This is a genomic window from Halomonas sp. 141, assembly GCF_002810305.1.
Lineage (GTDB): Bacteria > Pseudomonadota > Gammaproteobacteria > Pseudomonadales > Halomonadaceae > Vreelandella > Vreelandella stevensii.
On record NZ_PINZ01000013.1, the window covers coordinates 1 to 81113 of the forward strand.

Here is an 81113-nt window from a genome sequence, read left to right on the forward strand (position 1 = left end):
GGGTGTTGGACGACAGGTCAGATTTTACCTCGTCGGTGGCTATGAGGCAGCTCCGACGGGATTTATGCAGCGTTTCCTTAAGGGAACCGTGCAGAGGTTTCCTTGAATGTTGCTCACTGCAAGGATTGATGACTCCTGTGACGCATACATGCAGTTGTAGATGGTACTACCCCAAACCTCACCGATATTTCGCAGCAGGGCAGGCGTAGTGAGCTCGCCTAGGGTAAAAATCAGCTTCACGCCCAAGTGGGAAGGTTGGCAATCTCTTTGGAGCAGATGTTTGGCTAGGCTGATGGCAATGGCTGGTGTGCAGACTAGCGCGGTGATCTTCAGTTCCCTGATCAGCGTCACGGCCCGGTCCAGCCCTACAGTGGGTGAGCGCGGCCACATTTTCACGACAGTGTGGCCCAAGCTGCGACACACATCCTCGAAAGTATCTCCAGTCGAATGCAGTTCCGTAGGCCCCATTACACCGATAATATGCTGAGAACCGTGGGCGCGGAAAATCTCGCCATAACGGAGTATCAGCGGGCTGTTGTTGAAGATGGAGTCCTGCTCGTTGCGAGGACATGGGGTGGCTGCGCCAGTGGTGCCCGTAGTCTCATAGTAGATCCAGGCTTCAGTCAGCGGCGCAGCAGCCATCTCATGCCCGGCTGTGCGCAAATCACTCTTCGTAGTGAATGGCAATTTACGAAATGCATCCCAGTTCAGATCATCTATGTCTGAATCAGACATGGCGGACAGTGCAGTACGATAAAAAGGCGCATATTCCCTGACATAGCGAAGCGTGCTTTTAAGCCGCTCAAGTTGGATGCTGTTTAACTCGTCAGCGGAGACTTTGCCATTCTCAAATAGCTCGTGTTGATGATAAACAGTATGAGCCAGCTTCAGAAGATCAGGCTTGAATAAGGCGTACATTGAGGCCCCCTTGTTACTTGAATAGCGGAAGACTGCCAGTTAGCTTGGTGATCTTTTTTTTGGAGCCGACCAGTCCAATGGCGACCAGTTCAATGGAAGAGCTATCGGCTGCTGACATGCGCTCTTCGTACTCTTGATAGGTTCTACAGGATTGCGCCAGGGCACTGAACGGGATGTTGTGAATCTCATCCTCCTCCAGTGTTTTTACAAGTATTTCGCGCAGCTTTTCTTTGCTGGAGAGCAGTATTGGCAAGGGGGTGTAGATGACGCCGGGGTAATTCACGTTATCCTGACTTCGCATGTCTGGCCCTACCAGGTTTTCTACCGAGCGTCCCATGCTGACACCTATGACGCTAACAGCATTAGCCGCATGCCCTAGCCCCAGCTCCTTGTCGACTACGATGACGCACTTGTGGGTGGCTGCATCAAAATTCATTGGCTTCTCCTTTTTTAAAAATCAGCTCTGCACGAGTTTCCCGCTGACGCCAACCAGAGCGTTCAATAACCCAAAGAACCTTGTTGTGTCGCTGCCGAGCTCAATATCAACCACTTTCCAGTTGGCAATTTTCTTCCACTTTTGGACGCCCTGTTGATGATTGGGGTGGATTAAATATGCAGAAAGGTCTTCCTGGTTTTCAAATAGTCCCATTACAACGAAGTCCATGGCTTGTTCGCGTGGACTTATATTCCGGGCGCAAAGCCAACCACGTATTTCGCTAATATGTTTTGGATGTTCGCGAGTCGCTGCCTCTGCCTCGATGACCTCTTTGTCACACCACTGTAAAGAGCTATTAAGCTTAAAAGCCACTAGGTGGAAAATCATTTCTCATCCTCATGTCTCGCCTAGTAAACGCGATTATCTAATTTTCCGATCAACTTGGTATTTAAAATAAAGTGCTTAGCACTCAGTGCAGCATGGCAGTTATTTAGTCTTATGCAACTGGATTAAAATGTTAATTGATAGGGTCGGAAAAGTGCTTTCTATTCTTGTTGCAAGTCATATCAGGAATGGTAGGATTTACCAGAAATTCGCTGATGAGTGAAAAATATGACCGATCAAGCGTTAAGTCTGACAGATGTCAAAATTCTGACCGCGCTGCAGCAAGATGGCAGGATCACCAACCAAATGCTGGCCGATCAGATCGGCATGTCTGCATCTCCGTGCTGGCGTCGAGTGAAGCATTTGGAAGATCAAAACTACATTCAGGGCTACCGTGCAGTCTTGGATCGCCGAAAGATCGGGCTTGGGGTCATGGTTTTCATACGGATCAAAATCGACCGCCACAGTGAATCTGAGGCTAGGAAGTTCGAGCAGGAAGTCATGCAACTTGAGGATGTCGTTGCGTGCTACAGCATCGGTGGTGACGCCGATTTCCTGCTGCAGGTGGTGGCTTCTGACCTGGATTCATTCGCTGATTTTGCGATGTCCAGTGTTCGGCAGCTGCCTGGCATCAAGGAAATGCAGAGCATGTTCGTGCTCAAGGAAATTAAGCCTTTCGTCTCATTCCCGGTCAAACGTCTGCGAGCTGTTTGAAGAGGCCTGTGTCGCGCCTAGCCAAGAGTGGCTTGCAATCGCTCTCCATCAGGGGTGGCGCCGAGCAGCCGCATTCGGCTAGCTGATTCTCAGGCGGTTAAAGTCGGCGCTTCGAACTCGACGCTGAACAGATCACTGGTCTGGGCGCTCAGTGGATTGCTTTCGACGGGTAGCACGATGCCGCGAAACACCGCATTGACCTCGACTTTCACCTAGTTGGTCTGTGCTCAACGATCAGCGTCCTACGCCTTGGTTCCTTAATCAAGACCCATTTGGTGTCTGGTGTTTTATGGATGGTCTAATTGGCCTTGCATTGGCGCTGCATCCATACCGTTTCGATTGGTTTTGTCCGGGAGGTTAAGCCGGTTAGGCCTTCTCAGCTTTCTGATAGAGCAACATGACAACGGATCTTCTTGAGTTGACTATCTCAAGGTTAGATTTGCAGTGGGCGAGGGAGTACTTCGGTCCTATATATACTTTGTTGACCTCAAGGCTACTCAGACCGAGCGTAAAGGTGAAACCGAGCCCTTCATTATGTTCGTAAAGCACGGACATGCACAGGTGGGGGCAGGCGTGCTAATCAGCTGGTTATGTCATTGGGAGCACTCCGCTTGCCGCTCGGTGAGGGCCTGTGGGTACCGCAGAAGGGACATAGCCTGAGGAGAGTGCGATAATACGGATTGGCGGTTCTGTGGGCAAGTAGTGGACGAGGGGCCGAGGGGCTGTGTTATCATGAAAGCCTGAGGGTGCTTTGGGAGCCTTGGTGCCTGCACAGCTCTTATAATCAATTGAATGAATTTCGATCTGCCATGGCCCGTACCGCATCGGTCAATGTTGCTCAGCAGTGGTGGCGCTTCCAATAGGAAGCGGCGTATCGTTGCGGCCTCGCCCCGTACCTTGCCGTCGTACCGCTAGGCAAGGCTCTGTAGATAGCTTTCTGTCACGGCGGCTCCAGGACCCAAGGAGATTGCCGGATGACCTTGACCTCCCTCACTATTGCGCATCGTGCTGTTGCCGGTGCCCGCTAGAGTTTACTTGTCGCCCCTTTGCCACTTCAGCCCCTTGCTATGTACGTTGCAAGAGTATGGCGTGATGTGTTCTGTTTCAACCTGCCCTCAGGGGTGTCCGATGGCCCACGTTCCACTGAACTCCACGTTCGATGTGTATAATGGCGTGTATAACAGGCAGGCTTTCATGGCAAAATTCATCAGAAAATTAAAGGGTTGTCATGAATAAAGTCTTAATGGTCGATAATTACGATAGCTTCACCTTCAACATCGTCCAGTACCTGGGGGAGCTGAATGCCGAGGTGATGACCTACCGCAACGATGAGATCACCTTGGCGCAGATGGAAGCGCTGGCGCCTACCCATCTGGTGATTTCGCCGGGGCCATGTACCCCGAATGAGGCGGGCGTCTCGCTGGCTGCCATCGAACACTTCGCGGGCCGACTGCCCATTCTTGGGGTTTGTCTGGGTCATCAGGCCATCGGGCAGGTATACGGTGGTAAGGTGGTGCGCGCTCCTCAGGTGATGCACGGCAAGACGTCTGCGGTGGTGCATGGTGGAGTCGGGGTGTTTGACGGTCTGGAAAATCCGCTGGAAGTCACGCGCTACCACTCGCTGGTGGTCGACCAGCACCGCTTGCCCGACTGCCTGGAAGTGACCGCCTGGACCGCAGAGAGTGACGTGACGCCGGGGCTCATCATGGGGTTTCGTCACCGCACCCTGGATGTCGAGGGCGTGCAGTTTCATCCGGAGTCGATACTCACGCGCCAGGGCCATGCGTTATTGGCCAATTTCTTGCGACGCGGCTGATCGCCAAATTCATACGCTTTAGGGGCTTATCTGCTCATGCAAATGCGAGACGCAATTAACGCGGTGATGCGCCGCGAAGACCTCTCTTTCGATGCCATGCACGCGTTGATGCGCCAGATCATGACCGGCGAGGCCTCCGATGCACAAATTGGCGGCCTGTTGGTAGGGCTGGCCATGAAGGGTGAGAGCGCCGAGGAGATCAGCGCCGCCGCCCAGGTGATGCGCGACCTGATGAAGCGCGTCACGCTGCATGCCGATAACGTAGTGGATATCGTCGGCACCGGCGGTGACGGCGCCAATCTGTTCAATGTCTCCACGGCGGCCAGTTTTGTGGCGGCGGCAGCCGGTGCCCATGTGGCCAAGCACGGTAATCGCAGCGTTTCCTCGTCATCTGGCAGTGCGGACCTGTTCGATATCGCGGGCATCTACCTTGATTTGAAGCCGGAACAAGTGGCGCGCTGTATCGAGCAGGTGGGGGTCGGCTTCATGTTTGCCCCCAACCACCATCCGGCCATGCGCTATGCGATTGGGCCGCGTCGTGAAATGGGCGTGCGCACGCTGTTCAATATTCTTGGCCCGTTGACCAACCCGGCCGGTGCGCCCAATCAGGTGCTGGGCGTGTATTCCGCCGAACTGGTGCCGCTGATGGCCGAAGTGCTGCGCAAACTGGGCAGTCGCCACGTGATGGTCGTCCACTCCGATGATGGCCTGGACGAAATTTCCCTGGCAGCTCCCACCCAGGTGGCCGAGCTGAAAGAGGGTGAGATCACCCGCTACACCATTGCCCCCGAAGCGCTGGGCATCGAGCGCCAGAGCCTGGCGGCGCTGAAAGCCACCAGTGCCGAAGATAGCCTGCGGTTAGTAAAGGCATCCCTGAGTGGCGAAGGCGCCGCGGCAGATATCGTGGCCCTGAACGCCGGTGCCGCGCTCTACTGTGCCGGCATAGCCGACAGCTTGAAAGAGGGCGTGATGGTGGCCCAGGATGCGCAGGCCTCCAAATTGCCCCTCGAAAAGCTCCGAGAGCTTTCGCACTTCACCAGTGTTTTCAAAGGATGATCAACGCCATGACAGAGCAGGCTACTCCCACCATTCTCACGCGCATTCTGGCTCGCAAGGACCAGGAGGTCGCCGAGCGCGAGCAGGCGGTTTCCGAACAGGACCTGTTGGCACTGGCGGGTCAGCAGAGCGCGCCGCGCGGCTTCATCGAGGCGTTGAACCAGCGCATCCAGGTGGGTGATCCTGCGGTGATTGCCGAAGTGAAGAAGGCGTCCCCCTCCAAGGGGGTCATGCGCGAGAAGTTCCACCCTGCCGACATAGCCCGCAGCTATGCCCAGGGCGGCGCCGCTTGTCTGTCGGTGCTCACGGATGCCGACTTTTTTCAGGGCCACGAAGATTATCTGATCGCCGCGCGGGATGCCTGCGAACTGCCGGTCATTCGCAAGGACTTCATTACCCACGGTTATCAGGTGACGGAAGCGCGAGCCATTGGCGCAGACTGTATCCTGCTGATCGTGGCGGCGCTGGATGATGCGAAGCTTCGGGACCTGCATCAGCAGGCCAACGCCATGGGCATGGACGTGCTGGTCGAGGTGCACGATGCCGATGAACTCGAGCGTGCTCTGGCGCTGAATCTCAAGCTGGTCGGCATCAATAACCGCAACCTGCATACCTTCGATACCCGCCTGGATACCACACTGGACCTGCTGACGCGCATTCCGGACAGCGTCACCGTGATCACCGAATCGGGGATTCATACCCGTGACGATGTGGAGCGCATGCGTGATCACGACGTCAACGGTTTTCTGGTAGGGGAAGCCTTCATGCGTGAAGAGGACCCGGGCCTTGCATTGAAGCGTCTGTTTTTCTGATCCTGGGGGTCGAAAAAGCGCTGCGGAAAGCGGTTTTCAGGAGAGCTGCCGATGTTTCAGCGTCGCCTGCTGGTGGCACTGCTGGTGTTGATCATGCTGACCCTCGCTCAGGGCGGCGTGGCCGTGTGGGCCATCGACGGTGCCCGCCAGAAGGTAGAGCTGGGCAGGCTTTCCAGTGACCTTCACGCGGGTTTTCTGGCGTTTTCCGATAGCAAGAACCAGCTGCGCACCTGGCTGGCCAACGCTCAACAGGGCGATCAGCCTGCCGACGTGCAAGAGCGCGATTTCATTCTTCACGAGATGCACACCCATCTCGAACGTTTGCATGTCAACAGCGACCGCCTGGCGGCCAGGATGCAGCCCTCCAGTGAGCTGACCGCTGCGCTGGTCGAAGAGCGCCAGGCGGCGCTGGCGACTTTCGATAAACTGTTTCACGCCCTTGAACGGGCAGTGCTGGCGACTTCCATGATTCCTGCTGCGGAGCAGTTCGAGCTGGTCGACAGCCAGAGCCTGCGCATGGTGCTTTACGATGCGCTGGCCAGGGAGCGCACGCTGCTGGCGCAACAGCGCAGCGACGCCGACCACTCCTTGCAGCAGCTGATCACCCTGGCGGTTGGCGCCACGCTCACCTTGATGCTGACCATCATGGCCGTGTTCGGCTATTTTGCCCGTGCCCTGCAGAGGCCGGTTCGGGAGCTGGTGAACGGTGCCCAGGCGTTCCAGCGTGGCGATCTTGCCCATCGGCTGGATGAGCGCATGAGCGATGAGTTCGGCCATGTTGCCACGCGGATGAACCTCATGGCCGACGAGCTGCGACAACATCGCCAGACGGAGCAGGACCGCCAGCAGCACCTGGAAGACCTGGTAGCCGTGCGTACCCGGGAGTTGGCCACGGCGCTGGATAGCCTGCGCCAATTAGGCCAGCAGCGCCAGCAGCTGCTGGAGGATATCAGCCACGAGCTGCGCACCCCCACCACGTCGATTCGTGGTGAAGCCGAGATCACCCTGCGCGGCGGCATGCGCAGCGAAGCCGAGTACCGCCAGGCCCTGGAGCGAATCGCCAGCGATGCCAAGCGGCTTTCGGACGTGATCAGCGACCTGCTGACCATGGCGCGCAGCGATATCGTCGAGTGGCAGGTGAAACGCCAGCTGCTGGACCCCTGCGTGCCGCTGGCCGATGCCATGGAGCAGGCTTCGACGTTAGGCAGATTGCGTGGTATTGCCCTCCAAGGAGACGTCACTGCCCAGGCCACGGTGCTGGGAGACCCTCAGCGGTTACAGCAGATATGCGGTATTTTGCTGGATAACGCCGTGCACTATTCCCATGCGGGGGGCATGGTGGAGGTGAGCGCTACCACTGAGGTGCTGCAAGGCAAGCAAGTGTGGGCATTGCGGGTGCGTGATGATGGTATCGGGGTGGCGGAAGACGAGCTTCCACGGCTGTTCGAGCGCGGCTACCGCGGCGTGAAGGCGCGCTCGCACCGCCCCGATGGGCAAGGCGTCGGGCTGGCCATTGCCATGCTGTTGACGCGTTTACATGGAGGTACGCTCAGCCTGGGGGCAGCCCCTGCAGGCGGCTGTGAGGCGCTGCTGCAACTGCCGGTGCACGCCCAGGCGGGCCCCGCGCTGAGCGTCATGAGGTAATCAGGATGCATATAGTCGTCATCGAAGATGACCCCAGGATTCGCGACTTCTTGAGCAGAGGCCTGGCGGCCGAAGGTTATCAGGTAGAAGCGTTCAGTGAAGGGCGGGTGGCGCTGCTGCACCTCGTCCAGTGTGCCCGGGAGCCCGATCGGCAGCCGGTGGTGATTCTGGATCGGCTGCTGCCGGACATCACCGGCACCGATATCTGTCGCAGCTTGCGCACGGCGGGGGTGGCGTTCCCCATTCTGATGCTGACCGCGCTGGACAGCATTGAGGACCGTGTCTCGGGTCTGGAGTCCGGGGCCGACGACTATCTGGTCAAGCCGTTTGCCTTCGAGGAGCTGCTGGCGCGCATTGCCGCCCTGCAGCGCCGTTCCTGGGGCCACCCGGCCAGCCAGGAAGTGAACGAGCTGCGGGTGGGCGACCTGTGCCTGAATCGTGAGCAGCGTAGCGTGACCCGGGGCGGCCAGCGGATCGAGCTGACACCCAAGGAGCTGGCGATCCTCGAACTGCTGATGAGTACGCCCGGCAAGCTGTACAGCCGAGAGCGCATCCTGGCCAGTGTCTGGGGTGCCCACGAAGACCCGCTGACCAATATCGTCAATGTCTATATCCGGCGACTGCGTAGTAAACTGGACGTACATGGTGCCGGGGAGTCATTGATCACGACCCAGCGCGGTTTTGGCTACCGTCTGGACCCCGCGCCCTCCCCGTGACGGGGCGGTTATTCACCTTGTATTAATCTAAAACTCGCGCTCTGTTAATACTCTGGTGACCTGAATGTAAGTGTTGGCCCCGTATAGTGAACGGCATCCCTGTTGCATATCACATCGCAACAGCTGTAACCGCCGCATACACGGAGACGACACCATGTTGAAAAAAATTCTACTCGGTACCGCGTTAGGGCTTGGCGCCGCTTCTTTGGCCCAGGCCACCGAAGTAACCCACCTGGGGGGAGACATTACCCCCGAGCAGGTGAAGCAGGCTCAGCAGGCGTGGGGTGAGGCGCTGGTGGCGATTGCCACCACCTATGAAAACGACGGCATCGATGCGGCCCGCGAACTGGCCAGCACGATCATCGATGAAGCCTACGGCTATGAGATGGGCCCGGTGCTGTTCAAGCCCACGCTGGCCAGTGAGCCACAAACCTTCCGTACCACGGCTGATGGCGCATTGGCTTACTTCGTGGGCCATAGCGATGAGTTCGCAGAAGACAGCGGCTTCGCGCTGAAAGGCTGGCAAGCAGTGGAGATCGACAATGCGGCCATTTTCATCAGTGGTGATACGGCTCTCACCATGGGCCATGTGGCCATGACCGACAGCGATGGTAACGTCACCACGGTCGACAAGACCTGGGGCTATCAGTTGGATGACGAAGGCAACTTGCGCATCGTGCTGCACCACTCTTCGCTGCCTTATCAGCAGGAAGAGAGCTAACGGATTAGCGGCGAACGCCTGAAAACCAAAGGGCCTGCTGGAGACAGCAGGCCCTTCGCGTTGCGGTTCGAGGCGGTTATTGGCTACGCAGGCAGTGGAGCAGCGCCTGAAGCGGATGAGCCAGCGTTTGCGCTGAGTAACGCTTCACCTGGCTACGGCACGAGTACCCGGTGGCCAGCAACTTGCCTGCGTTCTCTTCGGCCTCTACCTGAGGCTGCCAAGACTGGGCGTAGATGGTTTTGGAGGTGGCGACGTTACGGCTTTCATGGCCGTAAGTACCCGACATGCCGCAGCAGCCCGTGGTGGCCAGCTCCAGCTGCAAGCCAAAGGCAGCAAACACCTGCTGCCACGCTTTGGGGCTGCCCGGCGCGTTGGTTTTTTCGGTGCAGTGGGAAAGCAGCTTGTAGCCCGGGTCATTCAGCTTCACCGGGCTGGGATTGAGCGTGTTGACACGGGTAGCCAGCCACTCCTGCAGCATCAGCACCGTGGGCACCTGTTCGCTGCCCAGCGCTTTGACGTACTCCTGGCGATAGGTCAGCGTCATGGCTGGGTCGATGCCTACCATGGGCACGTCGAACTCGCTCAGCGCCCTCAGGCGCCTGGCCTGCTTGGCCGCGGTGCGCTCGAAGGCACCTAAAAAGCCTTGTACGTGGAGCGGCTTGCCGTTGGCGGAAAACGGCATCACGAACACGCGCAGGTTCAGCCGCGACAGCAGCTCTACGACATCCATCACCAGCCTGGCTTCGAAGTGAGTCGTGAACGCGTCCTGCACGATGATCACGCTCTGCGCGCGCTGCTGCTCGGTGAGCAGGGCCAGTGACGTAGGCGTGGCTTCCGCCACCCCCCAGGCACGCAGCTGCTTTTTCACGCTGGCGCGGGAGAGCGTGGGGGAGTCGCTGATGCCGAGCCCTTTGTGCATCAGTTGGGTGACCCAGCGCTGCCCCAGGGCGGCGTTGTATAGAGGGGCGATCCTGGTCAGTGCGGGCAGCATGAACTCGGTGCCCCCGATCACATAATCGCGCAGCGGGCGCAAATAGCGGCCGTGGTAGACCTCCAGGAACTGCGCACGGAACTGAGGCACGTTGACCTTGATCGGGCACTGGCCTGCGCAGGACTTGCACGCCAGGCAGCCTGCCATGGCATCGTACACTTCGTGAGAGTAGTCGTGGTGCTGCTGACGGCTGAGGGTGTTCATCACTCGCCTGGGAAAGCTCTTGATAAAGCCCCAGCTGCGTTCGGCCTTCTTCTTGCGCGACTCTTCGACCACGTCGATGCCTGCCTGAGACTGCAAGCGCAGCCATTCACGGATCAGGCTGGCACGGCCTTTGGGAGAGTGTCGGCGGTCGCGGGTGGCCTTCCACGACGGGCACATGGGGTCGTCCACATCGTAGTTGTAGCAGGCACCGTTGCCGTTGCAGTAAACCGCTGCGTCGTAAGCCTGCCAGGCGCGCTCGTCGATGGTGCGGTCCAGCTGGCCGCGCATCGTTACGCCATCCACGCGCAGCAGTTCCGGGTCGCTCTGTCTGGCGATCAGCGGGGCATTTTCAGCGGGCGAGGCGATCTTGCCGGGGTTGAGCTGGTTATGCGGATCGAAGGCCGCCTTGATCTGTTGCAGGCAAGGGTACAGCTCACCAAAGAAGGTGGGGCCATACTCCGAACGCACGCCCTTGCCATGTTCACCCCACAGCAGCCCGCCATATTTCTGGGTCAGGGCGACCACTTCATCGGAAATCTCCCGAATCAGCGCTTGCTGCTCGGGGTCTTTCATGTCCAGTGCCGGGCGCACGTGCAGCACCCCCGCATCCACATGGCCGAACATGCCGTAGGAGAGCTGGCGAGCATCCAGCGCCGCGCGGAACTCGGCGATGAACTCGGCCAGGTGTTCCGGCGGCACGGCGGTATCTTCCACGAAGGGTAGCGGGCGCTTTTCTCCCTGCACGTTGCCCAGCAGGCCCACCGAGCGCTTGCGCATGGCGTAGACTTTCTGGATTTGCGGGCGGCCTTCCGCCAGGGTGTAGCCCAGCCGCTCGACGCGGGTGTCCTGGCCAAGATGCTGGGTAAACGCCGCCACCCGCTCGGCCAGTTTATCAGCGTCGTCGTCGTTGAACTCGATCAGGTTGATGCCCTGTATGGGCGTGCTGCCCGCCGGGAAGAACTCGGCCACGCTGTCCCAGACGAAATCTTCCATGGCCAGCTGCAGCACCGTGTCGTCCACGGTCTCGATGGAGGTAGGGCGAGCGCTACTGGCCATCAGCGCCTTGGCATCGCGCAGCGCATCCATGAAGCTGGCATAGCGAACGTTCACCAGCGTCGCGTGCTTCGGAATCGGCATCACGTTCAGCACTGCCTCGTTCAGAAAGCCCAGCGAGCCTTCGGAGCCACACAGCAGGCTGTTCAGGTTGAGCTGGCCGTCCTCACGCAGATGGGCCAGGTCATATCCGGTCAGGCAGCGGTTGAGCGGGGGGAACTTGGCGTCGATCAACGCCTTCTGCTGGTCGATGATGGTGGCAGCGGTACGGTGTACTTTCCCCAGGACGCCTTCCTCGGCCAGTGCTTGCTGCTCCTCTTCCTCGCTCAGCGGGCGGCTGTGCAGGTGCTGCCCACCGAGCAGGATGGTATCCAGCGCCAGTACGTGATGGCGGGTCTTGCCGTATTCGCAGCTGCCCTGACCGCTGGCATCGGTGGAAATCATGCCACCGATGGTGGCCCGGTTGGAGGTCGACAGTTCGGGGGCGAAAAACAGCCCGTGGGGTTTCAGAGCGGCGTTCAACTGGTCCTTGACCACCCCGGCCTGCACCCGCACCCGCCGGGCCGCCACGTCGATCTCGAGGATCTGGTTCATGTGGCGGGAAACGTCCACCACGATGCCGTCGGTCAGCGATTGGCCATTGGTGCCGGTGCCGCCACCTCGGGGGGTCAGCACCACTTCCCGGTGGGGCAGCTCGGCAGCCAGCTTGGCCAAGCGCTCCAGGTCTTCGGCGTGCCTGGGGAAGACCGCTGCCTGGGGCAGGCGCTGATAAATCGAGTTGTCGGTGGCCAGCACGGTGCGGTTGGCGTAATCCGGGGCGATTTCGCCCTCGAAACCGCGGGCGCGCAGGGCGTCGAGGAAGCGGACGTAGTGGCCCTTCAAACGTTCAGCGGGGGCCGTGCGGGTATCCAGGGATGCAATCATGGTGAATCGAGCCGTCACTGCTGGGGGCGAATAGGGGAATAGCGTACTTTACCCCAGCTACTCCAGGCGTGCATCTTGCCTGGCCGTTGGCGCTGGCGAGACCGAGAGAGAGCGCCGACGAGCGGCCATGAAAAAGCGCCCGCCGCCATGGGCGGTGGGCGCTCGATGGGCATGTCTTGACGCGCATGCCCATGACGTTCATGTCGCTATCAAGTGCGGCTGTTGTTGTAGGTCTCTTCGTTGAGCTCGCCTTCGCTTTTACCGACCAGGGTGGTGACCATCAGGTCGCCCGCCACGTTCACGCTGGTGCGGGCCATGTCCAGGATGCGGTCGATACCGGCCACGACGGCAATGGCTTCCAGCGGCAGGCCAATCTGCGCCATCACGATCGACAGCATGATCAAGCCTGCGCCAGGCACCCCGGCGGTGCCAATTGAGGCCAGGGTGCCGGTAGCGACGATCATGGCGTAATCCACCATGGTGAGGTCCGTGCCGGTCATCTGGGCAATGAACAGTACCACCACCCCCTGGTAAAGCGCCGTGCCATCCATATTGATGGTGGCCCCTACCGGCAGCACGAAGCCCGAGACGCCTTCCGAGACCCCCAGGTTTTTCTGGGCACAGCGAATGGACACCGGCAGCGTGCCCGCCGACGACGCCGAGGAAAACGCCACGACGATGGCATCGAGGCTGCCTTTCAGATAGCGCACCGGGTTCAGGCGGCCAATCAGCGCAATGAACCCGGAGTAGACCACCAGCACGTGCAGGATGCTGGCCAGATAGACCACGCCAATCAGCTTGGCCAGCGGCAGCAGGATCTCCAGCCCGTATTGCCCGGAGACGTGGGCGATCAAGCCGAACACGCCAAACGGGGCAAACGCCATGACCAGCCCGGTCAGCTTGTACATGGCCTCGGCAAAGCTGTCGAAGACCTTCATGACCGGCTCGCCTTTGTCACCGATCAGCGTCAGCGAGATGCCCAGGCCAATGGCAAACACGATGATTTGCATGATGTTGCCGTTGGCCAGCGCATCGATGGGGTTGCGCGGCACCAGATTGATCAGAATGGACATCAGCGACGGCGCCTCGTTGGGCGACACCTCTGCGTCGAAGCTCAATCCCACGCCGGTGCCCGGCTGCAGCAGCGTCGACAGAATCAGGCCGATACTGATGGCAAAGGCGGTGGTCACCAGATACAGCGCGATGGTCCGCGCGCCGATGCGGCCCATCTTCTGCGGGTCGCGCATGGAGGTAATACCCACCACCAGCGTCGAAAAGACCAGCGGCACGATCAGCATCATGATCGCGTTAATGAAAATATCACCCAGCGGCTTGAAGATGCTGGCCGTCTCGCCCAGCAACGCCCCGGCCACGATACCCAGCGCCAGGCCCGCCAGAATTTTCTTCCACAGCGCGATACCGCGCCACCACGCAAACTTTCCCTGCTGTGCTGTTTCCTGCACGGCGATTCTCCTGTTAGGTAACCATTGTTAGCGATTCGTAAAGCGAATCGTCGCGCACTCTACCACTTTTGGCTAATGGGGTATCCTGCCAAAGCGCGGTTGCCATGGCTCCCGTCCGCGCTTTTGCCTACAATGGTCGCCTTTGTCGCGCCCTGGGCGGCGCGTGTCATTGAATTCTGGCCAAGGAATACCTCATGCTCGATCCGAAACTGCTGCGCGGTGATCTGGAGACGACGGCGCAACAACTGGCCCGGCGGGGCTTCGAACTCGATACAGCGGCACTGCAGGCGCTGGAGTCGCGCCGTCGTGAGTTGCAGACTCAGACCGAGCAGCTGCAAAACGAGCGCAACATGCGCTCCAAGGCGATTGGCAAGGCCAAGGCCAACGGCGAAGACATCCAGCCGCTGCTGGATGAAGTAAGTGACCTGGGCGACCGCCTGGACAAGGCCAAGAAAGAGTTGGCTGAGGTGCAGGAGGAGTGGGACGATGCCATCAGTGGTATTCCGAACCTGCCCCATGACAGCGTGCCGGAAGGCAAGAACGAAGACGACAATGTCGAGTTGCACCGCTGGGGCACGCCCCGTGAGTTCGACTTCGAGGTGTTGGACCACGTGGACCTGGGCAAGCGTTCGGGCTATCTGGATTTCGAACTGGCAGCCAAGCTGACCGGGGCGCGGTTTGCCGTCATGCGTGGGCCGATTGCGCGTCTGCATCGTGCACTGGCCCAGTTCATGCTGGATACGCAAACCCAGCAGCATGGTTATGAAGAGTGCTATGTGCCCTACATGGTGAACCGCGATTCGCTGATGGGAACGGGGCAGCTGCCGAAATTTGGCGAAGACCTGTTCAAGCTCGACGATGAGCGAGAGTACCACCTGATTCCCACCTCCGAGGTGCCGCTGACCAACTTTGTGCGCGACGAGATCGTCGAGCTGTCGGCGCTACCCATGAAGCTGACCGCGCACACGCCCTGTTTTCGTAGCGAGGCCGGTTCTCATGGGCGCGACACCCGGGGCATGATTCGCCAGCATCAATTCGATAAGGTCGAAATGGTACAAATCGTCGAGCCCGACAAGAGCTATGCGGCGCTGGAGGAGATGCGCGAGCATGCCGAGGCGATCCTGCAGGCTCTGGAGCTGCCTTACCGGGTCGTGACGCTCTGCACAGGGGATATGGGCTTTGGGGCAGCGAAAACCTACGATCTGGAAGTGTGGCTGCCCAGCCAGAACACCTACCGGGAAATTTCGTCGGTCTCCAACTGCGAAGACTTCCAGGCGCGTCGCATGCAGGCTCGCTACCGTCACCCGGATTCGAAAAAGCCGCTGCTGCTGCATACCCTGAACGGTTCGGGGCTGGCGGTAGGGCGGTGCCTGCTGGCGGTATTGGAGAACCACCAGCAGGCGGATGGTTCGATTAGCGTGCCGGCGCCTCTTCAGCGCTATCTGGGCGGTCAGGAGCGTCTTGCCCTGTAATGGCCCACTCGACGTTCACGCCAGCATCGATGCGAATGGTGCCGGGGCGATAGTCGCTGGCTGAGCCGCTACCCACGGCGTCACTTTCGGCCCGCATGGCCATCATGCGTGGCTGGAAGATGGGCGCCTGGGTCTCTTCGATACGCTGGACATGGCCCAGCTCCACGCCAAGGGTGGTGGCCATCAGGTCTGCCTTGTGGCGGGCCTTCTCCAGCGCTTTGGTCAATGCTTCATCGGTGGCGGCGTCACGGTCGTGCAGGTCAAACTGCACGCCATCCAGCGCATTGACCCCCGCGCCGATCAACGCATCCAGCACATCCCCCAGCTGTTCGATGTCAGCCAGTTCGACGCTGAACGGGCGTTCCAGACGCGTACGCATCAGGTTCTCCTGCTCTCCATCGTCACTACGCGGACCTGCCACGTACTCGGGGGAGACGTTGAGCGACCCCGCCGTGATGGCGCGCTGTTCGATGCCCGCTTCCTCGATGGCCGCAATCAGCTCACTGGCGCGCTGCTCCAGGCGCTGCCGGGCGTCGCTCAGCTCATCGCTTTGGGTGTCTTCCAGGGCAGACACGGCAGGGGTGTTTTCCCATAGCCGCGCGCTGAGCGTCGCCTTGTCGGGTTCGACTTCTACCCACGACTGCGCTTGCACGAAGACGCTTGGGGGAGGCGGTGCCGCCTGGCTGATGGGGGCGACCAATAGTGCGAGAAGGGCGCCCCCCAACACGCCATAGCGAAGGCGTTTGATAGGGTGGCGCAGCCGATTGACGGAGTTGAGCTGGGTTTGCATGGAGTCACTTCCTTGCTGAGAGAGCCAATGTGTTATGAGACCGAATGTTGGGTGATGACCCGCAGCTTTGAAGCAGAGATACACGGAAAGTTCACAGGCTAATGAGTCGTGAGGGCGTCTTTCTTAATAGGTGCACGGTTTGTGCATTGTCACGCCAGCAGCCATTATGTACGGATAACATGCTAAGGATCAGGCTATGTCGAAGTTGTCAGATGAGGATTATCGCAGTATTCCACTTAACGCTACCCTGGCGCTGGCCGCGCTGGTGGTCATCATTGCCGGGATGAAGGTAGGTGCCGACCTGCTGGTGCCTTTACTGTTGGCGGTGTTCATTGCGGTGGTGTGCACGTCGCCGGTGCAGTGGCTGCATGACTGGGGGCTGAGTCGGCGTACGGCAGCCATGCTGACGCTGCTGGTGTTGCTGGGCTTCATTTCCTTGATTGGCCTGCTGGTGGTCAACAGCTTTGGCACTTTCGTGGAAGCGCTGCCGGATATCGAGGCGCGCTTGTACGAGCATTACTGGAATTTGCTCAATACGCTAGCGTCCCATGGCATGGCGATCGACCCGGAGCAGCTGAGCTCGGTGTTTGCCATGGAAGACGATGGCTCATGGGTTGCCATGCTGCTGGGCGAGCTGGGCTCGCTGTTCATGCAGGGCACCATCGTGGCGCTGCTGGTGATCTTCATGCTGTTCGAGACGCTGCACTTTCGTGACAAGGTCTCGCGCGCCCTGGAAAACCCTGCGCCCAGCCTGAAGCGTTTCAGCGAGTTCAGCTTGACCCTGAAGCGCTATCTGGCCGTGAAAACGGTCATCAGTCTGGCCACCGGTGTTCTGGTGTGGCTTTCCTGCCTGATGGTAGGGGTCGATTTTCCGCTGCTCTGGGGGGTGCTGGCTTTTGCCCTCAACTTCATTCCCAACATTGGCTCTGCCCTGGCGGCCATTCCTCCTGTCTTGCTGCTGCTGGTGTCTCAGGATGGCGGTGTGCTGCAGGCGTTCATGCTGGCGTCGGCCTATTTGGTCATCAACTTCATTCTGGGCAATCTGGTCGAGCCGCGGGTCATGGGGCAGGCGCTGGGGCTATCCACCTTTGTGGCGTTTCTTTCCCTGGTGGTATGGGGCTGGATTTTCGGCGCGGCGGGTATGTTGCTCTCGGTGGTGCTGACCATGACGCTCAAGATTGCGCTGGACAGTCATCCACAAACCCGTTGGATGGCACACCTATTGGGGCCTGGAAAGCAGCGCCGTTCGGATGCCCAGCCTGGCGATGCACGGCGGCCACCGCTGAAGCGTGACAAGCAAGAGTCGCAAGGGTAGGAGGCGTAGGGCGGGGCAGCCACCGCTGGCAAGGCCAGCGGTGATTGTGAGCGCTCAGACGTTCTGGTCGATGAACTGAGTCAGTTGCGACTTGGATTGCGCGCCGACCAGCGAAGCGACCTTGGTGCCCGATTTGAACAGCATGACCGTGGGCACGCCACGTACACCCTGCTCAGCAGCAATTTCCGGTGCATCGTCTACGTTGACGCTGACGACTTTCAGATTGTCGCCGCGCTCGGCAGCGACTTCATCCACCACAGGTGCCATGACTTTACATGGGCCGCACCAGGGGGCCCAGAATTTGAGCAGGACAGGCTGTTCGGCGTTGAGGACTTCCTGCTCAAAATTGGCGTTGGTGACATCAACATTGTTAGCCATTTGCTTCTCCCGTTTGCGTTGCTCTTGCAGTTACGTTGCCTCAAATGGAGCAACAGTCTATACGCGATTTACCAGCGCTCTTTCACCGCGCCAAGTTGCCAGATGTTAGCGGTCACGGCGGATGCTGGCAAATTCCAGATGCGTTTTGCGCTGAAATAGAAAAAATTAATGGATGCTGATAGCGCTGATTTTTTATACTATATGGGAATTATAGATCGTTTTTTTATTCACAATTATGCTCGTAGAGCGTCATGCTCCGAGCATCGGGCAGGTACGCAGTGGCAGCAGCGCGGGGCGTTTTGGGACGTTTCCCGGCATCGAACATTAGGTGAGGATATGAAGCTACAGCAACTTCGCTATATCTGGGAAGTCAATCGACATAACCTGAATGTGTCAGCAACTGCCCAGAGTCTGTTTACCTCTCAGCCAGGTATTTCCAAGCAGATTCGCCTGCTGGAAGATGAATTGGGCGTGGAGATATTTGCTCGCAGTGGCAAGCATCTCACGCGTGTCACCCCCGCTGGCCAGTCGATCATCGAGCTGGCCGGGCAAGTGCTCAAGCTTGCCGAAAACATCAAGCAGGTAGCCCAGGAGCACAGCGACGAGCGCCGTGGCAGTTTGGCCATCGCTACTACGCATACCCAGGCCCGCTATGCGCTGCCGCCGATCATTAGCGAGTTCACGCTCAAGTATCCTGACGTGGCGCTACACATGCAGCAGGGCACGCCCAAACAAATTGCCCAGATGGTGAGTGAAGGGCAGGCGGACTTTGCCATTGCCACCGAGTCCTTGGAGCTGTTTACCGACCTTGTATTGCTGCCTTGCTACCGCTGGAACCGCTGCGTGCTGGTGCCCAAGGAGCACCCACTCGCTTCTCTGGAAGGGCCGCTGACCCTCGAGGCGCTGGCCGAGTATCCGCTGGTGACTTACGTCTTTGGCTTCACCGGGCGTTCGCAGCTGGACGATGCCTTCAAGGCCAAGGGGCTGACCCCTAACGTCGTGCTGACGGCCGCTGATGCCGACGTCATCAAGACCTATGTGCGCCTGGGCATGGGAGTGGGCATCGTGGCTCATATGGCGGTGGACCCTGCCCAGGATGACGATCTGGTGGCGCTGGACGCCAGCCACTTGTTTGCCAGCTCCACCACCAAGATCGGCATTCGTCGTGGCACATTCATGCGCGGCTACATGTATGACTTCCTCGCGCGGTTTGCTCCCCACCTGACTCGCGACCGAGTGGACGAAGCGCTCACGGCGGGGCCTCGCCATGAGCACGCGCTGTTCGAAGGTGTCGAACTCCCCGAATATTGAGCGAGGCCAGTGATTCAGGGTTGATAAACCAACTCACCCACCTACTCACCGCCCCGTTCACCGCTTTATGTTGTGGTGAACAGGGCGGTGAACTCGTCAGGTGGCTATATCAATATCAATGCTGCAGGTGCAGCCCACATTCGCGTTTCTCTTCCACCTTGGTGGGGTCGAAGTAGTCGAAGTTGTTGGGCAGGTCATGGGCCTGCAGGTATTCGTACATGTCCTTGGCGGTCCACTTCAGTAGCGGCGCCACTTTCAGCAGGCCGTCGCTGTTGCGGCTAACGGACTGCATCCTGGCTCGCTCGGGCGTGTCTTCGGCGCGCAGGGCAGTGAACCAGATGTCGGGCCGCATGGTGGCCAGGGCGCGCTCGAACGGCTCGATCTTTACTTCCTGAGTGAACGCCGCATGGCGCGGGTCGTCGATGCCCGGCATGGGGCCGTCCAGGGCTTCCCGGTGGGCGCGGGTGCGCTGGGGTAAAAAACTCACCAGGTTGAGGTCGAGTCGTCGAATCACGTCGTCGGCAAACCGGTAGGTAGCCTCGGTATTGTAACCGCTGTCCATCCAGACGATAGGAATGTCCGGGCGAACCTGCGTCACCATGTGCAGGATCACGGCCTCGAAAGGGCGAAAGTTGGTGGTGCAAATAGGGCGCTCGCCCTGACGGAACGCCCACTCGATTAACCCTTGCGGGTCGTTGGCGTACTCTTGATGAATGGCTTCGAGAGCTGAGGACATGCTGCCTCCTGTTGAAAAGCGTGCGATGCCTTTAGGCTACCAAAGCCTTGTGTGGTGCCCCAATACCGTTTGGTTTGGGTTTTATATTCCTTTCTGATGTAACAGTGCTTCTTTGTTATTCCAAAGTGCTGGTTCATTCCAGAGCGCCAATCAGATGGCGGATCTTGTCGAGGGTTTCCGTGTACTCTTCGTCTGCCTGAGAGTCGGCGACCAGTCCGCCGCCGCCCCATACATGCAGGCTGCCGTGATCGGCCACCATGGTGCGAATGGCTATCGAGGTGTCCATGCTGCCACGGATGTCGATATAGCCCAGGCTTCCGCAATAGACGCTACGCTGGCAGGGTTCCAGCTCATCGATGATCTGCATGGCGCGTATCTTGGGCGCGCCGGTGATCGAGCCGCCGGGGAAGGCCGCCGTGAGCAGCGAAAGCGGTGAGTGTGCGGGCGCCAACTCTCCCTGAACGACGCTGACCAGATGGTGCACGTTGGGGTAGCTTTCCAGTTGGCAAAGTTGCGGCACGCGTATCGAGCCGGGGGTGCAGACTCGCCCGAGGTCGTTGCGCAGCAGGTCGACGATCATCACATTCTCGGCCCGGTCCTTGGTGCTGTTGAGTAGCTCCTCGGCTAGCGCCTGATCGTTTGCGGGCGTTTCGCCGCGGGGCCTGGTGCCCTTGATGGGGCGGGTTTCGACGCGGCCATCACGGCACTGAATGAAGCGCTCGGGCGACAGCGACAGCACCGCCTGGCCCTGCCAGGCCATATACCCCGAGAAAGGCGTCGGTGTGGCACGTCGCAGCTGCAGATAGGCCTGCCACTCATCCCCTTCGTAGCGGGCGGAGAAGCGCTGTGCAAGATTGATCTGGTAGCAGTCACCGGCGCGGATATAGCGCTGTACGGCCTCGAAGCGCTCGGTATATTCGGCCTGGTTGAGCTGGGCCTTGAACGGCTGTGTCAGCGTGAAAGGCTCGCCTGCTGGCGGGGCTTGTTCCAGCCAGGCCAGCACCTCTCGACGGCGCGCATCGCTGGCCACCAGCCAGGCTTGCTGGGTGGCGTGGTCAAAGGTGATGCACCAGTCATACAGGCCCAGGCGGGCCAGCGGCAGTTGGGTGGCGGGCGGGTGCTGGCTGGACACCGAACAGTCTTGGCGGCCCAGGTCGTAGCTCCAGTAGCCGATCAAGCCGCCCAGAAAGGGCAGGTCGCTGTCGAGGGTGGGCACGGGCAGCTGTTCCAGCAGCCACTGCTGTTGCGCCGTGCTGTCATCGTCGAGATGAGCTGGCAGCGTCAATGTGGTGGAGCTGAGCTGTGCCTGGCGGTTTGCGCAGATTTCCAGCGTGGCCAGCGGGTCGCTGCTGAGGATGTCATACCGGCCGCTGGTGGCCACGGGTCGGCCGCTGTCCAGCAGCACCGCCCCGGGCCGTTGCCGTAAGCGGGCAAAGGTGGCCAGCGGGTCGGAGAAGTAGGGCAGAGCGGAGATCGTCAACGCCGTTGTCATGAAGCAAACGCCAGTCCGGAAAGGGCGGCATATTTTAGGGTGCTCGCGCCAAGGACACCAGCCGCGTTTATCGACGGCGTTCTCACGTAAGCGGGCGGTGAGAGGGGCCCGCAACAGAGATTGTAGACATTTGCGCAGGGGGTCTCGTCAGGCGTGCAACGAAAGATGAATAAAAACGCTTATTTTCCGAGGTTGACGTCAGAAAGGGGGAGGGGTAAAGTTTCATCATTCCTTAATTGTCGACAATTAACCATGACCTTACTTGCTTCCACTTCACCACTACCGGACGGCGACGCCAGCGACGTCGTCTCGCCAGAAGTACGCACACTGGCCGAGCGTGTGTTTCACCAGTTGCAAAGCGCCATTGTCCGTGGGGAACTGGCGCCTGGCAGCAAAATCACTGAGCCTGGGCTTTCGAAGACCTACGGTATCTCTAGGGGGCCGCTGCGCGAGGCCATGCGGCGCCTCGAGGCCCACCGATTGATCGAGCGCGTGCCCCATGTGGGCGCCCGGGTCGTCAAGCTTTCCATGAAAGAGCTGCTGGAGCTTTTCGACGTGCGCGAGGCGCTGGAAAGCATGGCGGCGCGGCTGGCGGCCGAGCACATGTCTGCCGAGGAAATCCAGGGGCTGCGAGACGTTCTGGCGCTGCACGAAAGCCAGGGCGACCTCAAGCGCGGGGAAGCCTATTACCAGCGTGAAGGCGATCTCGATTTTCATTATCGCATCGTTCAGGGCAGTCACAACAAAATGTTGATGAACCTGCTGTGTGATGACCTCTACTACCTGGTGCGCCTCTATCGCACGCAGTTCAGCGCCAGTGGTACCCGCCCTCAGCGGGCGTTCGTGGAGCACCACCGGATTGTCGATGCCATTGAGGCCGGCGATGCCGAGCTGGCCGAGCTATTGATGCGTCGCCATGTCAGCGCGTCACGGGCGAACGTGGCAGACCGCTACGCCGCCATTCTTGAACAACAAACAACAACCGAAGACAGGAGCTGATGTCATGACTGCTTCATCCACTTCTCGCTTGAGCCCCGGTGGGCGCTTTCGTGCCGCGCTGGAAGCCCAGCGCCCGTTGCCCATCCTGGGCACCATCAATGCCTATACGGCCATGATGGCCGAACGCGTGGGGCACCAGGCCATTTACCTCTCCGGCGGCGGCGTGGCCAATGCCTCCTTCGGCCTGCCGGATCTGGGCATGACGACCATGAACGACGTGGTTGAAGACGCGCATCGTATCTGTGCTGCCACGGAGCTTCCGCTGCTGGTGGATATCGATACCGGCTGGGGCGGCGCGTTCAACATTGCGCGCACCGTGAAAGAGATGCAGCGCGCCGGAGTCGCCGCAGTGCATCTGGAAGATCAGGTCGCTCAGAAGCGCTGCGGTCATCGCCCCAACAAGGCGATCGTTTCCCAGCAGGAGATGGTGGACCGCATCAAGGCTGCGGCCGATGCCAGGCTGGATCCGGATTTCTACCTCATTGCACGCACCGATGCCTTCCAGAAAGAGGGGCTCGATGCCGCCATCGAGCGCGCCAACGCCTGTGTGGAAGCAGGGGCCGACGCCATCTTCGCCGAGGCCGTGCATACCCTCGACGACTATCGCGCCTTCTGCCAGCGCGTCAATGCGCCGATTCTGGCCAATATCACCGAGTTTGGCGCCACGCCGCTGTTCAGCCAGCAGGAGCTGGGGGACGTCGGCTGCCGGATGGTGCTCTATCCACTGTCGGCTTTCCGCGCCATGAACGCAGCGGCCCTGAAGGTTTACCAGAGCATTCTGGAGCATGGCCATCAGCGCGAGGTGGTCGACACCATGCAGACCCGCGATGAGCTGTACGACTTCTTGAATTACCACGATTTCGAACAGAAGCTCGATGCGCTGTTCGCCGAACAAAAAGACGCTTGAGTGCGCAGGCAACACATCTAATAACAGTGACAATACTGAGTACGTCAGGAGACTACCATGGCTGATAAACCGCTAGCAGGTGCAGGATTACGTGGGCAGAGTGCGGGCTCGACGGCGCTGTGTACCGTGGGTAAAACTGGTTCCGGCTTGACCTATCGCGGCTTCGACATCAAGGAGCTGGCTGAGAAAGCCAGGTTCGAAGAAGTAGCGTACCTGCTGCTCAAGGGCAAACTGCCCAATCAGGCGGAGCTCGATCATTACATCACCAAGCTGAAAGGTCTGCGTGGGCTGCCCGAGGCCCTGAAGACGGTGCTCGAGCAGATTCCGAAGGACGCCCATCCCATGGATGTGATGCGTACCGGTGCCTCCATGCTGGGCAATCTGGAAACCGAAGAGAGCTTCGATCAGCAGCAGGACGTGGCGGATCGGCTGCTGGCGGTGCTGCCGTCGATCATCTGCTACTGGTACCGCTTCAGCCACGACGGCGTGCGCATCGACACCCAGACCGACGACGACTCGGTGGGCGGTCACTTCCTGCACATGCTGCGTGGTGAGCCCGCTTCCGAGCTGCATGCTCGGGTCATGAACGTCTCGCTGATTCTCTATGCCGAGCACGAATTCAATGCCTCCACGTTCACCGCACGGGTGTGTGCCTCGACGCTGTCGGATATGCACTCCTGTGTCACCGGGGCGATTGGCTCCCTGCGCGGTCCGCTGCACGGTGGCGCCAACGAGGCGGCCATGGCGATGATCGAGCACTGGCGCTCGCCCGAAGAAGCCGAGCAGGAGATGCTCGGCATGCTGGAGCGCAAAGAGAAGATCATGGGCTTTGGCCATGCCATCTACCGTGAGTCCGACCCGCGCAATGCGATCATCAAGGAGTGGTCGAAGAAGCTGGCGGACGACGTCGGCGACACCGTGCTCTACCCGGTATCGGTACGTTGCGAAGAGGTCATGTGGCGGGAGAAGAAACTGTTCTGCAATGCCGATTTCTTCCACGCCAGCGCATACCACTTCATGGATATTCCGACCAAGCTGTTCACGCCCATCTTCGTCATGTCGCGGCTGACCGGCTGGGCCGCCCACGTATTCGAGCAGCGTGCCAATAACCGCATTATTCGCCCCAGCGCCGACTACATCGGCCCGGAGAAGAGCGAATGGGTGCCCATTGAAGCCCGTGACTAGGCGTTTGGCTCTGTGACCAAGTGAGAGGCATCATGAACACGAATTATCGCAAACCGCTGCCGAATGTGTCGGTGGCGGGCGCACCAGTGGACTTTTTCGATACACGCCAGGCCGTCGAGGAGATTCAGCCCGGTGCCTATGCCCAGTTGCCCTATACGTCTCGGGTGCTGGCCGAGCAGCTGGTTCGGCGCTGTGATCCGGCGCTGCTGACCGACGCCCTCAAACAGCTGATCGAGCGCAAGCAGGAGCTGGACTTTCCCTGGTACCCGGCCCGGGTGGTGTGTCACGACATCCTGGGCCAGACCGCGCTGGTCGACCTGGCCGGGCTGCGCGACGCCATCGCGGAGAAGGGCGGTGACCCTGCCAAGGTGAACCCGGTGGTGCCGACGCAGCTGATCGTCGACCATTCGCTGGCCGTGGAGCACGCCGGTTTCGAGAAGGACGCCTTCGAGAAGAATCGCCAGGTGGAAGATCGGCGTAACGACGACCGCTTTCACTTCATCAACTGGACCAAGCTGGCGTTCGAGAACGTCGACGTGATTCCTCCCGGCAACGGCATCATGCACCAGATCAACCTGGAAAAGATGTCTCCGGTGGTGCAGTGCCGCCCGGATGAGCAGGGCGTGCAGGTGGCCTACCCGGACACCTGCGTGGGCACCGACAGCCACACGCCCATGGTGGACGCGCTGGGCGTGATCTCCGTGGGGGTAGGGGGGCTGGAAGCCGAGAGCGTGATGCTGGGGCGCGCCTCCATGATGCGCTTGCCCGATATCGTGGGTGTCGAGCTGACGGGTAAGCTGCAGCCCGGTATCACTGGCACCGACATGGTGCTGGCAATTACCGAGTTCCTGCGCCGCGAGCGCGTGGTCGGCGCCTATCTGGAGTTCTTCGGGGAAGGTGCCGACGCGCTGTCGGTGGGAGATCGGGCAACCATCTCCAACATGACCCCGGAGTACGGTGCCACGGCGGCGATGTTCTATATCGACGACCAAACCATCGACTACCTCAAGCTGACCGGCCGTGACGATGAGCAGGTAGCCCTGGTGAAGGCCTACGCCCAGCATACCGGGCTCTGGGCCGATGACCTGAAGCAGGTTGTCTACGAGCGCATCCTGCGCTTTGACCTGTCCAGCGTGACGCGTACCCTGGCGGGGCCTTCCAACCCCCATGCCCACCTGCCCACCACGGAGCTTGCCAAGCGCGGCATTGCCGTTGGGTTGGACAAGGCTCGGGAAGAGGAGGCCGCAGGCAGGATGCCCGATGGGGCGGTGATCATTGCGGCCATCACCAGCTGCACCAATACGTCCAATCCACGCAACATGGTGGCGGCAGGCCTGATTGCCCGAAACGCCAACCGCCTTGGGCTGACCCGCAAGCCGTGGGTCAAGACCTCGCTGGCTCCGGGGTCGAAGACGGTCAAGATGTACCTGGAAGAAGCCGAGCTGATGAGCGAGCTGGAAGCGCTGGGCTTCGGCGTGGTGGCATACGCCTGCACCACCTGCAACGGCATGTCCGGCGCATTGGAGCCTAGTATCCAGGAGGAGATCATTCGTCGCGATCTCTATGCCACGGCGGTGCTGTCGGGTAACCGCAACTTCGATGGGCGTATCCACCCTTACGCCAAACAGGCGTTTCTGGCCTCGCCGCCACTGGTGGTGGCCTATGCCATTGCGGGCACCATCCGTTTCGATATCGAACAGGACGTGCTGGGTCACGACGCCCAGGGCAATCCGGTCACTCTCAAGGACATCTGGCCGGAAGACAGCGAGATCGATGCCATCGTCAAGGCGTCGGTGAAGCCGGAGCAGTTCCGTGAAACCTACATTCCCATGTTCGACCTGGACAAGCGTGCCGGGCCTCAGGTGAGCCCCCTCTACGAGTGGCGCCCCCAGAGCACCTATATCCGGCGGCCTCCCTATTGGGAGGGCAACATGGCCCGGGAGCGGGGGCTGAAAGGCATGCGCCCGCTGGCCATCCTGCCGGACAACATCACCACGGACCACCTGTCGCCGTCCAATGCCATCCTCATGGACAGCGCTGCTGGCGAGTATCTCCACGCCATGGGCTTGCCGGAGGAGGACTTCAACTCCTACGCCACCCACCGCGGTGACCATCTGACCGCCCAACGTGCCACTCTGGCCAATCCCAAGCTCTTCAATGAGATGGTGCACGACGAACAGGGCAAGGTCATGCAAGGCTCGCTGGCGCGTATCGAGCCGGAAGGCACCGTGACCCGCATGTGGGAAGCCATCGAGACCTATATGGCGCGCAAGCAGCCGCTGATCATTATCGCGGGTGCCGACTATGGTCAAGGGTCGTCTCGTGACTGGGCGGCCAAGGGTGTGGCTCTGGCCGGGGTCGAAGCGATCGTGGCGGAAGGCTTCGAGCGTATCCACCGCACCAATCTGGTGGGGATGGGCGTGATGCCGCTGCAGTTCGAGGAGGGCACGACCCGCAAGACGCTGGCGCTGGATGGCACCGAAATCTACGACGTGGAAGGAACGCCTGCCCCCAGAGCCCAACTGACGCTGGTGATCCATCGCCAGCAGGGGGCTGTGGAGCGTGTGCCGGTGGTGTGCCGCCTGGACACCGCCGAGGAGGTCACCATCTACTCCGCCGGTGGTGTGCTGCAACGCTTTGCGCAGGATTTTCTGGAATCCAGCGCCGCTGTCTAGCCGCGTTGTCCCAGCGTAGCATCGGAAGGGAAAGCCCAACGAGTGAACATCGACGGCCTGACGCGTGTCAGGCCGTTGTCAGGAGAGTGACCATGGCGCACGCAGCGCAGATGAGTATTCCCGCCACCTACATGCGAGGTGGCACCAGCAAAGGGGTGTTTTTCACCCTCAGTGACCTGCCTCCCGCAGCGCAGCAGCCGGGTGAGGCGCGAGACAGGCTGCTGTTGCGGGTAATGGGTAGCCCCGACCCCTATGAAAAACAGATCGATGGGATGGGCGGTGCCACGTCCAGCACCAGCAAGGCGGTGATTCTCTCGAAAAGTACTTCCCCGGAGCATGATGTGGATTACCTGTTTGGGCAGGTGTCCATCGACAAGCCTTTCGTGGACTGGAGCGGTAACTGCGGCAACTTGTCTGCGGCGGTGGGCCCCTATGCCGTGGCCAATGGATTGGTCGACCCCGCGCGGGTGCCTGAAAACGGCGTCGTGGAAGTGCGCATCTGGCAGGTCAACATACAGAAAACCATCGTGGCCCAGGTGCCGATCAGCCACGGCGCCGTTCAGGAAACCGGAGACTTCGAGCTGGATGGCGTCACCTTTCCTGCTGCCGAGATTCCGGTGGCATTTTTGGATCCTGCCGACGGTGAGGGGGCGATCTTCCCCACGGGGCAGCCGGTGGATGAGCTGGAGGTGCCCGGCATCGGAGTGCTCAAGGCGACGCTGATCAATGCGGGTATTCCTACCGTGTTCATCGACGCGCAAGCCCTGGGCTACAGCGGCTGTGAGCTGCAAGAGGCGATCAACGGCGACCCGGATGCACTGGCCAGGTTCGAAAGAATACGCGCCCATGGGGCCGTCAAGATGGGGTTGATTGCCCATGTAGCCGAGGCCGCCAGCCGTCAGCACACGCCCAAGGTGGCGTTCGTGGCACCCCCGGCTGGCTATACGTCTTCCAGTGGGAAGCGGGTCGAGGCCGAATCGATCGATCTGTTGGTCAGGGCGCTCTCCATGGGCAAGTTGCATCACGCCATGATGGGTACTGCGGCCGTGGCCATTGCCGCAGCAGCGGCCATTCAGGGGACGTTGGTGAACCTGGCCGCAGGCGGCAGCGAACGGGAGTCGGTCACTTTTGGTCATCCTTCCGGCACGCTCAGGGTAGGGGCCAAGGCCAGTCTGGTGGAGGGGCGCTGGCAAATCGATCAGGCGGTCATGAGTCGTAGTGCCCGGGTATTGATGGAAGGGCGAGTACGCGTGCCTGGTGATGTGCTGTAATCGACGGCAGGCACTGCTTTGACCACCCTGGTGCCCCTTGCCGAATGGTGCCCGTCACGGTATGGGCGTAAGGCTTGCCGTGACGGGCGGGGTGGTCATGATGTTGCTTGTGATGTGATTAATCCTCTACCACGACCTGGTCGCGCATCCGGTCAACGGTGGCCGGGCCGATACCGCTGACCCGTGTCAGGTCGTCAGCGCTCTCGAAAGCGCCGTTGGTTTCACGCTCCTCGATGATGGCGGCCGCCCGGCTGGGGCCAATGCCCGGCAGTTCCGCCAGCAGCTCGGCGTCGGCACTATTGACATTGATGGGGGCGATTGCCTGGGCCAGCGCGGCACTGGACAAACCCAGGCACAGTGACATCACGAGTGCGGCTACAAATCCCTTGAATGTTTTCTGCATGTGAAGTACCTCATCAGTGTTGGTTCGTCGCTCGGCTCGCCAAGAGCCGAGCCTCCTTGATCGCCAGCAGGACCGAATTGCTTGCGTCCTTAGTCAACTTAATCTTTAGGCGCGCCTCGCGCTGTAAGCCATTGCCGATAGTTTTTGTAATCCGTTTGCCATGAGGGGTGTCGGCAATCGCTTACACAGCCCCCCGGCGAGGGCTGGTACACTAGGCAAGCGGCAGACCGTCGCCCATTGAACGGGTTCTTGATAGGCATGAACCTTTCCACTGTTGACATAACGAGCACGGAGTAAGCGCGTGTCCACCGACTCACCTCTCATCATTGCCCTTGATTACCCTTCGCTTGACGCAGCGCTGTGCATGGCCGATCAGCTCGACCCGGCCCGTTGCCGTGTGAAGGTAGGCAAGGAGCTGTTCACACGTAGCGGCCCAGCGGTACTGGAGGCGTTGCATGGCCGGGGCTTCGAAGTGTTTCTGGATCTCAAGTTTCACGACATTCCCAACACCGCTGCCAGCGCGGTGCAGGCGGCGGCAGAGCAGGGGGTGTGGATGGTCAATGTTCATGCCTCCGGTGGGCGCAAGATGATGGAGGCTGCAGCGCAGCGATTGGCAGATCATCGTTTGAGCACGCACTTGATCGCCGTCACCGTACTGACCAGCATGCAGGAAGACGACCTGGCCAGTGTTGGCGTGAACGGTGGGGTCGACGCCCAAGTGGCCCGCCTCGCGGCGTTAACACATGCCAGTGGCCTGGCCGGGGTAGTGTGTTCTGCCCACGAGGCGGCGTCTCTCAAGGCCGAGTATGGCGATGCTTTCCTCAAGGTGACGCCGGGAATTCGTCCCCATTTCGCCGTGGCCAATGACCAGCAGCGCATCATGACGCCTGCAGAGGCCATGCAGGCGGGTAGCACTCATCTGGTCATCGGCAGGCCGGTCACTCAGGCAGAAGACCCAATGGCAGCATTGGTCGCTATCGAAAGCGAGCTGGCGAGCGTCTGAGGCAGGAGGCGAGCGGCTATTCGCCCTGAACGCCCGTGACGGGTTTGATGGTGCCCCAGCGTCGGCAGCTGGGGCACTGCCAGCTCAGGCTGTCGCTGTTGAAGCCGCAGCGGCGGCAGCGGTGACGATGTCGGCCGGACAGCAGCTGGTCCGTGTGATGCTTGAGCAGCAGTAGCCGTGTGTCGGGAGAAGCTTTGCCTGACAGTTTCTCGCTTTCGAGATAAAGGTCCACCAGATAGTCGAGGCCGCCCAGGCTCGGCGCTTCTCGTAACCAGGTGCCGATCCGCTCGATGGCGCTGTCGACGCCTTCTCTTTGGTGGATCAGGGCTCCCAGGGTAATCATGACGCTGGTGTAGGGGGCTTGCCCCAACAGCCGATACAGATGGTTTTCCAGGCCGTCCAGGTCATCGTTGCGGGTATAGGTGCGCTGCAAGACCGGCAGCATGGTGGGAACGTGGGCGATATCCTGTTGAGGAATTTGGTCGAGCCGCTCGATGGCCTTGGCATTGTGGCCGTTCTCCATGTCCAGCTCGGCCAGCAGAAGCGTGGCGCGGACGCAGCGCTCATCGAGCTGCAGTGCCTTTTTCAGGTGTTTGCGAGCCAATGGGCGGCTTGCCTGAGAGATCTCCTGTTCTGCCAGTTCACACAGCCAATGGGCTGCGGGGCGGCGCATGGCTGGCTGCAGCTTGATCAGGGGTTGGGCGGTCTCCAGCGCTGCATGCCAGTCGTGTTCTTTCTCCAGCAGGTCGATCAACAGTCGGCGTGCTTCCAGGCACAGTGGCTCGTTGCTTGAGTGCTCGAGAACGCTGCCCAGCAGTCGCTGGGCGCGATCATGCACGCCCAGTGCCATGAAGTCGCGGGCCAGCTCCAGTTGAACGTGTTCGTTGGTTTCTGTCGACAGAGAGGGGCGGGCCAGCAGGTTTTGATGGATGCTGACGGCCTTGTCCGCTTCACCGCGGGCGCGAAACAGCTTGCCCAGGGCGATGTGCGTCTCTACCGTCTCGCTATTGATGTCGAGGGCATGGATGAAGGTATTGATGGCTTCGTCGGGCTGCTCGTTGAGTAGATAGTTCAGCCCTACGAAGTACTCCCGGGATAGATCAGGTGGACGTGACAAGGGGGCCTGCCGCTGGCGCCTGGTCGCATGCCTGACCCCAAGCGCAAAGCCCAACACAATGGCGGTCAACAGCACGCCCAGCAGCACGGCATCTTGCATTTATGCCAGTTCCTTGAACTCCTGGGTGCGGAGGCGGTCGAGCTCCTTGCGCTGCTGCTTGTTGTGGCGTTCGCTACGCACCAGCTTGGCTCTTAGGCGTACGTACACGCCCAGCATGGCGATCATGCCGACCACCACGCCCAGCGTCAGCGTTGCCAGCAGCCAGACCGACAGCGACACGGCAGGCAGCTCTGTCCAGATCAGATTCAAGGCAATGGCTTGCTGATTATTGACGGCAAACAGAATGCCGACCAGCAGCACTATCAGTAGAATGACGGCTAGAATTAGCCCTTTGATCCAACGCATGTGTGTTTCCTGGTTAGTGGCGTTCACGGTAGTGCTATTGTGGCTGAGTCCAAGCGTGACGTCATCCTGAAGAACGTCGCAGGGGCCGCTTGCTCAGGTTCAATAGCCTAGCGCTCGGCTGGCATCCACCTGTTCCCGGAGCTCTTTGCCGGGCTTGAAGTGGGGGACATATTTGCCGTCCAGTTCCACTGGGTCGCCCGTCTTGGGGTTTCTGCCGGTGCGTGGCTCGCGGTAGTGAAGTGAAAAGCTGCCAAAGCCACGTATTTCGACTCGCCCGCCGCTGGACAAGGCATCGGTCATATCATCCAGGATGATGCGCACTGCCGTTTCGACTTCCTTGGCGGACAGCTCCGGTTGACGCATCGCGATTTGTTCGATTAGTTCAGATTTGGTCATCGGTTGGCTCCCTGCAAACGTTAAAGGCCGTTCTTACGCATGCGACCTCGACACCATCGAGATCAGCATACTTCGCCAAACGGCATAAAACAATTCAGATAAAACAAGGTACTAGCTTGGTGAACACAAGGCTGGGTAACAGCATAGGCGAAGCCGAGCGCTGGCGCGACCCTGTCGCTCCGGTATACTGCCTTTTCATTCCCTTTACGTGGAGAAGTGGCGTTGAACGACGATACATCCCCAGCAGCTGTGCTGCGCAAGCGGCTCTATTGGCACTCCCGTCGTGGCATGTGGGAGTTGGACTTGCTGTTGATTCCGTTTCTGGAAGCACGCTTCGAGTCACTCACCCATGAGCAGCAGCAGACCTACCAGCGGTTGATCGAAGAAGAAGACCAGGATTTGTTCGTTTGGCTAATGCACCGCGAGTGGCCGGAGGATCCGGAGCTGCGCCAAATGGTCCAAATGATCGTCGAGCATGCAGAAGCCACCGATAACACTGCCTATCGTACGCTCTAACGTGGCCAGCGGCGTTCATGCAGCATTGTTGATGGGCTGCATGGCGGTGCTGATGCTCCTCGTCAGCGCTGCTTGGATCGGGGTGGCCTTGGTGGTGGGGTTGGCGGTGTGGTGGGTCAGCCGCTGCCGTCAGCCGGCAGGAACATTGCAGCTTGTGCATACAGGGCAACACTGGGCGGCAAGCTGGTTGTTGCCTACTGGTGAACTGGGCCCCGAGCAGCCTGTGCGCTGTGACTATCTGGGGCCCTGGTTGGTGGGGCTGCGTGTCGGCAGGCAGCGTATCTGGATATGGCCTGACAGCCTGCCTGCCGCAGAGCAGCGCCAGCTGCGCCGCTGCCTGCACCGTCCTGGTCGTTAGTGAGCCTCTTGGGCCAGGTCGCTCAGCGTCAGCCGCGAAGGTTGGCTGTCTGGTTGGGCCGAGGGCCAATCGGTGGAGTAATGCAGGCCGCGTGACTCATGACGCTGCAAGGCTGCCAGCGTCGTCAACTGTGCCAGCGCCAGTGCCTGGCCTAGCTGAAGGCTGTCGGGGTGCCGCCGCTCAGGATCCAGCGCTTTCAGGTTCTGCGCCATGTTCTCCAGCGCCGCATGAGCGCTGTTCAAGCCCTGCTCGCTGCGCACGATGGAAACATGCTGGCTCATCACGCTACGCATGGCGTTGCGTAGCGCGTCGAGGGCGTTCCGATCCACCTTGATGTGTGCATCAATGGGCCTGTCAGCCAGCGCTTCAGATAGTTGGCAAGGCGCCGTCTGCGGCTGGCTGAGCAGATGCAGGGCGCAGCTGCGGGCGTAGACCAGGCACTCCAGCAGAGAGTTGCTGGCCATGCGATTGGCGCCGTGCAAGCCGGTATAGGCGGTCTCGCCGATGGCGTAAAGGTTTGCCACGTCGGTTGCGCCTGCGCTATTGGTGGCAATGCCGCCGCAGCTGTAGTGAGCGGCGGGCACCACGGGAATGGGTTCCTGGGTGATGTCGATGCCCCGTGATGCGCAGTGGGCCAGGATGGTCGGGAAGTGGTGGCGTAGGTTGGTGTCGCCCAGGTGGCGGACGTCCAGCCAGACATGCCCCAGCGTACCCTGCTGAATATTGGCATCGATGGCGCGGGCCACAATGTCCCGAGGGGCTAGTTCGGCACGCGCATCCAGCGCCAGCATGAAGCGCTCTCCCGCTTCGTTGAGCAGGTGGCCGCCTTCTCCTCGCACGGCCTCGCTGATCAGAAACGCAGGGCCGTCAGGGTCAAACAGGCAGGTGGGGTGAAACTGCTGGAACTCCAGGTTGCACAGGGTAGCACCCAGCTCGGCAGCCATCATCATGCCTTCACCGCTGCTGGGGGCGGGAGTCGTCGTATGGCGATACAGGCCGCTGGCGCCGCCCGTTGCCAGTACGGTATGCGTAGCCAGCAGGTGGTGAAGATTGCCGCCGCTGTCGATGCCCAGTGCACCCAGGCAGTGGCCAGAGGCGTTCTGGAGCAGGTGCAGAATGGTCAGGTCGCTGCGCTGGGTGATGTTGGGGTGGACAGCGACTTTATCCAGCAGCGTATCGACCACGGCGCGGCCTGTGGCATCGTCGGCATGAATGATGCGTCTTGCGTTATGGCCGCCCTCTCGGGTGAGGTGAAAGGGGTAGCGGGCGCCGGGGTCCGGGTCTGGGGTAAACGGCACGCCATTGTCGATGAGCCACTGAATGGCCTGGGGGCCGTGGTCGACCGTAAAGCGTACGGCCGCTTCATCGCACAGGCCGTCCCCGGCAATCAGCGTGTCCTGGACGTGGTCTTCGAGCTGGTCGTCCGGGGATAGAACGGCGGCAATGCCGCCCTGGGCCCAGCGGCTGGCTCCCTTGTCGTCCTGGGCGGGGCGTACCAGTAACACCGAGCGTTGGTTGGCCACTTCCAGTGCCAGCGTGAGGCCGGCGACGCCGCCACCAATAATGACGATGTCGGATGTTGACGTGCTCATTGGCCCCGCTCCTCCATGACTAACAAGTACAAGTGGATGGCTAGCATCAAAAAGAACAGATGATAGGCGATGGCCAGACACAAAAAAAGCCGCGTCGATCAGATGATCTCGCAGCGTCGTTGTCTTGCATATTGGTGCCCGGAGCCGGACTTGAACCGGCACGGAGTTACCTCCGAGAGATTTTAAGTCTCTTGCGTCTACCAATTTCGCCATCCGGGCAGTGTGTCGAAAAAAATCGATACACTGGGAAATGGAGGCTGGAGTCGGAATCGAACCGGCGTACACGGAGTTGCAGTCCGCTGCATAACCACTCTGCCATCCAGCCTGACAAGTCATTGGATTGAACCAAATTGGAGCGGGAAAGGAGATTCGAACTCCCGACCCTCGCCTTGGCAAGGCGATGCTCTACCACTGAGCTATTCCCGCTTGACTCGAGGGCGAATTATACGCATCGCCCAGCGATTGTCAATCAATCAATTCGTTAAGTGCTTAAAAAAGCGAGCTTAGCCCGACTACATCGAGCGGCTAAGGTGCGGCCATGCTGCACGCAGGTACTGAATCATGGACCACAAGGTCAGGGTCGCCGCAGCATACAGGATAGCCACGCCCAGCATGGCCATCTCATGGCCTGGCGGAAACGCAAGTAGTACCAGAATGGCGACCATCTGCAGCGTGGTCTTGAGCTTGCCGATCCACGACACGGCCACCATGCCACGTTTGCCCATTTCGGCCATCCACTCCCGAAGGGCCGAAATGACGATTTCTCGACCGATAATGACCAGCGCGGGGAGCGTCAATATCAGCGTGTCGAAGCGCTCGATGAGCAGCGCCAGTGCCACTGCGACCATCAGCTTGTCGGCTACCGGGTCCAGAAATGCGCCAAACGGTGTCGATTGGTTCCAGCGGCGGGCAAGATAGCCGTCCAGCCAGTCCGTCACCGATGCCAGGGCAAACAGCCCGGCGGCCATCGGCATGCTCCAGCCAAAGGGCAGGTAGAAAAGCACTACCAGAAGTGGGATGAACGCGATTCGTGCCAGTGTCAGTATGTTGGGTATATTCATCGCAGGGCGCGATCCTTGCCGGAGAATCATGAAAGTCGGAGTGTAATGTGCCCGGTCATTCTATCCCCCTTGGCGCATTGCATCCATGTTAACCACCGCTTTATCCGTTCAGAGTGACATAAATCGTCTCTGCCAGGGCGGCGCTGATGCCCGGCACCCGAGTGAGTTCGTCACGGCTGGCCTTTTGCACGCCCTGCAGGCCGCCAAAAAACTTGAGCAATTCGCGGCGCCGCTTGGGGCCGATGCCGGGAATATCCTGCAGGGTGGACGTGCGCCGCGCCTTGTCACGCGCTGCGCGATGCCCGGCGATGGCGAAGCGGTGCGACTCATCACGAATATGCTGAACGAGGTGCAGGGCAGGTGACGCGGGCTCCAGTACCAGCGGGTTGTCGCTGCTTTCCAGAAACAGGGTTTCGAGCCCAGCCTTGCGCGTGGTGCCCTTGGCGACGCCCAGCAGCACGATCCCTGTTACCTGCAGGTCGGTCAGCACTTGCCGTGCCATGTTCAGTTGCCCCTTGCCACCATCCACGATCAGCACGTCAGGTGCAATGGCTTCGCCGCTTTTTACGCGCTTAAGGCGTCGCGTGAGCGCCTGCTGCATGGCGGCGTAGTCATCGCCTGCGGCCACGCCTTCGATGCGAAAGTGGCGGTAGTCGCTCTTGCGTGGCCCCTGATGGTCGAACACCACGCAGGAAGCCACGGTGGCTTCGCCCTGGCTGTGGCTGATGTCGAAACACTCCAGACGCTCCGGCAGTGAGGGTAGCCCCAGCGCTTGCTGCAGTGACGTGAAGCGTTCGGTGAGCTGCGTGGTGTTGGCCAACTGCGAGGCGAGCTGCTGCTCGGCATTGGTCATGGCCAGGTGCTGCCACTGGGCACGATGACCGCGTACCTGGTGGGTCACGCGGACTTTTTTGCCTGCCTGTTGGGCAAGCGCGTCGGCAATCAGCGCGCTGTCTTCCAGCGGGAGATTGGTGATCACTTCGCTGGGCACGCTATGGGGCTGGCCGAAATAGTATTGGCTGACCACTTCGGTCAGCAGTGCCTCAGGGGGGAGGTCAAGGTCGTTTTTGGGGGTGTGATGCCGCGCGCCCAGCAGGCGCCCATCGCGGACGCTGAGGATGGAAATGCCCAGTGCGCCGGGGCGTTGAGCCAGCGCAAAAATATCTGCATCGCCGCTCTCGTTATCGACGAACTGGCGCTGCTGCATTTGACGCAGCTGCTGGATCTGGTCACGCAGGCGGGCGGCTTCTTCAAAATCGAGCGCCCGGCTCGCCGCCTCCATTTCTGCGGTGAGTAGCTGCGTGACGTGTTCGCTCTTGCCTTCCAGACACATGACCGCATGGTCGACATCCCGCTGATACTCTGGCTGTGAGATGTAGTCCACGCAGGGGGCGCTACAGCGTTCGATCTGGTACTGCAGGCACGGACGGGAGCGATGGGCGAAGACGCTATCTTCACAGTTGCGGATACGAAAGATTTTCTGCATCAGGGTCAGGCTCTCCCTGACCGCGCCGCTGCTGGGGTAGGGGCCGAGGTATTTGCCGTCACCACGCCGTTGCCGGGCGCGCTTGTACTCCAGAGCGGGGTAGGGGTGGCGGTCGGTCACGAATACGAAAGGATAGGATTTGTCGTCCCGCAGCAGGATATTGTAGGGCGGGCGTAGTTCCTTGATCAGCGTCTGTTCCAGCAGTAACGCTTCGGTTTCGCTGCGCGTGACGGTGATCTGAATATCGGCAATGCGCGAGACCATGGCCTGGGTCTTGGCATTGAGTTGGCCGCGGAAATAGCTGGCCAGGCGTGCCTTGAGGCGTTTGGCCTTGCCGACGTAGAGCGTGTTCTGCTGTTCGTCGAGCATTTTATAGACGCCGGGAGAGGCGCTGACGGAGCTGAGGAACTGCTTGGCATCAAAGGGCATGGCGAATCAACGGCGCTTCTCATGGGCAGAAGCAGCGATGGTAGGTCTATCCCAGGATGGCGTCAAAGCCCTCCACCAGCCCGTGGCGCAGAGCGAGGTGCGTCAACTCTACGTCGGTAGCCACTTGTAGCTTGTCAAACAGGCGGTAGCGGTAGGTATTGACGGTTTTAGGGCTCAGGTGCAAACGGTCCGAGATGTCCTGTACGCGCTGGCAGTTGACGATCATCAGCGCGATTTGCAGTTCGCGATGCGAGAGGTGGCTAAAAGGATTGTCTTCATCATCGAAGTGAGAGAGGGCCAGCCGCTGGGCGATTTCCTGGCTGACATAGCGGCGTCCGTGAAACACCTGGCGGATGGCCTCGGTCATTTCCGTGGCGTCGGCGCCCTTGCTGAGAAAGCCGGATGCGCCTGCTTCGAGCATGCGCCGCAGTACGCTATCTTCAAGGTGTGCCGTGAGGATAATGACTTTTACGTCCGAGAGCGTGCGATTGATGCGTCGGGTGGCTTCTAGGCCGCCGATGCCCGGCATGCGAATATCCATCAGCACGATGTCGGGCTTCAATTGTCGGCTTTGCGTCACTGAGGTTTCGCCATCATCCACTTCACCCACAATCTTGATATCGCTCTCTTCGTTCAGCAGGTGGGCGATACTGGTTCTCACCAGGTGGTGATCATCGGCAATTAAAACGTTGATCAAGGGACTGGCTCCTGCAGGTAATCATCGTGAACTAGGGCGATACGCACGCTGCGTGGGTATAGAGTGCCACAGCTCTTGGCAAAGGAGAATTAGTCAATGCTTGTTCACTTTATTTCTTGACCTCACGCAAGTGCTGGAGTAATATTCGCACCGCTGCCGCAATGGCAGCGTGTGGGGCCTTAGCTCAGCTGGGAGAGCGCAACACTGGCAGTGTTGAGGTCAGCGGTTCGATCCCGCTAGGCTCCACCAAAATTTCGAAGCGCTGCGTATCTTACGCGGCGTTTTTTTGTTGCGTGTTTCATATGGCGGTATGGCTGCTTGCCATCCAGCTCTTGCGCTGCCGATGCCCGCTCACAGGGTGAGCAGGCATTGTCGTCACTAGGCGTCTACCTTGCCCAGCAGCAGAAACTCGATCAAGGCTTTTTGTGCGTGCAGACGGTTGCCTGCCTCTTGCCAGACCACGGCGCGGGGGTCGTCGAGCAGCGTATGGCTGATCTCTTCGCCGCGATGTGCTGGCAGGCAGTGCAAGAACAGGACGTCCGCGTGAGCGCTATCGAGCATCGCTTCGGTTACCTGGAAGCCCGCGAAATCGGCTTCTCGCTTCGCTTGCTCCTGCTCCTGGCCCATGGAGGCCCAGACGTCGGTAGTGATCAGGTCAGCGCCTTGAGCGGCTTGCTGTGGGTCGCGCAACAGAGTGATGCAGTCGCCGGCGGCTTGCATGATGTCGTCGCGGGGCTCGTAGCCTTCCGGGCAGCAAATTCTCAAGCGGAAACCGAACTGGCGGGCAGCATTGATCCACGAGTGGCACATGTTGTTGCCATCGCCGATCCATACGGCGGTCTTGCCCTTGACGCTGCCGCGCAGCTCGGTCCAGGTCATGACGTCTGCCAGCAATTGGCAGGGGTGGTAGTCGTCGCTGAGGGCATTGATGACCGGCACGCTGCTGGCGCTGGCGTACGCTTCCAGCCCTGCATGGGAGAAGGTGCGGATCATCACTGCATCGACCATTTCAGCCAGCACGCGGGCGGTGTCTTCGATGGGCTCGCCGCGGCCCAGTTGGGTGTCGCGGGGAGACAAAAACAGGGCGTGGCCACCAAACTGGGCCATGCCGGTCTCGAAGGAAACACGGGTGCGCGTGGAGGACTTCTCGAAAATCATCGCCAGAGTGCGGTTGGGCAGCGGCGTGTAAACCGGTCCGTTGGCCTTGAGATCCGTCTTGATCTTGATGGCGCGCTGAATCAGATAGTCCAGCTCTTCAGGGGTCAAATCCAGCAGGGTAAGGAAATGGCGTGTCGCCATGGTGACGTCTCTCCGCGCAAAAACACCATCCTAGCGAGGCCGCAGGGGATGCGCAACGCAAGCGGCATGCGTAGAATATCCGCCACGCAATAGGACCGAGTCGTTTGCTCAGGTATTGACCTGCATGATCAAGACTGACGATGACCCGGTCGCAGGGTTAAAGCCAGTGGCCGAATTGCGTACACTGGAAGAGACCATATCTTTTATCGAGGAGCATCCCATGAGCACCACGGCTGACAATATCCAGCGTCAAATCACTGAAAACCCGATTCTCATCTACATGAAAGGCACGCCTCAGTTGCCGCAGTGTGGTTTCTCTGCGCAGACGGTTCAGGCGCTGATGAGCTGCGGTGAGCGTTTTGCTTTCGTCAACGTGCTGGACAATCCCGATATTCGTGCCGAACTGCCTAAAATTGCCAACTGGCCTACCTTCCCACAGCTGTGGGTAGAAGGGGAGCTGGTCGGCGGATGCGATATCGTGATGGAAATGCACCAGAGTGGCGAACTCGAGAAGTTGATCAAGCAAGCTGCCCAGCGTGCAGGCGCTGCTGAAAACGGCACCGACGCCTAACCCAAGAACAGCGCCCAAGGAAGTTTTGCTCCATGAGCTATCAGGTTCTGGCCCGTAAATGGCGGCCACGCACATTCCACGAGCTTGTGGGGCAGGCCCATGTCCAGCGCGCCCTGGTCAATGCTCTTGACCAGGGGCGTTTGCACCACGCGTACCTGTTCACCGGCACGCGTGGCGTCGGCAAGACCACCCTGGCACGGATATTGGCCAAGTGCCTGAACTGCACCGCCAATGGGCGTGGTGACGAGGGCGTCACGTCGACCCCTTGTGGCCAGTGCCCCAGCTGTGAGGCGATTGATCAGGGGCGCTTCGTCGACCTGATCGAAGTCGATGCCGCGTCGCGAACCAAGGTCGAAGATACCCGCGAGCTGCTGGACAACGTTCAGTACGCGCCTACCCAGGGGCGTTACAAGGTGTATCTGATCGACGAGGTGCACATGTTGTCGACCAGCAGCTTCAATGCGCTGCTGAAGACACTGGAAGAACCCCCGCCCCACGTCAAGTTTCTGCTGGCGACCACTGACCCGCAAAAATTGCCTGCCACCGTGCTCTCCCGGTGCTTGCAGTTCACTCTGAAGCACATGCCACCTGAGCGGGTGGTGGAACACCTCAGCTTCGTGCTGGGTAAAGAAGGCGTCGAGTACGATGAGAGTGCGCTTTGGTTGCTGGGCAAGGCTGCGGCGGGCTCGATGCGCGATGCCATGAGTCTGACCGATCAAGCCATTGCTTTTGGTCAGGGGGCGGTACGCCATGGCGATGTTGCGGCCATGCTGGGTACGCTGGATCACCGTCACGTACTGGCGCTGGTAGAGGCGCTGGCGAACGTGGACGTTCAACAGCTGCTGCAGGAGGTCGCTCAGCTCGCCGAGCAGGGGCCGGACTTTGCCGCCGTGCTGGATGAGCTGACCGCCATTTTGCACCGGCTGGCCGTTGCCCAGATGGTGCCCGATGCAGTGGATAACAGCCACGGTGATCGCACCCAGATTCAGCAGCTGGCTGGGCGCTTTACCGCCGAAGACCTGCAGCTTTACTACCAGATCGGCATCCAGGGGCGGGGTGACATGGCGCATGCCCCTGACCTGCGCAGCGCGCTGGAAATGACGCTGTTGAGGATGCTGGCGTTTCGCCCGCAAGGGGTTCCAAAACCGCCCACGGTGCCGCTGCCGCTGCGTCGTGAACCGGCGGTGGACCCGGCTGCTCAGCCCCCGGCCGTTGAGCCCGAGGTAAAAAAGCCTGAGCCTGCGCCGTCCGCTGCGCAGGCTGCACCGCCGCAAACGCCTGTTGAGCGGGTATCTGCTGCGCCGCCCCAAAACGCACCAGAGAGTCGCTCACCAGAGAGTCGCGCTGCTGTGGCGCAGCCGACAGAGGAGCCGCCGCCCTGGTCGCTTGACGAAGTGAATCAGGCCGCCATGCTCGCGCCAGAGCCAGAGCCAGAGCCAGAGCCAGAGCCAGCGCCAGCGCCAATACACCCGCATCCCCAGGCTACGCCGTCGGCATCCCCCACGTCGGCAGGCCCGCTGGATCATGCCGGATGGCTGGAATGCTTTGATGCGCTGGGCCTCGGAGGGTTGACCCGCAACCTCGCGGCACACTGCCAGGTGGAAAGCGATGATGGCGCCACGCTGGTGCTGCGCCTGGACCCATCGCAGTCGGCCATGCAGGCTGAGGTGCACAACCAGCGCATCGAACGCGCGTTGACCGGGATTGGTCTGCCCAGAAAAGTACGCTTTGAGGTGGCAGCGCTGGACGCGGGTATCGAAACTCCACGGCAGCAGGAAGAGCGTCTTCAACAAGAGCGGCATGCCGAAGCGGTTGATCTACTTTATCGTGACCCCAATATTGAGAAGTTACGTCACGCTTTTGGGGCTACGCTGATTGAGTCGACGGTAAAACCCGCATCGCACTCTTGACCCCATCACTTCAGTCATATCACTCAGGAGATCACCGCATGTTCAAAGGCGGAATGGGCAACATCATGAAGCAAGCCCAGGAAATGCAGGAAAAAATGCAGCGCGCTCAGGAAGAGGTCGCCAAGGCAGAAGTGCATGGTGAGGCGGGCGCTGGCATGGTGAAGGTCGTCATGAACGGCCGCCACGATGTGATCAGCGTGGCCATCGACCAAAGCGTCATGGAGGAAGACAAGGAGTTGCTGGAAGACCTGCTGGCCGCGGCCGTCAACGACGCTGTGCGCAAGGTAGAAGCCAACTCGAAAGCCAGAATGGAAGAGGCAACGGCGGGCCTTAACCTTCCGCCCGGCTTCAAGATGCCGTTCTGATCCATGCGCTTTTCCCCCCTCGTAGAGCAGTTGATGGATGCGTTTCGCGTGCTGCCCGGCGTTGGGCCCAAGACGGCCCAGCGCATGGCGATGCACCTTCTGGAACGTGAGCGCCCCGGCGGGCAGCGGCTTGCCGAGGTGATCCTGCGTGCCATCGAAGACGTGGGTTATTGCCAGCACTGCCGCACCCTCACCGAGGCCGACATATGCGCCTTGTGCGAGAGCCCGCGCCGCGACGACAGCTTGCTGTGCGTGGTCGAATCGCCAGCGGATCAGCTCGCCATCGAAGAGGCGGGCGGCTTTCAGGGTCGCTACTTCGTGCTGCATGGTCATCTTTCACCGCTGGACGGTGTAGGCCCTGATGCCTTGGGCTTGGCGCTGCTGGAAAGCCGAGTGGCCGAAGGGCACATTCGCGAGATCGTGCTGGCCACCAACCCCACGGTAGAAGGCGAGGCGACGGCGCACTACATCGCCGCCCAGCTTGCCCAGTACGGCGTGGCGTTTTCTCGTCTTGCTTACGGTGTGCCCATGGGGGGGGAACTCGAGTATGTGGATGGTGGCACTCTGAGCCGTGCCTTTAACGGTCGTCAGCCTTTTGCTAGCGATTAAGTCGGATAAAACGCAAGCGCCAAGGCGGTTGTGACAACCTGGAAACTCGAATTGTCCTCTTCAACCTCCTCCTTGTACCAATGGATCGACAGCGCCGAGGCGCTGGATGCCGCCTGCCAGCAGGTGGCCAGCGCAGAGGTCATTGCACTGGATACCGAGTTCTTTCGTGAGAACACCTTCTTTCCCGTGCCTGCGCTCATTCAGTTTGCCGGGGGTGAAACCGCCTATCTGGTAGACCCCCTGGTGACGCCCTGTACGCCCGCTTTCAAGGCTCTGTTGCAGAGTCGGGTTCCCAAGCTGCTGCATGCCTGCAGCGAAGACCTCGAGGTGTTTCAGCACTGGGCGGGAACGCTGCCGACGCCGCTGATCGACACCCAAGTGGCGCAAGCCTTTCTGGGCGAGAATCCGGGAATGGGGTATCAGAAGCTGGTAGAGCACTGGATAGGTGACACGCTGCCCAAGGAAGAGACTCGCTCCAACTGGTTGGAGCGGCCTTTGACCGCGTCGCAGTGTGAATATGCCGCGCTGGACGTGACCTACCTGCTGCAGGTCTGGAAGCGTCAGGCCGCCCAATTGTCCGAGCTTGGGCGGCTTGGCTGGGTCGAGGAAGAGTGTGCAGCACTCATCGAGCAGGCAGGTCGTGACGAAGAGAGCGATGGCCAGTGGTATACCCGTCAGCGTCAGCTGTGGCGTCTGGCACCACGCCAGTTGGAAGCGTATCGGCTGATGACCATCTGGCGGGAAGGGGAGACCCGGCGGCGTGACCTGCCGCGCAACTGGCTGGTCAGCGACAAGCTGTTGTTTGCCGTGGCCGAAAAAATGCCCGGTAATCGCTATGAGCTGGCAGAGGTGGAGGGCGTCAAGCCCACGCTGGTCAAGAAGGAGGGTGATGCCCTGCTAGGCTGGGTGAAGCAGGCGCAACATTGTCCTGAAAGCGCCTTGCCTGCTCGCTGGCCTGACCCCATGCAACCGCCTTTCAAGCGCCGCTTCAAGGCCATCAAGCAGGTCGTGGCAGAAAAGGCTGCGGCCCTGGGGATTGCGCCGGAAATGCTGCTTCGTCGTCGTGATATCGAAGCGCTGGTCATGCAGGCCATGGCCGGCGAGCCGCTCGATGAGCGGCACGGTTGGCGCGGAGTCTGTCTGGGTCAGGACCTTCAACGAGCCTTAGAGGAAACGTCGGAATGAGCGAGAAGTTACTTTGCGAGATTTTTAGAAGCTCACGAAAAGAAGAGATGTACCTTTACGTGGACAAGCGCAAGGGCCTGGTAGACGTGCCCGAGGCCTTGATGGCGACTTTCGGCAAGCCCGTCCCGGTGCTGACCATGATCCTGACCGAGGAGAAGTCATTGGCACGCGTGGCCGCCCGCGATGTCATGGCGGCCATTGAAGAGCAGGGGTTCTACCTCCAGATGCCCCCCGCCAAGGAGTCGTACCTGCTGGACCTGCATCGCGCTGAATCTGCCCGCCGCTCGTGATGATGCCAGAATGAATTTTCTGGCCCATGCCTGGTTGGCACGCCCCGGCAACGATGGTTTTCTCTACGGCAACCTGATTGCCGATGGGGTCAAGGGCAGAGACCTTTCCGGCTGGCCGACCAGCGTGGCTGACGGCATTCGCCATCACCGCCGTGTGGATGCCTGGGTGGATCAGCACCCCCGGGTGCTGGCTGCCCGTCATCGGGCTCCCAGGCAACAGCGCCGCTATGCCGGTATTGCCCTCGACCTGGTGTGGGACCACTTCATTGCCCAGCAGCAGGCGGGTGAACGGCAGCATCAGCTCATCGAGCGCTGTTACCAGCTGCTGTCGGCCAGGCCTGCTCCCCAACGGTTGGCCACCATGATGCCCGTACTGGTCGAGCAGGACTGGCTGCGCCGCTACGCCGACTTCGACTTTACCTGTCAGGCGGTGGCAGGCATCGGCAGGCGTTTGACAGGCCCGAATCGTTTGGCCGAGCTGGTCCCCTGGCTATACGATGATTACGCCCTTCTTGAGGCTGACTTCAGCGTGCTGTGGCGCGAATGTCAGGCGCATTTGACCAGCAGTGGCAACGACACCAGCGCTCGTTGATCGGCGTCGGCGATCATGCATCTACCCGAGAGAGAACCGAACATGGAAACCACATTGCGTGAGCGCTTCTGGGAGCGCTATCCGCTGGAGGAGTTGACCGCGCCAGAGTGGGAAGCGCTCTGCGATGGCTGCGGCCAGTGTTGCCTGTTGAAGCTGCATGACGATGACACTCAGGAATTGGCTATTCTGAACGTTGCTTGTCGGCTGTTGGATCTACACAGCTGCCAGTGCAGTGATTACGAGAATCGCTTTGCCAGCGTGCCGGACTGCACACAGCTGACGCCAGCGCTGGTAAAAGAGTTTACCTGGCTGCCGCATACCTGTGGCTACCGTCGGGTGGCCGAAGGGCGCAAGTTGGCGGGTTGGCATCCGCTGTTGAGCAACGACGCCGAGCGAGTGCATCGTAAGGGAGTGAGCGTCAGAGGCTTTGCGGTATCACAGGATGAGGTGCCGGAGCGGCATCTCGAAGAGCATATCATTGCGGTCATTCCCATGTCCTGACCGCCAAGCGAAACGCAATGCGCTGCCATCCATGGCAGGACCATCGCCGCTGGCTCATTTTATTCAGGCCTTGCCACGAGACCCAACGCCCACAGAATGAAGGCATCCTGACGTGCCGCGTCGCGCCAGGCCTTGAATCTGCCGGAGGCGCCGCCGTGACCGCTGGTCATGTCGGTGTGCAGCAGAATCGGGGCGCTTCCCTGCTGAGCCTGGGTCACGCGAGCATAGAACTTGGCGGGCTCCCAATAGCTGACCCGGGTATCGAACCAGCTGCCCTCGATCCATAGCGCCGGGTAGCGCTGAGGGCGAATATTATCCACGGGAGAGTAGCCAGCGATCCGCTCGCGAACCTCGTTGATCTCCGGGTTGCCCCATTCGCTGTACTCGGCGGTGGTCAACGGCAGCTCGGGATTCTGCATGGTGCGCAGTACATCCAGAAAGGGCACGTCGAGCACGGCAGCGCAGAACGCCTCTGGTGCCCGGTTCAGGCAGGTACCCACCAGCAGCCCGCCCGCGCTGGCACCGCAGGCGACGATCCGTTCAGGCTGGCTGACCTGCTCGGACACCAGTGCCTCGCGGGCAGCCAGGAAATCATGAAAGCTGTTTTCCTTGTTGGCCATCTTGCCTGCCAGGTACCACGGCTCGCCGCGCTCGCCGCCGCCGCGTACGTGGGCCACGGCAAAGGCCACGCCGCGCTCCAGGAGCTCCAACCTGGCAATCGAAAACCAGGGGTCCAGCGCTTCGCCATAGGCGCCGTAGCCATATAGCAGCGTCGGCAGAGGCTGCCCGGCCAGATCGGCACGCATGACCACGGAAACGGGCACCTGTTCACCGTCGTGGCTGGTGGCCCAGATCCGTCGGCTGACCAGCTGCTCTGGGGAGAGGCTGCCGTGCACCGGCACTTGCTTGAGTAGCGTGCGCTCACCGCTGTCCAGGTTCAGCGCAAACCAGCGGGGCGGGTGGGTAAAAGACTCTTCCCGCAGGTGGAGCGTGCGGGCATCGAAGTGGGGCATGTCCTCCAGAAGCTGCGAGACAGGCGTGTCGGGTAGCGCCAGGTAGTGATCTTCGAGAATCGTATGGCCATCTTCGGCCAGGCTCAGTTGCCTCAACCGCACCTGAGCTTCCTGATGGCTGCGTTCGGCCACAATCAGCCCCCAGGCGAACGCATCTACCCCTTCCAGCGTGGCGTCCTCCCGCGGGGGCAGCAGGCTTTGCCAGCCCGTATCTTCCAGTGTGTCGGCACGTACATCCAGGGCAAAGTGTGGTCCTGCCTGATTGTGGAGCCGATAGAAAGCCCCCGGCCGATGGTCGATGCTGACCTCCACGCCATTCGTACGCCCATGCAGGCATACTGGGCTCGCGGCGGGTTGGTGGGCGGGCAGGGCGTGGACCTCCGTGGTATCTTTCGAGCCGCTTTCGATGATCAGCCATTGACGCGAGCGGGTCTTGCCAACGCCCAGCCAGAACTCCGGGTCGTCTTCACGCAGGATCAGGGTCGGTGCGCTATCCGGTGCGTCGGTGTCTAGCAGGGCGTCGCTATGGAGCCCTACCCACAGCCGCCACAGGCTATCGGGGCGTTGGGTGTCGTCAAAGCGGGTAAAGAGTAGCGTCGCGCCGTGGGCGGCTTGGTCCTCTGCCCAGCACACCGACGGCCCGATGTCTTCGAGCAACTGGCGGGGAGTGCCGCTGGGCAACGCTTTCAGCCAGAGGGTGTAACGCTCGTCCCCTTGAGTGTCTTCGGTCCAGGCCAGCCACTGCTCGTCGGGGGAGAGGGCCATGTCCCCCATGTCGTAGAACGGCTGCCCTGCCGCACGCTCGCGCACATCCAGAAAGCACTCGGCACGCTGGGGCTGGCCGTTGGGATGGCGCCACCAGCAGGGGTAGTCGTCGTCGGCTCCCGTTTCGCTCCAGCAGGTGAAGTGATCCAGTACCGTTGCCAGGCTTTTGACCGCCAGCTCGCGCCGTGCCAAGTGTGAATGGTAGAGGGCGTCGGCCAGCGGCTCCAAGGGGCGAAACCAGTCGGCATGCTGCTGGTTGACGTCGGCTAAAAAAGGTTGAACGTCTGGTGCGTCACGAGATTCCAACCAGTGCCATTCAGGGTCATCGGCGCGATAATAGCGTGCTACGGGCGAGCCTTCGTGCATACCAGGCTGTGCTTTCATAAATTGACAGGTACCATAACGGGAAATCAACGTCGGGTGCTACCACCCACATGAGGGGTATTATGCTGTTTGCTGACTCAATGTCACTGCTGTGGCTAAGTTATTACGGACTTTCGCTGCTGGTCGTGTTGGCCATCTATTTTGCGCTGGCCTGGTTGCCGCGTTTGCCTCGCCTTGTCATTACCTGGGGCGTGGCGGGCGTCATGTGGATGCCGGCCAATTTCCGCTTGCCGCTGGTAGAAGAGGGCGAGTTCTATACCGGCTGGGCGCCATCGGCCATGGTCGCGGCGGTGGCGTTTTTCGAACATAGCGCCAGTGGCCTGCGCAATGGCCTGCTGTGGGCGATCCTGGGCATTGCGCTGGGCGCCTGCTTGGGGATTGCGCTGTGGTGGTGGCGGCGTCCGATGCCGGTCGAAGAAGCCCCTGCACGCCGTCAGAGTGTCGAAGAGCCTCAGCCTGTCCGCCGTCGTGAACCGGTGATCCGTTGATCTCCAAACTGGCCGGGGAGGCGTCTTCATGTGTGAGTTGATGGGTATGAGCGCCAATGTACCCACGGATATCTGCTTCAGCTTTTCGGGTTTTCTGCATCGGGGCGGCGGTACGGGGCCCCACCGCGATGGCTGGGGCATTGCGTTCTATGAAGAGGGCGGTTATCGCGAGTTTCGCGACCCTCACCCTTCCGTGGATTCGCCTATCGCTCGGTTGATATGCGACTACCCGATCAAGTCGCACGTGGTCATCAGCCATATCCGTCAGGCCAACGTGGGGGGTGTTCGGCTGGCCAATACGCACCCTTTTACCCGTGAAATGTGGGGGCGGCCCTGGTGCTATGCCCACAATGGCCAACTGAGTGACTGGCAGCAACTGCCGCTAGGGCTCTACACCCCTGTGGGCAGTACCGACAGTGAGCACGCCTTCTGTTGGCTAATGGGCGAGCTGCGGCGCCATTTTCCTTCGCCCCCTGAATCGCCTGAGCCACTTTGGGAGCGGCTGCACGCGCTTTGCGAACAGCTGCGCGGGCTGGGGGTGTTCAATCTGCTGCTCTCGGACGGTGTCTATCTGTATAGCTACTGCTCTACCAAGCTGGCGCACATCACCCGACGGGCACCGTTTGGGCAGGCGGAGCTGTCGGATGCCGAGATGACGGTCAATTTCGTCGAGCACACCACCCCCAACGATATCGTCTCGGTGGTGGCCACCGAGCCCCTGACCCACAATGAAGCCTGGCAGCGCATGGCGCCAGGTGAACTGCTGGTATGGCGAGGGGGAGAAATCCGTGCCCGCTACGGTCCAACATCCTGACTATGCTAAAGAGATAGCATGACCAGAACGGTGGTGAGAGTAGAAGGGCTTTAAGCTAAAGTTGAACCGCAAGTTTCAATCGTTCGTTTTACAGTCTGCTGGACGTCGTATATCGTTGACGTTCACGAACCACTTGATAGCCTCGCCACAATAACAAGGTCGGTACAGCATCGACACGGATAGCGGAGATTCCCCATGAGCGAACACGCCAGCACCCCCATTTTACGCGGCCCAGCGCTTGAAGGGTTGGAGCAGTACGACTCGGTCACCGAGGTATTCCATTCGGCAGTGAAGCGCTTCGCCCAGAAGCCAGCCTTTACCTGCATGGGCAAGACGCTCAGCTTTGCCGACCTGGACCGCTTGTCAGCGGATTTCGCCGCCTGGCTGCAGCATGAAACCGATCTGGAGCCGGGGGATCGGATCGCCATCCAGCTCCCCAACGTACTGCAGTTCCCGGTGGCCGTCTTTGGTGCGCTGCGTGCCGGTCTGGTGGTGGTGAATACCAACCCGCTCTACACCGAGCGTGAAATGGCTCATCAGTTCAAGGACTCAAACGCCAAGGCCATCCTGATTCTGGCCAATATGGCCGACAAGCTCGAGAAGGTGCTGGACAAGACCGACATCAAGCACGTTCTGGTCACTCAATTGGGAGACTTGCATGACGTGCCCAAGCGTTGGCTGATCAATGCCGTGGTCAAGCACGTCAAGAAAATGGTGCCCGCCTACTCGCTGCCCAGTGCGGTTGGCTTTCGCGATGCCCTGAAGAAGGGCGCTTCGCTTACCCATAGTCCGGTAAGCCGCACCCAGGAAGATCTGGCCGCGCTGCAGTACACCGGTGGCACCACGGGCATGCCCAAAGGGGCAATGCTGACGCACCGCAACCTGGTGGCCAACATGTTGCAGGCTCGCTCGGCCATTGGCGAGCATCTGACCGACGGTGAAGAGCTGGTCATTGCGCCGCTGCCGGTGTACCACATCTACACGTTTACCGTTAACTGCCTGTTCCTGATGGAAACCGGCAACCACTCGCTGCTGATTACCAATCCGCGTGACTTGCCAGCCTTCGTCAAGGAGTTGAAAGGGCTGCCGTTCACCGGTTTTATTGGTTTGAACACGCTGTTCAATGCCCTGTGCAACCGTGATGATTTCCGCCAGCTCGACTTCTCGAAGCTCAAGCTGACCATCTCCGGCGGCATGGCCTTGACCAAGGCAGCCGCCCAGCGCTGGGAAGAGACCACCGGCTGCCCGATTGCCGAGGGCTATGGTCTGACGGAAACGTCTCCCATCGTCAGCTTCAACCCCAATGACGCCATTCAATTGGGCACCATCGGCAAACCCGTGGCAGGTACGGCGGTGAAGGTGGTGGACAGCGAGGGCAACGACGTGCCGTTCGGTGAGCCAGGGGAGCTGTGCGTGCAAGGGCCTCAAGTCATGAAAGGCTACTGGCAGCGTGAAGACGAAACGCGTAACTCCATCGATGAGCAGGGCTGGTTCCACACCGGTGATATCGCCGTTCTTCAAGATGATGGCTATATCAAGATCGTCGATCGCAAAAAGGACATGATTCTGGTGTCCGGTTTCAACGTCTATCCCAACGAAGTGGAAGACGTCGTGGCCGCGCATCCCGACGTGCTGGAAGTGGCTGCCGTCGGGGTGGCCGATGAAAACGCCGGCGAAGCCATCAAGCTCTTCGTCGTGTCGAAAAACAGTCAGCTGGATGCCGAGACGCTGCGCGCCTGGTGCAAAAAGGAGCTGACCGCCTACAAGGTACCCAAGTACGTCGAGTTCCGCGATGAGCTGCCCAAGACCAACGTGGGTAAAGTGTTGCGTCGCCAGCTGCGCGACCAGGAAACCAACCAGGCCTGATACATTGCCATATTGGCTGGCGTTAGGCGTCACGTGATTGAAAGCGGTACAATGGTCGGCCCACTCCATGAGTGGGCCGACGTTTTATTCTGAGATGGAAACCGAGCCTAACGTGACCACCGACACGCACTCTTCTCGCACTGAATCCCCGCAAGATCCTGCTGCTTCGCTGGCGGTACTCGACGCATCGCTGGGTGATGTCATGCTACGCGACCGTGAGCGCTTGGCCCGGCGTGTGTCGGGCTTGAATCGACGCCAGCGTGACAACAAGCCGATTGACCGTGGTGTCAACGAGCTGCGCCGCGATATGGCAAAGGCCACGCAGTTGCTGGCCCAGCGGGAAGCCCTGCGTGTCACTCTGAACTACCCCGGCGAGCTGCCCGTCGTCGAGCGCCGCGAGGATATTCTGGCGGCCATTCAGGAGCACCAGGTAGTGGTCGTGGCCGGTGAAACCGGCTCGGGTAAAACCACCCAGTTGCCCAAGATGTGTCTGGAGCTGGGGCGCGGACGCCAGGGCCTGATTGGCCACACCCAGCCGCGCAGACTGGCGGCGCGCAGCGTGGCAGCCAGGCTTGCCGATGAGCTGGAGGTGGCACTGGGTGAGCAGGTGGGCTATCAGGTACGGTTCAATGACCAGAGCACGCCCACGACGCTGGTCAAACTGATGACCGACGGGATTCTGCTGGCCGAAACTCAGCACGACCCGCTGCTGTTGCGCTATGACACTCTGATCATCGATGAAGCCCACGAGCGCAGCCTCAATATCGATTTTCTGCTGGGCTACCTGAAGCGTTTGCTGCCTAAACGCCCGGACCTGAAGGTGATCATCACCTCCGCCACCATCGACGTCGAGCGCTTTGCGGCCCACTTCGGCACGCCTGACGCGCCGGCCCCGGTGGTCGAAGTCTCGGGCCGTACCTACCCGGTGGATGTCCTTTATCGCCCGCTGGTGCGCAGCGAAGAGGACGAAGAAGACCGCACGCTGCAAGAGGGTATTCTTCATGCCGTGCAGGAAATCGAGACCATCGAGCGCCAGAAAGGCTGGCTCCACGGCCCCCGGGACGTGCTGGTGTTTCTGCCCGGTGAGCGTGACATTCGGGAAACCGCCGATACGCTGCGCCGTGCCGACCTGAAAGGCACCGACATTTTGCCGCTCTATGCGCGGCTGTCCAACGAAGAGCAAAATCGCGTGTTCGCCCCCCATCGCGGGCGACGTATCGTGCTGGCCACCAACGTGGCGGAAACCTCGCTGACCGTACCGGGAATTCGCTATGTCATCGACCCGGGCCTGGTGCGTATCAGTCGCTACAGCTACCGTGCCAAGATCCAGCGGCTGCCCATCGAGCCCATCAGCCAGGCCAGCGCCAACCAGCGCAAGGGGCGCTGTGGCCGTGTGGCCGAAGGGGTATGCATTCGGCTATATGATGAAGACGACTTTCTGGCTCGCCCGGCGTTTACCGACCCCGAAATTCAGCGCACCAACCTGGCGTCGGTGATTCTGTCCATGCTGGCGCTGAAGCTGGGGCACATCGAAGACTTTCCGTTTGTCGACCCGCCTGACGGCCGCTTCATCAAGGATGGTTTCCGGCTGCTGTTCGAGCTGGGTGCAGTGGACGACAAGCACCAGTTGAGCCCGCTGGGCCGTAAGCTGGCCAAACTGCCCATCGACCCAAGGCTGGCGCGCATGGTGCTGGCAGGGGCCGAACGGGGCAGCCTGCGCGACGTGCTGGTGGTGGTCTCGGCGCTGGCCATTCAGGACCCGCGAGAGCGGCCTGCCGACAAGCGTCAGGCGGCCGACCAGGCGCATCAGCGCTGGCACGACCCGGATTCCGACTTCGTCGCTTTGCTCAACCTATGGCACGGCATCGAGAATGCTCGCGAGGCGCTCTCGGGCAATCAGCTGCGCCGCTGGTGTCGCGAGCACTACATCAACTATCTGCGCATGCGCGAGTGGCACGATACGTTCCGCCAACTGCGTCAGCTGCTGCGTGACATGGATATCGAGGTGCCGCCACCGCTGCCTCGCGATGAAGACGAAAGCGAAGAGCAGGCCAGGCAGGCGCGGCGTAAAACCTCTGGCAAGCTGCACCAGGCGCTGCTGTCGGGTCTGTTGTCCAATTTGGGAACGCTGCTGGAGAACCGCGAATACCTGGGCGCTCGCAACCGCAAATTCATGATTCATCCCGGCTCCGGGTTGGCCAGGAAGAGCCCCAAGTGGGTCATGGCCTTCGAGCTGATCGAAACCACCAAGCTGTTTGCCCGTACCGTGGCCAAAATCGACCCGCAGTGGATCGAGCCGCAGGCGCAGCATCTGGTCAAAAGCAGCTACAGCGAACCCCATTGGGAAATGAAGCGCGCCCAGGTGGTGGCGTTCGAGCAGGTGACCCTGTTTGGCCTGCCTATCGTTGCCCGGCGCCGGGTGCACTATGGCCCCATTGCGCCCCAGGAGTCGCGGGAGCTGTTTATTCGTCGTGCGCTGGTCGAGGGCGAATTCCAGACGCGAGGCGCGTTCTTTGCCCATAATCGGGCGTTGATCGAAGAGGTCGAGGCGCTGGAAGATCGTGCCAGGCGCCGCGACATACTGGTGGACGAAGAGAGCCTGTTTGCTTTCTACGACGAGCGCATCCCGGCGGACATCGTCAATGGCAAGGGCTTCGAACACTGGCGCAAGCAGGCCGAGCAGCAACAGCCCGAGCTATTGAAGTTCGACCTCGAGGCGCTCAAGGCCCGTGATGCCCACGACGTGACCCAGGCGCAGTACCCGGACCACCTCACCCTGGCGGGCGTGGCCTATCCGGTGAGCTATCACTTCGACCCGGATGCCGAGGACGATGGTGTCACCCTTACCGTGCCCGCGGCGATGCTGCCGCAGCTGCCTGCCCATGCCCTCGACTGGCTGGTGCCGGGCCTGTTGCGCGAGAAGTGTATTGCGCTGCTCAAGTCGCTGCCCAAAAGCCTGCGCCGCCAGGTGGTGCCTATCCCCGATTGGGTCGATGCCGCCCTGGAAACGCTGGTGCCGGACGAGCGCCCCTTGACCGAGGCGCTTGGCGAGTTCATCCGGCGGCGTACCGGCACGCGGGTTCACCCCGACGACTGGCGTCTCGATCTGCTGCCGCCACACCTGCGCATGAATGTGCGGGTGGTCGATCATAGGGGCAAGACCCTGGGGCAAGGGCGTGATGTACGTGCCCTGGAGCGGCGCTTCGAGGAAGCCGCCAGTGCCGGCGCCCAGGCGCTGGCCGAGCAGGCCAGCCAGGCACCCATGCTGGAAGAGCTGCCCGCATCGCCGCTACCTGAATCTCGTGTCACCAGCCAGGCGGGCATTCGCGTGGAAGCCTACCCGGCCTTGGTCGCTGAGGGCGGGCACTTCAAGGTCAGCCTGTTCGATCATCCCGCCAAGGCGCAGTTTGCGCATCAGGAAGGGGTGGCGCGGCTGGCCATTGCCAAGCTGCCCGAGCAGGTCAAAGCCATCAAACGGCTACCCGGAGTCGAAAAGTGCGCGCTGCTGTTCGCCAAGGTAGGCAGCAAGCAGGCGCTGGTCGAGGATTTGCTGCTGGCGGTGTTTACACAGGTCGTGGCACAGCATCCGCTACCGCGTTCTGCCGGTGAGCTGGCCGAGCGACTGGCAAAGACCCAGCCTCAACTGGTGGCCCATGCCGAGACCGTGCTGGGGCGTGTCGAAGAGGCACTGAAAGGCCATCTTGCCGTCAGCAAGATTCTGAAAGGGAAACTTAATTTTGCACTGGCCCTGGTCTACAGCGATGTCAGTGCGCAGATGCAGCGGCTGGTTTACCCAGGCTTCATCCGTGATGCGGACGAGTGGCTCACGGAGTATCCACGCTACATGGAAGCCGCCTTGATTCGATTGGAAAAGGCCGCCCGAGAGCGGGGCAGGGACCAAATGCTGATGCAGGATGTCCAAGCCCTCGAAGCGCGCTTTGACGCACGGCGCAAAAGCGAGCGCCGTGGTGCGGCCGAAGACCCGACGCTGGTAGCGTTCGGTTGGTGGATACAGGAATTGAGAGTGTCGCTGTTTGCGCAGCAGTTGGGCACGCACATGCCGGTATCGGCAAAACGCCTGGAGAAGCGTTGGGAAGAGATCACCCGCGGGCAAGGCATTCAATGAAGGAGGTTGGCATGACACAGGCAGTGATTACCGGAACAGGACTCTATACGCCGGAACACGCGGTCGATAATGCAGCGCTGGTCGCTGCCTTCAATGCATGGGTAGATCGCGAGAACGCGCGCCATGCCGAGGCCATTGCCCAGGGTGAGCGGGCAGCGCTGGCCTATTCGAGCACCGAGTTCATCGAGAAGGCCTCGGGTATCAAGAGCCGTTACGTGCTCGATGCCGCCGGGATTCTTGACCCTGAGCGAATGCGGCCTAAACTGCCACAACGTGACAACGACGAGCCGTCGATTCAGTGTGAGATGGCGACCGAAGCTGCGCGTCAGGCATTGGCGGCAGCCAGGGTATCGGCGGCGGATATTGAGCTGGTCATCGTGGCCTGCTCGAACCTGGAGCGCGCCTACCCGGCCGTGGCCGTGGAAGTGCAGCAAGCGCTGGGCACGTCGGGCTACGGCTTTGACATGAACGTGGCGTGCAGCTCCGCCACGTTTGCGCTGGAGACCGCGGCCAATGCGATTGCGGCAGGGCGGGTGAAACGTGCGCTGATCGTCAATCCCGAGATCTGCTCGGCACACCTGAATTTCACAGACCGTGACAGCCACTTTATTTTCGGCGATGCTTGTACTGCTATGGTACTGGAAAGCAGTGAGGTGGCCGTGGCCAGTGAGCGTTATGCGATTCTAGGGACACGCCTGGTCACTCAGTTTTCCAACGCCATTCGTAACAATGCCGGTTTTCTCAATCGAGTCACCGACAGCGACCCGCTGGCCCTGGACAAGCTGTTCGTGCAAGAGGGACGGCGAGTGTTCAAGGAAGTTTGCCCGCTGGTGGCCAGGCTGATCACCGAGCACCTGGCCTCCCTGGAATTGAGCGGTGAGGACCTTTCGCGGATGTGGTTACACCAGGCCAATCGCCACATGAACGACCTGATTGCCCGTAAGGTGCTGGGCCAGGAGCCTGATGTGCCGCAGGCGCCGATCATCCTGGACCGCTACGCCAATACCAGCTCGGCGGGGTCCATCATCGCTTTCCACCTGCATCGCGAGAACCTGGCGGAAGGCGATATTGGGGTGATCTGTTCGTTTGGTGCAGGGTACAGCGCGGGTAGCGTGATCCTTCGCCGAGAAGGCTAAGTACCTGGGCTAAGTACTTTGGATAAGTACTTGTGATAAGTACTTGTGATAAGTACGTCGTGAAAACCACGTCAGCGGCGAAGCGTTGGCGTTGTACACTTTGAAGATGCGTTGATGATGTGAAAAGAGGAAACCCCATGCTGAGGTTGTTTGCCACGCAAGACACGGCTCCCGGAACGTGGCGCCCCTGGCTCCCCGTTCTGTTGCTGGCCACGTTGGCCATGGGGGGATGTGCCAGCACGTCTCCCCAGGAGCGCGACGGCGAGCGCGAAGAGGGTGCCGTTGAGCAGTCAGCGCATCCGGAAGACCCTTGGGAAGGCTTCAATCGGCGAGTGTTCGCTTTCAATGACGTGCTCGATCGCTACGCACTGAAGCCTGTGGCCACGGGGTACAAAACCGTCACCCCTCAGCCGGTGCAGACTGGCGTAGGTAATTTCTTCTCCAACCTGGGAGAAATCCGCACGGCCATTAACAGTTTGCTGCAAGGCAAGCCTGCCAATGCGGGGCTGGCCACGTCGCGCTTTCTGATCAACTCCACGGTGGGTATCGGGGGGCTGTTGGATTATGCGACGCATATGGAGATTACCGCCGAGCGTGAAGATTTCGGCCAGACCCTGGCCGTCTGGGGCTGGGAAGATTCACGTTATCTGGTGCTGCCGCTGCTGGGGCCGCGTACCCTGCGAGATGCGTCGGGGTTCCCGCTGGATATCGCGGCGCACCCCATCACCTACATGGACGATCACCAGCTGCGCGCAGGCCTGACCGCGCTGGATATCGTGCACTTGCGGGCAGGCCTGCTGGATCAGGAGTCACTGATCCGGGGGGATCGCTACCGATTCATTCGCGATGCTTACTTGCAGCGTCGACAGTTCGAGATCAACGATGGTGAGCTGGGCGACGATCCCTTTGCCATGGACGATTTCGAGTTCGACGATAGCGACTTTGGTGACGACGACTTCGCCGACTGAGGCTAGACATGGATCACGCAAAGCAGTTGATCGCGGTAATCGATGAACCCGGTAGCGAGCGTGATGCGCTGGCCGAGGCGATTACCTGTGACGGGATGTGGGTGTTTGCCGCAGACAATATCGATCATCTGCCGGTGGGCACCGCGCTGATTGTCGCCCATGCTAGAGCGGTGCCCAGGCAGCAGTGGTCGCAACTGGCCCATCGCCTGCCCGCACTGGTCGTGAGTGATACCCGTCAGGATGCGGATTTGATCAAGGCAATCGACGCTGGATTGGTGGATTACATCGTCCACCCGCTCAGGCATGCCGAACTGCTGCGCAGGATGATTCGCAAGGCCATCGAGCTGCATCAACTGGCCCAGGAGCGTGACCGTGACCGACAACGGCTGGCGGAGCTGAACGAAAGCCTGGAAACCCATTTGGCCCTGCTGAGAATGGATCAGCAGAGTGGCGGGCATATTCAGCGCCGTCTGCTGCCGCCAAGGCCCAAGGTGATCAGCGGCGTCTATTACGATTACTGGTTTGCGCCGTCGCTCTATTTGTCGGGCGATTTTCTCGACTATCAGCGTTACAACGAGCGCTTTAGCGTGTTCTATTTTGCCGATGTGTCCGGCCATGGGGCCTCCTCGGCCTTCGTGACCGTGCTGCTGAAGTATCTCTGTAACCGCTGGCTGAACGAGTGGGATGGTCAGGACCCCCAAGCGCTGCCGCCCCGCTGGTTGTCGGCCCTGAACCGTGAACTTCAGGATACCGACATCGGCAAACACGCCACTTTATTTGTCGCTGTTATTGACCATGAGGAAAAGACTCTGCACTATTCGCTCGGCGCCCAGCTTCCCATGCCATTATTGGTGGCGGATGGAAACCTGACGCGTTTGGCGGGGGAAGGAATGCCGGTAGGCCTTTTCCCTGATGTGGAGTATCCTTCGCTTAGCTGTCCGCTGCCAGCCGACTTCCAGTTGTGGCTGTGTTCAGATGGTGTATTGGAATGCTTGCCGGGTAAGACGCTCGACACGCGGCTCACGGAACTTGAGCAACTAGTAAGCGAAAGTGTCACGCTTGAGCAGCTGCGAGACCGGCTAGCCAACACCAACTCGCTCCTGAGTGGAGACGACGAGGACGATGAGGCGAACCAGGACCGCGATGCTTTACCCGATGACCTGACAATCATGATGGTGAGCGGATTTGGTCATGCTGATTGAAGAAGGCCGCATCAAGGCGGCGTTCGATTCTGGTGTTTTTGTTCTAAAGCTGTGTGGTGATGTAAGACTCACACTCTGCGCCACACTCGATACCCAGGCACAACGTCTCGCGGAAACGCCGGGCCTGCGTGCGGTGATGATTGACCTGCGCGAGGCGACGAACGTCGACTCGACGGCGCTGGGCTTTCTCGCCAAGGTGGCCATGGCCGTCAAAGGCCGTCTGGAGCAGCCGCCTACCATCATTGCGGATAATCCGGATGTCCGGCAGATGCTGGATGTGATGGGGTTTGCGCGCTTCTTTACGCTGATGTCGGCACCGCTGCAGCAGTCGGCACCGCTGGAGACGGTATTGGAAGAGCTGCCCGAGGAGCCCGCCGACGAAGAGGGGCTGCGCGGCCGCATTCTGGAAGCACATCGTATCCTGATGCACATGAACGAGCATAACCGCGAGCAGTTTCAGCCGCTGGTGGAGATGCTGGAAGCCCAAGGGGCTCCTGCAAAATAAAGCCCTCTGGTCAGTGATGCGCCAGAGGGCTGTTCACAGACGCCTGGTGAGCAGGCGTGCAAAAGTCGCAGCCTAGCCCTTTCTTAGCGTGCTCAGCAGTTCTTCCAGCTTGCGCTGGTCAGCCATGAACTTACGAATACCTTCGGCCAGCTTATCGGTGGCCATCTCGTCTTCGTTCATTGCCCAGCGAAAATCGGCTTGTGCCAAGGCTTCTTGCGGTGAGCTGCTGGCGCCAAGGGGGCTGAGTTGGCGGGGCAGGTCGGCCTCGATCTCGTCCAGCTCCTTGAGCAGGGCAGGGGAGATGGTCAGGCGGTCACAGCCTGCCAGCGCCTGAATTTCACCGATGTTACGAAAGCTGGCACCCATCACGATGGTGGGGTAGCCGTGGCCTTTGTAGTACTCGTAAATTCCTTTGACCGACTGTACGCCGGGGTCCTGGGCACCGCTGAAGTCGGCATCAGGCTGGCGCGCCTTGTGCCAATCCAGAATCCGCCCCACGAAAGGCGAGATCAGCGTGACGCCGGCATCGGCGCAGGCTTGGGCCTGGGCAAAGCCGAACAGCAGTGTCAGGTTGGTACGAATCCCGTCGCGCTCCAGCTGGTGAGCGGCCTGAATGCCTTCCCAGGTGGAAGCCATCTTGATCAGAATACGCTCGGGACCCACGCCGTACTCGGCATAACGCTCGATCAACGAGTGGGCCTTGGCGATGGTCGCTTCCTTGTCAAAAGAGAGACGCGCGCTGACCTCGGTGGACACATAGCCGGGAACCAGCTTGCTGATTTCGCTACCGATATCCACCGCCACCCGATCGACCGCGTCGTCCAGGTCGGTGCTCTCCTTGGCGATACTGGCCAGACGAGCACGGCGCTCCTCCTGTTGGGCCGCCTGAAGAATCAGCGAAGGGTTGGTGGTGGCGTCCTCGGGCTGGAAGCGACGAATGGCCTCCAGATCCCCGGTATCGGCCACCACGGTGGTCATCTCTTTCAATTGGCTTAATAGACTAGTGGCCATGCAGTGCTCCTTGTATGAGTCATGGTTACTCTAACAAGGCTGGCTCGCGTTGAGTATGTTTGATCGGTGATGATAGCGAAGAATCCGCTGCCCGCCACTGATAGCCGACGGCCTGGGGTCGCTGGCTGATCTTGAATCGGGCCGCTTGCTCTCGCATCCCTTCGGCAGCCGACTCCAGCGACATGGCGTCCTGTGCGGTGGCATCGACCTGACGCGCATTGGCCTGGGTCACCTGGGTCTGTTCCTGCAGGGTCTCGTTGATCTCTTCGATGTTCTGATGCTGCAGGTGGGCGGCTTTGGCAATATCGGTAATCAGGCGGTGAGTCGAAGAGATCGAGCCGACCATCTCCTCGACCTGTTGGTTGGCATCTCGGGAAAGCTGGTTGCCGCGCTCGATACTGGTATTGGAAGAGGCCAGCAGGCCGCGAATCTGGGTGGCAGCTTCTGCGCTGCGGGTGGCCAGTGAACGCACTTCAGCGGCCACCACGGCAAAGCCGCGCCCCTGTTCGCCTGCACGGGCCGCTTCCACCGACGCGTTGAGGGCCAGCAGGTTCGTCTGGAACGAAATGCCATTGATGACGTTGACGATGTCGTTGACCTGCTTGGCGTGGGCATCGATCTCTTCCATGGTCGACAGAAAGGCTTCCATGGTGTGGTGGCTCTGCTGAGCTTGTGTCGTGGCGTGTTCGGTCAGTTCCTTGGCCTTCAGGGCATGCTCGGCGGTGTGGGCCACGCTATCGGTCAGGGTATGTACGTTGGTGGCCGTGTTGTCCAGTGAGGTGGTTTGCTGATGGGTGCGCGTGGCCAGGTCCTCGTTACCCAGTGCCAGCCGCTGAGCACTCTGGAACACGTGCTGGCTGTTGTCATGCAGTTGCTTGACGGTCTCGATCAGGGAGTTTTGCATGACCCCCAGGGCCGCATAGAGCTGGCCGATTTCGTTGTTGCCACGGGCCGGAACCTCGGCACTCAGGTCTCCTTCGGCCATATGACGAAAATGGCCGATCAAGTGGCGGATGGGCTGTAGCAACTGGAAGTGGCCCAGCCAGATCAAGGCGCCCATCAGGGCCAGGGAGACCGCCATACCCAGCGCCAGCCCAGCGGCCACCATACCTGCGCGCTGCTTGGCGTCCTGCATCAGACTGACGCCTTGCTGGTCGGCTACCTGATAAAACGCCCGGGCATGGCCTGCCAGGGCCTCGCTATGATCCATGGCTTCCAGAGTGATTTGCCGATAGCCGCTGCGGTCACCGGAGGTAATCGCGTTGCGCTGGGCATCCATGCTGGCCAGCAGTTGATGGGCGCGCTCATCGATGGCGTCGCGCAACGCTGAATAGGGGCTGTCCTGAGTGGCCTGAAGGAAACTTTCCAGCGCCTGGGACATCTCGTTCAGCTCGTGCTCGACGGCTTCCAGCGCTGCGATGGGGTCACCGAGCGACGGACGCAATTGGCGCTCCAGAGCACGGTCCATGCGATTGAGACCCTCCAGGCTGGCAATGTGCAGCCGATTCAGCGAGGAGGCTTGCTGGACATTGACCTGCTCCAGCGAAGCCAGGTCACGCTGGCTCTGCTGCATGATATGCCAGGCCAGTGCGGCGAACATCAGCAGGCAGCCTGCCATCAATAGCAGTGCGGCCAGGCTCAGGTTGCGTAGCGAAATGTTTTCCAGCTTTTTGAGTATCATCGTGGCCCTCAGGACAGCGTCATTTGAATCATGACGGGCAGCTTAATGGGCAAATGTTTCAGTTCTGAGTGGGCGATGCGCGATCCTGGGGTTGAGTGTATGATTAGCGTCCTATCTAAGTGGCCAGCGAGCGGCCAACCAGCGTAGCTTTCGAGGAGATGTATGGAACTCAATCCGCGTCGCGTAGCGCTATTGGTGGCGGCCAATACGGCGTTGGCCCCTTTTGCAATAGACGCCTACCTGCCTGCCATGGGAGTGCTGGCGGAAAGTATCGGTGCCAGCATTCACCATACCGAGCTTTCCATCAGTATGTTTCTGTTCGGCTTTGCGCTGGGGCAGCTCTGTTTTGGCCCGCTGTCGGACCGCATGGGCCGCAAACCTGTGCTGCTCAGCGGGCTGGTGGTCTTCATACTGGCCAGCTTGATGATCACCACCGCCGATAGCCTGACATCCTTGCTGGCATGGCGGTTCGTGCAGGCGCTGGGCGGGGGAGCCTGCGTGGTCAATTCGGCGGCCATCGTACGGGATTGTTTCAGCGGGCGTGAGGCTGCCAGGGTGATGTCCACTATGGCCATGATCATGATGCTGGCGCCGCTGGTGGCGCCGGCGGTCGGGAGCCTGCTGCTATATATCGCCGGCTGGTGGCTGATCTTTGTATTTCTGGCAGTCTATGCAGGCTTTTTGCTCTGGCTGCTGGGAACACGCCTGCCTGAAACCCGCGCCCCGGGCCTGCCTGTTGCCACTCCTCGTCAGGTGCTGGGTAACTACGCCAGCGTGCTGCGTCACCGGGAAGGGATGGGGTACATTTGCGCCGTGGCAGCCTCGTTTGCGGGCCTCTTCGCGTTCGTAACGGCCTCACCCTTTCTTTATCTGGAGTATTTCTCCCTCTCTCCGGGCGTTTACCCGCTGGTGTTTGGGGTCAACGTGGTCATGATTGCGCTCTCCAATCGGCTGAATATCCATCTTCTGCGCAAGCGCACACCCCAGCAGAACCTGCGCTTTGGCTTGACGGTGCAGCTATGCGCCGCGCTGGCACTGGTGGCTGCTACGGCCCTGGGCCTGGCCTCGTTGCCGGTGGTGGTGGCGCTGGTGATGCTGTTTACCGGCATGATTGGGCTGATCACGCCCAACGCCATCTCGTCGCTGTTGGATCATTTCGGCCATATCAGCGCCACGGCCACGGCGCTGCTGGGAGGCATTCAGTTCAGCTGTGGCGCGCTGGCGGGTGTGCTGGTGGGCCTCTTCCAGGTAGAGCACCTCTGGCCGATGGTGCTGACCATGCTGGGCGCGGCGCTGCTGGGTAATATCGGGGTGAGAAAGCTCACCCAGGCGGTCTAGGCGTGGCGATGCTCGAATGGCTGGCGCTCACCATGGAGCTCTCTTTGGGAATTTCTCTGGCAACATGGCTGGCCTGTGCCGGGGTGCTGCTGCTGGGGGCTTTCGTACAGCGTGCCACGGGGTTTGGCCTGGCGGTCGTCGGGGCACCGCTGCTGCTGATGCTGGAGCCACGGCTGGTGCCGGTGGTGCTGGTGCTGTTCGGTTTTACGGTCTCGCTGATGATGGTGCGCCGCTATTGGCACGAAGTGCATCTGCGCGAGATTAGCGTGGCACTGGTGGGGCGGCTGCCGGGTAACGGGCTGGGCATCTGGCTGCTGCTGGCGGCGCCCATGGCCGTGCTGGAAACGCTGATTGCCGCCATCGTGCTGTTTGCGGTCGGCGTGACGCTGTGCCGTTTTCATTTGCCGGTGAATCGCGTCACACTGTTCGTGGCCGGTGTACTGTCGGGCATCTTCGGCACCGTGGCTGCCATTGGTGGGCCGCCCATCGTGCTGTTGATGCACGGCTTTTCGCCGGATCGCATGCGCGGCAATCTGGCGGCCTTCTTCGTCATCACCTCGCTGCTGACCCTGGCGACGCTGGCGCTGGCGGGGCAGCTCAGCATCTGGCATTTCAAGCTGGCGCTGACGTTTCTGCCTGCCGTGTTGATCGGTAATGCGTTGGCGGATGCGGTGGCCCATCGGCTGGATAAAGTACTGCTACAGCGCTGTTCATTGGCCCTGTGTACGCTGGCGGCGCTGGGTTTGCTGCTGTGATAGGGCCCCAGGCCAACGCTTCGTTAACACTCCTCGCTAAAAAAATTATCGCTGTCATATTTCTGCAATCGTCGCTGTGCAAACTCCTCGGTGTGAAAGGCCAATCGCCAACATTGCCGAACGGCTCAAATCGAATAGCCCAGGCATGAAACTAGAAGGGGACACGACGATGAAAGTAACGAAAAAGACACTGGGTGTTGTAGTTGCTGCCGCTCTTGCTACCGGCGTATCAACGGCTGCTACTGCCCGTGACACCGTGCAAATCGCTGGTTCTTCGACGGTACTGCCGTTTGCCAGCATTGTTGCTGAAGAGTTCGGTAACACTTATTCCCAGTTCAACACTCCGGTCGTCGGTTCTGGTGGCTCCGGTGGCGGCCTGCGCCAGTTCTGTCAGGGCGTTGGTGAGAACACCATCGACATCGCCAACTCTTCTCGTGCCATCCGCAGTGGCGAAGTAGCCAACTGTAACGAAAACGGCGTCAACGACATCCTCGAAGTGATGTTCGGCTACGACGGTATCGTGTTTGCATCGCGTATCGACCGTGAAGAGTTCGCTCTGACGCCTGAGCACGTGTTCAAGGCCGCTGCCGCTCAAGTCACTCAGGATGGTCAGCTGGTCGACAACCCCTACACCCGCTGGAACGAAATCGACAGCAGCCTGCCCGACCAGGAAATCGTGCTGGTGATTCCGGCTTCCAACCACGGCACCCGTGAAGTATTCGAAGAGAAAGTCATCCACGCTGGCTGTGAAAGCGACGCCAACGTAGAAGGCGATGCCTGTGACTCGCTGCGTGGCGATGGCCGTATCGTCGAAATCGCCGGTGACTATACCGAGACGCTGGCTCGTCTGGATGCCCAGGCAGATGCCGTTGGTGTCTTCGGTCTGAGCTTCTACGACCAGAACCGTGACCGTCTGCAAGTGGCCACGGTGGATGGCGTGACGCCCAGCCTGGAAACCATCGGTTCTGGCGAATACCCCGTTTCTCGTCCGCTGTTCTTCTACGTGAAGGGCGAGCACCTGGACGTGATCCCGGGCCTGGCCGAGTACACCGAGTTCTTCCTGAACGACATGATTTCTGGCTACGGCAGTCCGCTGGAAGACGCTGGTCTGATCCCAATGAGCGAAGAAGAGCGTGCTGAAGCACTGGCTCAGTTCCAGGCCCGTACCGTGGTAAGCGTTGAAGAGTAAGACTGCCGTCATCGCTTCACAGCGGTGATCAGGTAGGTATTGCGCCGGCATCATGGAAATGGTGCTGGCGCTTGAACGTAGGAAATCATGGGCGGAGAGAGAATGAGTAACATTGCCTTGATAGCCACGCTACTCGTGATAATGGCCTTGGCTTACCACTTGGGGTTAACACGCAGTCGCGCGGTTGCGGCAGAGCACGATGTCAGAATGCATTCGCGCCCCGGTTATTATGGAGCGTTGGTGGCCTTGTGGTGTGGGCTGCCAGCGCTTGCCCTATTTATATTGTGGTCGCTGTTGGCACCACAGTTGATTGATATGCTGGTCGTTCAGCAACTGCCCCCCGAGCTGGTGGCAGGCATGAGCGAACGTGAAATGAACACCTTGTTGCGGCGTATCACCGCGCTGGCCAACGAGCGTAACGTGGCCGGAGGGGGAAGCGCCGAGGAGTTGGCCGCGGCCGCACACATGGCGCGCCTGCAGACTTTCCAGAACACCACGCTGATCGCGCTGATGGCCGTGGTGGCCGTGGTGGGGCTGGTGTTTGCCCGGCGGCGTATTTCCCCTCAGTGGCGGGCGCGTAATCATGTCGAGCGCGTGATCTCCATTGCGCTGGCTTCCTGCTCCGCCATCGCGATTTTCACCACGGTGGGTATCGTGCTGTCGATGCTGGGCGAAGCGCTGAAGTTCTTCAGCTTCATCAGCCCGGCAGAGTTCTTCCTGGGCACGACCTGGAATCCGCGTTTCAGCACGTCGGGAAGCGATGCGCAGGGGGAATTTGGCCTGCTGCCGCTGCTGTGGGGCACCATGATGGTGAGTATCATTGCCTTGCTGGTGGCGATCCCCGTGGGGCTGATGACGGCGATTTACATGGCCGAATACGCGCCCCCCTGGCTGCGTAACGTGGCCAAGCCGATCATCGAAATTCTGGCCGGTATCCCGACCATCGTGTACGGTTTCTTTGCCCTGATCGTCATTGGGCCTTTCCTTTCCAGCCTGGGCGATATGGTCGGTATCAATATCCGCACCACCAGCGCGCTCACCGCGGGCCTGGTGATGGGCATCATGATCATTCCGTTCGTGTCGTCACTCTCTGACGACATCATTACTCAGGTGCCCAAGTCACTGCGCGATGGTGCGCTGGGGCTGGGGGCAACCAAGTCCGAGACCATTCGCCAGGTGGTATTGCCTGCGGCGCTGCCGGGTATCGTTGGTGCCTTTCTGCTGGCGGCCAGCCGCGCCATCGGTGAAACCATGATCGTGGTATTGGCGGCCGGTAATAACCCGGTACTGCACGGTAATCCGTTCGAGGCGGTATCGACCATCACCGTGACCATCGTCAACCAGTTGACCGGGGACATGGACTTTGCCAGCCCACAGTCGCTGGTGGCCTTTGCTCTGGGCTTGACGCTGTTCGTCATTACCCTGGGCCTGAACGTCATCGCACTGGTTGTGGTGCGTAAATACCGCCAGCAATACGAGTAAGCGACCATGTCTATTACGATTGAGCAGCGCCGTCAGCATCGCCTGACCACGATCGAAAACTCGCTGGCAAGACGTCATCGTCAGGAAAAGCGTTTTCGCTTTGCCGGGTTGGCCGCCGTCGTGACCGGCCTGACCCTGGTCGCCATTCTGTTCATCAGTATTCTGATGCGCGGTGTGCCGGCGTTTTGGCAAGCGACGCTCTACCCGGAGGTGTACTTCGACCCCGAAGTGATCCAGCTGGAAGAGAAGCCGGTGCGCGCCAGCGGTGAAAGCCAGTCGGCGTTCAACGAACGTTATTCCGCGTGGCTGACCCAGGCAGGACTGGTCAACTGGCAGTCATTGATCGACCGCGCCATGGAAGAGGCGCTGGGGGTCGAGGTCGAGCCTCAACAGCTACGTGATCTGCGTGCCCTGGTGACCTCGGGTGAGCGCTTTGCACTGCGTGAGAAGTTCATCAAGGATCCTTCCTTGCTGGGCCAGACCGTGGAAGTGAAAATGCTCGCGGCGGCCAACGTCGACGTCTGGATCAAGGGCAATATCGACCGCTCGCTGCCGGATGCGCGTCAGCAGTTGAGTGCCCAGACCCGGGAATGGGCTGACCGCCTTTACGATGAGAACGTCATCCGTAACTCCTTCAGTACGTCGCTGTTCCTGAATACCGACTCGCGCAGCTCGCCTGCGTCGGCGGGCCTGGCAGGGGCCTTCATGGGGTCGCTGTTCATGATGCTGATCGTGATCACGCTTTCGGTCCCCATTGGTGTAGCCAGCGCCATCTACCTGGAAGAGTTCGCGCCCAAGAACCGTTTGACCGATCTCATCGAGATCAATATCAACAATCTGGCAGCCGTGCCTTCCATCGTGTTCGGCTTGTTGGGGGCTTCCATCTTCATAGGCTATCTGGGCATGCCGCTGTCGGCGCCGCTGGTGGGCGGCCTGGTGCTGACGCTGATGACCCTGCCGACCATCATCATCGCTACCAGGGCATCGCTGCGCTCGATTCCGCCCTCCATTCGCCAGGCGGCGTTGGGGATCGGCGCATCGAAAGTGCAGACGGTCTTCCACCATGTATTGCCCTTGGCACTGCCGGGTATCCTGACGGGCTCCATTCTGGGCGTTGCCCAGGCGCTGGGCGAGACGGCACCGCTGCTGCTCATCGGCATGAATGCGTTCGTGTCCAACGTGCCCAGCACGCCATTGGAGCAGTCGGCTGCGCTACCGGTACAGATCTATCTATGGCAGGGTAACGAGCTGCGCAATTTCTTCGAGGCGCGTACGTCAGCGGCCATCATTGTACTGCTGGGGTTGATGCTGAGCCTGAACGCACTGGCAATCTGGCTGCGTAAAAAATTCGAGACGAGGTGGTAAGTGAATACTTCAACAGAGCCCAAGACATCCCCATTGGTGAGCGTAGGCGCTGGCGAGAGCCGCACCAGTAAAGCCACCGACAAGGTCAAGATGAGCGCCCAGGACGTCAAGGTCTTTTACGGTGCCAGTCAGGCGATCAATGGTATCAGCCTGGATGTGTACGAAAACGAAGTGCTGGCGTTCATCGGGCCTTCTGGCTGCGGTAAGTCGACCTTTCTGCGCTGCTTGAACCGCATGAACGACACCATCGACATCTGTCGGGTCGAGGGCAAGATCACCCTGGATAACAAGGATATCTATGCCCCGGATCGCGATGTGGTACTCCTGCGTGCCCAGGTAGGCATCGTGTTTCAGAAGCCCAATCCGTTTCCCAAGTCGATTTATGAAAACATCGCCTATGGCCCGCGTCTGCACGGTCTGGCAAAGCGCAAGGCCGAGCTGGACGACATCGTCGAGAGCAGCCTGCGCCGTGCCGGGCTCTGGGAAGAGGTCAAGGATCGACTGGATCAGCCGGGCACCGGGTTGTCGGGTGGCCAGCAGCAGCGCCTGTGCATTGCCCGCACTGTGGCCGTCAGCCCGGACATCATCCTGATGGATGAGCCGTGCTCGGCCCTCGACCCCATCGCGACGGCCAAGGTGGAGCAGCTGATCGATGAGCTCAGCGAGAGCTATACCATCGTCATGGTGACCCACAACATGCAGCAGGCGGCACGCGTGGCCGACCGTACGGCGTTCTTCCACATGGGGGATCTGGTGGAGGTGGACAGCACCGACCAGATCTTCACCAATCCGCAAGACCAGCGTACCCACGATTACATCACGGGGCGCTTCGGGTGATCACGCCGTACTGATCACGGGTTACCCGCAGGGGGCGTGGCCGCCTGCGGGTTCGATAGCTGGTTTTTTTTGATTTTTAATATATGATTTTTCATATATTGACGATTCACTTGGCTCTGGAGGTTCAGCATGTCACTACGCATTGGTATCAACGGGTTTGGCCGTATTGGTCGTCTGGCACTGCGCAGCCTGTGGGCGCGAGCCGCTGCCGACGAGGTAACCCTGGTGCGCATCAACGACCCGGGCGGCGATGCGGCGACGTTTGCTCACCTGCTGGAGTTCGACTCGGTACATGGCCAGTGGGCGCCGGGGCAGGGCATTGGCGCTACCCCGGAGGCGATCACCATCGATGGCCGTACCATCGCCTTCAGCGCCCACAAGACGATTGCCGAAGGTGACTGGTCTGGTTGCGATGTGGTGATCGAATGCTCCGGCAAGATGAAAACCACGGAGAAGCTGCAGGCCTATCTGGATCAGGGGGTCGAGCGTGTGGTGGTCAGTGCGCCGGTCAAGGAGGAGGGCGTGCTCAACGTGGTGGTGGGCGTCAACGATCATCTGTTCGACCCTGCTACGCACCGCATCGTCACTGCGGCCAGCTGCACCACCAACTGTCTGGCCCCCGTGGTCAAGGTCATTCTGGAAACGTTCGGTATTCGTCATGGTTCCATGACCACGGTGCACGACATTACCAATACCCAGACGATTCTGGACGCACCGCACAAGGACCTGCGCCGGGCGCGCGCCTGCGGCATGAGCCTGATTCCCACCACCACCGGTTCGGCCAAGGCGATCACCGCCATCTTTCCCGAACTGACCGGCAAGCTGAACGGCCATGCGATTCGCGTGCCGCTGGCCAATGCCTCGCTGACCGATATGGTATTCGAGCTCGAGCGCGAAGTGACCGTCGAGGAGGTCAATCAGGCGCTCAAGATGGCCGCAGAGGGGCCCTTGAAGGGGATTCTGGGTTACGAGGAGCGGCCGCTGGTGTCTATCGACTATCGCACCGACCCGCGCAGTTCGGTCATCGATGCGCTCTCGACCATGGTCGTGAATGGTACGCAGCTGAAGCTCTACGCCTGGTACGACAACGAGTGGGGGTATGCCAACCGCACCGCTGAGCTTGCCTGGAAGGTGGGCAAGGAGCAGGCGCGCCGTGGCTGAGTCGCTCAGGGCACGCATTGGCGCACTGCCTTTCGAAGTGCGCCAGTATATGCTGATCACGGGCAACTACTGGGCGTTTACCATCACCGATGGGGCCCTGCGGATGCTGGTGGTGATGTACTTCCACCAGTTGGGTTACTCGCCGCTGCAAATCGCCATGCTGTTTCTGTTCTACGAAGCGTTTGGCGTGGTGACCAATCTGGTGGGAGGGTGGTTGGGCGCGCGGTTGGGGCTCAACCGCACCATGAACGTGGGGCTGGGGCTGCAGATCGTGGCGCTTGCCATGCTCATGGTGCCTGCCGGAATGCTTACCGTCGTTTGGGTCATGGCGGCCCAGGCGCTGTCGGGTATTGCCAAAGACCTGAACAAGATGAGCGCCAAAAGCGCGGTGAAAGTGCTGGTGCCGGCTGATAGCGCCAATGCCAACAGCGCCTTGTACCGCTGGGTAGCGATGTTGACCGGCTCCAAAAATGCCCTGAAAGGGCTGGGCTTTTTTGTGGGCGGCGTGCTGCTGACGCTGATCGGCTTTCGCGGCGCGGTGGTGGCCATGGCGCTGATGCTGGGTGCCGTGCTGGGGCTGTCGCTGTGGCGGTTGAAGGCTGACCTTGGCAAACAGAAGGTCAAGCCAAAGTTTTCCGAGATTTTCTCCAAGTCCCGCGCCATCAATGTGCTTTCGGCGGCGCGCTTCTGCCTGTTCGCCTCCCGGGACGTGTGGTTTGTCGTGGCCTTGCCGGTATTCCTCTATGATCAGCATGGCTGGAGCCACTGGACCGTGGGTGGGCTATTGGCCGCCTGGATCATTGGCTACGGCGGGGTGCAGACCCAGGCGCCCAGGCTCACCGCACTGTTCCGTGGAGACGCTCGGATGCTCACGGCTGGCTGGGCCGCCGCGCTTGCCGTGCTCGCCATTCTGCTGGCTCTGCTGCCCCTGGCACAGGTGGGGTGGCTGGTAGTGGGGCTGCTGGCCTTCGGCGTGCTGTTTGCCGTCAACTCCAGCTGGCACAGTTATCTGATCGTCCACTATGCCCGTGCCGATGGCGTGTCCATGGACGTAGGCTTCTACTACATGGCCAACGCCATGGGCCGCCTGGTCGGCACGCTGCTCTCGGGCTGGCTCTACATGGCCTATGGTTTGAGTGCGTGCCTGTGGGTGGCGGCGGCGCTGGTGGCTGCCAGCGCGCTCATGGCACTGGCGCTGCCCAGGCAGGTGGCGTGATTCGCTCGCCTGGCGCTGGCCTGACGCTCACCCTGGGGAGTGCCCAGACCCTTGCCTGGGCGTCCAGCTACTATCTGCCCGCCATTCTGGCGGGGCCCATGGCGCTGGAATTGGAGCTGTCCACTCGCTGGATATTTGGCGCCTTCTCGGCAGCGTTGCTGCTGGTCGCCATGTTGGGACCCAGCGTCGGGCGCTTGATCGATCGCCAGGGCGGGCGCGGTGTGCTGATGGCCTCGAACGCCATCATGGCGGTGGGCTTGTTGGCACTGGCGCTGGCGCAAGGGGCGGTGACACTGGTGCTGGCATGGTTGCTGATGGGCGTGGGCATGGCGCTGGGTCTTTACGATGCGGCCTTTGCCACGCTGGGGCGGCTGCTGGGGAGTCATGCCAGGGCATCGATTACCGGCGTGACCCTGGTGGCAGGATTTGCCAGTACTCTTGGCTGGCCCATCACTGCCTTCATCGAGAGCGAGTGGGGCTGGCGTGCTGCCTGCGCCAGCTGGGCGCTTGCCCATGTCGTGTTGGGAATGCCCTTGAACGCTCGCTTGCCCAAGGCCGAGCGAGCGCTCTCCAGCGCGTCGAGCCCTGCGTCTGAGGCGCCTGAACGACCGCGTTTTACCCTGCTGCTGCTGGCGTACGTGTTCGCGGCGGGCTGGTTCGTCTCCACGGCCATGGCCGCCCACCTTCCCAGGCTGCTGCAAGAGAGTGGCGTTTCTCTGTCGGTGGCGATTGCAGCGGCTGCTCTGGTGGGGCCTGCGCAAGCAGCGGCGCGTATGGGAGAGTTCGTTTTGCTGCGCCGTTTTCACCCCTTGTTCGCAGGCAGGATCGCTACCACGCTGCATCCCGTGGGCGCCGGGTTGCTGACGTTTTTCGGCATGCCGGCCGCCGGGTTTGCGTTGCTGCATGGCGCGGGTAACGGCATGATGACGATTGCCTCTGGGACGCTGCCCCTGGCACTGTTTGGCCCGCAGGGGTTTGGGCGCAGGCAGGGGCTCATCATGATGCCCGCTCGGGCCTTGCAAGCCCTGGCGCCGCTGCTGTTTGGGCTGCTGATCGACCAGTGGGGCGCATCCGCGCTATGGCTGACGTCGCTGCTCATGCTGGCAGCCACGCTAGCGCTGCTGAGTATCCCGGCTCCCCGGCGTTAACGGGGCGCCCTCCAGAAATAGCCGCCTGAATTTCCACCATCCTTCCACCCGTAATCGCAGGCCTTGCCAAGCAAGGGACGGCTCTATCCAGAGGCCGGCCTCTGGCAACTGATGATATTCGAAGGCCGATGTGTCGCTTGGCGCGCCCAGCTCTGCCACGGCGATATGTGCCGTCCCGCCACAGCAGCCATGACGTGGCGAACGGCGTACCGTCACCACGCCTCCGTGCTGCTGGATGAATGCCACGGCAGGGTGCTCCATCTTGATGACTTGACGCATGACGCTCCTGGCTGCCCATGCCGGGCGGTTAGGTGGGGGGATAGTAAACGGTCTCTCCGTCTTCCTTGGTAAATTGTGCAACAGGGTGGTCCAGGAGCGCCAATACCTGCTCGGATGGGCGGCATAATCGCGTGCCCTTGGGCGTACTGACGATGGGCCGGTTGATGAGCAGCGGGTGAGCCATCATGGCGTCGATGAGCTGGTCATCGCTCAACGTCGGGTCGTCGAGCTGCAGTTCATCATAAGGCGTCCCTTTCTGGCGCAAGAGCGCCCTGGGGGGCAGCTGCATCATGGCCAGCAGTGCCAACAGCCGCTCTCGGCTGGGCGGCGTTTCCAGGTAGTGGATCACCTGCGGTATTTCTCCCGATGCTTCGATCATGGCCAGCGTATTACGCGACGTGCCACACGCAGGGTTGTGATAGATCACGATCATGGCGGGGTCCTCATCAGGAGGGTTGGGCTGCAGGAAAATGCGCGCGCGTTTTATTGGCGATACGCACCAGGGCCAGCATGAGCGGCACTTCTACCAGCACGCCGACCACCGTGACCAGGGCTGCTCCAGACTGCAGGCCAAACAGCGCGATGGCGGCGGCCACGGCGAGTTCAAAAAAATTGCTGGCACCAATCATTGCTCCCGGTGCGGCGATATTATGCGGTACGCGCCACGCCTTGGCCCAACCGTAGGCGATGAAGAAAATAAGAAAGGTCTGAATGATCAGCGGAATGGCAATCAGCACGATATGCAGCGGATTGCTCAGGATGACATCGCCTTGAAAAGCAAACAGTAAGACCAGCGTGACGATCAGGCCCATGGGGGTGACCGGGGCCAGGCGTTTCATGAACACCTTGTCGTACCATTCGGCGCCTTTTCTGGCCATCAGCGCTTTGCGAGTGACATAGCCAGCGGCCAGGGGAATGACGATGTAGAGCACGACCGAGAGCAGCACCGTGTTCCACGGGACCTGGATGTTCGAGATGCCCAACAGCAGAACCACGATGGGGGCAAAGGCAAACAGCATGATCAGATCATTCAGCGCTACCTGTACCAGGGTGTAAGCCGCGTCGCCCCGTGTCAGGTAGCTCCATACGAACACCATGGCCGTGCAGGGGGCGGCCCCCAGCAGAATCGCCCCGGCCAGATACTGGTTGGCCAACGCTTCAGGGATGAACGGGCGGAAAATCACCATGAAGAAGAGCCAGGCCAGCGCGAACATGGTGAATGGCTTGATCAGCCAGTTGACGGTGGTGGTGATGGTCAGCCCCTTGGGCTGACGGCGCACACCGGCGACCGCGCTGAAGTCGATTTGTGCCATCATCGGGAAAATCATCGCCCAGATCAGCACGGCGATGGGCAGCGACACCTGAGCATACTCAAAGCGCGCCAGGGTTTCCGGTACCTGGGGTGCCCATTGACCCACGGCGATACCGACCATGATGGCAATGGCCACCCAGAGCGACAAATAGCGCTCGAAAAGTCCCATGTCGGCGCTGCTGGGGGCGGCTGGCTGTGGCTGTGTCATGTTCACTCCTCGTTCAAATGGCGCGCTGGTTGACCCGTCGGGAGAGCTCTTCGGCACTCTCCTTGCGCTCGGAGTAGCGGTCGGTTAGCAGGTCGCTGCGCTCTCGGGTCAGCAGCGTGAATTTCATCAGCTCTTCCATGACGTCCACGATGCGGTCATAGAAAGGTGAGGGTTTCATGCGGTCGTCGTCATCGAACTCCATGAAGGCCTTGGGCACCGAGGATTGGTTGGGAATGGTCAGCATCCGCATCCAGCGACCCAGAATACGCAGCTGATTCACCGTATTGAACGACTGGGAACCGCCGCACACCTGCATGACCGCCAGTGTCTTGCCTTGGGTGGGTCTGACACCCCCCAGTGCCAGAGGAATCCAGTCGATCTGCGCCTTCATGATGCCGGTCATGGCGCCATGTCGTTCGGGGGAGCACCAGACCATGCCTTCCGCCCACTGGGCCAGCGTGCGCAGCTCTTCCACTTTGGGGTGGCTGGCATCCTCGGCATCGGGGAGAGGCAGTCCGCTGGGGTCATAGATGCGTGTTTGAGCCCCCATGGCTTCGAGCAGGCGCGCGGCTTCTTCGACGACCAGTCGGCTGAAGGAGCGTTTGCGTAGCGAGCCATACAGCAGCAGGATGTTGGGGGAGGGGAGGTCGTTACTCGTCAACCCCAGGGATTCCGGGCTGGGAATCTTGAACAGGGCAGGGTCGAGGTTGGGTAAGGTGTCGAAGTGTGCCATGTGAAGGTCCGTTAAAACGATGTCCTTCATTTTGGCATTGATATATGAATTTTCATATATCTTTTATGGCAACCTCCACCATTTTGTCAGCCATGGTCCAGACGCGCTTCATCGCTGCCGCCATGAAGCGCGCTGTGAATCAGTCGATCAGCTCGACCGCCACGGCGGTTGCTTCACCGCCGCCAATGCACAAGCTGGCGATGCCGCGTTTGCCGCCTTTCTGGCGCAAGGCATGAATCAGCGTGGCGATGATGCGTGAGCCGGTAGAGCCGATGGGATGCCCCTGGGCACAGGCGCCGCCAAACACGTTGACCTTTTCATGAGGCAGGCCCAGATCATCCATGGCCATCAGCGTGACGACCGCAAAGGCTTCGTTGATCTCGAACAGGTCCACATCATCGACGCCCCAGCCAAGCTTTTTCATCAGCTTCTCGATGGCTCCTACCGGCGCGATGGTAAACTCGCTGGGATGACGCGAGTGGGTGGCATGCCCCAGCATTCTGGCCAGCGGTTTGACACCGTGACGCTGTGCTGCTTCATGGTTCGATAAAATCAGCGCCGAGGCGCCGTCGGAGATCGAACTCGCATTTGCGGCGGTAATGGTGCCATCTTTTGCAAACGCTGGGCGCAGCTGGCGAATCTTGTCCAGTTTGGCCTGAAAGGGCTGCTCATCGTGGGACACCACGGTTTCACCCTGGCGGGTCGTGACGGTGACGGGTGCCATCTCGGCATCCAGGTCACCATGGTTGGTGGCGGCCATGGCCCGTTCCAGCGAGGCGATGGCGAAATCGTCCAGCCGTTCACGGCTGTAGCCACGCTCGGTGGCCACCTCTTGTGCAAAGACCCCCATCAGCTTGCCGGTTTCGGCATCTTCCAGGCCATCGAGAAACATGTGGTCCTTCAGCTCACCGTGGCCCAGGCGATAGCCGCCGCGTGCCTTGGTCAGCACATGGGGGGCATTCGACATGGACTCCATGCCGCCTGCCAGCACTATTGCTCCACTGCCCGCCTTGATCAGGTCATGGGCCAGCATGGCCGCTTTCATGCCAGAGCCGCAGAGTTTGTTGATGGTCGTGGCACCATTGGCATCGGGAATGCCTGCCTGTCGCATGGCCTGGCGTGCCGGACCTTGCTTGACTCCGCCAGGCAGAACGCAGCCCATGATGCCCTCTTCGACGAGCGCAGCGTCGATGCCTGCTCGCTCGATGGCGGCGCGTATGGCCACGGCGGCCAGCTCCGGGGCGCTCAAGGTGGAAAGGCTGCCCATCATGCCCCCCATGGGGGTGCGGGTGGCGGATAAAAAGACGATGTCGGTAGCGTTACTCATGGCCTATCTCCTGATAGATTGTTGTGATTATCGTGCTGAGCGGCTAGCGATGCGTTGACCCGCTGGCGGGGCTGTGGTCTTCTCCTAGCTAACCAAGCAAGCGCTAGTGTAAATGACATGAATGTAATGAATGCCTCTCCTCGCCGCAAGGAATTGACGCGCTTAGCCGCTCAGCTATTCGTTCAAGAGGGCTTTGACCGCACCACGGTGCGCATGCTAGCCCAGGAAATGGGCATCAAGTCTGGCAGCCTGTTTCATCACTTCAAGGATAAGCAGGAAATTCTGGCAGCGGTGATCGAGGAGGGCACTCAGAACGCACTGGCCATCGCCAGAGCGGCGCTACAGGCGTGCCCCGATCAGCCAGAGGCGCGTTTGCATGCCATGGCGCGGGCACACCTCGATACGCTGTTTGCCGACCGTAATGCCCATGTGGTGGCGCTGTTCGAATGGCGTCGCCTGGACCCCGCGGCCAGCGCTCACTTGAGCCATTTGCGCGATGCCTACGAGGCCATGTGGGTCGAGGTGATCGACGATGCTCTGGCAGCAGGGCTCATTCATGGAGACCGCTTTCTGGTTTCCCGCTTTATTCTCGGTGCCTTGAACTGGACCGTTCGCTGGTACGATCCCAATGGCCCGCGCACCCCGGACAACCTGGCCGATGAGCTGGTCGCGATGATCCTGTCTCGATGATTTTTTCTCGATGATTTTTTCTTGATGGTTCCTGGCCCCCTCTGGCTTCGCCAGCCGCTGTCTGATCGACCAACGTCTAACCCTCTCGAGCGGCTTGTGGCTTGCGCTCCTGAGTAAATGCTTTTAGCGTTGAGATATTCGGTAGGCTTCCGTTAACGTAAACGGACAATAACACCAATACTACGTGGAATCCTGCCTGACCCAGTGCTCACGACCAACAACACAAGAGAGCCGTCATGACAGCGACATCAGCAGCAACCTCACTTCCCGCGTATTCGACATTTCTCGAGGATTTTTCAATAGATAGCGTCGTCGCCAGGCTGGATGACCACCACGATGGGTGCCTGAATGCCTACGAGGCTTGCTGTGGAAGGCACGTACGTCAGGGCCGTGGTGATGTGCTGGCGCTGGTGCATGAGGATACCCAAGGCCAAACCCACACGCTGACCTATGCCGAACTGGAGCAGCTGAGTGGGCATCTGGCAGGGTGGCTGAAAAGCCAGGGGCTGGGGGAGGGTGACCGCATTGCCTGCATGCTGCCGCGCTCGGCAGCGCTGCTGGTGGCCGTGCTCGCCACCTGGCGGATTGGGGCGGTCTACCAGCCGCTCTTTACCGCGTTTGGGCCTGATGCGGTCGATTATCGGTTGGGGCGGGCAGATACCAGGCTGGTGATAACCGATCACGCCAACCGCTATAAATTCGATGGCCTGAGCCAGTGCCCGCCGGTGCTGGCCGTGGGTGGCGCTACCCGCGAGCATGCCCAGGATCATGATTGGCAGGCGGCATTGACGTATACGTCAATCAGCGATACCCCGCCCCGGCTGTCGCCGGATCAGCCGTTCCTGCAGATGTTTACCTCGGGGACGGTCGGCAAGCCCAAAGGCGTTGCCGTGCCACTGTCGGGTATGACGGCCTTTGCGCTCTACATGGAGCTGGCGGTCGACCTGCGCGAGGAGGATCGTTTCTGGAACATGGCCGACCCTGGCTGGGCCTACGGCCTGTATTACGCTATTGCCGGGCCGCTGCTGTTGGGGGTGACAACACACTTTTGCGAAGCGGGCTTCAGTGCCGAAGGCGCGCTGGCGTTCATGAAGCGTCATCAGATCACCAATTTCGCCGCCGCGCCGACGGCCTACCGCCTCATGAAGGCGTCTGGCCTGTTCGACGACGCTCACCAGACCCTGACGCTACGGGCGGCCAGCTCCGCAGGGGAGCCGCTCAATACCGAGGTGGTCACTTGGGTGGAAAAATCGTTGGGCTGTCCGGTGATGGATCACTATGGTCAGACAGAAACGGGCATGACCTGTAACAACCACCACTCCCTGGGCCACCCCAAGCACGTGGGGGCCATGGGCGTCCCGATGCCTGGCTATCGTCTGGCCATTCTCGACGCCGAATACAACGAGCTGCCGCCTGGCGAGCCTGGCGTACTGGCAGTGGATATCAAGCGCTCGCCAGCCCACTTTTTCCAAGGCTATACCTGGCAGGAGAAAGACCCCTTCGTCAACGGCTACTACCTGACCGGCGATGTGGTCATTCGTAATGAAGATGGGTCGTTCCAGTTTGCTGGCCGTGATGATGACATCATTACCACGGCGGGCTACCGAGTGGGGCCAACGGATGTCGAGAATAGCGTCATGACGCACCCGGCGGTGGCCGAGTCCGCCGCCGTGGGGCAGCCGGATGAGATTCGTGGCGAAGTCATCAAGTCGTACATCGTGCTGCGCGATGGCTTCGAGCCCAGCGATGCGCTGGCGGAGGAGATTCGCCAGCAGGTACGCGAGCGGCTCTCTACTCACGCTTTTCCTCGGGTCATCGAGTTCGTCGATGAGCTGCCCAAAACACCCAGTGGCAAGATTCAGCGCTTCAAACTGCGTGCTCAAGCCGCCGAGCAAGCGCGCCACAACTCTTGATTTACAAGATATCATTCAGAGGAAGAGTGCCATGCAGGTAAAGGATCGTACGTTTTTGATTACCGGGGCGGCCTCAGGGTTAGGGGCGGCGACGGCAGCACGACTGGTAAAGGCGGGTGGGAAGGTGGTGCTGTGCGACATGAGTGATCGTGTGGCGGACCTTGCCGAGCAGTGGGGGGCTCAGGCGCACGCCTGCATCGCCGACATCACCTCCGCCGACGACATGCAGGCGGCGGTGAACAAGGCCGTTGCGCTGGGGGGCGAAAGCGGCCTTTCGGGAGTGATTCATTGTGCGGGCGTGGTCAGCGTGGCCAAGCTGGTGGATCGGCAAGGCAACCCGGCAGATCTCGAGAGCTATGCGCGCACCATTCAGATCAATCTGGTAGGTACCTTCAATGTCATGCGTCTGGCGGCCGCCGCCATGGCCAGCAATCCGCCAGACGATGGGGGTGAGCGGGGCGTCATCATCAATACCGCATCGATTGCCGCGTTCGATGGGCAAGTCGGGCAGTGCGCCTACAGTGCCTCCAAGGCGGGGGTTGTGGGCATGAGTTTGCCTGCCGCCAGAGAGCTATCGCGTCACGCCATTCGTGTCATGGCCATTGCGCCAGGGGTGTTCGAAACCCCCATGATGAGCGAGATACCGGACGAAGCTGCCCAGGCGTTGGCCGCTGCGGTGCCTTTTCCCAAGCGTTTGGGCAAGCCTGACGAGTTCGCGCTGCTGGCCGAGCAGATCATTACCAACCCGATGCTCAATGGTGAAGTGGTTCGCCTGGACGGTGGTATCAGAATGCAGTGATCTGCGCTCAGTAAGCTCTGATGGACAGCCTGCCCGTACTTTTTCGGGCAGGTTTTTTTATTTTAAAAACATGGTGTTAATAAGGTGAAGACCAAAGTTGTAGCCGATTTTTCGGTTTAATTCAAACGACTGCTTGACGGCGTCGGGCGTGCGCGCTAATTTTCAAACATGTGTTTGAAAGCGCCTGTTGAGTACCCGCTCTTTCAGCCCCCCGTTTAGGAGAAGTGACATGCCCAGCTATCAAGCCCCTCTGCGTGACCTGCGTTTCGTGATGAACGAAATGTTTGATTACCCTAGCCACTACGCGGCACTTCCCAACGGTGAAGAAGCGTCTCCCGATGTCGTTGGAGCGATTCTGGAGGAGGGCGCTCGTTTTGCTCGTGACGTGCTATTGCCACTGAACCAGAGCGGTGATGAAGAGGGCTGCCTGCTGGAAGGTGGTGAGGTCAAGGCTCCTCACGGTTTCAAGGAAGCCTATCAACAGTATGTCGAAGGGGGTTGGCCAAGCCTGGCGGCGGACCCTGAGCAGGGTGGGCAAGGCTTGCCGCATTCGCTGGCCATGATGCTTTCCGAAATGATTTGCGCCACCAACCTGGCGTGGGGCATGTATCCGGGGCTTTCCCACGGCGCCGCAGACGCGCTGCGTCATCATGGAACCGAGGCGCAAAAGGCCACTTACCTCACCAAGCTGGTCGAGGGCGTATGGACCGGCACCATGTGTTTGACCGAACCCCATTGCGGTACCGACCTTGGGCTGATCAAGACCCGTGCGGTTCCTGCTGAGGGCGACACGTATCAGATCACCGGCACCAAGATCTTCATTTCTGCCGGTGAGCACAATCTGGCCGAGAACATCGTTCATCTGGTGCTGGCCAAGCTGCCGGATGCGCCGGAAGGCTCCAAAGGCATTTCACTGTTCGTCGTACCCAAGTTCCTGCCCGATGCCGAGGGTAATCCCGGGCAGCGCAATGGTGTCAGCTGTGGCTCTCTTGAGCACAAGATGGGTATTCACGGCAACGCAACGTGCGTCATGAACTTCGATGGTGCCACGGGCTACCTGGTAGGCGCGCCGAACAAGGGTTTGGCTTGCATGTTCACCATGATGAATGCGGCCCGTCTGGGCGTGGGGATTCAAGGGCTTGGTCTGATGGAGGCCAGCTTCCAGAACTCGCTCAGCTATGCCCGTGATCGTTTGCAGATGCGTGGCCTTTCAGGTGTTCAGGCCCCTGATAAAGCCGCCGACCCGATCATTGTCCATCCCGACGTGCGTCGTATGCTGCTGACCCAAAAAGCCTTTGCAGAAGGCGGGCGCATGCTGGTGCTGTACACCGCCCAGATGCTGGACGTGGTCGAGCATGGCGCAGCAGGCGAAGAGAAGGAGCGTGCCGAGACCTTGCTTGGCCTGCTGACGCCGATCGTGAAGGCCTTCCTGACGGAAGTGGGCTTCGAGTGTACCAATGAAGGCGTGCAGATTTTTGGCGGTCACGGTTTCATCAAAGAGTGGGGCATGGAGCAGTTGGTACGTGATGCGCGTATCACGCGTCTCTATGAAGGCACGACCGGTATCCAGGCGCTGGATCTGCTGGGCCGCAAGGTGCTGATGAGCCAGGGTGAATCTCTCAAGGTCTTCACCAAGGAGATCCACAAGTTCTGCCAGGCTGAAGCCGACAACCCTGCGCTCAAGGAATTCATCGAGCCGCTGGCCAAGCTCAATGCCCAGTGGGGTGAACTCACCATGGGTATCGGTATGAAAGCCATGCAGGATCGTGAAGAAGTAGGGGCTGCCAGCGTCGATTACCTTATGTACTCCGGCTATGTCGCTGTCGCCTATCTGTTTGCTCGCGCTGCCAAGCAGGCCGCTAGCGCACAGGGGGGTGAAGATGCCGCTTTCTACACGGCCAAACTGAATACCGCGCGTTTCTACTACCAGCGTCTGCTGCCACGTACCAGGGCGCACGCCGCCATGATCCAGGCAGGTGCCGGTAGCTTGATGGCGATTTCCAGCGAAGATTTTGGCCTGGGCTTCGAGATCTAAGCCCACGCCTTTGCCAGGCACTCTCTGGTCAGGGGACTGATCGGTGGTTTGCGGCAGGTTTGCCCTCGGGCATTACCTGCCGCTTTTTTATCTCGACTATTTTGAAAACTTTTTAAAAAAGCCCTTGCCAACCCGGCAGCGAATCCGTAAAGTACGCATCCGCTGCCGGGGACGCCAAGCGTTACCAGCGGTGAAGAAG

General features: G+C 60.4%; 76 protein-coding genes and 4 tRNA genes. 48 read left to right on the forward strand and 32 right to left on the reverse strand.

What is annotated here, in order from left to right; genetic code table 11:
- Positions 1-39: 39 nt before the first annotated feature.
- Genes CWI66_RS07975 through CWI66_RS07985 form a run of 3 tightly spaced genes read right to left on the reverse strand, consistent with a single transcriptional unit; the run spans position 40 to position 1741 of the window.
- Entirely contained in the window at positions 40-918 is an 879-nt protein-coding gene (locus CWI66_RS07975) for a phenylacetate--CoA ligase family protein (RefSeq protein WP_157808959.1), read from the reverse strand.
- A 13-nt stretch (positions 919-931) separates the two neighbouring features.
- Positions 932-1354 (reverse strand): DUF2000 domain-containing protein, encoded by a 423-nt coding sequence (locus tag CWI66_RS07980; protein ID WP_016914386.1) that lies wholly within the window; start codon positions 1352-1354, stop codon positions 932-934.
- 21 nt (positions 1355-1375) lie between these two features.
- Entirely contained in the window at positions 1376-1741 is a 366-nt protein-coding gene (locus CWI66_RS07985) for a Dabb family protein (protein ID WP_016914385.1), read from the reverse strand.
- Between the two features lie 225 nt (positions 1742-1966).
- Here CWI66_RS07985 and CWI66_RS07990 point away from each other — a divergent pair, with 225 nt between their 5' ends.
- Positions 1967-2452: an Lrp/AsnC family transcriptional regulator gene (locus CWI66_RS07990; protein WP_016914384.1), complete on the forward strand. Its 486-nt coding sequence runs from the start codon at positions 1967-1969 to the stop codon at positions 2450-2452.
- 89 nt (positions 2453-2541) lie between these two features.
- Here CWI66_RS07990 and CWI66_RS18560 read toward each other — a convergent pair whose 3' ends face one another.
- Positions 2542-2664 carry a hypothetical protein gene (locus tag CWI66_RS18560; protein WP_016914383.1) on the reverse strand — a complete coding sequence of 41 codons (123 nt, stop codon included), beginning with the start codon at positions 2662-2664 and terminating at the stop codon, positions 2542-2544.
- Positions 2665-3680: 1016 nt separating this feature from the next.
- Between CWI66_RS18560 and CWI66_RS07995 the strand changes: the two genes are divergently transcribed.
- The 6 genes from CWI66_RS07995 to CWI66_RS08020 all read left to right on the forward strand — a co-directional run bounded on the left by CWI66_RS07995 (position 3681) and on the right by CWI66_RS08020 (position 9217).
- Positions 3681-4268, forward strand: coding sequence for an anthranilate synthase component II (locus CWI66_RS07995; protein ID WP_100731395.1), 588 nt, complete (start codon positions 3681-3683; stop codon positions 4266-4268).
- A gap of 36 nt (positions 4269-4304) precedes the next feature.
- On the forward strand, positions 4305-5324 hold the full coding sequence (gene trpD, locus CWI66_RS08000) for an anthranilate phosphoribosyltransferase (RefSeq protein ID WP_026001760.1): 1020 nt from the start codon (positions 4305-4307) through the stop codon (positions 5322-5324).
- Positions 5325-5332: 8 nt separating this feature from the next.
- A complete protein-coding gene (trpC, locus tag CWI66_RS08005) occupies positions 5333-6136 on the forward strand; it encodes an indole-3-glycerol phosphate synthase TrpC (protein WP_100731396.1) in 804 nt (267 codons plus the stop codon).
- Between the two features lie 51 nt (positions 6137-6187).
- Complete coding sequence (locus tag CWI66_RS08010) at positions 6188-7780, forward strand: sensor histidine kinase (RefSeq protein WP_100731397.1); 1593 nt, start codon at positions 6188-6190, stop codon at positions 7778-7780.
- A gap of 5 nt (positions 7781-7785) precedes the next feature.
- A complete protein-coding gene (locus tag CWI66_RS08015; protein ID WP_100731398.1) occupies positions 7786-8496 on the forward strand; it encodes a response regulator transcription factor in 711 nt (236 codons plus the stop codon).
- 154 nt (positions 8497-8650) lie between these two features.
- Positions 8651-9217, forward strand: coding sequence for a phosphoribosyl-AMP cyclohydrolase (locus CWI66_RS08020; protein ID WP_081137627.1), 567 nt, complete (start codon positions 8651-8653; stop codon positions 9215-9217).
- A gap of 76 nt (positions 9218-9293) precedes the next feature.
- Here the strand turns inward: CWI66_RS08020 and ydiJ are convergent, their stop codons facing one another.
- The 3 genes from ydiJ to CWI66_RS08030 are packed head-to-tail and all read right to left on the reverse strand — an operon-like array spanning position 9294 to position 13852.
- A complete protein-coding gene (gene ydiJ, locus CWI66_RS08025; RefSeq protein WP_100731399.1) occupies positions 9294-12389 on the reverse strand; it encodes a D-2-hydroxyglutarate dehydrogenase YdiJ in 3096 nt (1031 codons plus the stop codon).
- Positions 12390-12403: 14 nt separating this feature from the next.
- Complete coding sequence (locus CWI66_RS17990; protein ID WP_157808960.1) at positions 12404-12562, reverse strand: hypothetical protein; 159 nt, start codon at positions 12560-12562, stop codon at positions 12404-12406.
- Positions 12563-12598: 36 nt separating this feature from the next.
- Positions 12599-13852, reverse strand: coding sequence for a dicarboxylate/amino acid:cation symporter (locus CWI66_RS08030; RefSeq protein ID WP_100731400.1), 1254 nt, complete (start codon positions 13850-13852; stop codon positions 12599-12601).
- A 194-nt stretch (positions 13853-14046) separates the two neighbouring features.
- Between CWI66_RS08030 and serS the strand changes: the two genes are divergently transcribed.
- Complete coding sequence (serS, locus tag CWI66_RS08035; RefSeq protein ID WP_016914373.1) at positions 14047-15324, forward strand: serine--tRNA ligase; 1278 nt, start codon at positions 14047-14049, stop codon at positions 15322-15324.
- Here serS and CWI66_RS08040 read toward each other — a convergent pair.
- Positions 15266-16114, reverse strand: a complete 849-nt coding sequence (locus CWI66_RS08040; protein WP_100731401.1) for an SIMPL domain-containing protein — start codon at positions 16112-16114, stop codon at positions 15266-15268. The genes serS and CWI66_RS08040 overlap by 59 nt on opposite strands.
- A 196-nt stretch (positions 16115-16310) precedes the next feature.
- Here CWI66_RS08040 and CWI66_RS08045 point away from each other — a divergent pair, with 196 nt between their 5' ends.
- On the forward strand, positions 16311-17429 hold the full coding sequence (locus CWI66_RS08045) for an AI-2E family transporter (RefSeq protein WP_100731402.1): 1119 nt from the start codon (positions 16311-16313) through the stop codon (positions 17427-17429).
- Between the two features lie 54 nt (positions 17430-17483).
- Here CWI66_RS08045 and trxA read toward each other — a convergent pair whose 3' ends face one another.
- Positions 17484-17807, reverse strand: coding sequence for a thioredoxin (trxA, locus tag CWI66_RS08050; RefSeq protein ID WP_081138331.1), 324 nt, complete (start codon positions 17805-17807; stop codon positions 17484-17486).
- Positions 17808-18143: 336 nt separating this feature from the next.
- Here trxA and cysB point away from each other — a divergent pair, with 336 nt between their 5' ends.
- Positions 18144-19118 (forward strand): HTH-type transcriptional regulator CysB, encoded by a 975-nt coding sequence (gene cysB, locus CWI66_RS08055; RefSeq protein ID WP_100731403.1) that lies wholly within the window; start codon positions 18144-18146, stop codon positions 19116-19118.
- A 115-nt stretch (positions 19119-19233) separates the two neighbouring features.
- Here cysB and CWI66_RS08060 read toward each other — a convergent pair whose 3' ends face one another.
- Positions 19234-19854 carry a phosphoadenosine phosphosulfate reductase domain-containing protein gene (locus CWI66_RS08060; RefSeq protein WP_016914367.1) on the reverse strand — a complete coding sequence of 207 codons (621 nt, stop codon included), beginning with the start codon at positions 19852-19854 and terminating at the stop codon, positions 19234-19236.
- Between the two features lie 133 nt (positions 19855-19987).
- On the reverse strand, positions 19988-21346 hold the full coding sequence (pabB, locus tag CWI66_RS08065) for an aminodeoxychorismate synthase component I (protein ID WP_100731404.1): 1359 nt from the start codon (positions 21344-21346) through the stop codon (positions 19988-19990).
- A gap of 252 nt (positions 21347-21598) precedes the next feature.
- Between pabB and CWI66_RS08070 the strand changes: the two genes are divergently transcribed.
- From CWI66_RS08070 to prpF, 5 genes are all read left to right on the forward strand, one after another.
- Positions 21599-22345, forward strand: coding sequence for a GntR family transcriptional regulator (locus tag CWI66_RS08070; RefSeq protein WP_081138337.1), 747 nt, complete (start codon positions 21599-21601; stop codon positions 22343-22345).
- 4 nt (positions 22346-22349) lie between these two features.
- Complete coding sequence (gene prpB / locus CWI66_RS08075; RefSeq protein WP_081195688.1) at positions 22350-23252, forward strand: methylisocitrate lyase; 903 nt, start codon at positions 22350-22352, stop codon at positions 23250-23252.
- Between the two features lie 57 nt (positions 23253-23309).
- Positions 23310-24437 (forward strand): bifunctional 2-methylcitrate synthase/citrate synthase, encoded by a 1128-nt coding sequence (prpC, locus tag CWI66_RS08080; protein ID WP_081138341.1) that lies wholly within the window; start codon positions 23310-23312, stop codon positions 24435-24437.
- Positions 24438-24469: 32 nt separating this feature from the next.
- The gene (gene acnD / locus CWI66_RS08085; protein WP_100731405.1) at positions 24470-27112 is read left to right on the forward strand and encodes a Fe/S-dependent 2-methylisocitrate dehydratase AcnD; all 2643 of its coding nucleotides are present in this window, start codon (positions 24470-24472) and stop codon (positions 27110-27112) included.
- Between the two features lie 92 nt (positions 27113-27204).
- Positions 27205-28383 carry a 2-methylaconitate cis-trans isomerase PrpF gene (gene prpF / locus CWI66_RS08090; RefSeq protein WP_100731406.1) on the forward strand — a complete coding sequence of 393 codons (1179 nt, stop codon included), beginning with the start codon at positions 27205-27207 and terminating at the stop codon, positions 28381-28383.
- Positions 28384-28501: 118 nt separating this feature from the next.
- Here the strand turns inward: prpF and CWI66_RS08095 are convergent, their stop codons facing one another.
- The gene (locus CWI66_RS08095; RefSeq protein WP_016914360.1) at positions 28502-28786 is read right to left on the reverse strand and encodes a ComEA family DNA-binding protein; all 285 of its coding nucleotides are present in this window, start codon (positions 28784-28786) and stop codon (positions 28502-28504) included.
- A 301-nt stretch (positions 28787-29087) separates the two neighbouring features.
- Here CWI66_RS08095 and pyrF point away from each other — a divergent pair, with 301 nt between their 5' ends.
- Positions 29088-29789, forward strand: a complete 702-nt coding sequence (gene pyrF, locus CWI66_RS08100; RefSeq protein WP_081195692.1) for an orotidine-5'-phosphate decarboxylase — start codon at positions 29088-29090, stop codon at positions 29787-29789.
- 16 nt (positions 29790-29805) lie between these two features.
- Here the strand turns inward: pyrF and lapB are convergent, their stop codons facing one another.
- The 3 genes from lapB to CWI66_RS08115 form a co-directional block, all read right to left on the reverse strand.
- Positions 29806-31005: a lipopolysaccharide assembly protein LapB gene (gene lapB / locus CWI66_RS08105; protein ID WP_100731407.1), complete on the reverse strand. Its 1200-nt coding sequence runs from the start codon at positions 31003-31005 to the stop codon at positions 29806-29808.
- Positions 31006-31311, reverse strand: a complete 306-nt coding sequence (locus CWI66_RS08110; RefSeq protein ID WP_081138351.1) for a lipopolysaccharide assembly protein LapA domain-containing protein — start codon at positions 31309-31311, stop codon at positions 31006-31008.
- A 99-nt stretch (positions 31312-31410) separates the two neighbouring features.
- Positions 31411-31707, reverse strand: coding sequence for an integration host factor subunit beta (locus tag CWI66_RS08115; protein WP_016914356.1), 297 nt, complete (start codon positions 31705-31707; stop codon positions 31411-31413).
- A 222-nt stretch (positions 31708-31929) separates the two neighbouring features.
- Between CWI66_RS08115 and CWI66_RS08120 the strand changes: the two genes are divergently transcribed.
- Together CWI66_RS08120 and CWI66_RS08125 are read left to right on the forward strand one after the other, a co-directional pair.
- Positions 31930-32223, forward strand: a complete 294-nt coding sequence (locus CWI66_RS08120) for an FAD assembly factor SdhE (protein WP_081138353.1) — start codon at positions 31930-31932, stop codon at positions 32221-32223.
- Positions 32183-32581, forward strand: coding sequence for a hypothetical protein (locus CWI66_RS08125; RefSeq protein WP_232710797.1), 399 nt, complete (start codon positions 32183-32185; stop codon positions 32579-32581). Before CWI66_RS08120 ends, CWI66_RS08125 begins: the two co-directional genes overlap by 41 nt.
- On the opposite strand, the gene nadB is transcribed toward CWI66_RS08125, so the two are convergent.
- From nadB to uvrY, 7 genes are all read right to left on the reverse strand, one after another.
- Entirely contained in the window at positions 32578-34173 is a 1596-nt protein-coding gene (gene nadB / locus CWI66_RS08130; protein WP_100731408.1) for an L-aspartate oxidase, read from the reverse strand. The two genes, CWI66_RS08125 and nadB, sit on opposite strands and share 4 nt — an antisense overlap.
- Positions 34174-34305: 132 nt before the next feature.
- Positions 34306-34392, reverse strand: a tRNA-Leu gene (locus CWI66_RS08135).
- 32 nt (positions 34393-34424) lie between these two features.
- Positions 34425-34498 (reverse strand) — tRNA-Cys (locus tag CWI66_RS08140).
- 26 nt (positions 34499-34524) lie between these two features.
- A tRNA-Gly gene (locus CWI66_RS08145) sits at positions 34525-34599 on the reverse strand.
- Positions 34600-34685: 86 nt separating this feature from the next.
- The gene (pgsA, locus tag CWI66_RS08150; RefSeq protein ID WP_016914352.1) at positions 34686-35234 is read right to left on the reverse strand and encodes a CDP-diacylglycerol--glycerol-3-phosphate 3-phosphatidyltransferase; all 549 of its coding nucleotides are present in this window, start codon (positions 35232-35234) and stop codon (positions 34686-34688) included.
- A 100-nt stretch (positions 35235-35334) separates the two neighbouring features.
- Positions 35335-37149 (reverse strand): excinuclease ABC subunit UvrC, encoded by a 1815-nt coding sequence (gene uvrC / locus CWI66_RS08155; RefSeq protein WP_016914351.1) that lies wholly within the window; start codon positions 37147-37149, stop codon positions 35335-35337.
- A gap of 46 nt (positions 37150-37195) precedes the next feature.
- Positions 37196-37846: a UvrY/SirA/GacA family response regulator transcription factor gene (uvrY, locus tag CWI66_RS08160; protein ID WP_016914350.1), complete on the reverse strand. Its 651-nt coding sequence runs from the start codon at positions 37844-37846 to the stop codon at positions 37196-37198.
- 173 nt (positions 37847-38019) lie between these two features.
- Here uvrY and CWI66_RS08165 point away from each other — a divergent pair.
- Positions 38020-38095, forward strand: a tRNA-Ala gene (locus tag CWI66_RS08165).
- A gap of 129 nt (positions 38096-38224) precedes the next feature.
- On the opposite strand, the gene argF is transcribed toward CWI66_RS08165, so the two are convergent.
- A complete protein-coding gene (gene argF, locus CWI66_RS08170) occupies positions 38225-39145 on the reverse strand; it encodes an ornithine carbamoyltransferase (protein ID WP_081138359.1) in 921 nt (306 codons plus the stop codon).
- A gap of 220 nt (positions 39146-39365) precedes the next feature.
- Here argF and grxD point away from each other — a divergent pair, with 220 nt between their 5' ends.
- Genes grxD through CWI66_RS08210 form a run of 8 tightly spaced genes read left to right on the forward strand, consistent with a single transcriptional unit; the run spans position 39366 to position 45168 of the window.
- Positions 39366-39716, forward strand: a complete 351-nt coding sequence (gene grxD / locus CWI66_RS08175) for a Grx4 family monothiol glutaredoxin (protein WP_016914348.1) — start codon at positions 39366-39368, stop codon at positions 39714-39716.
- Between the two features lie 32 nt (positions 39717-39748).
- Positions 39749-41626 (forward strand): DNA polymerase III subunit gamma/tau, encoded by a 1878-nt coding sequence (gene dnaX, locus CWI66_RS08180; RefSeq protein ID WP_100731409.1) that lies wholly within the window; start codon positions 39749-39751, stop codon positions 41624-41626.
- A gap of 38 nt (positions 41627-41664) precedes the next feature.
- Positions 41665-41991 carry a YbaB/EbfC family nucleoid-associated protein gene (locus CWI66_RS08185; RefSeq protein ID WP_016914346.1) on the forward strand — a complete coding sequence of 109 codons (327 nt, stop codon included), beginning with the start codon at positions 41665-41667 and terminating at the stop codon, positions 41989-41991.
- Between the two features lie 3 nt (positions 41992-41994).
- Positions 41995-42600 (forward strand): recombination mediator RecR, encoded by a 606-nt coding sequence (gene recR / locus CWI66_RS08190; protein WP_081138363.1) that lies wholly within the window; start codon positions 41995-41997, stop codon positions 42598-42600.
- 51 nt (positions 42601-42651) lie between these two features.
- Positions 42652-43785, forward strand: coding sequence for a ribonuclease D (rnd, locus tag CWI66_RS08195; protein ID WP_198517481.1), 1134 nt, complete (start codon positions 42652-42654; stop codon positions 43783-43785).
- Positions 43782-44075, forward strand: coding sequence for a YcgL domain-containing protein (locus tag CWI66_RS08200; RefSeq protein ID WP_100731411.1), 294 nt, complete (start codon positions 43782-43784; stop codon positions 44073-44075). The genes rnd and CWI66_RS08200 overlap by 4 nt, the downstream gene beginning before the upstream one ends.
- A 10-nt stretch (positions 44076-44085) precedes the next feature.
- Positions 44086-44667: an acyl carrier protein phosphodiesterase gene (locus CWI66_RS08205; protein ID WP_100731412.1), complete on the forward strand. Its 582-nt coding sequence runs from the start codon at positions 44086-44088 to the stop codon at positions 44665-44667.
- Between the two features lie 42 nt (positions 44668-44709).
- Positions 44710-45168, forward strand: a complete 459-nt coding sequence (locus CWI66_RS08210) for a YcgN family cysteine cluster protein (RefSeq protein WP_016914341.1) — start codon at positions 44710-44712, stop codon at positions 45166-45168.
- Between the two features lie 59 nt (positions 45169-45227).
- Here the strand turns inward: CWI66_RS08210 and CWI66_RS08215 are convergent, their stop codons facing one another.
- Complete coding sequence (locus CWI66_RS08215) at positions 45228-47330, reverse strand: S9 family peptidase (protein WP_198517483.1); 2103 nt, start codon at positions 47328-47330, stop codon at positions 45228-45230.
- Positions 47331-47392: 62 nt separating this feature from the next.
- On the opposite strand from CWI66_RS08215, the gene CWI66_RS08220 reads away from it, so the two are divergent.
- From CWI66_RS08220 to CWI66_RS08255, 8 genes are all read left to right on the forward strand, one after another.
- Positions 47393-47818, forward strand: coding sequence for a hypothetical protein (locus tag CWI66_RS08220; RefSeq protein ID WP_100731413.1), 426 nt, complete (start codon positions 47393-47395; stop codon positions 47816-47818).
- A gap of 28 nt (positions 47819-47846) precedes the next feature.
- Positions 47847-48632 carry a class II glutamine amidotransferase gene (locus CWI66_RS08225; RefSeq protein WP_100731414.1) on the forward strand — a complete coding sequence of 262 codons (786 nt, stop codon included), beginning with the start codon at positions 47847-47849 and terminating at the stop codon, positions 48630-48632.
- 195 nt (positions 48633-48827) lie between these two features.
- The gene (locus CWI66_RS08230; RefSeq protein ID WP_100731415.1) at positions 48828-50498 is read left to right on the forward strand and encodes an AMP-binding protein; all 1671 of its coding nucleotides are present in this window, start codon (positions 48828-48830) and stop codon (positions 50496-50498) included.
- 94 nt (positions 50499-50592) lie between these two features.
- Positions 50593-54624, forward strand: a complete 4032-nt coding sequence (hrpA, locus tag CWI66_RS08235; protein ID WP_100731416.1) for an ATP-dependent RNA helicase HrpA — start codon at positions 50593-50595, stop codon at positions 54622-54624.
- A gap of 11 nt (positions 54625-54635) precedes the next feature.
- Complete coding sequence (locus tag CWI66_RS08240; RefSeq protein WP_081138375.1) at positions 54636-55760, forward strand: beta-ketoacyl-ACP synthase III; 1125 nt, start codon at positions 54636-54638, stop codon at positions 55758-55760.
- A gap of 137 nt (positions 55761-55897) precedes the next feature.
- On the forward strand, positions 55898-56728 hold the full coding sequence (locus CWI66_RS08245; protein ID WP_016914334.1) for an MlaA family lipoprotein: 831 nt from the start codon (positions 55898-55900) through the stop codon (positions 56726-56728).
- 8 nt (positions 56729-56736) lie between these two features.
- Entirely contained in the window at positions 56737-57930 is a 1194-nt protein-coding gene (locus CWI66_RS08250; protein WP_081195705.1) for a PP2C family protein-serine/threonine phosphatase, read from the forward strand.
- Entirely contained in the window at positions 57920-58435 is a 516-nt protein-coding gene (locus CWI66_RS08255) for an STAS domain-containing protein (protein ID WP_081138378.1), read from the forward strand. Before CWI66_RS08250 ends, CWI66_RS08255 begins: the two co-directional genes overlap by 11 nt.
- Positions 58436-58507: 72 nt before the next feature.
- On the opposite strand, the gene tal is transcribed toward CWI66_RS08255, so the two are convergent.
- Positions 58508-59446 carry a transaldolase gene (gene tal / locus CWI66_RS08260; protein WP_081195706.1) on the reverse strand — a complete coding sequence of 313 codons (939 nt, stop codon included), beginning with the start codon at positions 59444-59446 and terminating at the stop codon, positions 58508-58510.
- 25 nt (positions 59447-59471) lie between these two features.
- A complete protein-coding gene (locus CWI66_RS08265) occupies positions 59472-61127 on the reverse strand; it encodes a methyl-accepting chemotaxis protein (protein WP_100731417.1) in 1656 nt (551 codons plus the stop codon).
- Positions 61128-61289: 162 nt separating this feature from the next.
- Between CWI66_RS08265 and CWI66_RS08270 the strand changes: the two genes are divergently transcribed.
- The 9 genes from CWI66_RS08270 (at position 61290) to CWI66_RS08310 (ending at position 71618) form a co-directional block, all read left to right on the forward strand.
- Positions 61290-62465 carry a multidrug effflux MFS transporter gene (locus CWI66_RS08270; RefSeq protein ID WP_100731418.1) on the forward strand — a complete coding sequence of 392 codons (1176 nt, stop codon included), beginning with the start codon at positions 61290-61292 and terminating at the stop codon, positions 62463-62465.
- Between the two features lie 8 nt (positions 62466-62473).
- Positions 62474-63220, forward strand: coding sequence for a sulfite exporter TauE/SafE family protein (locus CWI66_RS08275; RefSeq protein ID WP_081138416.1), 747 nt, complete (start codon positions 62474-62476; stop codon positions 63218-63220).
- A 169-nt stretch (positions 63221-63389) separates the two neighbouring features.
- Entirely contained in the window at positions 63390-64409 is a 1020-nt protein-coding gene (locus CWI66_RS08280; protein ID WP_100731419.1) for a substrate-binding domain-containing protein, read from the forward strand.
- A gap of 102 nt (positions 64410-64511) precedes the next feature.
- Positions 64512-65891: a phosphate ABC transporter permease subunit PstC gene (gene pstC / locus CWI66_RS08285; RefSeq protein ID WP_081138388.1), complete on the forward strand. Its 1380-nt coding sequence runs from the start codon at positions 64512-64514 to the stop codon at positions 65889-65891.
- A gap of 6 nt (positions 65892-65897) precedes the next feature.
- A complete protein-coding gene (pstA, locus tag CWI66_RS08290; RefSeq protein ID WP_016914325.1) occupies positions 65898-67256 on the forward strand; it encodes a phosphate ABC transporter permease PstA in 1359 nt (452 codons plus the stop codon).
- 90 nt (positions 67257-67346) lie between these two features.
- A complete protein-coding gene (pstB, locus tag CWI66_RS08295; protein WP_232710799.1) occupies positions 67347-68093 on the forward strand; it encodes a phosphate ABC transporter ATP-binding protein PstB in 747 nt (248 codons plus the stop codon).
- A 129-nt stretch (positions 68094-68222) separates the two neighbouring features.
- On the forward strand, positions 68223-69254 hold the full coding sequence (locus CWI66_RS08300; RefSeq protein ID WP_081138390.1) for an ArsJ-associated glyceraldehyde-3-phosphate dehydrogenase: 1032 nt from the start codon (positions 68223-68225) through the stop codon (positions 69252-69254).
- Complete coding sequence (gene arsJ / locus CWI66_RS08305) at positions 69247-70470, forward strand: organoarsenical effux MFS transporter ArsJ (RefSeq protein ID WP_016914322.1); 1224 nt, start codon at positions 69247-69249, stop codon at positions 70468-70470. Before CWI66_RS08300 ends, arsJ begins: the two co-directional genes overlap by 8 nt.
- Positions 70467-71618, forward strand: a complete 1152-nt coding sequence (locus CWI66_RS08310; RefSeq protein ID WP_100731430.1) for an MFS transporter — start codon at positions 70467-70469, stop codon at positions 71616-71618. The genes arsJ and CWI66_RS08310 overlap by 4 nt, the downstream gene beginning before the upstream one ends.
- Here CWI66_RS08310 and CWI66_RS08315 read toward each other — a convergent pair.
- The 5 genes from CWI66_RS08315 to CWI66_RS08335 form a co-directional block, all read right to left on the reverse strand.
- A complete protein-coding gene (locus CWI66_RS08315; RefSeq protein WP_100731421.1) occupies positions 71583-71897 on the reverse strand; it encodes a CC/Se motif family (seleno)protein in 315 nt (104 codons plus the stop codon). The two genes, CWI66_RS08310 and CWI66_RS08315, sit on opposite strands and share 36 nt — an antisense overlap.
- Positions 71898-71925: 28 nt before the next feature.
- Positions 71926-72330, reverse strand: coding sequence for an arsenate reductase (glutaredoxin) (gene arsC, locus CWI66_RS08320; RefSeq protein ID WP_016914320.1), 405 nt, complete (start codon positions 72328-72330; stop codon positions 71926-71928).
- Between the two features lie 13 nt (positions 72331-72343).
- Positions 72344-73417: an ACR3 family arsenite efflux transporter gene (gene arsB, locus CWI66_RS08325; RefSeq protein WP_100731422.1), complete on the reverse strand. Its 1074-nt coding sequence runs from the start codon at positions 73415-73417 to the stop codon at positions 72344-72346.
- A 13-nt stretch (positions 73418-73430) separates the two neighbouring features.
- Entirely contained in the window at positions 73431-74150 is a 720-nt protein-coding gene (gene arsH, locus CWI66_RS08330; RefSeq protein ID WP_016914318.1) for an arsenical resistance protein ArsH, read from the reverse strand.
- 139 nt (positions 74151-74289) lie between these two features.
- A complete protein-coding gene (locus CWI66_RS08335; protein ID WP_100731423.1) occupies positions 74290-75477 on the reverse strand; it encodes an acetyl-CoA C-acyltransferase in 1188 nt (395 codons plus the stop codon).
- 126 nt (positions 75478-75603) lie between these two features.
- On the opposite strand from CWI66_RS08335, the gene CWI66_RS08340 reads away from it, so the two are divergent.
- The 4 genes from CWI66_RS08340 to CWI66_RS08355 all read left to right on the forward strand — a co-directional run bounded on the left by CWI66_RS08340 (position 75604) and on the right by CWI66_RS08355 (position 80914).
- Positions 75604-76167, forward strand: a complete 564-nt coding sequence (locus CWI66_RS08340; RefSeq protein WP_100731424.1) for a TetR/AcrR family transcriptional regulator — start codon at positions 75604-75606, stop codon at positions 76165-76167.
- A 236-nt stretch (positions 76168-76403) separates the two neighbouring features.
- Positions 76404-78080 carry an AMP-binding protein gene (locus CWI66_RS08345; protein ID WP_100731425.1) on the forward strand — a complete coding sequence of 559 codons (1677 nt, stop codon included), beginning with the start codon at positions 76404-76406 and terminating at the stop codon, positions 78078-78080.
- Positions 78081-78111: 31 nt separating this feature from the next.
- Positions 78112-78879, forward strand: a complete 768-nt coding sequence (locus tag CWI66_RS08350; protein WP_100731426.1) for an SDR family NAD(P)-dependent oxidoreductase — start codon at positions 78112-78114, stop codon at positions 78877-78879.
- Between the two features lie 229 nt (positions 78880-79108).
- Positions 79109-80914 (forward strand): acyl-CoA dehydrogenase C-terminal domain-containing protein, encoded by a 1806-nt coding sequence (locus CWI66_RS08355; protein ID WP_100731427.1) that lies wholly within the window; start codon positions 79109-79111, stop codon positions 80912-80914.
- Here CWI66_RS08355 and CWI66_RS18315 read toward each other — a convergent pair.
- Positions 80911-81113: hypothetical protein (locus CWI66_RS18315; RefSeq protein WP_232710798.1), on the reverse strand; the 203-nt coding region annotated here is incomplete at its 5' end. The two genes, CWI66_RS08355 and CWI66_RS18315, sit on opposite strands and share 4 nt — an antisense overlap.

Bases quoted from the DNA above. Each gene is read 5' to 3' on its own strand.
- CWI66_RS07975 (WP_157808959.1), bottom strand. From the start codon at position 918: ATGTACGCCTTATTCAAGCCTGATCTTCTGAAGCTGGCTCATACTGTT.
- CWI66_RS07980 (WP_016914386.1), bottom strand. From the start codon at position 1,354: ATGAATTTTGATGCAGCCACCCACAAGTGCGTCATCGTAGTCGACAAG.
- CWI66_RS07985 (WP_016914385.1), bottom strand. From the start codon at position 1,741: ATGATTTTCCACCTAGTGGCTTTTAAGCTTAATAGCTCTTTACAGTGG.
- CWI66_RS07990 (WP_016914384.1), top strand. From the start codon at position 1,967: ATGACCGATCAAGCGTTAAGTCTGACAGATGTCAAAATTCTGACCGCG.
- CWI66_RS07995 (WP_100731395.1), top strand. From the start codon at position 3,681: ATGAATAAAGTCTTAATGGTCGATAATTACGATAGCTTCACCTTCAAC.
- trpD (WP_026001760.1), top strand. From the start codon at position 4,305: ATGCAAATGCGAGACGCAATTAACGCGGTGATGCGCCGCGAAGACCTC.
- trpC (WP_100731396.1), top strand. From the start codon at position 5,333: ATGACAGAGCAGGCTACTCCCACCATTCTCACGCGCATTCTGGCTCGC.
- CWI66_RS08010 (WP_100731397.1), top strand. From the start codon at position 6,188: ATGTTTCAGCGTCGCCTGCTGGTGGCACTGCTGGTGTTGATCATGCTG.
- CWI66_RS08015 (WP_100731398.1), top strand. From the start codon at position 7,786: ATGCATATAGTCGTCATCGAAGATGACCCCAGGATTCGCGACTTCTTG.
- CWI66_RS08020 (WP_081137627.1), top strand. From the start codon at position 8,651: ATGTTGAAAAAAATTCTACTCGGTACCGCGTTAGGGCTTGGCGCCGCT.
- ydiJ (WP_100731399.1), bottom strand. From the start codon at position 12,389: ATGATTGCATCCCTGGATACCCGCACGGCCCCCGCTGAACGTTTGAAG.
- CWI66_RS17990 (WP_157808960.1), bottom strand. From the start codon at position 12,562: ATGCCCATCGAGCGCCCACCGCCCATGGCGGCGGGCGCTTTTTCATGG.
- serS (WP_016914373.1), top strand. From the start codon at position 14,047: ATGCTCGATCCGAAACTGCTGCGCGGTGATCTGGAGACGACGGCGCAA.
- CWI66_RS08040 (WP_100731401.1), bottom strand. From the start codon at position 16,114: ATGCAAACCCAGCTCAACTCCGTCAATCGGCTGCGCCACCCTATCAAA.
- CWI66_RS08045 (WP_100731402.1), top strand. From the start codon at position 16,311: ATGTCGAAGTTGTCAGATGAGGATTATCGCAGTATTCCACTTAACGCT.
- trxA (WP_081138331.1), bottom strand. From the start codon at position 17,807: ATGGCTAACAATGTTGATGTCACCAACGCCAATTTTGAGCAGGAAGTC.
- cysB (WP_100731403.1), top strand. From the start codon at position 18,144: ATGAAGCTACAGCAACTTCGCTATATCTGGGAAGTCAATCGACATAAC.
- CWI66_RS08060 (WP_016914367.1), bottom strand. From the start codon at position 19,854: ATGTCCTCAGCTCTCGAAGCCATTCATCAAGAGTACGCCAACGACCCG.
- pabB (WP_100731404.1), bottom strand. From the start codon at position 21,346: ATGACAACGGCGTTGACGATCTCCGCTCTGCCCTACTTCTCCGACCCG.
- CWI66_RS08070 (WP_081138337.1), top strand. From the start codon at position 21,599: ATGACCTTACTTGCTTCCACTTCACCACTACCGGACGGCGACGCCAGC.
- prpB (WP_081195688.1), top strand. From the start codon at position 22,350: ATGACTGCTTCATCCACTTCTCGCTTGAGCCCCGGTGGGCGCTTTCGT.
- prpC (WP_081138341.1), top strand. From the start codon at position 23,310: ATGGCTGATAAACCGCTAGCAGGTGCAGGATTACGTGGGCAGAGTGCG.
- acnD (WP_100731405.1), top strand. From the start codon at position 24,470: ATGAACACGAATTATCGCAAACCGCTGCCGAATGTGTCGGTGGCGGGC.
- prpF (WP_100731406.1), top strand. From the start codon at position 27,205: ATGGCGCACGCAGCGCAGATGAGTATTCCCGCCACCTACATGCGAGGT.
- CWI66_RS08095 (WP_016914360.1), bottom strand. From the start codon at position 28,786: ATGCAGAAAACATTCAAGGGATTTGTAGCCGCACTCGTGATGTCACTG.
- lapB (WP_100731407.1), bottom strand. From the start codon at position 31,005: ATGCAAGATGCCGTGCTGCTGGGCGTGCTGTTGACCGCCATTGTGTTG.
- CWI66_RS08110 (WP_081138351.1), bottom strand. From the start codon at position 31,311: ATGCGTTGGATCAAAGGGCTAATTCTAGCCGTCATTCTACTGATAGTG.
- CWI66_RS08115 (WP_016914356.1), bottom strand. From the start codon at position 31,707: ATGACCAAATCTGAACTAATCGAACAAATCGCGATGCGTCAACCGGAG.
- CWI66_RS08125 (WP_232710797.1), top strand. From the start codon at position 32,183: ATGCAGAAGCCACCGATAACACTGCCTATCGTACGCTCTAACGTGGCC.
- nadB (WP_100731408.1), bottom strand. From the start codon at position 34,173: ATGAGCACGTCAACATCCGACATCGTCATTATTGGTGGCGGCGTCGCC.
- pgsA (WP_016914352.1), bottom strand. From the start codon at position 35,234: ATGAATATACCCAACATACTGACACTGGCACGAATCGCGTTCATCCCA.
- uvrC (WP_016914351.1), bottom strand. From the start codon at position 37,149: ATGCCCTTTGATGCCAAGCAGTTCCTCAGCTCCGTCAGCGCCTCTCCC.
- argF (WP_081138359.1), bottom strand. From the start codon at position 39,145: ATGGCGACACGCCATTTCCTTACCCTGCTGGATTTGACCCCTGAAGAG.
- grxD (WP_016914348.1), top strand. From the start codon at position 39,366: ATGAGCACCACGGCTGACAATATCCAGCGTCAAATCACTGAAAACCCG.
- dnaX (WP_100731409.1), top strand. From the start codon at position 39,749: ATGAGCTATCAGGTTCTGGCCCGTAAATGGCGGCCACGCACATTCCAC.
- CWI66_RS08185 (WP_016914346.1), top strand. From the start codon at position 41,665: ATGTTCAAAGGCGGAATGGGCAACATCATGAAGCAAGCCCAGGAAATG.
- recR (WP_081138363.1), top strand. From the start codon at position 41,995: ATGCGCTTTTCCCCCCTCGTAGAGCAGTTGATGGATGCGTTTCGCGTG.
- CWI66_RS08200 (WP_100731411.1), top strand. From the start codon at position 43,782: ATGAGCGAGAAGTTACTTTGCGAGATTTTTAGAAGCTCACGAAAAGAA.
- CWI66_RS08205 (WP_100731412.1), top strand. From the start codon at position 44,086: ATGAATTTTCTGGCCCATGCCTGGTTGGCACGCCCCGGCAACGATGGT.
- CWI66_RS08210 (WP_016914341.1), top strand. From the start codon at position 44,710: ATGGAAACCACATTGCGTGAGCGCTTCTGGGAGCGCTATCCGCTGGAG.
- CWI66_RS08215 (WP_198517483.1), bottom strand. From the start codon at position 47,330: ATGAAAGCACAGCCTGGTATGCACGAAGGCTCGCCCGTAGCACGCTAT.
- CWI66_RS08220 (WP_100731413.1), top strand. From the start codon at position 47,393: ATGCTGTTTGCTGACTCAATGTCACTGCTGTGGCTAAGTTATTACGGA.
- CWI66_RS08225 (WP_100731414.1), top strand. From the start codon at position 47,847: ATGTGTGAGTTGATGGGTATGAGCGCCAATGTACCCACGGATATCTGC.
- CWI66_RS08230 (WP_100731415.1), top strand. From the start codon at position 48,828: ATGAGCGAACACGCCAGCACCCCCATTTTACGCGGCCCAGCGCTTGAA.
- hrpA (WP_100731416.1), top strand. From the start codon at position 50,593: ATGGAAACCGAGCCTAACGTGACCACCGACACGCACTCTTCTCGCACT.
- CWI66_RS08240 (WP_081138375.1), top strand. From the start codon at position 54,636: ATGACACAGGCAGTGATTACCGGAACAGGACTCTATACGCCGGAACAC.
- CWI66_RS08245 (WP_016914334.1), top strand. From the start codon at position 55,898: ATGCTGAGGTTGTTTGCCACGCAAGACACGGCTCCCGGAACGTGGCGC.
- CWI66_RS08250 (WP_081195705.1), top strand. From the start codon at position 56,737: ATGGATCACGCAAAGCAGTTGATCGCGGTAATCGATGAACCCGGTAGC.
- CWI66_RS08255 (WP_081138378.1), top strand. From the start codon at position 57,920: ATGCTGATTGAAGAAGGCCGCATCAAGGCGGCGTTCGATTCTGGTGTT.
- tal (WP_081195706.1), bottom strand. From the start codon at position 59,446: ATGGCCACTAGTCTATTAAGCCAATTGAAAGAGATGACCACCGTGGTG.
- CWI66_RS08265 (WP_100731417.1), bottom strand. From the start codon at position 61,127: ATGATACTCAAAAAGCTGGAAAACATTTCGCTACGCAACCTGAGCCTG.
- CWI66_RS08270 (WP_100731418.1), top strand. From the start codon at position 61,290: ATGGAACTCAATCCGCGTCGCGTAGCGCTATTGGTGGCGGCCAATACG.
- CWI66_RS08275 (WP_081138416.1), top strand. From the start codon at position 62,474: ATGCTCGAATGGCTGGCGCTCACCATGGAGCTCTCTTTGGGAATTTCT.
- CWI66_RS08280 (WP_100731419.1), top strand. From the start codon at position 63,390: ATGAAAGTAACGAAAAAGACACTGGGTGTTGTAGTTGCTGCCGCTCTT.
- pstC (WP_081138388.1), top strand. From the start codon at position 64,512: ATGAGTAACATTGCCTTGATAGCCACGCTACTCGTGATAATGGCCTTG.
- pstA (WP_016914325.1), top strand. From the start codon at position 65,898: ATGTCTATTACGATTGAGCAGCGCCGTCAGCATCGCCTGACCACGATC.
- pstB (WP_232710799.1), top strand. From the start codon at position 67,347: ATGAGCGCCCAGGACGTCAAGGTCTTTTACGGTGCCAGTCAGGCGATC.
- CWI66_RS08300 (WP_081138390.1), top strand. From the start codon at position 68,223: ATGTCACTACGCATTGGTATCAACGGGTTTGGCCGTATTGGTCGTCTG.
- CWI66_RS08315 (WP_100731421.1), bottom strand. From the start codon at position 71,897: ATGCGTCAAGTCATCAAGATGGAGCACCCTGCCGTGGCATTCATCCAG.
- arsC (WP_016914320.1), bottom strand. From the start codon at position 72,330: ATGATCGTGATCTATCACAACCCTGCGTGTGGCACGTCGCGTAATACG.
- arsB (WP_100731422.1), bottom strand. From the start codon at position 73,417: ATGACACAGCCACAGCCAGCCGCCCCCAGCAGCGCCGACATGGGACTT.
- arsH (WP_016914318.1), bottom strand. From the start codon at position 74,150: ATGGCACACTTCGACACCTTACCCAACCTCGACCCTGCCCTGTTCAAG.
- CWI66_RS08335 (WP_100731423.1), bottom strand. From the start codon at position 75,477: ATGAGTAACGCTACCGACATCGTCTTTTTATCCGCCACCCGCACCCCC.
- CWI66_RS08340 (WP_100731424.1), top strand. From the start codon at position 75,604: ATGAATGCCTCTCCTCGCCGCAAGGAATTGACGCGCTTAGCCGCTCAG.
- CWI66_RS08345 (WP_100731425.1), top strand. From the start codon at position 76,404: ATGACAGCGACATCAGCAGCAACCTCACTTCCCGCGTATTCGACATTT.
- CWI66_RS08350 (WP_100731426.1), top strand. From the start codon at position 78,112: ATGCAGGTAAAGGATCGTACGTTTTTGATTACCGGGGCGGCCTCAGGG.
- CWI66_RS08355 (WP_100731427.1), top strand. From the start codon at position 79,109: ATGCCCAGCTATCAAGCCCCTCTGCGTGACCTGCGTTTCGTGATGAAC.